We start from the raw sequence: 115,343 nt of genomic DNA on the forward strand, positions 1-115,343 counted from the left end.
CTGGAGCGGGTGTAGAGCGACGCGACAATGAAGGCGATGCCGAAGATCGCGACAAGGCCGATGCCGGCCGGCAACAACAGATCGTATATCATGAAAGCTCCGTAGAGTTTGGGTTCGGCTCCGTGGTCATGTCCGACGGTGCAACGATGGCAATGAAGACGTTTGAAACGGTATCGACGAGCAGGACTTCCGCGCCGATCGGAATGGTATCGGCATCAACCGCCGCGCGGGCGCGCAGCGTGTGCCAGTTGCCGTGGCGGTCCTTGGTACGCACGCGGCCAGGCAGCCCTTGGTCGAGCGGGCCGACAGTGACTTCGGCAAGCCGGCCGACAAAATCGGCCGGATCGATGACATAGGTTTCGTCACGCGGGACGATGCGCGAAACGAGGCTGCTTGCCCAACGCGTCTGCGGAATGGCGACTGCGAAGGCCGGGATCGACGCCAGCACCGCCGGCAGCGGCATCCAGATGGCGCGAGCGACCGCCTGCAGCACAAAGCCGTTGATGGCGAAAAAGCCGAGAAAGATCATCAGCAGCACGAGGATGGGCACGCCGCCGCGATTGACCCAGGACATCAGGCCCGAAAGCCCGCCGCCCTGCCCTTCCGGCATCGCCTTGTCGACCAGCTCGCTGAGCGACACACCAAGCAGAAGGCAGCCCATCTCGAGCACCGTGATGGTGACGAGAATGATGCTGGCCACTGCGAACGGTGCCGCCTGAGGGGCAAGAAAAAGGTCCATGGGCGTCAGTTCTGGCCAGAGGTCTGATGAGATTTGAACTGGGCGAGACGCGTCTCTATGGCCTGTTCGCGGTGCAGGCGGTCGAGTTCATCCAGTTCGGCGGAGGCTTTGTGATCGCCGGATGCAACGCCGGTCAGGCGAGACACCGTGGCGGCTGCGCGGGCGGCGCCATCGGCCGGGTTCTTGCGTGCCTGCGCACCCTCGCCGGCTTCCGGAAACTGCTCAAGGCTGCGCTTCAGCGCGACAAGCTGTTCCTCGGCCTCGCGGCGGGTGGCAAGCACCGCCTGCAGCGCCTGGCTCCCTTCGGCCAACTGTTCACGGGCATTGGCAAGCGCCTTATCGAGGGCTGCCAGCTGCGATTCCAGATCGATCTGGCGGGCAACACCGGCCTTGGCAAGATCGTCTCGGCCGGCTGTGACCGCCGTGCGAATCTTTTCGTCCAGCGCCTGCAGGTCAGACCCGATCTCGTTACGTCGGCTGAGGATGCGGTATTCCTCGGCGCGCGACTTGCCGAGATCGGCTCGCGCTTCGTCGGCGGCCGTATCGATTTCGCGCAGCGCCTGTTCGACGACGGCGACCTTGTTGGTGCCTTCGGCCTTGTCGATAGCCGCATTCGCCATTCCGGCGATCAGGCGGCCCATGCGGGAAAGGATGCCTTCATTGGTCATGATCGTCTTCTCCGTTCTGTTCGCGTGCGTGGTGACACCGATATGGATCTGGTAGCTGCCGTTCTGCGCAACGAGTTGCGCGGGAAAGATGCCGGACACGCCAGCTGAATACCCCGCCACGTCATAGGGAACGGACACGCGACCCTGTACGGTGGCGATGGTCAGCATCGACGGCCCCTTGATGGCGAAAAGCTTGTCGTCGAGCGGCAACCGGTCGGGCCTCGCCGCATGGTTCCGGTTGGAAGCGAAATCGCGCAGGCCGAGCGTTACCAGCCGGGCCGGCAGATGGGTGCGCTCGCGCACCGTCTCGTAGGCAAGCTCATGCAGGGTAACGAGATTGGCGCCGCCTTTTTCCGAGGCGAGATCGTCCAGCATAGCCAGCATGGCCGCATAGGCTTCGAAGGTTTCCTCGAAAGCCTTCTTCGCCTGCTCGTCAGGAGCAAGATCGTAGCGCAAAGTGGATGTGTGTGTACTTTGTGGCATGCTTAAATATGTAAAGCACCACTTTGGTGCTTTCAAGGGTAGAAACACCCATTTTGAGTTGCGGAAAACCGCAACGAAGCCGCCTTGCGGCTGCAAGTGCGACATTGGCGGATGCAAAGAGAATGCTTGCGGAAAGCCTCACGACCGCTGCAGGCGGGGATCAAGAAGGAGGCTTGGACATGGCCGGCTCAGCGGCCATGTCCAAAATCGTGTCTGGGGCGCAGGCCCCTATTCCCGCCACTGCGACAATGCCCGCGACAGATCGGACGCGGCGTCCTCGCCCATCGTCAGCTGATACTGCAGCTCGTCGGAGAACAGGCTCGGGATGAGCAACGCCTCGCGATCGCTCTCGTGGTTCATGATCGAGCCGTTCATCAGGTCGATGCGGACATCGTCGGCCACCGGCTCGCCTTCCGGCGAAATGCCGCTGATCCGCAGATCGATAAACGGCAGGCCGGCCGGCGGATGGCCGATGACGATGCCCTGGCGGGTGGCGCGCAGCCAGTCCGGCAGCGGCGAACCGTCCGCCTGTGTGACCGTGAAGGATGCATCATCACCATAACCGGGCGATGGCATGATGTAGAGCTGGCCGGCATAGATCATCGTATCGACGCTGAACCAAGTCAGCGATTCCCGGCCGTCGAACAGGCGGGTATTGGATCCGCCTTTGTAGAAGCCGACCGTGAACTCATCGATGCGGCGGCCGCTCTCGATCCAGTCGCTGATCTGGCGGGCCGCATGGAGAACGGCAGCCTCATCCGGCAGAGAGCCGACGCCGTTGAGCGAGCGGATCGAATTGACGACGCTTTCGACCGGGCCATTTTCGCCGATATCGCCGGCAATGCCGTTCAGGCTCTCCATGACGGTCCCGCTTGCAGGCGCTAACGCATTGCTGGCCGTGTCGAGATCCGGCGTCCATGTGACCGCCGGGACATCGCCACCGAAGTTGGGCGCCGGCGGTTCGTATTCGATCGTACCGATCGGCAATTCCGGCTGCGGACTGCCGGCCGACACGACCGTGATGACGACCGTGAAGGAGGAGACTGTTTCGCCGTCGCTGACCGTATAGACAAACCTGTCCGGCCCGGAATAACCGGGAAATGGCTGGTAACGATAGGTGCCATCGGCAAGCACGACCAGCGTTCCATGGGCCGGCTGTCGGCCGACACCATAGGTCATGGCAGCACCTTCGGGATCGATCGCCGGCGGCAGCGTGCCGGCCGAGACCGCATCCTGCGGCACAGAGATCGAGGTGCCGGAACCGAGCGGCGCATCGTTGACCGGCGTTACCTCGATGGTGACGCGGTAGCTCGATGTGGTGATGCCATCGCTGACGACATAGGTGAAGACGTCCGTGCCGTTGTAATTGCGATCCGGAGTGTAACGATAGAAACCGTTCGGATCGATGGTGACGGTGCCGTGCGCGGCATTGACGCCGAGGAAATAACGCACCGGTTGGCCATCTGGATCGGTGGCCGCCGGAAGGGCGCCGAAGACGGCCGTATCTTCAGGCGTGGTGGTGACAAGGTCGGAGCCGACCGGCGCCGTATTGGGCGCACTGACCGAAACCGTCACCGTGTAGGTGCTGCTGCCGGCACCGTCGCTGACCGTGTAAGTGAAAATGTCGGGACCACTGTAACCGACGGCCGGCGTATAGGTGTAGCGGCCATCGGCGGAGATGGTGACCGTGCCGTGCGCGGCGGCGGTTCCCAGCCCGTAGGTCACCGGCGAGCCTTCCGGATCGAGTGCCACCGGCAAGGCGCCTTGCGTCGTCACGCCTGGGCCGACGGAGATCGACAGATCAGACCCTTCCGGCGCGTCGTTGACGGCTGCGACATAGACGGTTGCCGTATAGGTCGAGATCGAGGTGCCGTCGCTGATCGTGTAGGTAAACGTGTCGGTGCCGTTGAAATTGCGATCCGGCGTGTAGGTGAAACTGCCATCGGAATTGACAATCACAGCGCCATGCACCGGTCCGGCTGCAAGCCCGTAAGTGACGTTCGGGCTGTCGATATCGGTTGCAGGAGGAAGCTGGCCGCTGGTGGGCACATCTTCCTGCGTGGCGACCGTGGCATCCGTGCCCTGTGGCGCGTCATCGACAGGCACGACGGTGATGCTGATCGTGTACTGGCGGGTGAACAGTCCGTCGGTAACGCTGTAGCTAAAACTGTCCGGGCCGAAATAGTCGAGCGCCGGCACGTAGCGATAGGTTCCGTTGGCCAGGATCGTCACCGTGCCATGGGCTGCCTGCCCGACCAATGCGTAGGCAAGCGGATCACCATCGGCATCGGTTGCCACCGGCAGCGTGCCGTCGAAGGGCACGTCCTCGATGACGTTGATCACACCATTCGCGCCGACAGGCGCATCCGGCGATGCCGTGACAGTGACGGTGACCGTGTAGGTGGATGTCAGGTTTCCATCGCTGACCGTGTAGGTGAAGCTGTCGGTGCCGTTGTAATCCGGGTCAGGAACGTAGGTATAGGCACCGTTCGGGCCGACCGTTACGGCACCATGGGTGGCCGCCGAGCCGAGACCATAGGTGAGAGGCGTCTGGCCATCGGGATCCGTGGCGACCGGCAGGGTGCCACTTGCCGTGCCATCCTCGCCGACGGTGAAGGCGTAATTCGAGCCCACCGGCGCATCGGCGACCGGCAGAACGGTGATGCTGATCGTGCGGATGATGGTGCTGACGCCATCCGTGACGCTGTAGGTAAAACTGTCCGGGCCAAAGTAGTTGGCGGCAGGGACGTAACGATAGCTGCCATCCCCAAGAACGGTGACCGTGCCATGTACAGCCTGTCCGGCCAGCGCATAGGTGAGCGGATCGCCATCCGGATCACTCGCCAACGGCAGGGTGCCGTCATAAGGCACATCCTCGGTGACGGTAGCCGTGCCATCAGATCCGACAGGCGGGTCGTTCTGGGGCGTCACGTTGACGGTCACGGTATAGGTGGAAACCGCCGTTCCGTCCGTCACCGTGTAGGTGAAGCTGTCGGGACCGTTGTAATCCGGGTTGGGGATATAGGTGTAATTGCCGCCGGCATCGACCGTTGCCTCGCCGTAGAGGGGTGCCACACCCAGCCCATAAGTGAGGCCGGTGCTGTCGGGATCGAATGCCACCGGCAGCGTGCCGCTGGCCGTTTCGTCTTCCTCGACCAAAATCGTCAGATCGGAACCACGCGGCGCGTCGTTGACTGCCGTTACCGAGATCGTGATCGTATAGGTCGCGGTCTCGTCACCATCGCTCACCGTATAGGAGAAGCTGTCGGGGCCATTGTAATCGGCGGCCGGTGTGTAAACGAAATCGCCATTGGCAGAAATCGTCACCGTACCATGTGTCGGCGCCTGCGGGCCGGCGCTATAGATGACCGACTGGCCTTCCGGATCGATGGTCGGCGGCAGCGTGCCGGAATAGGGCTGATCCTCGACCGCGACAATGGCAGCATCGCTGCCGCGCGGCGCGTCGTTGACCGGCTGGACGTTGACCGTCACCGTATAGGTCTGCATCGCATCACCGTCGGTGACGGTGTAAGTGAAGCTGTCAGGACCCGAGTAATCCGGATAGGGCGTATAGGTGAAGTTCCGACCCGGACCGCCCGTGACGGTGCCGTTCAGCGGCTGCACACCGATGCCATAGGTGACCGGATCACCATCGGCGTCGGTGACTACGGGGAACAGGCCGGTATAGACCTGATCCTCGACCGGAGTGATGGTGATATTGCTGCCGACAGGCGCGTCATTGGCGGCACCGACCGTGACTTCGACTGTGTAGGTGGACGTCGCGGTGCCATCGCTCACCGTATAGGTGAAACTGTCGAGGCCATTGTAATCGGCGGCAGGCGTATAAACGAATGTACCGTCGGCGGCGATGATGACGCTACCATGCTGTGGCTGCAGCAGACCGGGACCGTAGGTAAAAGGCTGGCCTTCCGGATCGATCGCCACCGGCAGGCGGCCGGTATAGGCCTCGTCCTCGATGACGCTGATTTCCGTATTGTTGGCGCGCGGCGCATCGTTGACGCCCGTGACCGTGATCGACACCGTGTAGGTCGATGAGGCGGTACCGTCGCTGACCGTATAGGTGAAGCTGTCGGCACCAAAATAGTCGGCAAACGGCGTGTAGACGTAATCGCCATTGACGCCGATCGTGACGGTGCCGTGCAGCGGCGCAGCACCGAGCTCATAGGTGAACGCATTCCCTTCGGGATCGACGGCGAGAGGCAACTGACCCGGATAGGCCTGGTCCTCTATGACGGTGATGGCATCATCACTTCCGCGCGGCGGATCGTTCACACCGCCGACAGTGACCGTGACGGTATAGATATTGGTGGCCGTGCCGTCGCTCACCGTGAAGTTGAACGTATCGGAACCGCTGTAATCCGGGTTGGGCGTATAGGTGAAATTGCCATTGGCATCGACGATTGCGACACCGTGCAATGGCTGCGAGCCGAGACCGTAGATGACCGGCTGGCCTTCTGGGTCGATCGCCGGCGGCAGCGTGCCGCTATAGACCTGATCCTCGGACGCGCTGATGGCGATACCGTTCGAGCGCGGCGCGTCATTGACTGCCGTGACGTTGACCGTGACCGTGTAGGTCGAGGTCATCACGCCGTCGCTGGCCGTGTAGGTGAATGTGTCGGGGCCATTGTAATCGGCAAAGGGCGTATAGATGAAATCGCCGTTGGGCTGCACCGATACCGTACCGTGCTGCGGCAGGACGCTGCCGACATCATAGGAAACGGAAAGGCCTTCCGGATCGACGGCAACCGGCAGACGGCCGGTATAGGCCTGATCCTCCGTCGCGGTGATCGTCACATCGCTGCCGCGCGGCGCGTCGTTGTCACCCTGAACATTGACCGTGACGGTATAGGTCGAGGTCGCGAAACCGTCGGTCACCGTATAGGTGAATGTGTCCGGACCATCGTAATCCGGGTTGGGCGTGTAGGTGAAGGTACCGTTGGCCGAAACCGTGGCCGTGCCGTGCTGCGGCTGCGAACCGACCCCGTAAGTGAAGGGCTGGCCTTCCGGATCGGTGGCCGCAGGCAGAGTGCCGGTATAGGTCTGATCTTCTGTAGCGGTGAACGTCAGGTCGCCGGCACGCGGCGCGTCGTTGACCGGGGTCACATTGATGGTGACGGTATATGTCGTGGACAGCAAGCCATCGCTGACCGTGTAGGTGAACGTGTCCTGACCGTTATAATCGGGGTTCGGGCGATAGGTGTAATTACCCTGTGCATCAACGGTTGCCGTTCCATGTGCCGCTCCACCGGCAATCGCGTAGACGACCGTTGCGCCTTCGGGATCGGTCGCAACCGGCAGGCGGCCGCTGGAAACACCGTCTTCCGGCATGGTGACGGTCAGATCCGCACCACGCGGGGCGTCGTTCACATCGGTGACGGTGATATCGATGCGGTACTGGATCGTCGTCAAAAGCCCATCGGTGACCGTGTAGGTAAAGAAGTCCGGGCCAACATAATCAGCGGCCGGAACATAGGTGTAGCGTCCGTTGCCGAGCACTGTCACCGTGCCGTGGCCAGCCTGCCCGACCAGCGCGTAGGTCAGCGTATCGCCATCGACATCGGTCGCGACCGGCAGGATATCGTTATAGGGCGTGTCTTCGGTCACCGTGATCGTGCCGTTGAAGCCAACCGGCGCATCGTTGACCGGCGCGACATTGACGGTGATCGTATAGGTCGCGCTCGCGGTGCCATCGCTCACCGTGTAGGTGAAGCTGTCCTGACCGTAGAAATCGGGGTTCGGCGTATAGGTGAAATTATTTCCGGTACCGAGCGTGACCGTTCCGTGGGCCGGCGACTGCGTGCCGAGACCGTAGATAACAATCGCACTTTCCGGATCGGTGGCCACCGGGAACTGCCCGTTCAGCGGCTGATCTTCCGTAGCCGGGAATGTCGCATCACTGCCGCGCGGGGCATCATTGACCGGCGTGACGGTGATGAACACCGTGTGGGTCGCGGATGCAACGCCGTCGCTGACCGTATACTGGAAGCTGTCCTGACCGAAATAATCCTGCCGCGGGACATAGGTATAGGTGCCGTCGATATTGATGGTCACCGTGCCCTCGGTAGGACCTGCCGCCAGACCGTAGGAGACCGGCGAGCCTTCCGGATCGGAGGCGGTTGGCAGGCGACCTGGATAGGGCGTGTCTTCGGCAACGGTGATCGTGTCGTCGAAGCCGGTCGGCGGGTCGTTGACCGGGGTAACGGTGATCGTCACCGTATAGGTGTTGCTCGCCTGGCCGTCGCTCACCGTATAGGTGAAGCTGTCCATGCCATTATAATTGCCGGCCGGCGTGTAGGTGTAGGTACCCGTCGGGGAAATAGAGACCGCGCCGTGCGCCGGGCCTGTCCCGACGGCATAGGTGATGGTCGGATTGTTGCCATCCGGATCGCTGGCGACCGGCAGCTGGCCAGTTTTGACAGTGTCCTCGAGCGTATCGATCGCCAGATTGCCGGCGCGTGGTGCGTCGTTGACGCCGAGCACGTTGACCGTGACTGTGTAGCTATTGCTGATCAGACCGTCGCTGACGGTGTAGGTAAACGTGTCCTGACCGTAGAAATCCGGGTTGGGAATATAGGTATAGGTGCCATTCGGCGCGATCGTCACCTGACCGTTTGCCGGCACCGTCGAGCCGAGTGCGTAGGTGACGCTGGAGCCTTCCGGATCGGTGGCGCGCGGCAGCGTACCATTCGCCGTTACGTCTTCGGTGACGGAAATCGTGGCGTTCGAGCCGACCGGGGCGTCATTGACCGGATCGATCGTGATCGATACCGTACGGATGACGCTCGTCTGACCATCCGAGACGCGGTAGGTGAACTGGTCGGTACCGTTGTAATTGCCCGTCGGCGTATAGGTGAAGCGACCATCCGTGCCCATGCTGACGACGCCATGCGTCGGGCCTGTTGCCACTGAATAGTTCAGCGTGTCACCGGCATCGGGATCGGTGGCGATGACACGATCAACCAGAGGCGTATCTTCATCGATGGTGAAACTGTAATTGCCGGCAACAGGCGCCGCATTGTCGGAGCCGACATTGATGGTCACCGTGTGGGTGATCGTCTCGGTTCCATCGGTCACCGTGTAGGTGAATTCGTCGAAGCCGAAATAGTCGGCATTCGGGGTGTAGGTGAAATTGCCGAGCGCATCGACCGTGGCGACGCCGTTGATCGCTTGGGTCGCGAGAGCGAATTCAAGCGGATCATTATCGACATCGACCGCCGTCAGCTGGCCGCTGACAGCCTGGTTTCGTGGCGTCGTGACATCGACATCGACGGCAACAGGTGCATCGTTGACCGGGCGCACGGTGACGGTGACGGTATAGCTGGAACTCGCCTGACCGTCGCTGACCGTATAGGTGAACGTATCGGTGCCGTTGAAATCGGGGCGCGGCGTATAGGTATAGAGGCCGCCCGACGTAATCGAGACCGTGCCGTTGGCCGGCTGCGAGCCGACGTCGTAGGTGACGGTTGTGCCTTCGCGATCGGTGGCGACCGGCAGCGAACCGGTGGCCGGGCCGCCATCCTCATCCATGGAGAATGCAGCATCGGCCGCCGTCGGGGCATCGTTGACGGGCGAGATGGCGATGGAAACGGTGACCGTGCGAACACCGCCCTGCCCGTCGCGGACCTCGACCTGGAAACTGTCGGCGCCGTTATAATCGAGCGCCGGCGTATAGAGGTAGCGGCCTGCATTATCGATCGTGACCGTGCCGTTTCCGGGCTGGGTAACGACGGCATAGGTCAGCGGATCGCCGTCCGCATCCGTTGCCACGATCGTGCCGGAGACGGGCGTATCCTCGGCGGTCGAGATCGACTGGTTTTCCGCAACCGGCACATCGTTGACCGGCTGAATGAAGATGGTCGACTGGCTGGTGGCGATCAGTTCGCCGCCGGCGCCGCTATTGCCGCCATCGCTGGTGGTCATTGTGAGGCTGACAGCGGCATTGCTGTCGGCGATCGGCCGGTAGATCGGCGCCACCGCGCTGGCGAGATAGGCGTTTATATTGGCAAGCGTGCCGGTGAGCACGATCGTGCCGGTGCCACCACCGGTGACATTGACACTGCCGCCGCTGAAGGCGGTGATCGTGCCGCCGCTGACGGTCAGGTTCACTGTGATCGGACCATTGCCGGCATCGACATCGGTGATGGAAATGCCGGACAGCGGCAGCGCGCCATCTTCCAGCATGGAATAGCTGGCCGGCAGCGTGTTGACCGGCGCATCATTGATCGGCCGGACAAGGCCGGTGACGGTTGCCTGCGCCGTCAGCGCGCCATCGGAGACCGTATAGGTGAAGGACGGCGTGCCGGAGTAATCGGGCGCTGCGGTAAAGGTGATCGTACCGTTGGCATTGAGCGATACCGTGCCGCCGGTCACCGTGACCGGACTGCCGGTCGAGATCGGCTGGCCATCGATCTGCGTGACCGCCAGGGTATCACGATCGATATCGCTGTCGTTGGCAAGAACGTCGATGATGGCAAAACCGTCTTCATCGATCGCAAAGCTGTCGTTGTTTGCGACCGGCGCATCATTGACGGCGGTGACGGCGATCGTGACCGTTGCCGAAGAGACACCGCCATTGCCGTCATCGATCTGGTAAACGAACGTATCAGTGCCATTGAAGAACGCCACAGGGACATAGGTGAATGTACCATCGGAATTCAGCGTCAGCGTGCCGTGTGCCGGCTGGGTGACCAGCGAGACAGAAAGCGGATCGCCATCGGGATCGGTATCCGGACCATTGCCGCCGCCGGTCAACACATTGCCGCCGAGAATGCCGCCTTCCGCGACGCTAAAACTGTCGGCAACAGCCGTCGGTGCCGGGTTGATGACGGTCAGCACAAAGCTCTGCGAAACGGTGCCGCCATTGCCGTCGCTGGCGGAGACGATGATCGTAAATTCGTTGCGACCGGTCAGGCCGGACGCAGAGCGATCGATCGTGCCGTAGATTTCGCCGGTGGCAGCGTTGATCTGCAGCCCGGTGGGCTGGCCAGCAATCGCATAGGTCAGCGTGTCGCCATCGGGATCGGAGAAGGTTCCGGCCGTCGGGTAGGAAATGGCCTGGCCATCGCTCCATGTCTGGTCGGGCAGCGGGCCGGCGACCGGCGTGTCATTGGTGCCCGTCACGGTGACCGTCAGCACCGCCGTTGCGGTCAGGCCACCCGGATCGGAGATCTGGTAGGAGATCGTGGTGGTGCGGGTCTGGCCGACCCTCAGATCATTGAAGGCCGCACCGGGATCGAACGAATAGCTGCCGTCAGAGGCGATGACGAACGTGCCGCCATTGCTGCCGGCGAGCGGCAGGCCGACAGAAGTGGTGCCGCCGACTGCGATGACGAGAATGGAATCCCCATCCGGATCGCTGTCGCTGCCGACGATGACATTGCCGGTGATGGCGATGCCCTGTTGCGTCGTGGCATTGTCGTTGACGGCAACCGGAGCATCATTGACCGGATTGACGGTGATGGTGACGGTCGCGATATCGGTCAGGCCGCCCGGATCGGTAACGATCACCTGGAAACTGTCGGTGCCGTTGAAATTGAGCGCCGGCGTATAGGTATAGGTGCCGTTCGGGTTGACGGTGACAGTGCCGTGCGCCGGGGCTGCATATGGCGCATAAACCAGCGAATTGGCGGCATTGTCGATATCCACGGCAACGATCTGGCCGCTAAACGCAGTGTCCTCATTCGTCGAGACCGAGACGTCCTGCATGACGGGCGCATCGTTGACCGCGGTGACGGTGATCGTCATCGAATAGGTCACCGTGTCGGTGCCGTCGCTGACCGTATAGGTGAAGGTGTCGGTACCGTTATAGTTCGGGTTTGGCGTGTAGGTGTAGGTGCCGTCCTGGCGGATGACCACCGCGCCATTGGCAGGCGGCGTGCCGACCGCATAGCTCAGCGTATCGCCCTCGGCATCGGTGACGGCGGGAAGAGCCGCTGTCAGCGCACCATCTTCGGCAACCGTGCCGGTGCCATTGGCGCCGATCGGCGCGTCATTGGTGCCGGTGACGATGACCGTCAGTGTGGCGGTGGAGAAACCGCCCTGCCCGTCGGAGATCGTGTAGGTGACGGAGGTTGTGCGGGTGTCGCCGGCGCGCAGGGCATCGAACGCCGTGCCGGGCACGAACTGGTACTGACCATCGGAGCCGATGCGGAACGTGCCGCCGGCAGAGCCGGTGACAACAGCGCCCACACTGCCCGCCACGCCGTTGACGGCGGAGACGGTGATGGTGTCGCCATCCGGGTCGATATCGGCGCCGGAACCATTGTCGGCGAAGACCGAGCCGGTGCGGGTCTGGTTTTCGCCGGCCTGGACCAGATCGTCACGGGCGATCGGTGCAGGGTTTGCGACCGCAAGCGAGAAGGTCTGGGCGACGGTGTTGCCTGCCGGATCGGTTGCGGTGACGGTAACCGCATAGGGGCCGGCGACCGAGGCATTGCTGGCCAGCGTGCCGGTGATCAGGCCCTGCGCATTTATGGTAAGGCCGGTCGGCAGGCCGATCTGGCTGAAGGTGAGCGTATCGCCGTCCGGATCGGAGAAATAACCCGAAACGTTGATCGAGACGGGATCGCGATCGTTATAGGACTGGGTCGGGATCGGCGTTGCCACCGGAGCATCCGGCTCCGCGCTGACATTGACGGAGACGGTGAAGGTGACCGTCGTACGACCGTCATTGACAGTGTAAGTGAAGCTGTCGGGGCCGTTGTAATTGGCGGCCGGCGTATAGGTGTAGTCGCCGTTCGGGCTGATGGTGACGGTACCGCGCGACGGCTGCGTGGCAACCGCGAAGCTGAGCGTATCCCCATCGACATCGAAGGCTGTGAGCGTGCCGGTGGCGACCGTGTCCTCGATGACGGGGATCGTCGTCGTTCCGTTGACCGGCGCGTCGTTTTCACCGTTGACGGTGATGGTGAGCGTCGCGGTGGTTTCCGCGCCCTCCGTATCGCGGATCGTGTAGGTCACAGACGTCGTTCGGCTTTCACCGACCTGCAGGTCGTCGAAGGACGTGCCGGGATTGAACGAATACGTGCCATCGGCGGCGAACACGAACGATCCGCCGTCACTGCCCGTCACGGGCGAACCGACTGCACCGGCTGCACCGACGCGGACGATGGTGAAGGTCTGGCCTTCCGGATCGCTGTCATTGGCGAGCACCGAGCCGCCGTTGAGGACGGCGTTTTCCGTCGTCGTGCCGGTATCGTCTATGGCAACGGGTGCATCATTGACCGGAATGACGTTGATACTGGTAACGGAGGCTGCAGACACGGCACCGAGCGTGTCGGTAACTGTGAAGGACAGAGTACGGACACCGGCTGCCGGATTGTCGCTGCGGTTTTCGTAGCTGATGGCGCGCAGGAAGGCGCTGAGATCGGCATCCGGCACGATGACATTGGGTCCGGCTGCATTCTCGATATGCAGGCTGTTGCCGCTATAGGTGTAGCGGAAAGTCGTGCCGCCAAATGTGAGCGTGCCACTCGACGCATTACCGTAAGCAATGTCGACGACGCCATTCAAATGGACGATCTCGAGCGCACCACCGGCACCGAAACCGCCAAGTGCGACATCCATGGAAACAATGCTACCTTCGACGTCGAAGACAGAAGCATCCGGCGTGGCGATGGAGACGGCAGCGCCGCCTTCGACGAAATCGATCGCACGGTCGGTGCCGGCGCCGGCACCGTTGAGATCGATGATGGCAGGGTCGTTGACAGGGGTGACGGTGATGGAGATCAGACCATCGTCAAAACCGCCATTGCCATCGCTGATGCGATAGGAGATCGCGACATTGCCGTTGAAATTGGCGGCAGGCGTGAAGGTGAGCCTGCCGGTATTGTCCATGGTGACGACACCATTGGCGACGGTGACACTGCCACCTGCAACAATCGACTGCCCTTCGATCGAGACCAGCGTCAGCGGATCGCCATCGGGATCGCTGTCTGCGCCGGCAACATCGGTGACCGGATTGAAGGTGATCGGCGTGTCTTCGGCGGTCGTATAGCTGTCATCGACGGCAACCGGCGGCGGATTGGTGACGGCAAAGACAAAGCTCGTCGATGCCGAAAGGCCGGGGCCGGTTGGCGGCGCCTGACCAAAGCGGTCATAGGCGGTGATGGTGACCGTATAGGGGCTGCTCGCCGAGGCATTGGCGGCCAGACGACCGCTGATGATGCCGGTTTCTGCGTCGTAGGTGAGGCCGGGCGGCAGGTTGGAGACCACGTAATCGAGGTCGTCGCCATCGATATCGGAGAAATAGCTGGAAACGTCGAGGCTGAAGGTCGAGCCGTCCGCTTGGCTCTGGTTGGGAACCGGCGATGCGGTGGGCGCATCGTTGACCGGATCGACGGTGATGGTGACGCTTGCCGTGTCGCTGCCACCATTGCCGTCGTTGATCGTGTAGGTGAAGGACTCCGTGCCATGGAAATTGGTAGCCGGCGAGAAGCGCAGGACGGGATCGCCGGCGCCGTTCAGAACCAGCTGGACGCTACCGTTGGTGGTGGCGACCGAAGGACCGTTAAGCGTCAGGTTGACGCCATTGACGAAGATGACGGTGCGGGTGTCGTTGTCGAGATCGACGTCGTTGGCGAGAATATCGATATCGACCGGTGTGTCTTCGTCAGTCGATGCAACATCGTCCTTGGCATCAGGGGCGACGTTGTTGATGATGTAGACGAACTGGATCGTGCTGTTCAGCCCGGACGGATCCGTTGCCTTCACCGACACGACATAACTGCGGGCGCCCATCGGGCCTGACGCATCGCTGGCGATCTGGCCGGTGATAATGCCGGTCGTGGTACTGTACTCGAGGCCCGGCGGCAGGCCGGTGATTTCATAGGTCAGCGTGTCGCCTTCGGGATCAACGAAGTGCGACGAGGTATCGAAGCTGATGACATCGTAGTCGTTGCGCTGCATGTCGGCGATCGGCGAGGTGATCGGCGCGTCGTTGCTGGCGTTGACGCTGATGGTGACGATACCGGTGGAGACGCCGCCCTGACCATCGGTAACGCGGTAGATGATGGTGTCTGTGCCGTTGAAATCGAGATTGGGCACATAACGAAGGGTGCCGTTCGGATTGACGGTCACGGTGCCATTCGCGGCGACCGGGGTAAATGTCGGGTCGAGCGAGAGCGGGTCACCGTCCGGGTCGGTATCGTTGGCGACGACGTTGATATTGTCGAGCGGCGTGTCTTCGGGCGTTGAGAAACTGTCGTTGACGGCGGTCGGGGCCGGGTTGGTGACGTTGAAGACAAAGGTCTGGCTTGTCGACAGGCCACCGGTGAGACGGTCTGTTGCCGTGACGGTGACGACGTAACGGCCATTGGTGGCCAGCACCGAAGCATTTTTGGCAATCTGGCCGGTAATCGTGCCATCGGGGTTCATGTCCAGCCCCATAGGCAGGCCGCTGGCGGAGAAGCGCAGTGTGTCGCCGAGGTCGGGGTCGGTAAAATACGAAGCAAAAGCCAGTTGCGTGCCCGAGACGACCTGATAGTCCGCCATCGTCACTGATGGCAGCGAGGCTGGCTGCTCGGGCGCCGTATTGACGCCTGTGACGGTGACGGCGATCGTCGCCGTGCTGGAAGCGCCATCGACATCGGTGATGGTGTAATGGACGACGGTAGTACGGGTCTGGCCCGCGCCGAGATCCTCGAAATCATTGCCGGCGTCGAAGGAATAGGTGCCGTCCGCATTGACGATGAATGTGCCGCCCTGCGAGCCGGCTACACCGACGCCGATATTGGCGGCAGAGCCATTGACCTGACTGAGATCGAAATCGTCATCATCGGAATCGTTGCCCAGCCAGTCACCGCTGCCTGAGCTACCTTCACTGACGCCCAACTGATCGTTGACGGCATAAGGCGGCTGGTTGGTGATCGTCCAGATGATGGTCTGCGTAGTGACACCACCGGCACCGTCGCGTGCCGTGACGGTTACCGCATAGCGGCCATTCGGGACAGCGGTTGAGGCGCTGCTGTCCAGCGCACCGAAAATGCGGCCATCCGGCGAATATTGCAGGCTTCCCGGCAGTCCGGAGACCTCGAATGTCAGCGTCGCAGAATCGATATCGCTGAAATACGGCGCGATGCTGAAATCGATCGGCTGGGTGTCGCCATCGGTGCGATCTGGGATAGGTGTCGCGACAGGTGCGTCGTTGACCGCCGTGACAGTCACACGCACGGTTGCGGTGGAGACACCGCCATTGCCGTCCGAGATCGTGTAGACGATCGTGTCTATGCCGTTAAAATTGGCATTCGGAGTGTAGGTGACCGTGACACCGTCGGCGTTCACAGAAACAGTGCCGTGTCCGGCGGAAATGGCGGTGATGGTCAACGGATCGCCATCCGGGTCGATATCACGGCTGGTACCGTTGAGACCGCCATCGGTGTTGAAACCGCTGATCGGATTGAAGACGATGCTGGCGTCTTCGGCCACGGTCACCGCATCATTGACGGCTGTCGGCCCCGGATTGGTCACCCTGAGGGTGAACTCCTGGAAAGTGCTGTTGCCGGTCGCGCCGGCGCCGTCATAGGCGGTGATGCGGATCGTGTAGACGCCGCCGTTCAGCTGGCTGGCGTTCTTGTCGATCGTGCCGAGAATGGTGCCGGTGGCGGCATTGATGGTCAGGCCGGCAGGCAGGCCCGTTGCCGTGTAGTTGAGAACATCGCCATCCGGGTCCGTGAAGAAATCGCCGGTATCAAGCGCCAGCCCCTGGCCATCGGCACGCACAATGTCGTTGGGAAGCGGCTTGACGATCACGGGCGCATCCGGGACCGCAGTAATGTTGACGCGGACGGTTGCCGTGGCAACGCCGCCGTTTCCATCGTCGATCGAATAGGTGAAGCTTTCCGAGCCGTTGTAGTTCGCATTCGGCGTGAATCGCAGGTACGGTTTGCCATCCTGTCCCACCAAAAGCGTGACCGTGCCATGCGCGGTCGCCAGCGGCGTATTGAGCGTCAGGTCCTTGTTGTCGACACGCACGATCGACAATACGTCCCCATCCGGGTCCCTGTCGTTGGCAAGCACGAAGATATCGACAGGCGTGTCTTCCGTCGTCGTCACGGTGTTATCGAGCGCGACGGGCGGCAGGTTGAGAACGGTATACCGGAAGGTGATCGGCGTGACGCCGCCCTTGCCGTCGTTGGCAGTAACGATCACCGTGTAGACGGCCTCACCGGTTGGGCCGGAAGCGCCGCTCGAAATCGTGCCGCTGATGACCGAGCCGTTGAATGTAAGCCCTGCCGGCAGGCCGCTGACGGTATAGGTCAGCGTATCGGCATCGGGATCGCTGAAGAAACCGCGCACGTCGAGCGTATCGGCATCGCCGTCATTGCGGGTGCGATCTGGAATGGTGCCGCCAACCGGATCATCATTGACCGGCGTAACGGTGACCGCGACGGTGGCGGTCGCCGTGCCGCCATTGCCGTCGGAGATCGTGTAGACGATCGTGTCCGTACCATTGAAATTGGCGTTCGGCTGATAGGTGATCTGGCCGTTTGCGCCGATCGTGACCGAACCGTTGACGGCAGTCGCGCTGGTGATGAAGAGCGGATCGCCATCGGGATCGCTGTCATTGGTGAGGACGTTGATCGTATAGGGCGTGTCTTCAAGCGTGGTAAAACTGTCGCCGACGGCGATCGGCGCCGGGTTGGTGACCGTGTAGGTGAAGGTGCGGGCAACACTGCCGCCATTGCCATCGGATGCCGTGACGGTGACGGTGTAGACGCCGTTGCCGTTCGGGCCGCCAATGCTCGCCTGGCGGTCGATCGTGCCGGTGATGACGCCGGCTGCGGTGATCGAAAGCCCAGCGGGAAGGCCGCTCTGGCTGTAGCTTAACGCATCGCCATCTGGATCGCTGAAGACACCGGACACATTGATGCTGATGCTGGCGCTATCGGTGGCAGAACGGTTGGGCAGCGTGCCGGCGGTCGGCGCGTCGTTGACCGGCGCCACATCGACAGTGACGGTGTATTCGTTGGTGCCGCCCTTGCCATCGCTGACGATGAAGCTGAACGCATCGCGGCCGTTGAAATTCGCATTCGGCGTGTAGGTATAGGTGCCGTTGGCATTGATAACGACGGTACCATTGGCCGGTGGCGTGGAGCCGGCGGCATAGGTGACGGTATCACCGGTATCGACATCGGTGGCAGCCGGCAGCGTGCTGGAAAGCACCGTGTCCTCGTTGATACCGACGGTGACATCCGAGGAGACCGGCGCATCATTGACCGACGTGACCGTACCGCTGATGTTACCCGTCGTGCTCAGGAGGCCGTCGGAGACGGTATAGCTGAAGCTGACCGGGCCGTTGAAATTGGCCGTCGGCGTGAAGGTCAGGCGACCATCAGCATCGAGCGTGACAACGCCGCCGGTAACGGTGACCGAACCGTTGATGGCGATCGGCGTGCCGTTGATGGCGGTGATCGAGATGGCATCGCCATCAATATCGCTGTCATTGGCGCGCGGATCGAAAGTGATGACCGTATCTTCGGGCGTGGTGAACGTGTCGTTGACGACGGTCGGCGCATCGTTGACCGGCGTGACAGTGCCGGTGACGGTAGCGGTGGCCGCGCCGCCATTGCCATCGGAAACCGTATAGTTGAACGAGATCGGGCCATTATAATTGGCAGCCGGCGTGAAGGTCAGCGTGCCATTGGCATTGAGCCGGACACTGCCATTGGTGACGGCGACCGAGGAGTTGACGGCAATGGCACTGCCATTGACCTGGGTGACCACAAGGCTGTCGCCATCGATATCGGTATCGTTGGTGACCACGGCAATATTCACCGCATTGTCTTCGGCGGTGGTGAACGTATCGTCATTGGCAACCGGCGCATCGTTGACCGGGGTCACCGTGCCGTTGACCGTGGCGGTTGCCGTGTTCCCCTGCCCGTCGGACAGGGTGTAGGTGAAGGACGGGGTGCCGAAATAGTTGGCGTTCGGTGTGAAGGTCAGCGTGCCATTGGCATTGAGACGCACCGAACCGCCGGTAACGACGATGCTGTTGCCGGAGGTGATGTTGGTGCCGTTGATCTGCGTGACCGACAGCGTGTCGCCATCCGGATCGCTGTCGTTGGTGCGTACATCGAACGTGACGGCAGTGTCTTCTGCCGTCGTGAACGTATCGTTGACGGCGACCGGCGGATCCTGCACCGGCGTGACCGTGCCGTTGACGGTGGCGCTTGCCGTGTTCCCGTTGCCGTCCGAGATCGTATAGGTGAAGGACGGGCTGCCGTTGTAATTCAGATTCGGCGTGAAGGTGAGCGTGCCATTGGCATTGAGCGTGACCCGGCCGCCGGTGACGGTGACGCTGCCGCCAACCGAAATCGCGCTGCCATTGATCTGCGTGACGGTCAGCGGATCATTGTCCGGATCGCTGTCGTTCAGGCGCACGTCGAATGTGGCGGGCGTATCTTCTGCAGTGGTGAACGTGTCGTTGGCGGCGACCGGCGGGTCCTGAACCGGGACGATCGTGCCACTGACGCTGGCGGTCGCGAAACCGCCCTGCCCGTCGGACAGCGTATAGGTAAAGCTGACGCCGCCATTGGCATTGGCGTTCGGCGTGAAGGTCAGCGTGCCGTTGGCATTGAGCGTGACCGTACCATTGGCCAGCGCGACGCTGCCATTGACCGCGATCGGCGTGCCGTTGATCTGCGTGACCGACAGCGTGCCGCCATCGATATCGCTGTCATTGCTGCGCACATCGAAGGTGACCGGCTGGTCCTCGTTGGTGGTGAACGTGTCGTTGACTGCGACCGGCGCATCATTGGTGCCGGTGACCGTGACGGTGAGCGTTGCCGTGGCGGTGCCGCCCTGTCCGTCCGAGATCGTATAGGTGACGGCGGTGGTGCGCGTCTGACCAGCAGCCAAATTGTCGAAGGCAGTGCCGGGATTGAAGACATACGCACCATTGGTGCCGATCGTGAACGTTCCACCGTTCGAGCCGGTAACAGCCGTACCGATGCCGGCAGCCGAACCGCCGACCGCCGAGACCACGATCGGGTCGCCGTCCGGATCGCTGTCGGCACCGACGCCATTGACGTCACCGGTGATGACATTGCCGGACACGTTGGCGTTTTCGGTGGTCGCCGCCGCGTCGTTGACGGCAACGGGCGCCGGATTGGTGACGGTCCAGCTGAACGTGCGACTGACCTGCGCGCCACTGCCATCCGTCGCGGTTACCGTGACCGAATAGGGGCTGCCGGTGCTGGCGCTGCGGTTGATCGTGCCGGAAATCGTGCCGGCGGCATCGATGGAAAGACCCGGTGGCAGGCCGGTCTGGCTGAAGGTCAGCGTATCGCCGCTGTCCGGATCGGAGAAATTGCCGGCAACCGAGAAGGACACGAATTGCGCATCGCTGCCGCTCTGGCTGGCGATCGGCGTCGAGACCGGAGCATCGTTGACGCCGGTAACCGTGACGGTGAAGGTGGCAAAAGACGTGCCGCCATTGCCGTCGGACACCTGATAGGTGACCGATGACGTGCGGGTCTGGCCGGCTGCAAGATCGACAAACGCAGCGCCCGGATTGAAGACGGCCTGACCGTTTGCACCGATGGTGAACGTGCCGCCACCGCTGCCGGCAACCGCCTGGGCGACGCCTGAGGCCGAACCGTTGACCTGCACCACGGTCAGCGTATCGCCATCGATATCCGTATCGTTGGTGAGAACGTTGATCGAGGCCGTGCCGGTGGCGAGAATGCCGGCGGAATCATTGTTGGCGACCGGTGCGTCGTTGACCGGATTGATGCCCACGGTGACGGTGTATTCGACCGCGACTTTGCCGTCGCTGACGCGGTAGGTGAAGGTGTCGGAGCCGTTGTAATTGGCGGCCGGCGTATAGGTGAACGTGCCATTGGCATTGATGACGACGGTACCGTGGGCCGGTGCCGTGGCGCCGGCGGAATAGGTCAGCGTGTCGCCATCGACATCGGTTGCCACCGGCAATGTGCCGTTGAGAGCGGTGTCTTCATTGGTCGTGTAGCTGCCGGGTGCGCCAACCGGCGCATCGTTGACCGGATTGACGGTGATGACCGCGGTGTCGGTATCGCTGAGCGCGCCGCCCGCGCCGGCATTGCCACCATCATTGGTGACCATGGTCAGCGTGACACTACCATTGGCATTGAGCGCCGGCGTGAACTGCGGACGGTTGGCGGACGCCAGATAGGCGTTTATCTGGGAAAGCGTGCCGGTCAGGGTCAGCGAGGCGGTGCCCGTGCCGGCAACCGTGACGCCACCGGCAGCATTTGCCGACAGAACGCCCGACGAGACACTCAGGCTGACGGTGATCTGGCCGGCGCCGGCATCGACATCGGTGATGGAAATGCCGGTCAACGCGAAGGACGTATCCTCGTCGGTGACAAACGTGCCCGGCAGGGTGTTGACCGGCGCGTCATTGACCGGCGTGACGTTGAAGGTGATCGTATTGGGGCTTTGATCGGTATCGATACCGCCATTGGCAGTGCCGCCATTGTCGCGCACCTGGAAGGTGAAGGCGGCAAGCGCGGTACCGTTGGCATTGGCCGCCGGCGTGAAGACGAGATTGCCGAGACTACCGGCGGCGATGAACTGGCCGGCGGTGACGGCCGTACCGCCAAGCGTCAGCGTGCCATTGGTGGGCAGCGTGGTGATGACCACGCCGGAAATGGCATTGGCCGGATTGTCATTGGGATCGGAGAAGCCGAAATCGGCGGTGCTGAACGTGTAGCTCACGTCCTCGGCAATCGTCACCGTCTTGTCGGTGCCCGAAGGCGCATCGTTGACCGCCGTGATGGTGATCGTCGCGGTATCGATATCGGTCAGCGCCGGCCCACCGGTATTGCCGTTATCGTTGGTGGTCATGGTCAGCGTGACGCTGTCGGTCGAATTGGCGGCAGGGGTGAAGACCGGGCGGTTGCCACTGGCCAGATAGGTGTTGATGGCGGAAAGCGTGCCGGTCAGCGTGATCGTGCCGCCGTTGACGACGGCAACGGTGACGCCGCCGGACGAGGAGGCAGCCAGGCCGCCGGAGCCGACAGACAGGGTGACCGTGACATTGCCGGTGCCGGCATCGGGATCGGCGATCGACAGGCCGGCCAGCGGCAGGGCATTGTCTTCCAGAACCGAGAAAGTCGGCGGCAGCGTGTTGACCGGCGGCTTGTTGACGGCCGCGACGGCGACGGTGACGGTAGCAGTTTCGGTCGCGCCCCCGGAGGTGACGGTATAGGTGAAACTGGTAACGCCGGCATAGGCGTTGTTCGGCGTGAAGATGAGCTGGCCACCGGCGGTCAGCTGCACCTGGCCTCTGTCTACCGTGACCGGCGCACCGCCGGCCGTGATGGCAACACCACCGACAGCGGTGATGGTGCGGCCCGAATTTTCAAAACTGTCATTGGCAAGGACGGAGATCGCCACCGCCGTGTTTTCCGGCGTCGATGCTGTATCGTCGACGATATCGGCAACACCGGTGACCGTAACGGCGATATTGGAAACGGTCGGTGATCCGACCTTGCCGTCCGTCGTCGAGATGGTGATGCCGCCGGCCGCACCGTAATAATCGGCGGTGGGCGCATAACTTGCGCCGGCAAGGGCTGCGTTGATCGCTGCCTTTGTGCCGGAGAAGGTCATCGTGGTGTTGGACGTGCCATTGCCGGTGGTGAAGGTCAGGCCGGCAATGCCCGAAAGCGAGAACGTGCCGTTGGCGGCGGTGATGGTGACGGTCAGGCTGGTGTCATCGACATCGCCGACGATGATGGCATTGCCACCGGCAGAGGAGAAGGTGAGCGTGCCGTCTTCGGTCATGCTCTGCGCACCTGGCACAGTATTGACCGGCGCATCGTTGACCGGCGTGACATTGACGGTGACGGTGGCCGTTTCAGTGACCCCGCCCGAGGTGACCGTATAGGTGAACGTCGTCTGGCCGTTGAAATCGGCAGCCGGCGTATAGGTGATCGAGCCGTTGGCGAGGAAGGTGACGGTGCCTTGCCCGGCCGGCGGCTGGGTGACGGAGGTGATGACCGGCGTGCCTTCGAAATTGTCGGCGGAACCGCCACCAACGCCGGTGATGGCGTTGAAGGTGATCGGCGTATCTTCAAGCGTGGTCACCGTATCGGCGACGATATCAGGAACGGCCGTGACGGTGACGCCGATCGTATCGGTATCGCTGACCGTGCCGTCGGAGGTGACGACCGTAATCGTGTCTTGACCGTTGTAATCGGCGGTGGGGTTATAGCGCAGGCTGGCGAGCACGGCGTTGACCGCGCTAGCGCTGCCGCTGATCGTGACGGTGCCTGAATTGTTGTTGCCGATCGTGGCGCCACCGGCCGCGGTGACGGAGATCGTGCCATGCGCGACGCTGACCGTCGTCGTCAGGTTGTCGCCATCGATATCGGTGACGGAAATGCCGCCGATCGCAAGCGTTGTGTCTTCCGCCGTCGTCTGCGCGCCCGGCACGGTGTTGACCGGCGCATCGTTGACCGGCGTGACGGTGACGGTGACGTTGGCGGTTTCGGTGACACCGCCGGAGGTGACCGTGTAGGAGAACGTGGCCGGACCATTGTAATTGGCAGCCGGTGTAAAGGTCAGGGTCCCGTCGGCATTGAGGCGAACGGTGCCATTGGTGACGGCGACGACACCGTTGACCGCAATCGCAGTGCCGTTGACGGCCGAAATGGTGCGGTTAGCATTGGTGAACGTGTCGTTGGCGAGAACGTTGATCGAAACCGCACTGTCTTCCGCGACCGTGGCCGTGTCGGCGACGATGTCGGCAACGGCATTGACGGTGATGATGCTGGTATCGGTATCGGTCAGGCTGCCATCGCTGCTGGTCATCGACAGCGTGACGGGGCCGTTATAATCGGCCACCGGATTGAATTTTGGTGCAGATGCGGACGCCAGATAGGCGTTGATATTGGCGAGCGTGCCGGTGAGCGTGATGGTGGCGGTGCCCGTGCCGGAGACCGTGACGCCACCTGCGCCAACGGCGGTCATCGTGCCGGAATTGACCGCGAACGTGACCGTCATCGTGCCCGAACCGACATCGGCATCGGTGAGCGTGATGCCGGCGAGCGTCAGTTGCGTGTCTTCATTGACGCTGAAGGTCGCAGGCAGACCGTTGACCGGCGCATCGTTGACCGGAATGACCGTGACGGTGGTGATCGCCGTGTTGGAATTCAGTGCGCCGTCATTGACGGTGACAGAGATGCTGCGCGGCGTCGAACCCGGATCGCTGGAGGTGGAGCGATAGAGAACCTGCTGTAGTGCCGCCTGATATTCCGCCTTGGTGCCGGCACCCGTCAGGGTAAGGCGGAAATTGACGGGGTCATAGCTCGCGGTGATGGCGCCCGGCAGTGTGCCCGACACGATGAGAACATCGCCCGCCACCGCATTGGTGATGGTGATCACTGCGCCCGCCATGCTGGTATTGTCGATATCGATGATCGACACGTCGGCATCGGCGATCGAGACGCCCGCACCCTTTTCCGTATAGCTGGTGGCAAAGCCGGTGCCGGCACCGGATGCGTCGAGATCGAGCACCGGCGCATCGTTGACCGGCGTGACGGTGATGATGCTGGTATCGACATCCGTCAGCGTGCCGCCCGAGCCGGTATTGCCGCCATCGCTGGTGGTCATCGTCAAGGTGACATTGCCGTTGAAATCGGCCACTGGGGTGAAAACCGGGCGCGATGCGGCGCTGGCCAGATAGGCGTTGATATTGGCGAGCGTGCCGGTGAGCGTGAGGCTCGCCGTGCCGGAACCGTTGACGGTGACACTGCCGCCGGCCGTTGCCGACAGAAGGCCGGAATTAACGCTGAGGACGACCGTCATCGTGCCGCTGGCGGCATCGACATCTGTTATCGCCAGGCCGGCAAGGCTGAGCGCGGTATCCTCCGCCACCGAGAAAGTCGGCGGCAGCGTGTTGACCGGCGCATCGTTGACGGCGGCAATGGTGATCGTGCGGGTATCGATATCGGTAAGCTGCCCGCCCGAGCCGGTATTGCCACCATCATTGGTGGTCATTGTCAGGACGACGGCACCATTGGCATTGGCGGCGGGATTGTAAAGCGGCACCGCGCCGGATGCGAGATAGGCGTTGAGATTGGCAAGCGTGCCGGTGAGCAGCAGTGTGCCGGTACCGGAACCATTGACAGTGACATTGCCGCCGGCCGTAGCGGTGATCGTGCCGGAGGGAACCGAAAGCGTGATCGTCATCACACCGGTGGCGGCATCGACATCGGCGACGGAGAGGCCACTCAGCGCGACCGCGACATCCTCATTGGTGGACCAGCCGGCGCCCGGCAGCGTGTTGACTGGCGCATCGTTGACGGCGGCGACATTGACGGTGACGGTTGCGGTTTCGAAAACGCCACCCGAATTGACGGTGTAGGTGAAACTCGTCTGGCCGTTGAAATTGGCTGTCGGCGTGTAGGTGATCGTGCCGTCAGCATTGAAGGTGACGGTGCCCTGCCCTGCTGGCGGCTGGGTGATTGCACTGACGAAACGGGCCGGATTGGCAAAGGTATCGGCGGTGGCGCCGCCGGTGCCGGTCAGCACGTTGAACGAGATCGGCGCGTCCTCGACCGCCGCGATCGTATCATTGGTGGCATCGGCCACAGCCGTGACGGTGATTGCCACCGTATCGGTATCGGTGAGCGAACCGTCGGATGTGACGATGGTCAGCGTGTCGGAACCGTTGAAATCGGCATTGCCCTGATAGCGCATCGAGGCCAGCACGGCATTGACCTGCGCCAGCGTGCCGGAGACAGTAACGGTCGCCGTGCCGACGCCCGTTACCGTACCGGAATTGGTGACCGACGGCGACAGGATGCCGTTGGTGACGGTGAGCGTGACCGTGACGTTGGTGCTGTCGACATCGCCGACAGAGATGCCGCTGATCGGCGTCATCGTATCTTCGGCAATCGATTGTGCGCCGGGCACGGTGTTGACCGGCGCATCATTGACGGCAATGACATCGACGGACGCAATTGCAATGTTGGAGTTGAGTGCGCCATCATTGGTGACGACGCTGATGTTACGGGTAACCGTCGAGGGGTTTTCCGAGGTCGAGGAATAACGCACCTGCTGCAGGGCAGTCTGATAGGCGGCCCTCGACGCCGAACCGGAAATCGTCAGGGTCGAGGTGGCTGGGTCGTAGACCACCGACGTGATGCCGGAAGGCAGCGTCCCGGTAAAGGACAGCACGTCGCCGGCCTGCGGATTGGTGATCCTGACGATGACCGACGCCATGTTGGCGTTGTCGACATCGGTGATCAGCGCATCCGAGGCGACGATGGCGACGCCCGTGCCATTTTCCGTATAGCTGGTCGAATAACCGGTGCCGCTGCCGGCAGCGCTCAGATCGAGGATGGGCGCGTCGTTGACCGGCGTGATGGTGATGGTTGCGGTGTCGGTATCGGTCAGTGCGCCGCCACCGGTATTGCCCCCATCATTGGTGACCATGGTCAGCGTCACCGCGCCGTTTGCATCCGCCACCGGCACATAGACGGGGGCTGCCGCGCTGGCGAGATAGGCGTTGATATTGGCAAGTGTTCCGGTCAGCAGCAGCGAGTTGCTGCCGGAGCCACTGACGGCGACATTGCCGCCAGCCGTCGCGGTGATGGTGCCGGTCGGCACCGAAAGACGGACCGTGATCGTGCCCGAAGCGGCATCGAGATCGGTGACGGCAAGGCCGATCAGCGCAACACTGGTATCTTCGTTGGTGGTCCAGCCGGCCGGAATGGTGTTGATCGGCGCGTCGTTGACGGCGGTGACCGCCACCGTGGTGACGGCAGTGTTGGAGGACAGCGCGCCATCACTGATGGACACGTTGATGCTGCGGCTGGTGGCCGTGCCGCCATTGGTCGGATTGTCGGATGTGCTCGAATAACGGACCTGTGCCAGATAGCTCTGGTAGGCTGCCTTGGTGTCGGAGCCGGTGAGCGTCAACGTAAACGTCGCGGCATTATAGGAGACGGTGATATTGCCCGGCAGGGCTGCCGCCATGGCAAGAACGTCGCCGACCTGGCCATTGGTGATAACAACGGTTGCCGAAGCCATGTTGGCATTATCGACATCGATAACCGACGTATTGGCGGCCGATGTGATGGCGATGCCGGCGGCATTTTCCGTGTAGGCGGCGCTGAAGCCGGTGCCGGCGGCACTGCTGTCGAGGTCGAGCACCGGCGCGTCGTTGACGGGATTGATGGTGATGGTGCGCGTGTCGGTATCGGTCTTGGTGCCGCCGATGCCAGTATTGCCGCCATCGCTGGTGACCATGGTCAGGGTAACCGCGCCATTGGCATCGGCGACCGGGACATAGACCGGGGCGGATGCACTTGCGAGATAGGCATTGATGGCGGCAAGCGTGCCGGTGAGCGTGATCGAACTGCCCGAACCGCTGACGGTGACGCCGCCGGCGCTGGTGGCGGTGATCGTGCCGCTGCCGACCGACAGCGTGACCGTCATGGTGCCGGTGCCGGCATCCGGATCGCCAATCGACAGGCCTGTCAGCGCGATATTGGTATCTTCGTTCGTGGTCCAGCCTGCGGCTGGCAGGGTATTGACCGGATCGTCGTTGACGGCGATGACGCTGATCGTCGAGGTAGCAATCGGCGAAGAGAAGGCACCGTCATTGACGGTGACGTTGATGACGCGGGCCGTGGTGCTGGGATTGTCGCCGGAATTGGAGAAGGTGATGTTGCGGATTGCCGTGGCATAGGCTGCCTTCGTGGCGCTGCCCGTCAGGTTGATGGTGATCTGCCCGGCAACCGATGTATCGATGCTGCCGGTGATGCCGGCCGGCAAGGTGCCGAGCGCCAGCAGATCCCCCGCCTGTGCGTTGGTCAGCACGATGGATGCTGCGCGCATGTTGGCGCTGTCGAGATCCCGCACGCTCGCGGCAGCAGCGGCAATGTTCACGCCGGCGCCGTTTTCCGTGTATGTGGCCGAATAATTGACACCGGGGCTCGCATCGACATTGGTCAGCGCGCTGACGCTATCGATAAAAATGTCATCCGTGCTTGGAGCAAGGCCCAGAATGCCGCCCGTGGCGGAATAGCTGAACACCAGAGCGCCTGATGCCGCCACCGTCGACGGCAGATTGATCGTGACGGCGGTCCGGGTCCACGCCGCGGTGTTGACCGCGGAGGCGGCAACGGTGGCCGGCGAGCCGCTTGCGCCGTTCAGATAGGTGATGGTCGCGATATTCGGCGTTCCGCCCGTGACACCTGTCGAGACACGCGCATAAACGACACCGCCGATGGAGATATCGAGCGTCGCTGGCGTCGTGTTATCCGTCGAGCCAAGGATGCCGGCATTGTTGCTCCAGCCGACTTCGAACGTGAGCTGGGCTGCCCCGGATGGAGCAAGGCCATCGTTCCAGCCGGACAGTCCGGTCTGCGTCACCGTGCCCGTGCCGCCGGTATCCGTCCAGGCGAAGCCATTGTTGACAATACTGCCGCTGCCGGAAACCGTCCAGCCGGTTCCGCCGGGGGCGGCGCCATTGGAAACGATTTCCTGGCTTACCGTGCCGGAGTTCAGATCGACTGTGGGGCCGACGGCATTATAGCCGAAATCGGCGGTCAGCACCGACGCGCCGATGGCGCCTATCGACACGGAGCGTGTGGTGGCAGTCGTGGCGGGTGAACTGCCGAGTGCGCCGTTGGTATCGGTAACGCGGACGACATACTGGCCCGGCAACACGCCGGTAAACAGATAGGCGCCGTTGATGTTCGTGGTGTCTGTCGCAATCACGCGCTCGCCGGAATCGGCAACGCCATTGTTGTTGACGTCATCCACCAGCTGCACCGTAACGCCGGAAATGCCACCGTCAACGCCCGCTTCGAACGTGCCGTTGCCATTGTTGTCGTCGAACACGATATCGCCGATGGACGCCGTCGGCGGGGTCCAGGTGGCCGCATCGCTGACGAGCGTCGACAATGCCGTCGTGCCATTGGTGGTGATGGTGAGGGCGGAGCCGACGGTCGCACCCGTCGTCGGGTTGAAACGCTGGATGATCGGCGTGCCATTGGTGGTCAGTGCGCCGACGACATAGGAATTGCCGGCCGCATCATTGGCACCCTGCGTGGCGCCGGGATTGGTGAAGGTACCGGTGACGGCAACGCCGGTGGTTAGATTGTAGCGGGTGATGCCGGTGCCGGTGATGCTGAGCAGATTGCTGTTGGTGGCATCGATGGCAAAGTCGCCCCAGTCCGTGCTGGCGAGATTGGAGCCGAAGGTCGAAACGCCGGCCAATGTCTTGCCATCCGGCGAAAAGGTCAGGCGCCAGATCTGGGCGTCACCGGCACCGGATTCCACGCCGAGATAAAGCGTGCCGCCATAGAAGGCCGCCGCGCCACTGCCGAGGCCACGCGTGCCCAGAACAACATTGGTAATGGAACCGTTGCTGCCCAGATCGTTGTCGATGAGGATGTGGGTATTGTTGATGAAGTCATAGGCGAACAACGCCCTGTTGGTGCTGGCCGATGCGGAGTCGGTGTAATAGATCAGCCCGTTCGCCTGATCGACGGCCAGCGAATTGATGGTGTCTGACATGGTGATGCCGCCGACGGAGCCGGGCACAACCGTGATCGCCGTTGCCTTGCCGGTGGCCAGATCGACGCTGTAGATCGTTCGCTCGGACGACACCAGAACCGCACCGCTGCCGACCGAAGCCTGCACATTGAGCAGTTCCGCATAATGTTCCTGCGCATCGGCAGAAACGACGGATTTGGTGCTCACTTCGCCGTAGCGATATTCCAGCGTCCAGTCGCCGCCCTTGGCGGTCGCACCGGTCGCATCGTCCGATGCCGCGATATCGGCGCCGGTCTGATAACCCATCATCCGGGCAGCACTTTCGCCGAGTTCGCCGCGGGCAAAATCACAGCCGTAGATGAGAATATCGGCATCGTCAGCGAGCGAGGAGCGCAGGCTCTGCAATTCGTCCGCATATTCATCGGCCATCGATTCGACCGTCAGCGTCGCCGTGCCGAGGTAAAGGCGGCCTTCATCGCCATGGGAGATGATGTGGATGGACTGGACATTGTCCATGCCCCGCAGCGCTTCCGCCAGCTGCTCGACGCCGTCGCGTCCGCTTTCCAGAACGACGAGTTCGAAATCACCTTCGATGCCCTGCAGAAGTGATTCGTAGTTCGGCACCGAGCTGTCGACCACGACGACCTGCCGGCCGGCCCCGGATGTCGCGGCCTCAGTCGTGGGTTGTACACCCGTATGGGCGCCTTCGGCCGCGGCCGTCAGCGCGCGCGTAAGCGCGTCGCTTTCACGCGTGTCGGAAACCGCCTTTTCAGCGGCTTCATGGGTGGCTGATTGATCTTTCTCCTGAGCATGTTCGAGCGTCGCTGCACCGGCTGCATCGAAGGCAATACGCTGCTCAAGCTCCATCAACATGGAACCGAAGCGATCCTGCCCCCTCGCCTTCTGTGTTTTCGCCTTCTTCTTCGGAAGAGGCTTTTTCGGGCGAGTGAAATGCTCGTTCATGACTTACCTTCCCGCGCATAAATGGCCTGGACACTACGTCCAGATTTTGCGCCGGCGGGCTTTTTGAACCCACCTGACATCAGCGATCGCATTAACCGGTACGCAATATTAGGATTCAGTTGTTTACCAAATTACAAACAGCAGCTATTAATTTTAGCAATACATGATGTTTTGGAAACCCCGTATTTTTCCGGCACATCATGAAAATCATTCCGCGCTTGCCTCAGCCTGTGCGCGAGGTTTTTTGGCGACCACACGTTCATTAACTCTAATATGTTAGGCGCTTATTAATCATATTCGTAAATGTTAAATCAGCCGTGGGTTTTCTTTCTTTCCGTTCAGCCTCTCTTAGGTTGATCTGCGAATCCTGACGATGTCCGCGGTCCCTGTCAGCTGTATGCGGCAGGTGTTTTTGCGGGTCGTAATTGAGGTGTAGCGGTGAAATTTCCCTATTTATGGATTGTCCCGGTCAGTTTGATTGCAGTCGGGTGCTCGGTAAAAACCGAACCACTCAAAGCCGAGGCAAACGTTTCCTTCGCCAATGACAAGCTGGTGAGGGCGACCGCGAACCAGGAACCGATCACCGGCTCGATCGATCTTTACGAGGCCATGGCGAGGGCCCTCAAATACAACCTGGATACGAAGGTCGAAATCATGGAGGCTTCGCTGAAGCTTCGTGAAGCCGACCTCGTGAGCTACAGCGCACTCCCTAAACTCGTCACCGGTGCCGGTTATGCCGGCCGTGACGAAGGCGATCCGACGACCCCTTCGACCCGCGATCCGAACGTGCGCACCGCCGATCTGACCTTCTCCTGGAACGTTCTCGATTTCGGCCTGTCCTATGTGCGCGCCAAGCAGGCGGCCGACCAGGCTCTCATTCAGGAAGAGATGAAACGCCGCATCGTCAACAAGGTGATCGAAGATGTGCGCACCGCCTATTGGCGGGCGGCAAGCTATCAGCGCCTTGTCGGCCGCATGCGGGCACTCGAAGGACGCGTCGCCCGAGCGTTGCGCGAAACCCGCGGACTTTCCGGCAGCGGCGAGGCCTCACCGCTGGTGGCGCTGACCTATGAACGCGAACTCATCGAGGTGAAACGCGAAGTGGAGCAGCTGGAAGGTGAACTGAGGGTCGCCAAGAGCCAGCTGGCGGCGCTGATGAACATCACGCCCGGTACCGACTTCACGCTGGCGCTGCCCAAACGCAGCATGCCGAAACTGAGCGTGCCGGACAATCTTTCGGAAATGTATCGCATCGCCGCATCGAACCGCCCGGAAATGCGCGAAGTGGCTTACCGCATGCGTATCAACGAGCAGGAGGTCAATGCGGCCCTGCTCGACATCCTGCCGGGCTTCAGCGTCTATGCCGGCAAGAACTATGACAGCAACGACTTCATCTCCGATCCCAACTGGGCCTCATGGGGCGCCAAGGTCAGCTTCAACGCGATGAAGCTTGTGGCTCTGCCGGCGACCAACAAGAAGATCGAAGCGGAAAAAGAGGTGCTGGATGCGCGCGCACTATCCGTCGCCATGGCCGTGATGACGCAGGTTCATATCAGCCGCGCCCGCTTTGCCCATCTCAACAAGTCCTATTCGACGGCAGCGGCGCTTTCCAACGTCTCGCATCGCATCCTCAATCAGGTACGGGCAGAAACAAAAGCGCAGAAAACCAGCGAGCAGATCCTCATTCGCGAGGAAATGAATGCGCTGGTGGCCGATGCGAAGCTCGATATGGCCTATGCCGACATGCAGAATGCCTATGCCAATGTCTACGCCTCTCTCGGCGTCGATCCTTTTCCGCGCGGCCTGACCACGAAGGAAAGCGTTGCCGAAATTTCCACGCGCATGAAGGCGCTGTGGAACGAGGGCGGCGGTGCCGCGGTGATTTACGTTAAGCCCGAAACAGCGAGTATCCAGTAACCGCATAACGAGGTCGATCATGACCGATCGGACAGATTTTTCGACCCATGGAACGCGCCCGCATCTTTGCGGCGCGTTTCTCGCCGTCTGCCTTTTCGGCACATTCGCCAGCATCAGCATCGCCTCCGCACAGGCCGGCAACGAAACGCTGCGCGGCATCGTCAAGCCGGTCAACGAAGCAATGATCGCCTCCGACCTGACCTTTCCGATCCGCGCCCTGCCCTTTCGCGAAGGCCAGAGTTTTGCCAAGGGCGATACGCTGGTCGAATTCGAATGCGGCGATCTGGCAGCCCAGGTGAAATCGGCAGAAGCAATGTTCCGCGCCGAACAGATCACGCTGGAAAACAACCAGCGACTGGCAAAATCGCGTGCCGTCGGCAATTTCGAGGTCGATCTTTCGCGCGCCAAGGCCGATCAGGCCGCCGCCGAACTGGAGGGTTTTCGCTCCAAGATGGCCCGCTGCATCATCCGTGCGCCCTATGACGGCCGTATCGCCGTGATGCGGGCGCATACGCATGAGATCCCCGAACCGAACCAGCCGATGATGCAGATCGTCAGCCAATCGGATCTGGAGATCGAGATCCTTCTGCCATCCGACTGGCTGCGCTGGCTGAAACCGCGCAGCCGCTTCACCATCCGGATCGACGAGACGGGAAAAAGCCTCGGCGCCGAGATCGTTCGCATTGCCGCCGTGGTCGATCCGGTCAGCCAGACGGTGAAGGTGACCGGGCGGTTCTGGAATGGCGCCGACGGCGTGCTGCCGGGCATGAGCGGCCCGACCACGTTCGAAGACGTGCCGGCGAGCGAGTAGCCCATGGAATTCAAGATCACGCCGCAGAACGATCCGCCCGGCCGGGATAGCGCGCCAACTATCGGCCCTGTACGGCAGCAGAGCGGCAATGCCGGCACAGTGCGAGGCACCGCCGCGCCGGCCAATGCCGATGCCAACTCCAAAGGTCTCGATCTGCTTTTGAAGGTGGAGGCGGAAGCACGGCAGGCTGAGACGGTTGGTGAACTGGCGTTTCTGATTGCCAACGAGACCATGCGCCTGACCCGCTGCCGGCAGGTGTTTGTGCTGCAGGGGCGCTCCGACGTCTTCACCGTGGGGGCAGCCAGTTCGATCGGCGCAGTGGACCGCAATTCGCCGCGCATCCGCTGGGTCGAGGCGATCATTGCCGACCTGCAAAAGGCGCCGGGACTGGGCGCCCCCCGCGTGTTCAACCTGCCGGCCCATTGCCCGCCCGGTGATGCAGAGCACAAGAGCTTTCCCTATCGCTTCATGAACTGGCAGCAGTTTGCGCTGCGCGACGGCAAGGTTTTCGGCGGTATGCTGCTGGCGCGCGAAACGGCGTGGAGCGAGATGGACAGTCTCATTTCCCGACGTCTGGCCGATACCTATGCGCATGCCTGGGCGGCGCTGACCGGCGAGCGAAAACTGCGGCGGCGGCTGAAGATCAAGCCGCTTCTCGCCGCGGCCGCCATCGGCACCATCGCGCTTGCCTTCGTGCCGGTGCCGATGACCGTGCTGGCACCGGCTGCGGTGGCACCGATCGCGCCGGCAGTAATTTCCGCGCCGCTCGACGGCGTCATCGACGCCATCCTCGTCAGCCCCGACCAGAGGGTGGCGAAGGGTGAGCGGCTGGTGCAGATGTCCGACGTGGTGCTGCGCAACGAACTGGCCGTTGCCGAACAGGATGTGCGGGTGGCGCAGGCCAAGCTGATGCAGGTGACGCAGGGCGCGGTTTCCGATCCGCGGCTGCGTGCGGAACTGGCGGTCACCCGCAGCGAGGTGGCCGTCGCCGCCGCCAAACGCGACTACGCCCGCGACATGCTGGAGCGCTCGGACATTCGTGCGCCGGTGGATGGCGTGGCGATCTATACCGACAAACGCGACTGGATCGGCCGGCCGGTGACGACCGGCGAGCGCATCATGGAAGTGGCCGATCCTTCGCGCATGCAGTTGCGCATCGATGTGCCGGTGGCCGATGCGATTGCCGTGGCGCCTGGGGCAAGCGTGCGCGCCTTCCTCGATTCCGATCCGCTGCGACCGGCAAAAGCGACGGTGGTTTCGGCCTCGTTCGAGGCGCGCATGGTGGAAGGCGACAAGCTCGCCTATCGCATCTACGCAGAACTGGAGGATCAGCCGAAGAGCATGCGTCTCGGCATTCGTGGCACGGCGCAGATTTATGGCGACCGGGTGTTTCTTGGCTATTACCTGTTCCGCAAGCCGATCGCGCTGATGCGGCAGAAGTTCGGGTTATGACGGCCGCGCCGCAAACCATGACACTGCCCGCCGGCACACAGATGCTGGCGGGCGGCAAAGGTCCTCCGGGCGTGCCGCAGGAAATACCGCTGCCGCCGATCCGCGAGGATCTGCAGATCACCAAGGGCGGCACCAGCTATTCCGGCGCGCCGACATGGGTCGTGCTCGATCCGCTGCGCAACAAGTTCTTCCGCATCACCTACGAGATGTTCCAGATCCTGTCCTTGTGGAATGCGGCGCGCACCGTCTCCAACCTGATCAAGGCGGTCGACACGCGCTTCGGCAACACGCTTTCCGGTGAGGATATCGTTTCTATCATCCGCATGCTGGAACAGAACATGCTGCTCTCGCAGCCCGCCACCAGTTCATGGCGCAGCCTGCATGCCCGCGCCAACCAGAAACATTCGTGGTTCATGCGGCTGATCCACAATTACCTGTTCTTCAAGGTCCCGCTGGTGCGGCCCGACAGGTTCATCCGCGCCACATGGCCGAGTGTTTCGCTGCTGTTCAGCCGCGGTTTCGCCATTGTCACGCTGATCGCGGCAGCGTTCGGCCTCTATCTCGTTTCTCGGCAATGGGAGGATTTCATCGGCACCTTCCCTTACGTCTTCTCTCTCGAAGGCGCGGTGATTTCGGTCGTGTCGATCATCTTCATCAAATGCCTGCACGAACTCGGCCACGCTTATGTGGCGCATCGCTATGGCTGTCGTGTGCCGACCATCGGCATCGCCTTCATGGTGATGGTGCCGCTGCTTTACACCGATGTCAGCGATGCCTGGAAACTGCGCTCAAGGCGGCAGCGGCTGAGGATCGATTCCGCCGGCATCATGGTGGAACTGACGGTCGCCTCGTTTGCGGTTCTGCTCTGGGCGTTTCTGCCGGATGGCGTGTTGCGCAGCGCCGTGTTCGTGCTGGCCGCGACCGGGTGGATCATGAGCCTGATCGTCAACCTCAACCCGTTCATGCGGTTCGACGGTTATTACATGTTCGCCGACCTGCTGGGCGTGGAAAACCTGCAGCCCCGCGCCTTCCGGCACATGCGCTGGCGGCTGCGCGAATTCCTGTTCTGTCCGCATTACGCCCCGCCAGAAGCCTTTCCGCGGCGGCTCGATGCGACCCTGACGATCTATGCGGTGGCGACCGCCGTCTACCGGATCGTGCTTTATCTCGGCATTGCCCTTCTCGTGTACCACTTCGCGGTCAAGATCGTGGGTATCATGCTGTTTGCCGTCGAAATCGGCTTTTTCATCATCCGGCCCGTCTGGATGGAAGTGAAAGAATGGTGGTCCATGCGTAACGACATCCTTGCCAGCCGACGAACCTATGTCAGCGCCAGCGTTTTTCTCGGGCTGATCGTGCTCGCCTTCCTGCCGCTTTCCACACAGGTCAGCGCCCCGGCCATGGTTCTGCCGCGCGAATTCGTGCGGCTTTACCCGCAGGAACCCGGAAGGGTGGAAACGATCGCCGTCACCAAGGGCCAGTCGGTCAAGGCCGGCGATATCCTGTTCGTCATCGACGCACCGGCGGTGGAGCAGGAAATGCGGATCGTGGCGGAGGAGATCAAGCTTGCAGAGCGCCGGCTTGCCCGCGTTGGCGCCAATCCGGAAGACCTCGCCGCCCGCAGTGTCATCGAAAGCCAGCTCGGCGGGCTTTCCGCCCGGGCCGAGGGACTGGCAGAGCGCGAAGGGCAGTTGACGGTGCGCGCACCGTTTGATGGCCGCATCAACGATATCAACCCCGACATCCACGAAGGCCAATGGGTTTCGCGCGCGGATCAGCTTGCCTTCCTCTCCTCGACAGCCGGAACCGTGGTGCGCGGTTATGTGGGCGGCAATGAAGGACGGCGGCTGGCGCAGCAGGCGGGCGGATGGTTCGTGCCCGACGATGTCAGCGAGCCGCGCCTGCCGATTTCGCTGACGGCGCTTGCCCAATCCGGTGCCCGCGAGATCGACATTCCGCAACTGACCTCGCATTTCGGCGGCGCGATCGCCGTGCATCCGCCAAGTGGGGGGCGACGCCAGACACTGGCGCCCGTCACCGCCGAATATGGCGTGACGGCCGACGTGATCGGCACGACTGAGTTGCCGCAACGATCGCTGCAGGGCGTGATGGTGCTGGATGCCACAGGCGAAAGTTTTGCCGCCGCGGCCTGGCGCCGTGTGGTGACGGTCGTGCTCCGCGAGGCGGGACTATAAGCCTTCCTGCAGCCGATACCCGACACCGGTTTCGGTGAGAATATACTTTGGCTGATCCGGCGCCTGCTCGATCTTCTGGCGCAACTGGCGCACATAAACGCGCAGATATTGCACATCGGTCGGCTCGCCCCAGACATGTTCCAGCAGAAAGCGATGCGTCAGAACCTTGCCGGCATGCTGCACGAGCACGCGCAGAATATCGTATTCCTTCGGCGACAGTTTCACCTCATTGCCGGCGACCTTGACGATGCGCTTGACCAGATCGACCATCAGTTCGCCCGTCTGGAACACCGGTTTTTCGCCCTGCGTCTGCAGCCGGTGACGCAGAGCCACGCGAATGCGCGCGACCAATTCGTTCATGCCAAAGGGTTTGGTGATGTAATCATCCGCTCCCAGTTCCAGCGCCTTGACGATGCCGGCCTCATCGGTGCGGCTCGACAGGATGACGATCGGCAGGTCCAGCCCTTCGGCCCGCCATTTTGCCAGCAGATCATGGCCGGACATGTCCGGCAGGCCGAGATCGAGCAGGATCAGGTCGGGTTTGTCAGTCTTGGCGAGTTCGATCGCCACCTTGCCGTTCATCGCTTCGCTGATGGCGTAATCCTGCGAGGACAGGCCGACCCGCAACAGTTTTCTGATCGGTGGCTCGTCATCGACGATGAGGATGCGGACAGCAGATTGCATCACTTGGTCTCCTCTGGGATCAGCCGCGGCGATGCCGCCGGCAGGCTGATCGTAAACATGGCGCCGGAGCGATCCGTGCGATTGGCCGCCTTGATGCGCCCGCCCATGGCCTCAATGAAACCACGGCAGATGGACAGGCCAAGGCCGGTGCCCGCACGCACGAAATCGCCCTTGCGGACGCGATAAAAACTGTCGAAAATGCGTTCCAGATCATCGGCAGGAATACCGTGACCTTCATCGACCACCGCAATCTGGACCGCCTCGCCATCCGACCAGCCGCGAATTTCGATCGTCGTCTGATCCGCCGAATATTTGGCGGCATTGTCGATCAGGTTGAACAGGACCTGTTCGAGCAGCACGGCATCGACCTTCACCATCGGCAGATCCGGCGGGATCGATACGCGGATGCGATGATCCGAGGCGATCTTGGCGGCGCGGCTGAGTGCGGTGCCGACGATATCGCCGGCAAAATGCAGGGCGGAATTCGGCTCCATCGTGCCGGAGCCGAGGCGGGTCATATCCAGCAGATTGCCGATGAAACGGTTGAGCCGTTCGGATTCGTCGATCACGGTTGAAAGCAGGTCCAGCCGCGCCTCGTCATCGAGGTTGGCGTGAAAATCCTTGAGCGTGCCGGCAGAGCCCATGATGGAGGCGAGCGGCGTTTTCAGATCATGCGAGATGGAACTGAGCAGCGCGCTGCGCAGACGGTCGGTCTCCGCAGCCAGGCGGGCACGGTCGACATCCGACACCAGTTGCACGCGCTCGATGGCCAAGGCTGCCTGATCGGCCAGCGCATCGAACAGGCGTTGCTGTTCCGGCGTCAAAAGCGGCCCCTGCCGATCATTGTCGAGACCGATGACACCAACCGCGCCGCGGCCGCTGCTGAGCGGCAGATAAAGGCGTTTTGCCCCCGGCAACGTATCGGCGGCCCGGCCGGCCGGGCGGTTGTGCTCCCAGGCCCATCTGGCAGCCGCGATATCGGCATCGACAAGCGTATCATCCGGCGGATAACCGGCCTTGACGGTGATCTCACCCGCTTCCGGCAGCAGGATGACCACACGCACTTTCAGCATCGACGCGATCTGGAAGGCGGTGGCCCACAGCACGTCGTCCAGCGTGCCGGTACCGGCCAGTTTGCGCGAAAAGAGATAAAGGTCTTCGGTCGTCTTGGCCCTCTGGCGCGCGGCGGCCGCCTGACGTTGCACGGCGGCGGCAAGGTTGCTCGCCACCAGCGCCACACCGAGAAAGAACACCAGCGCCACCACACTTTCCGGATCACGGACGGTGAAATTGTAGCGCGGCTCGAGGAAGAAGAAGTTGAAGGAAAGGGCGGCCAGAACCGAGGCATAGATGCCCCCCGCCAAGCCGCCCTGAACGGCGGCGGCCAGAACGGCCATGAGAAAAACGAGCGCGAGGTTCTGCACCGCCAGTATCTTGTCCAGCAACGTGCCGACACCGACCGCCAGCGCAACGAAGACGGTGCTGCCGAGATAGGGCAACAGCTTGAATGGTGTTGGCGGTGCGGCGGTGCGCACGCCGCTCGACGGGCCATCCGCCTGCCGGCCGGAAATGACATGGACACTGATATCGCCGGCATATCGGACGAGATCCTGCGTCACCGACCCCTGCCACATTTCCACAAGCCGCGATTTTGCCGAGCGGCCGATGACGATGTGCGTGAAATTGTTGGCGCCGGCATAAGCGACGATTTCGGCCGCCACCCGCGAGGCCGGCAAGGTCACGGTTTCGGCGCCGAGTTGTTCGGCCAGCCGCATCGTGGCGGCGAGCCGGCTCTTGTCCTCTTCGCGGTGCATGGCATCGCGGGGCGTTTCCAGATGCAGTGCCGCCCATGGGGCGCGCAACCGGTCGGCCTGACGGCGGGCATACCGCACCAGACCCGGACCATCGCTGCCATGATCGAGACAGACCAGCACCCGCTCACCCGCCGCCCATGGACCGGAAATGGCATGCGCGCGCATGTGGTTGAGCAACTGATCATCGACCCGCTGGGCGGTGCGCCTCAACGCCAGTTCACGCAGGGCCGTCAGGTTGCCGGGCGAAAAATAGTTCTCCGTCGCCCGTTTGGCGGTCTTCGGCATGTAGACCTTGCCATCATGAAGGCGCTTGATCAGATCGTCCGGCGTGATGTCGATGATCTCGATATCGTCGGCGCGGTCGATCACCGAATCCGGCACGGTTTCGCGCACACGGATACGGGTGATCTGCGCCACCACATCGTTGAGGCTTTCGACATGCTGGACATTGAGCGTGGTATAGACATCGATACCGCGCGACAGCAGTTCCAGCACATCGAGATAACGCTTCGGGTGGCGGCTTTCCGGTGCGTTGGTGTGGGCCAGTTCATCGACCAGAACCAGCGCCGGCTTGCGCGCCAGCACGGCATCGAGATCCATCTCGTCCAGCGTCTGGCCGCGATAATCGATGATCCGGCGCGGGATGATTTCAAAACCCTCGACCAGCGCCATGGTTTCCTGCCGGCCATGGGTTTCGACCACGCCGATGACGACATCGACGCCATCAGCCTGCCGGGCGCGGCCGGACATCAGCATCTCATAGGTCTTGCCGACGCCGGGGGCGGCCCCGAGAAAAATCTTCAGGCGGCCACGACCTTCCTGCGCCGCGCGTTCAAGAAGCGCTTCCGGGGACGGGCGTCGGTCGCCGTCATCGAGTGCCATCAAAGATCTCCGGCATGCCGATCTCCGGCGCGCCTCAAGGAATTGCTGTGTTCAACCCGCAATAAATGGCCCGGCGGCGATAGGAAAGCGAGTGGGTGGTGGAGGCAAACATATAGGAATTTTATATATGTTTGCCTCCTTCAGACCCTAGCCCAGAATATCCCGGATGGTGCGCAGAAAGATGCGCGAACCGGTGTCGATCAGTTCATCGGGAAAGTCGTAATCCGGGTTGTGCAGGCGCGGATGGTTTTCGCCGGCGCCGAGGAAAAACATCGCCGATTTCGAGACGTGGCCGAACAGGCCGAAATCTTCCGATCCCTTCATCGGCACGAAACCGTCGCCGTCATCATAGGGAACGTTTTCCGCATCCATGGCCGCCTTCAGGTAGGCAACGGCGGTCTCATCGTTTTCGCAATGGTGAAAGACGTCATGATAGGTGATGCCGAGGTGAAGGCCGGCAGGCAAGGCCACGCTTTCCGCCAGCTCCTCGGCCTGGGCAACGAGAGCCGCCATGCGGGCGTCGTGCAGCGTGCGCAAGGTCACCCAGATTTCCGCATATCCGGGGGCGATGCCGAAAGCGGGTTCGCCGATGCGGGCATGGGTGAGCGTGACCAGCGAAAAATCGGGACCGACATGGCTGTTGCGGTTGGCACCGAGGCCAGGCAGTTCGGCGATCAGTTTTGCAGCGGCTGGCGCCGGCGATGTGCCGTCTTCCGGCATCGAGGCATGCGCCGTCTTGCCGGTCAGTTCGATGCGCATGCCGCGCGAGGCACAATTGACATGGCCGGCCATCAGCGCCACGTGGCTGAGTGGACGGCCCGGCATGTTGTGCAGCGAGAACGAGAAATCCGGCTTGAGCGCCGCAAATTTCGGATCAGCGATGACGGCGGCGGCACCGGCACCGTTTTCCTCTGCCGGCTGGAACATCAGAATGACGCGGCCCTTTTGCGGGCGCTGGCGGCCGAGTGCACGGGCAACGGCGAGAAGCGTGGTCATGTGGCCATCATGGCCGCAGAGATGGCCCTTGCCGACAATCTCCGACTTATAGGGAAGATCCGTGAGCTCCTCGATCGGCAGTGCATCGAGTTCGCAGCGCACCAGCACGCTCGGCCCTGGCTCCCTGCCCTGATAAACGGCGGCAACGCCATGGCCGCCGATGCCGGTAACGATCTCTTCCGGTGCGGTGGCGGAAAGCGCCTCGGCGATCAGCTTTGCCGTCTCGATTTCCTCGCCGGAAAGCTCCGGCTGGCGGTGAAGACGATGGCGAAAATCACGCAGGTCCTCGAATTCCGCTTGTGTCAGATACATCATTCCGCCTCTCAGGTTTTGCAGTCTTTTATCGATGACTATACCTGCGCCGTGAGGCTTTCAATGCGCTTGTGGCGGTCTTTCATGACGCAGCGATCAAGCCAAGTTGAGTTTCCTTAACGGCGCTGCGACCTACATTCGCCATGCCCGACAGGAAATGCTGGAGAAGACCCTTGTCCCATCGCCTTGCCCTTCGTTTTGCCGCCGCCACCACCGCCGTGCTGCTCACCATGACCGCTCCGGCATGGGCGCAAGAGCCGCCGCCGGAACGCGGGCAGAAGGAAACGGCGCAGGAGAACGAACCGGCCTCATCCGGCATTTTCAGCCTGATTCCTGCGGATTCCACGACCGACCACGTGCTGAAAACCGGCGATACCGAGCTGCCCTATACGGCTACCGCCGGCACGATTGACCTGATCGGCCAGGACGGCAACCGAACGGCCAAGATTTTCTACACCGCCTATGTCGCCAAGGATCGCAAGCCGGGCCGGCCGCTGACCTTTGCCTTCAATGGCGGGCCGGGGGCGGCCTCGGCCTATCTGCATATGGGGCTGATCGGGCCAAAGGTGCTGGAATTCGGCGAGACGGGCGACAATGGCACGATGCCGTTGCTGAGCGACAATCCCGACAGCTGGCTCGCCTTTACCGATCTCGTGCTGATCGATCCCGTCGGTACCGGTTGGAGCCGCGCGACCAGCGACGAGGCGGCCGGCAATTTTTACAAGGTGCGGCAGGATGCCGAAAGCCTTGCCAAGGCGATTGCGCTTTATACCCAGCGCAACGACCGGCTGGATGCGCCAAAGTATCTGCTGGGCGAAAGTTATGGCGGCTTTCGCGCGGCCAAAGTGGCGGCGGCGTTGAAGGACAGCCAGAGTATTCTGGTCTCCGGCATCGTCATGCTGTCGCCGCTGCTGGAGGGACGGTTCGTCGGCAATTCAGACGATCCGCTCACCGCCGCCCTGCAACTACCGTCGCTGGCCGCCGCCGAGATGGAACGGCACGGTACGTTTACCCCCAGCGGGCTGAAGGAGGCCGAGAGCTTTGCCATGGGCGCCTATCTCACCTCGCTTGCCGGCGCGCGGCCATCGGGTGCAGCGGCGGACGGGCTGTATAGCCGGCTGGCCGGCATGACCGGCATTCCCAAGGACGCCATCGCCCGAAGCCGTGGTTTCCTCGGTGACATTTATGCCAAGCAGATGGCGGGCGCGGGCAAGGTGGTGAGCCCGTATGATGCCGCCTATTCCGTGGCGGATGCCTATCCGGAAGCGCCCTACAGCCAGAACGACGACCCGATCCTCGACGGTTACACACGCGCATATGGCTCCGCCTTTGCGGCCTATGCCCGCAACACGCTCGGTTTCAAAACGGAGATGACCTATTCGCTGCTGAATACCGAGGTGAACCGCCGCTGGGAATGGAACGGCAATCGCGGCGGTGACGCGCGGGCGCTGGCCAGCGTTTCCAACGATCTGCGCGATCTCCTGTCCGTCATCCCGTCCTTCAGGCTGCTGATCGCCCATGGTTATAGCGATGCGCTGACGCCCTATGGCGCCAGTCGATATGTGATCGACCACCTGCCGCCGGAACTCGCGGGCGGCCGGGCCGCGCTGAAGGTCTATCGCGGCGGGCATATGTTCTACACGAAAATCCCGTCGCGGCAGGCGATGGCGGAGGATGCACGCGCCTTCTACGAGGCGAAGGCCACCGATTGAGCGAGTGCGCCGCTTGCGGCCGGATGCAGGTGGGAAAATTGCCACGATGGCGTTTTGATGCGTCGATTCAGAATAAGTTGTAAAATTATTTTGCAAAAGTTGTCTGAAATGATCTTCCGCAGGCAGAGGAGGACAGAGAGATGACCAAGACGCAGCGGGCGAAACGACATCCAATAAAATCATCATTATAACAGATGATTACCAGCCAAAACGTCCTCTTTAACATGCAAGGTCGCATGCAAAATCTCCATCACAAGCCATAGTCTATAACTTTTTTGCCAATTTCAATTGACAACTACCCCTCACCGCGCGATGTCTTGGAGGCTGTCGTCTGCGGGGAGGAGTCTCGCGGCGACCATGCGGGAGAGACAATGGCGCGACGCGCCGGCAGAGCCTTTTACCACCACCGACCGATCTTTCCCGCAGCATGATTTCAGGCCTGCCCTCATGGGCCGGTGAAGAGACGATCGGGAGAGACATGAACACCAGCATTCCGTTTTGTACCGTCCTCAATCGCCGACGGTGGCGCGCATGAGCATCGTCATCGCCACCACCTCGCCCGGTTTCGGCCGTCACTGCCGCCTGCCACAGATACTGGAAGAAACCGGCTGGGAGATCATCCGCTGCGTCGACACGGCGCTTGCTGATGGCGGACTGTCGAAACATATTGAACGCGCAGATTTTCTGGTTGCCGGCCTGACCTCGGTCACCGCCGAGAGCATTGCCCATGCGCCGAAACTGCGCGCCGTCCTCAAACACGGCGTCGGCACGGACAGCGTCGATATCGCCGCCTGCACAGCACGCGGCCTGCCGGTCACCAATACGCCGGCGGCCAATGCCAATGCGGTGGCGGAGCTTGCGGTAGGCCTGATGTTTGCGCTCGCCCGCAACATTGCGCAGGGCCATATAAGTGTCGTTTCCGGTGGCTGGGATCGTCGTCCCGGCGTCGAGATTTCCGGAAAAACGCTCGGCATTGTCGGGCTTGGCAATATCGGCAAACTGCTGGCGAAAAAGGCGATCGGCCTCGGCATGACGGTGGTTGCCTCCGACCTCTACCCTGACCGCGCCTTCATGGCCGAGCACGGGATCGAACTGCTAGAACTCGATGCATTGCTGGCACGCGCGGACTATGTTTCGCTGCATGTGTTTGGTGGCGCCGGCAATGCCGCGCTGATCGATGCGGAAAAACTGGCACTGATGAAACCGACTGCCTGCCTCCTTAATCTCGCGCGTGGCGAAGTGGTGGACAATGATGCGCTGGCGGCAGCCATTGGCGACGGGCGCTTGAAGGGCGCGGGCATCGACGCCTTTGTTACCGAACCGCCGGATGTGTCGCATCCGCTGTTCAAGCTGCCGGGCGTGGTTTTCACGCCGCATAGCGGTGCCGACAGTCTCGAAGCTTTTGAAAATGTTGGCCTTATGGTGATCAGCGACATTCAGGATTTCATTGCCGGCAACCGCCCTGCCCGCGTGCTCAACAAGGAGGTTTATGACCGATGACCGAACCCCGTTACGCCGCTGGCGATCTTTTGGCCCTTGCCCGCTCGCTATTCACCAAGGCCGGACTTGAGACGGAAAAGGCCGAAGCCGTTGCCACCTATCTGGTCGAGGCAGACCTGATGGGCCATTCCACCCACGGGCTTGCGCTGGCCGGCTGGTACCTGCAGGGCATTGCCGATGGCGTGGTCACCAAGGCCGGAACCTATGACGTCGTCAGCGACAAGGGACCGGCCGTGTGCTGGAATGGCAACCGGCTGCCCGGCGCATGGCTGACATCGGAAGCGGTAAAACTCGCCGTCGAGCGCGCCGAAAAATTTGGCACCGCCACCGTGGTCATCGCCAACAGCCACCATATCGGCGCGCTGGCCGCCTATCTGGAACTGGCGACATCCAAAGGCATGCTGGTATCCGTCGCCTCGTCCTCGCCATCTGGCGGACAGGTGGCGCCGTTCGGTGGTCTGAAGGGCGTTTATACGCCGAACCCGGTCGCCTATGGCATTCCCACACCGGATGGGCCGATGCTGATCGACATTTCCGCCTCGATCACCACCAACAACATGTCGCAGCGACTGATCCGCGAAGGCCGGCAATACGAACATGACTGGCTGATGGATGCGCAGGGCAATCCTTCGCGTGACCCCAAAGTGCTGGATCAGGGCGGCTCGCTGCTGCCGACCGGTGGCTTCGACCACGGCCAGAAGGGATATGGCATGGCGCTGCAGGTGGAGGCGATCACGCAAGGACTGGCCGGTTATGGCCGCGCCGACGCGCCGAAAGGCACCAATGCAGCCGTCACCGTGCAGGTCTGGGACCCGGAGGCTTTTGGCGGGCGCGACGCGTTTCTGCGCCAGACCGGCTGGCTGGCCGATGCCTGCCACGCCACCCCGCCGCGACCGGGCGTCAATCGCGTGCGCTTGCCCGGCGAGGCAGCGCTTGGCCGCAAGAAGACGGCCTTGGCGGATGGCGTGGCGCTTTACCCGACCATCATCGGCTCCATCGAGCCACACGCCGAACGGCTGGGCGTCACCATGCCAAAACCGATCTGAGATGGCACGGCCTCACGTCGATAGGCGTGAGGCCGAACCCTTGATGAAATCGATGAAGGCGCGAAGCGGCGCCGGCACCAGACGCCGGCCCGAATAATACAGAAACGGCCCGGGAAAGCGCTGGCTCCACGGCTCCAGAACCTCCTCCAGCGCGCCGCTGTCCAGATGCGGTTTCAGCCAGCCATCGAACAGATAGATGATGCCGCTTCCGGCCACCGCTGCCTCGACCGCAAGATCGATGGCGCCGCCGGACTGGACGATCAGCGGCCCGGTGGGATCGACGCGGATGATCTCCGCATCCCTTTCGAATTCCCACGGCCCCATCATTGCACCGCTGGCAAAACGCCCGCGCATGCAGGCGTGATCCAGCAGATCGCGCGGATGCTGCGGCCGGCCGTGACGTTCGAAATAGGCGGGCGAAGCGGCTGCGACAAAACGCTGGACACGCGGGCCGATCGGCACCGCAATCATGTCCTGCTCCAGCCGCTCATCATAACGGATACCGGCATCGCAACCGGCAGCGATGATATCGACAAAACTGTCCTCGCTGATGATTTCCAGCCGGATATCCGGATATGCGGCGAGAAAACCCGGCACGATGGCGGGCAGGACCAGCCTTGCGGCGCTGACCGGCACATTGATGCGCAGCACGCCGGTGGGGCTGTCGCGATAGCCGTTGACCACGTCGAGCGCCGTTTCGACCTCTGCCAGCGCCGGCCCCAGACGCTCCAGCAGGCCTCTGCCCGCTTCTGTCGGCACGACGCTGCGGGTGGTGCGGTTCAAAAGCCGCACGCCGAGCTGCGTTTCCAGCCGCCGCACCGCCTCGCTTAAGCCAGACGCACTGTAACCGCTGCTACGGGCGGCATCACGAAATCCGCCGGCACGCGCCACCGCAACAAAGGCATTGAGATCACCGAGATCGGTTTTCATTGTTCGAAATCCTGCACAACTCGTGCCGATTATATCCGGTTATCGCGCGAACCGACAGGGCCTATCTTCGTTTCACCCAACACCAAGGAGAACGATCATGACCAATATCGACAAGGCCGGCACCTACACACTCGGCGACCGGACAGTGAAGCGGCTCGGCTACGGCGCCATGCAGCTTGCCGGCAAGGGTGTTTTCGGCCCGCCGAAGGATCATGACGCGGCCATCGCCGTGCTGCGGGAGGTGATAGAAAGCGGCGTGAACCATATCGACACCAGCGATTTTTATGGCCCGCATGTCACCAACAAGCTGATCAAGGAAGCGCTGCATCCCTACACGGATGATCTCGTCATCGTCACCAAGATCGGCGCGCGTCGTGGCGAAGATGCATCCTGGCTGCCGGCCTTTTCGGCGCAGGAACTGGAACAGGCTGTCCACGACAACCTCAAAAACCTCGGCCTCGATGTCATCGATGTCGTCAATCTGCGCCTGATGTTCGGCGTGCATGGTCCGGCGGAAGGGTCGCTTGAAGCGCCGCTGACGGCGCTGGCCGAGTTGCAGCGCAAGGGTCTTGTTCGCCATATCGGCCTCAGCAACATAACCCCGACACAGCTTGCCGAAGGCCGCCGCATCGCCGACATCGTCTGCGTACAGAACGCGTATAATCTGGCACATCGCGATGACGATGCACTGATTGACGATCTCGCCCGTGACGGCATCGCCTATGTGCCGTTCTTCCCGCTTGGCGGTTTCAGCCCGCTGCAATCCTCGACGCTCTCGGATGTCGCAACCCGCCTTGGGGCAACGCCGATGCAGGTGGCGCTGGCATGGCTGCTGAAGCGCTCGCCGAACATCCTGCTGATCCCCGGCACGTCGTCGGTCGGGCACCTGCGCGAAAACCTGGCGGTAACGGATGTTGAGCTGTCTGACGACGTGATGGCCGAACTGGATGGCGTGGCGGCAATCAAGGCCGCTTGAGTTTCAGCCGAAAAGGGCCTCTCCTGCGGGAGGGGCCCACATTCAAGCGCTGTAAATCGCCTGCAGCCTCGCCAGATCGGCGACCTTCAACTCGATCGGATCAGCGCCGTCACGCGACGGCTTGAGCCATGCGATGGCCTCCGCCACTGCCGTCGCATGGGGTTCCGGATAACCGCCGAGACCGATTGCCCACTGGCGGACGATCTCGCGATCCATACGGCCGTTGGCGTAACGGTCATGCACGGCCCGCGCCGACTGGATCAGGTCATCGACACGTTTCATCAATGCACCGCCGGTTCGGGATCCTCGCCGCCGAAGAAGGAACGGATGCCATCGCGCTCGACGGTGGCCAGAAACTCCTCGAAAGCCTCGCGGTCGGTGGCAAAAGGCTCTTCCCAGCTCGTCAGGTCGTCCTCTTCGGTGATGACTTCGAGAATCCAGTCGTTCTGTGTGCCGGCCGGACGATAGATATCGACGAGGACAGTCACGTCATCCTCGGTGAACTCGCCCGCCAGCTCGGAGCGTTCCATCTCGGGTTCGTCGGGTTCGTTCGTCATGTCGTCTTCCATTGGTTTCATCCCTTCAGACCGGGAATGTTTGAGATATACCGGCTTGGCGCCGGTTTCCACAGCTTGCGCGCAACACAGCCACGCCTCACACAGGCTTTTTGTCGCGATTGCCGCAAGCGTGGCATATTTGCCGAGCTTTTCAGCAACGGCATGGAAATGCCGCCAATGTGATGGCCACCAGCTTGTCCGCCGCAAAGCGCCGGTTCAGAACGGATCATCATTGTTTCCAAGAGATTCCGTACCCTCCCATGACCACCGAACTTCAACTGTCGCGGCGCGCCTTCGTCATCGGCTCCGCCGCCATGACAGCCACTCTTGCAGGCTGCGCCACCAGCACAGGCCCGAAAAACGTGCCTGTTCCAGAACAGGTGCGCCGCCCGATCGTTCCGGCAACGGAAGCCGAATTGCAGGCGCGCTATGCTGCCATTTCGGATGGCGGCCACCAGATCCCGGCCATACCCTACCAGCAGATCGACCCGAAATATTATCGCCAGCGCGTCATCGACCCGACCGGCGAAACGCCCGGCACGGTCGTCGTCGCCACACCCGACCGTTTTCTCTACGTGGTAGAGCCCGGCGGCACGGCCATGCGCTACGGTGTCGGCATCGGCCGTGACGGTTTTGCCTGGCAGGGCGAAGGCGTCATTCACTGGCGCCAGCCCTGGCCGCGGTGGAAGCCGCCCGCCGACATGATTGCCCGCCAGCCCGGCCTTTCCCGTTTCTCCGTCGAAAACGGCGGCATGGATCCGGGCGTCAAGAACCCGCTCGGTGCGCGTGCGCTTTACATCTTCCAGAACAATCAGGACACACTTTACCGCCTGCACGGTTCGCCGGAATGGCAGTCGATCGGCAAGGCCACCTCTTCCGGCTGTGTGCGCCTGATCAATCAGGATGTCATCGATCTTTACACGCGCGTACCCTATCACGCCCGGATCGTCGTGCATCAATAGGCTCGCGGCTTGCCGTGAACGTTGATTTTGTTGCCGTGCCGGGCTAGCCCGATTGGCAGATAAATAGCGGGCACGGCAAATGGCGAAAGATAGCGTTCACACAGCACTGGTCGAGCGTGTTCAGGCTGTCGCCGGCAGCCTGACAGCGACCGAGCAGAAGCTGATTTCCGAACTGATGCGGGCGCCGCGTGAAGTGGCGATCGGCACCTCGAGCGAATTTGCCGCCCGGCTGGGCGTGCATGAGGCAACGACATCTCGCCTTGCCCGCAAGCTGGGTTTTGCCTCCTACAGCGAATTTCGAGACGAGCTGCGCCGAGAATTCCTGAAAGTCGCCGATCCGGCCGAGCGCATTTCCGCGACGCTGAACGACGCCCGCGCGCAAGGGTTTCTGCCGCTGCTGGTGGCCAGCGAAATGGCTGCTCTTGCCGGCATGACCGACCACATTACCGATGCCCGCATTCTGGACGCGGCCGACAAGCTCGATTGCCGGCGCGTGTTCATCTACGGACACGGCAATGCCGAAGTTTTGTCGGTGCTGATGGAGCGCCGCCTGCGCCGGCTCGGCATCGACAGCCATCCGCTTTCGGGCAGCCCGCGCGATCTGGCGGAGCAGATGCTGACGCTCTCCGGAGACGACGCACTTCTCATCTTCGCCTTCCGCCGCCAGCCGCCGGATTACGAGCGGCTGATGCAGGTGGCGACCGACATGCAGGCACGAACCGTGGTGATTTCCGGCACGATCGGCCCGTCGCTGACGCCGAGCCCGGATGTGCTGCTGTCTGCCCCCCGCGCCGGCATGCCCGACAGCTTTCAGACGCTGACCGTGCCGATGGCCATCTGCAATGCCATTATCCTGGCGCTTGCTGAAAGGCGGGGGCCGGACGCACTTGCCACGCTCGACCGGCTGGGCAGCCTGATTGCAAAGTTCGAGGCATGACTTGCAAGTAAACTTGCACGTCACAAAACTGTAGCAAGGAAACATTACAAACGGCTCAGACCCAACAACGGAGCCACTTCCATGCGCCGCATTCTTACCACTGCCGCCGCGTTTCTGATGACGACGGCTGCCTTCGCCCAGGAACTTGATAACAAGAGCACTGCCGACCTGCTGCCGCAGGCCAAACAGGAAGGCAAGGTAACGGTCTACGCGTTTACGAGCCGCATCGGTCGCGTCGAAAAGGCATTTGAAGCCGCTTATCCAGGCATCGATATGGTGACGTTCGACATGTCATCGACCGAGCAGATCGCCCGCATCAAGAGCGAGGCGCAGGCCGGTCTTCCCGGCGCCGACGTGATCTACATTTCCGATGCTCCGGTGGTGCTGACCGAACTTTTTGCCAACAAGCTGGTCGCACCTTATGTGCCGCCGCGGGTGGCCGGTGATCTGGCTGACCAGTTCAAATCGCCGCTTCTGGCCCAGCGCCTGTCCACCAAGGTTCTGATGTATAACGAAGAAGCCCATCCGAACGGCTCGCCGGTCAAGAACCTGTGGGACCTGACCAAGCCGGAATGGAAGGGCCGCGTCATCATGGTCGATCCGCTGCAGCGCGGTGACTATCTCGACCTGATGACCGAGATCGTTCTGAAATCCGACGAGATGGCGACGGCTTACGAAGCCGCCTTCGGCAAGAAGATCGAGCTGACCGACGGCAATCATAACGCCGGCCAGCAGTTCATCACCAACCTGTTTGCCAACGACCTCGTTCTGGTCGGCTCGACCGACGATGTGAACAAGGCAATCGGCGCCAAGGGCCAGGACAAGCCACCGATCGGCTTCACCAGCTATTCCGACCGTCGCGACAATGAGGATGAAGGCTGGGCCTTGCAGGTGGCAAACGACGTGGCGCCTTCCAACGGCATCGTTTTCCCGGCGCTTCTGGCCCTGAACCCGAAGCCCGCCAGCCCTGCCGCTGCCCGTCTCGCCGTCGACTTCATGATGGGTGACGAGACGGAAACCGGTGGTGACGGCTTCAAACCCTTCTACGTGGCCGGCGACTGGGCAACCCGCGCCGACATCAAGCCGCACAAGGATGCCATTCCGCTCGCCGACTTCAAGGGCTGGCAGATGGCACCGGCCGAGACGGCGAAGATCCGGGCAGAGGTGGCGGATTTTATCCTCGCACTGCAGTAGCAGGCCTATGGGGTTGGTTCACCGTAACGAGCCCCTCACCAACAAAATCTACGACTTAGCTTTGCTAAGGCCGTGATTTTGTATCCTCTCCCACAAGGGGAGAGGTCGATGGATGCCCTCACCGCGGATTACCTCTCCCCTTGCGGGAGAGGAAGCAATTTCAACTCTTAGCGCAGCTAAGTGTTAGAAATTGCAGGTGAGGGGCAAACCGCGAGCCCGAACATTTCCGGAGTACCCCATGACCACCCTGCTCGGGCCGATCGGTTCAGCACTCAACAAACGCGGCCTGACGCTCACCATGGCGCTGGTGCTTGTTGCGCTGGTGGCGGCGCCACTTGCCACGATCCTTGTCCAGACTGTCTACCCATCCTCATCAGCATGGGGCGATGTGCTGGCCAGCCGCCTGTCGCAAAACCTGTTCTGGCGCCCGACGATCAACACCATGATCATCGGCCTCGGCGTCGCGGCCGGCTGCGTGCTGCTGGGCGGTTTTCTTGCGTGGCTCGTCGTGATGACCGACGTTCCCGGCCGACCGGTCATCGCTTTCATGGCGACGCTGCCCTTCATGATCCCGAGCTTTGCCACGGCGCTGGCCTGGGGCACGGTGTTCCGCAACGGCCGCGTAGGCGGTGGCGGCGGCCTGCTGGAAGGCCTCGGCTTTTCCGTGCCCGACTGGCTGTCCTGGGGCATGACGCCAACCATCATCGTGCTCATCGCGCACTATTATGCGCTCGCCTTCACCGTGATCGCCGCAGCGCTTGCCACCGTCAACGGCGATCTCGTCGAAGCCGCGCAGATGACCGGTGCCTCGCGAAAACGTATTCTGTTCGGCATCGTGTTGCCTGTCGTCACACCCGCCATCATTGCTGGCGGATCGCTGGCCTTTGCCGGTGCCGTTTCCAATTTTGCAGCACCTGCGCTGCTCGGCCTCCCGGTCAGGATGCAGACGCTCTCCACCCGCCTGTTCGGCATGATCGAAATCGGCCAGACTGAGCGCGGTTACGTGCTTGCCATCCTGCTGATCGGCATTTCGGCAATCTTCCTTGGGCTCGGCAACCGTATGCTTTCCGGCCGCCGCAGCTTTGCGACGATCGGGGGCAAGGGTGCAAAGCCGCGCCGGTTTGCGCTTGACGGTGCCCGTCTGCCGCTGACGGTGGTCGCATGGGTGATCTGCATTCTCACCACCATCCTGCCGATCCTGCTTCTCGTAGCCGCAAGCCTTGCACCGTCCTCCCTGTCGCTATTTTCCGACTGGACGCTGCATTACTGGATCGGCGATGCCGACCCGGCCTTCGCGCGCGGTCAGCCCGGCATCTTTCACAATCCGCAGCTTCTCTCAGCGCTGACAACGACGCTGGTCCTTGGCGCATCCGTGGCACTGGCCGCCAACATCATCGGCATGCTAATCGCGGTCGCTCTGACACGACAAAAAGTGCCGGTGCTGAGCAACCTCGTGTCGCAACTCAGCTTTCTGCCGATGCTGCTGCCCGGCATCGCCTTTGCCGCCGCCTATATCGCGCTTTACGGCGCGCCCATCGGCCCGCTGCCGGCGCTTTACGGCACCAAGCTTTTGCTCGCACTGGCGCTGACCGCCGCCATGCTGCCCTTCGCGGTGCAGACGGGCCGGGCAACCGTCTCGCAGATATCCGGCGATATCGACGAGGCGGCGCGCATGACCGGTGCCGGTTTCTTCCGCAGGCTCGGTGCCATCACGCTGCCGCTGGCGGCGCGCGGGCTTGCCGCCGGTCTGCTGATCACATTCGTCAATGTCATCGGCGATCTGGCGATCACCATTCTTCTCTACACCCCAACGTCTCCGCTGCTGGCCGTGCTGTCCTATTCCTACGCATCCGACGGGTTCCACCAGTTCGCCAATGCGGTGACGCTGGTCATCCTGATCATTTCAATGCTGGCCACCGGCGCCGCCACGCTTCTGCGCGGCCGCCGTCGCCAGTCCTTTACCTGAGGTCACACCGTGATTTCCCTCGACAAGATCACAAAATCCTTCGGCACATCCAATGCCGTTTCCGATGTCAGCTTTTCCGTGCTGGAAGGCTCGTTTCTGGTGCTGCTTGGGCCTTCCGGCTGCGGCAAAAGCACGATGCTGCGCATGCTGGCCGGTCTCGACCAGCCGACATCGGGAAAAATGCGGTTCGGCGATACGCTGGTGGCGGACGGTGAAGCCGGCCTGTCGCTGCCGCCGGCAGACCGCAATGCCGGGCTGGTGTTCCAGTCCTATGCGCTATGGCCGCATATGACCGTGGCTGGCAATATCGAATGGCCGCTGAAGGTCGCCAAGCTGCCGAAAGAAGAACGCCGCGCCCGCGTGCTGGACGCGATGGAAATGCTCGGCATCGAAAAGCTCGCCAACCGTTATCCCGGCGAGATTTCCGGCGGCCAGCAACAGCGTGTAGCACTGGCCCGCATGATTGCGCCGCGGCCAAAAGTGATGTTGTTCGACGAACCGCTTTCCAACCTCGACGCAACGCTGCGTGTGGAAATGCGCTTCGAACTGCTGAAGGTTCACGCAGCCACCGGTGCCACCGCCGTCTACGTCACCCACGACCAGGTGGAGGCCATGACCATGGCGACGCATGTGGCGGTGATGAACAATGGCCGTATCGAGCAATTCGATGCGCCGGACAGGTTGCTGGCTGAACCGGCCTCGGCCTTTGTTGCCGGTTTTGTCGGCACGCCGGCCGCCAACCTCATCCCGATCGAAAACGGCATGTGGTTCGGCACCATGCCCGACCCGCTGCTGCGGGGGTCCTCCGGCCACGCCATGGTGCGGGCTGAGCAGATCACGCTTGCCAACGAGAATGGCCCACGCACGTTCGAGGCGGTTCTGGCCGAGGTGGTGCCGATGGCAGGCCGGTTTCTGGTGACCGGCATCGCCAACGGCATCCGCATCACCGCCGTTTCAGATCAGGTCGCCCGCCCTTCGGGCAAATTACGGTTCCGCCTGCCATCTGCACCGGCGGCAATTTTTGATAAACAGGGAACACGCATGTCATGAAACGCATCCTTCTGGTTCGCCACGGCGAAAGCGAATGGAACGCCATCCGCCGACTGCAGGGACAGGCCGATATCGAGCTTTCCGAACGCGGCCAACAGCAGGCGGAGGCGCTTGCGCCGATGGTGGCGAGTTTTAGCCCCGGCCTCGTGATGACGTCCGATCTCAAGCGCGCGGCTGACACCGCAGCGCTTCTGGGCCACGAAGATGCTGTGCGTGAACCGCTGTTGCGCGAACAGAATGTCGGCGCCTGGACCGGCATGGATATCGCCCAGTTGATGACCGATGCGCCGAGCGCCTATGCCGGCTGGCGGGCCGGCACGTTTGCGCCCGAGAATGGCGAGATCTGGGCCGATTTTCGCGCCCGCATCCGCCAGGCGCTGGACCGGGCGATCACCGCCGAAGCCGAGACGGTGCTGATGGTGTGCCACGGTGGCGTCATCCGCGCCGCACTCGACGGCGCGCTCGGCCTGCCGCCGGCGCGCATCATTCCGGTCGGTCCGGCGAGCCTCACCATTCTTGCATTTCCCAAGGGCGAGCCGCGACTGGAAGTGTTCAATGCCACGACATTCGCGCCGATCATCGACGCGCCGGATTGAGGCAGGTTAGCTGCCGGCCTCACGCGCCAGACCCGATCGACACCAGTCGAGAACGGCCTCTTCATTACAAGGCAAAAGCACGGACATGTCGCCGGTATAGGCTTGCCAGCCATCGACATGCTCCGGCTTGACGGAGGTCAGCACCGGCAGACCAAGTTCGATGGCCTTTTCGTAAACGGCGCGTAGTCCGTTTCCCTCGGTTTCGGTTCGGCCGAACCGATTGAGAATCAAGAGGTCCGCATCCCTTTCCAGCCGGGCAAGTATGCGACCGGCAAGATCGGCAAGCACGCCGGTATCCAGACGGCAACCGGAGCCGGGACCACCGCGCGGCTGCATGATCGCAAAGGTCTCGCCGGTCTCGATATCTTCCGCGACAACCTCGGCATCATGGCCGGGCGGCGCCGGATATTCTCGCTGGACGTAACCGGCGGCATGCACACCATCCGCCCGAAGCGTTTTGATAAGCGAATCGAACAGTGGTTCGGCGGCGATGTCTTTCCGCAGCAATATGGCTGCCAGCGGGGCAGAGCGCATGTTCGGCATGGCGGCTTTTCCGGTTCGTGCGGTCATCGCGGCCGACATAACCGATTGCGGCGAACCGTGCACGCGGGAATCACCGACTGCGGTTGAGACGCGTTAACCTCTTGAAGTTCCCGACAGTCGGGCCACTGCTGTGCAACTTCGCCACACCATCAATGAATATCGACAGTTTCAGCAAAACCGGCTGGAAAATTCCATGGTTTTCTACAAAACACCGGAAAGCTACAATACCTGATCATTAAGCTCAGGTTAGTAAATTGCCGGGGATATCACATCGGCGTTACCAACCACCTCCGATCCGGTAAGCTGCAAACCGGATGGAATGGACGGCCTTCGTTTCATGCGACATCTCCGAAAAAGGATCGCGCTGCTTTAGTGCCGGTATCTTTCAGTATGTGTCTAACCTGTGGAACGTGAAAAATGGATAGCAAGAGAACCGGCCGAACCAAGCGGCGGACTTTTACACGCCGAGCCAACGCGGTTCTTCTGAGCTGCACCGCAATCATCGCACTGTCGCCCGCGCTCGCGGCTGCGCAGGACGCGGATTCCGGGTCGGCAACGGTTCTCCAGACCATTACCGTTGAGGGCAATGGCGGCGATGACGATTCCAAGACGATCATCGCCAACCGCACGACCGGTGCCGGCAAGCTGCCGAGCGAAGTGCTGACGACGCCGGCTTCCGTGTCTGTCGTCACCTCCAAGGAAATTCAGGAACGCGGCGCGACCAGCGTCGAACAGGTCGTTCAATATACGGCCGGCGTCTCCACCGACTTTTACGGAACCGACGACCGTTTTGACTATTTCGATATTCGCGGTTTCACACCCTATACCTACCGCGATGGCCTTGGGATTGGCAGAACATTCGCCGGCATCAAGGAAGAGCCCTATGCCTACGAACGCATGGAAATCCTTAAAGGTGTCAGCTCTGCCGGCTTTGGCGTGGCTGAACCCGGCGGCTCGGTGAACTACGTTACGAAAACACCGAAGAGCGAGCGCTTCGGCGAAGTCTACACGACCGGCGGCTCCTATGCGCACAAGGAAGTCGGCTTCGACTTCGGTGACAACATCACCGAGGACGATACCCTTTCCTATCGCCTGACGGGAAAGCTGCAGCGCGCCGATGCGGAATACGATTTTTCGCGCGACGATGAAAACTTCTTCATGAGCGGCCTGACCTGGCGCCCGACCGATGCGACCAGCCTGACATTCGTCTATGATCATCTGGACAAGAAGGGGGTTCCCGGTAGCGGCGGTTACCCTCTCTACGGCGAGTTCGACAATTCCGCATTTTTCGGTGAGCCGGATTATTATTTCAACGATGTCAACCGCAACAGCTACAGCCTGATGCTGGATCATGACTTCGGCAATGGTCTGACCTTCGGTTCCAAGGCACGTTACAGCAGCTCGGTCGTGGATGCCGGCAGCGCATACCTCGATACGGCCAACAGCGCGACCAATGAGGCAACGCGCTACTTCTACGGCAGCGACAGATCTTTCGATCAATTCATAATCGACGCCAACCTGACGTATGAGGCCAATTTCGAAAACGTCGATAGCCGTACACTGGTCGGCGCCGAGTACAACAAATACAGCTCGGACAACTATTGGATTTACACATCTGCAGCTCCGATCAACTGGCTGAACCCGGCCTATAGCGGTGGCCCGGCGGCAGGGACACCGGTCTACCTCACCGCCACCGATCAAAAAACCAAGGCTCTTTACCTTCAGGAAGAGCTGACGTTTTCCGACCGGCTGACGGTCAGCCTGGGCATGCGCAACGACTGGCTTGATCTCAGCGAGGACGGACAGTCTGGCAGCTACAGCGAGTTCACGAAACGTATTGGCGTCAGTTACAAGATCACGCCAGAATTGGCTGCCTTTGCAAGCTATGGCGAATCCGTCGCCCCGCCGGCAACAGGAGCCCAGCCGACAACCGGCAAGCAGTACGAAGTCGGTATCAAATACAAGCCGGACGCTTTCCCTGCCCTGTTCACCGCGTCAGTCTACGACCTTTCCAAGGGTAACATCACCGTAGATGACGGCGTCATCTATGTTCCCGCAACCGTGGACAAGGTACGGCACCGCGGCATCGAACTGGAGGCCAAGGCAGAGGTCACCAACAATATCAGCCTGATTGCCGCCTATACCTATATCAATTCCAAAATCGAGGAACCCGGCGGACTTTATGACGGTCATCGACTGATGCGCGTTCCGGAACATCTCGCATCTGTCTGGGGCACCTACACGCTCGAAGGAAATGACAAACGCGGCGACATGACATTCGGGCTGGGCGCCAGATATACGGGTGAGTATTTCACGAATATCCAGAACACCGCGTATGGCGAGGAAGCCATCCTGTTCGATGCTGCCTTCACCTACAAGATCCAGCCGAACACAACGTTCCAGCTGAATGTCAGCAATCTGTTCGACGAGAAGCACATTGCACAGCGGGACGATGATAAAGGCGTGAAGTTCTACAATGCCGGCAGGACCATCATGGCGACGCTTCGCCAGAGCTGGTAACAATCACAACCCCGCCCGGAAATCCGGGCGGGGTTTTTCCGCAAGATTTCGCCCTGAAGTTGGACGGCTTGGGAAAAGGGCAGACTGAGCCCTTGGCGATCTTCAGATTTTCAAAAAACACCCGCCAATCTGCGGGTTATGCGGTCGGGACACGGTTTGTGCCTCTGACTTAGGTTTATATATGACACGCGCCGTGCCCCGTTTCGGCGGTTTTTGCCCGCGACTTCGGTTGCTCTGCAAAAGCCATCCCGATGATTAAAGCGGTTCAGGAACCGCTCTCGCCACCGACCGGCAATCATGTGTGCCGCATAGGCACGCCCGGCGCGCTCTTTCGGGCTTCAGAAGCCAGACGAGGTTTGACGCCCTCAACACCTCCCCCGTGTCGCCGGAGGTGAACCAGTTTCCGCGAACCCCGGAATTGAGAACTTACGTCGTTTCCTCAACCCCAGCGCCGGCGCCAACTCGCCGGGACGCCTCCCGTATCAGCGATGGAACAGGATCAGTGTAGGCACGGGTTTTGAGGGTGTGGATGAAGTCGGGATCTACTTTTTCAAGCGCTTGAATAAGCTCGAATAAAACTTCAATGAAATGTGGCAATTGGGGTAAACTGCTCGATTTGCGACACCAATGTCGCAGCTGGCAGGACGAGACGACAACGCCCCTACCGCGCCCTTTGCAAACGCCGCCACGATGCCGGCGTATCGCCGACCACCTGCTTGAATGTCTTGGTGAGATGCGCCTGATCGGTAAATCCGAGTTTTGCCGCCACATCCGTCACGGTCATGTCGCTTTCCAGCATGATCCGTTGCGCCAGTTCGACGCGGCGGCCCAGCTGCCATTGCAATGGTGTCTGACCGGTCGTGTTCTTGAACACCTTGTTGAACCAGCTTTCGGACAGACCGACCGTCATTGCCATTTCCGCAACCGTCAGCTTCAGTCCGCCTTCCATTGCCGCGCGCGCGACCAGCTTGGCCATCTGCGCCTGCGAAAGCCTGTGGTTCCAGCCGTCGCCTTCATCGACCGGGATATCGAGAAGACCGGTGACGAGACTGCCGACAAGGCTTTCGGCATAGACCGGGTGTTTGCTGGGATTTTCGACTTCCGCCACCAGCAAGCCGGCCAGTATTTCTATATCGCCGATATCCTGCGTCTCTACAGGCCTCGTCAATGCCGTTCTGGCCGCGGAGGTGCCAAGCGACGGCGCCAGGAATTTCAAAAGCCGGTCACGATGAATGTGCACATCCACATGCGAAAAACGATGATCGGCGCAGGCGGATGTCCACATCGGAACACCGGCCGGCACATAGATCGCCCGTGTCATGGAGCGGAAATGCCGCACCGCCCCTTCGCCGTGGTTCGACATGCGGAACTGCGCCGAAATGTCGTTGAAGAAAATCATCACCCTCGGATCGGGTGACACATAATAACCCTTCGCGCCGACCTTGCAGCTTGCCTGCCAGAAAACGCCAACCGCGCCATCGAGGCAGCGCCATTTGACCGGTGCTGTCGGCGTGATGCCTTCCGTATAGGCAGTCATGGATGGGATGTAGCTCACTCGATACCCGATGATAAACATGGCGGGGCAAACGCCTCAAAAGATGAGCACAGCTATCATGTATGACAAGGTCAGGCAATCGGCCGCCTTTAGTCGATCAATGCAGGCCGCCGACGCCGAGCAGCCGATCGACCGTTTCCTGATCGGCAGAAAGTGCCTGCGGCGTGCCCGTCCAGGCTATGCGGCCGCGCTCCATGATCATCACGCGATCGGCGAATTCCAGCGCGCTCTGGATGCGCTGTTCGACAAGAAGAATGGTGGTTTCGCCGGATTGTGCCAGAAGCGAAAAGGCCGCCATCAGTTCCTCGCAGATGACCGGCGCCAGACCCTCCAGCGGTTCATCGAGCAGCAGCACGCTCGGCTGGCCAAGAATGGTGCGGGCCGTCGATAGCATCTGCTGTTCGCCGCCGGAGAGTTGACTGCCGAGATTGCCGCGCCGCTCTTTCAGCCGCGGGAACATGGCGTAGGCTTCCTCGACGGCTGATTTCGGGCGGTTCTTCAGGCCGACGAACAGGTTTTCCTCGACTGTCAGGCTCGGAAACACGTCGCGAGTCTGCGGCACATATCCGAGGCCGGACAGTGCGCGGGCGGCACTGGGCTGAGCGGAGATGTCAGTGCCGCCAAGACGGATTTCGCCGCCGTAACGCCGCGTCTGGCCGGCGATGGTGGCGAACAGGCTGGTCTTGCCCATGCCGTTGCGGCCGAGCACGGCCAGACGCTCGCCGGCCGGTACGGAAAACGAGATGTCCTCGATTACGCGCGTCGGACCGTAACCGGCCGACAGTTTTATCACCTCAAGCGGCGCTGCCGGCATTGGCATAACTCCCCAGATAAGCTTCGCGCACAGCCACATCCTGCGTCACATCCTGCGGCGAGCCATCGAAAATGACAGTGCCGGCGGCCAGCACCATGACCCGTTTTGCGAACCGGAAAACCAGATCCATGTCGTGTTCGATCATCAGCACCGCGAGGTCCGGCGGCAGCATGTCGAGTGCGCGTTCAATGCGGGCCGTTTCACTCTGCGGCACGCCGGCGGCCGGCTCATCCAGCAGCAGCACCTTTGGCCTAAGCGCCATGGCGAGCGCGATTTCCAGCAGGCGCTGCTGACCATAGGCGATTTCGCGGACCTTCAGATGGGCAAGCTCGCTCAAGCCCAGCAGGTGGAGAATTTCGCCGACCTCTTCCACGACAGGACGCATGGCATCATGACGGCCGAACATGCGGCTGGCCTTGCCATCGCGTTGCAGGATGGCGAGCGCCACATGTTCCTGCGGCGTCATATCGGCGAAAAGCCGCGTGACCTGAAAGGAACGGACCAGACCGCGGCGCACGCGCTGCATGGCTTTCACACCGGTAATGTCCTCGCCCGCCAATGCAATCGACCCGCCATCCGGCTTGATATGACCGGTCACGAGATTGACGAAGGTGGTTTTGCCGGCGCCGTTGGGGCCGATCAGCGCCAACCGATCACCGGCGGCAAGCGACAGCGACACGTCATTGGTGACAGCAAGCCCGCCGAAATTCTTGCGCAGCTTTTTGGCTTCGAAAAGGCTCATCTTTCACCTCCACGGCGGCGCGACAGGAAGGCGGCGGCCGAGCCGTACAGCCCTTTTGGCGCGAACAGCACCACGACGATCAAAAGCGCGCCGACGATGGTGAGCCAATGGAACGGATTGGCGGCGGAAACCACATCCTCGAACCACATGAAGGAGACGGTGCCGACCATGGCGCCGTAAAGAGACCCGGTGCCGCCGAGCACCAACATGACAAGCGCTTCCGCCGAAAGCGTAAACGACAGGCTGTCGAGCCCGACGACCTGGGTGGAGATGGCATTGAGCGCACCGCCGACGCCGGCGACCGCACCGGATATCACGTACATGCGCAGCATCACCGAATGGACCGACGCGCCCATGGCGGCAACACGCACCGGATCCTCCCGCACGCCACGCGCCAGCATGCCGAAGGGTGATTGCACGAGGATACGCAAAGACACGAACACGATCAGTAGCAGGACGATTCCATAAATATAAGCGGTGCGGCCCCAGAGATCGAATTCGAACAGGCCAAGCAATGCATCCGTGGTGATGCCGGAGAGACCGTCGCTGCCGCCGGTCCAGCTTGATGCCTTGTTGGCGACCTCGTGGAACAGGTGGACGACGGCGATGGACAGAACCAGTTGCGGCAGGCCGTGGGCGCGCAGGATGACGATGCCGGAAACGAGGCCCGCCAGGGCACCGGCGACAGCGCCGATCAGCGTCATGGTCAGCGGCTCGGTGATGCCGAAATGCGCCGAGACGATGCCGGCGCCATAAGCCCCTGCCCCGAACAGCGCCGCATGGCCGAGCGTGGCGACGCCGCAATAACCGGTGACGAGATCGATCGACAGGACCAGCAGCATGGTGGCGACGATGCGGGTGAGCAGCGCCAGATTGTTGGGAAACAGGAAATAGCCGATGACGCTGGCGGCGATGATGACGGCAATGCCGATCAGCGTTCCAAGTGGCCGGCGGCGTGTGGGAAGAGTGCTATCCATCAGAACTGCCATTACTTGAACCGCCCTGCCAGACCGCGCGGGAAGAGGGTGACGATGACGATCACCGCGAGATAGAAAAAGAACTCGCCATATTCCGGAGCGAGGTAACGCCCGGTCGTGTCGATGGCGCCGAGCAGCAGACAGGCGATCAGAGCGCCCGGAATGGAGCCGGCGCCGCCGATCGATACGGCGACCAGAAACGTCACCATGTAGCGCAGCGCATAATAGGGTTCGACCGGCAGAAGCTCGGCTCCGACGATGCCCCCGAAAGCGGCAAGACCGACGGCAACTGCAAAGCTGACGGCATAGACCAGTTGCGTTCGCACACCGAGTGCCGCGGCCATGGGCGCGTTATCTACGGCGGCGCGCAGGCGGATGCCGAAGGCGGTGCGTTCGATCAGGAACCACAGACCACCGGCGACGATGAGGCCGCAGACGATGGCGAAGATACGGTGGGTGGCGATGGCGCGGAAACCGAGATCGATCGAGCCACTCAGGGTTTCTGGCAGCGGAATGGTTTTCAGCGTCGGGCCAAAAGCATAGTTGGCGAGACCGATGACGCAGAAGGTGATGCCGATGGTCATCAGCACCTGCGTCAGTTCCGGCGCGCCGTAGATGCGGCGGTAGAGCAGGCGTTCGATCGGCACGGCGATGATGGCGGTGGCGACAACGGCGATCAGGATGGCGGGGGCATAACCGAGGCCGAGGTCACGCGTGGCGTAGGAGGCGAGATAACCGCCGATCATGGCGAATGCCCCATGGGCAAGGTTGACGACCCGCATCAGGCCCATCGTTACCGACAGACCGATCGAGATCACGAACAGCACCATGCCATAGGCAAGCGCGTCGATGGCTATGCTCAGAACAGTCTGCATGCGTGGTTATGGATCCTTGTCGTGTGGTCTTTTCTCATATGGCAACTCTTGAGGTTGGCTTGCGTCATTGGACAAGACCCCGCCCCAAACCCCTCCCCACAAGGGGGAGGGGCTTAACCCAGCCGCTCCGCCGAGGTCCGATCGAGGCAAGTGGGTGCCGCTGGTTTTCTCCCCCCTTGTGGGGGAGATGGCCGGCAGGCCATAGGGGGACTGGCTTCATATAAAAACCCTGTCGCAAGCGAGGTAGCGTGCTGAGCAGGCTACCTCACCACGAAAACCCTACTTTGCGGCCGCCAGACCCGGATCACCCTGACGCTCAAACGTCTTGATTTCCTTGTTGAAGTATTTCCCCTCCGCCCCCTTCGTCACTTCACGCAGATAGATGTTCTGGGTGATGTGACGGCTTTCGGCATCGATCGACACCGGGCCGCGCGGACTGGTCCACGACAGGCCCTTGACCGCATCGACAGCCTTCTTGGCATCCTGTTTTCCGCCGGTTGCCTCGATCATCTTGTAGATGACATGCATGCCGTCATAGGCGCCGACAGCAGGGAAGGACAGTTCTGCCGGATTGCCGATCGCCTTGGAGGCGGCTTCGACAAAGGCCTTGTTTTCCGGTGAGTCGTGGCTGACGGCATAATGGAAGGTCGTCTGCATGCCGGCGGCAGATTCGCCCAATGCCGGAAGATCGGATTCCTGCGTCAGGTCGCCCGGCGCAAAAATCTTGATTCCGGCGGTTTTTAGGCCGTTCTGGTTATAGGCTTTCACGAAACCGAGCGTGGTCGGGCCGGACGGCAGGAAGGCAAACACCGCACCTGCACCGGAATCCTTGATACGCTGCATGATCGGCGAAAAGTCGTTGGTGGAGAGCGGCATGCGGATCGCCTCGACGACCTTGCCGCCGGCCTTTTCAAAACCCGCCTTGAAGGCGTTTTCGGCGTCGACGCCCGGACCATAATCACTGACCACGGTGATGACCTTGTCGACGCCGGCATCTTTCGCGACCTGCGCAATCGGCGTCGAGGTCTGCCAGGTGGTGAACGACGTGCGCACCACGTATGGGCTCTTGGTGACGATGGCCGAGGTGGCGGCATTCATCACCACCATCGGCACATTACCCTGCTGCAGGATCGGTGTCGCGGCCATCGCATCCGGCGTGAAATAGAAGCCGGCGAGATATTGCACGCCTTCCTTGACGATCAGTTCCTGCGCCAGCGCCTTGGATTGCGCCGGATCGGCCTGCGGCACGTCGCGATAGATGATCTCGACATCGTTATCGCCGACCTTGGCACCATTGACCGCCATATAGGCATCGATACCGGCCTTGAAATTTTTGCCCTGCAGCGCGAACGGACCCGAAAACGGGCCAACGACGCCAACCTTGATCGTGGCCGCTTGCGCGCTGACGCTGAGTGCCAGCGTGGCAATCGCGGTTGCCAGAAACTTTTTCATATTACCTCCCTGATGCGGAAGCCCGATGGGCCTCCTCCTCCGCATTCGAATTGCAGTTTGTCATATGGCGCTGCCAAGTAAAATGAATTGGCCGAGATGACCCATATGCAAAAGGTTATGATTCAAGGCAATCGCCGACCGGGTCTAATTCCGGCCGAGCGAGCGGATATTGCCGGCCAGTTCGAGTGCCAGCCGAAGAGACGCACCGGTCGAAACCGCCATCTGCGGCAGGGTCAGCCACTCCAGCGTCCAGGCGGCGCCCGAGCGCTCCTGTTCATGCACAAGCGCCTGATGCATGCCGGAAAGCTGGGTGGCGTTAAAGCGGGCGAGCGACACCAGAACTTCGGCGGCCACCGGGTTCTGCTTGTGCGCCATCGCCGAAGAAACACCGCCGCCGGCCAGCACGATGTCACTGCCCGCTTCGGCCAGAAGGGCGATATCCTGCCCGAATTTTCCGAGGCTTCCGGTTATCAAAGACAGGAGGCTTGCCAGTTCACCCAACCGGTCGCGCTGGCTCTGCCATTGCGCGTGGTTGCCAAGCCCGAGGTCCTCGGCCAAGGCTTCACGCACGACAACGCCTTCCTCACCCAGACCATCCAGCGTGCCGGCGGCACCGCCGAACTGCAGCACGAGCGCGACTTCGGCAAAGGCTTCCAGACGAGCACGGTGACGGGCAAGCGGTTCGCACCATGCTCGGATGCGATCCGAAACCTTGATCTCGATCGCCGCCTGCATGCGGGTGTGGCCCATCATCACGTGATGGCCAAAACTCTTGTCGAGATCGGCAAAAGCGGCATCCAGCTTTTCCATGCGGTCTTCCAGCAGAGCGGCCACACCGCGCAGGCGCAACATCAGGCTGGTATCGACCACATCCTGGCTGGTGGCGCCCTTGTGGACATGGCGGCCGACCTCCGGCCCACAGGCCTCACGCAGCTGCCGGATCAGTTCCGGGACGACCACGCCGTCACGTGCTGTGGCAAGACGCAACTTTTCCATATCGGGTGAAAAGTGGGCGCAGACCTCGGCGATGCGTTCCGCCGCGCGGACGGGAATGGAGCCTTCCGCGGCTTCGCTGGAGGCCAGCGCCATCTCGAAATCCAGCATCGCCTTGATATCGGCATTGGCGGTGAAAAAGGCTGCCGTTTCCTTATCGCCCACAAGGCCGGAGAGAAACGGGTGGTCGAAGGCGGATACGCTCATGAAAACCGATGCCTTAACTGCTCAGATATCGAAGAACACGGTCTCGTCTTCGCCCTGAAGATGAATGTCGAAGGACACCGTGTCACCTTCGCGGCTGCCGATCAAGGTTTTGACCCGGCTGCAATGTTCCAACCGCATCAGGATCGGGTCCTCAGTATTGGCCTTTTCCTCATCGGAAAAATACATGCGGGTGTGGAGGCCGATATTGATGCCACGCGCGACGATCCAAAGCGTCACATGCGGCGCCATCAGACGACCGTCGTTGAAGGGCACGCGGCCGGGCTTGATCGTTTCGAAGACAAATTCGCCGGAGGTCATGTCGGCCGGGCAGCGGCCCCATCCGAGAAAGTTCGGGTCGGCCTTTCCGCGCGTTTCCGACGGGCTGTTGTAGAACCCGTCGCTATCGGCCTGCCAGATTTCGATCAGCGCATCCTTGAGCGGCGTGCCGGTGCCATCGAGAACGCGGCCGACAATGGTGATGCGGTCGCCACGCGTCTTTTCCGTAACCAGCGGGCCGGAACCGAGATCGGTTTCATAAACGCCTTCGATGCCGGTAAAATTCGGCGTGCAGCCGATATGGACGTAAGGGCCGGCGGTCTGCGAGGCGGATTCCTTCAGGTACCCGAGTGGTTGGGCCATATCAGTTGCCCTCCTTGCGGTTCTCGAAAAAGGTCGAGCGGCGACCGCGCAACACGATGTCGAACTTGTAGGCACGCATGTCCATCGGGATCGTCGCATTCATATCGAGTGGCGCGATCAGGCGCTTGATGGCCTCTTCGTCGGGAATGGTTTTGACGATCGGGCAGATCCGGATCATCGGGTCGCCTTCAAAATACATCTGGGTGATCAGGCGCTGCGCAAAACCATGACCGAAAACGGAAAAATGGATATGCGCGGGGCGCCAGTCGTTGACGCCGTTCGGCCACGGATAGGCGCCGGGCTGGATGGTCTTGAACCAGTAATACCCGTTCTCGTCGGTAATCGTGCGGCCGAAACCGCCGAAATTCGGATCAAGGGCGGCGAGATAGGTTTCCTTCTTGTGGCGATAACGCCCACCGGCATTGGCCTGCCAGAATTCCACCAGAGCACCATCGACACCACGCCCGCGTTCATCCAGCACACGCCCATGCACGAGAATGCGCTGACCGATCGCCATTTCGCCGGGACGGGCATAATTGACGATCAGGTCGTTATCGAATTCGCCCAAAATATTGTGGCCGAAAACCGGGCCAGTGATTTCGGAACGGGTGCCATCCAGCGAGATCAACGCCTTTTGCGGAGAACGCAGCACGGATGTCTTGTAACCCGGCGTATAGGCCGGCGGATGGATGGAGCGGTCACGGGCAAAAAAGCCGCCGGTTTCGGGTCTCTCGTTCTTCACTGTGCCTCCTCCCCGGCGCTCACGCCGGCGGCATCGATCTCGGCATAGGCCGCCTTGACGATCTTGAACGCATGGTTGGCGGCCGGCACACCGGCATAGATCGCCACATGCAAAAGCGCCTCGCAGACATCCTCCCGGCTCGCGCCGGTATTTGCCGTGGCGCGCACATGCATGGCCACCTCCTCATCCTGGCCGAGTGCCGCAAGCAGCGCGATCGTGACGATCGAGCGGTCGCGTTTCGACCAGGTCTCCCTCGACCAGACATTGCCCCAGGCGGTTTCCGTGATCAACTCCTGAAACGGCTTGTCGAACGGCGTTTCATTGGCCACCGCCCGGTCGACATGGGCATTGCCCAGAACCGCGCGGCGCGTCGCCATGCCCTTGCGATAACGCTCGGAGGGATTTGGGGCCTCAGTCATGGTTCACTCTCCGGGCAATTGCGCGAGAAAATCACGAAGCACGGCAGCAAAGGCTGCCGGCGCTTCGACGCAAGGGATGTGGGCGGCGTTTTCGATGACGTGATAGCGGCTGCCGGGAACGAGATCGGCAAGCGAGCGCACGAGGTCCGGCGGCGTGGAGCCGTCTTCCGCGCCAACGATGCAGAGGGTGGGCACGGCGATGTTTCTGGCGGCCTCGGTGAAATCCGCGTCGCGGATGGCGGCGCAGGTGCCAGCGTAACCGGCGACCGGCTGGCGCAGCAGCATGTTACAATATCCCCGATAGGCCGCGTTTTCCGGCACACGATAGGCGGCGGTGAACCAGCGCTGCATGATGCCATCGACCATTGGACCAAGCCCTTCCGCCTGGACCTTGGCGATGCGCTCTGCCCACATGTCGGCCGTGCCGATCTTGTGAGCGGTATCGGCAAGGATGAGTGCGCGCACCAGATCCGGCCGAGACACATAAAGTGACTGCGCGATCAGTCCGCCAACGGAGAGGCCGCAGAGGATGACATTGGCATAACCGAGATGATCGATCAGCCCGGCGAGATCGGCAGCGTGGTCCTCGATCCGATACGGTGGCTGGCCAAGATCGGAGAGGCCATGGCCGCGCTTGTCGTAGGTGATTACGGTATAGTCGTCGATCAGTTTCGGCAGGACGAGATCCCAGATGCGCGCATCCGTGCCAAGCGAATTTATGAACACGATTACCGGCTTGCGGTCACCCGCGCCCGCTACGTCATAACGGATGACGATGTCGTTGATCGAAACGAACTGCATCTGAAATCTCCTCCGGAGACAGATTGCAGCGATCAAATGGTTAGGTAAAATGATTTTTGGGCGCATTTCATTAACCGGGGGATTATGAATTGAAAGCCAATCGCGTCAAATTCCGGCATTTGCAGACGTTTGTGGAGGTGGCGCGCCAGAAGAGCGTGGCGAAAGCGGCGGATATTCTGAGCGTGAGCCAACCGGCCGTGACAAAAACCATTCGCGAGCTGGAGGAAGCGCTCGGCGTTGCCGTCGTGGAGCGCGACGGGCGCGGCATTCGGCTGACGCGCTACGGCGACGTTTTCCTGCGCCATGCCGGTGCGGCGCTGACGGCGCTCAGGCAAGGCATAGACAGCGTTTCGCAGGAGCTGTTCGATGCAGCTCCTCCCGTACGGGTCGGTGCGCTGCCGACCGTTTCGACGCGCATCATGCCGCGCGCCATGTCGATGTTTTTGAAGGAAAACACTGGCAGTCGGATAAAAATCGTCACCGGCGACAATGCTGTCCTGCTGGAACAGCTGCGGGTTGGCGATCTCGATCTGGTGGTGGGGCGGCTGGCGGCGCCGGAAAAGATGGCGGGCTTTTCGTTCGAGCACCTTTATTCGGAACAGGTGGTGTTTGCCGTGCGTGCCGGTCATCCGCTGCTGGGGCGGGGCATCTCCATATTCGAGGGATTTGCCGATTACCCGGTGCTGATGCCGACGCGGGGATCGATCATCCGGCCCTATGTCGAACAGTTCCTGATCGCCAATGGCGTCGCCAACCTGCCGACCCAGGTTGAAACGGTCTCGGATGCGTTTGGCCGCGCCTTCGTGCGCCAGAGCGATGCGATCTGGATCATTTCGCGGGGCGTGATCGCCACCGATCTGGCCGACGGGTTTCTGGCGGCGCTGCCGATCGATACGTCGGAAACGCGCGGGCCGGTGGGGCTGACCATTCGCGCCGATGCGACGCCATCCCTGCCGCTGACGATCCTGATGCAGACGATCCGGCAGGCGGCGGAGGACGTGCTTGCCGGCGAGTAAGTGTTCACGCCGGCAACCGCATCGGATCAGAGCCGTTTCACGCCCGACGAAATGATGTCGAGATAAACGGCGATGACGAGGATGATGCCCTTGATGATCTGCTGCCAGAACGTATCGACGCCCAGCATCGACATGCCGTTGTCGAGGCTTGCCATGATCAGTGCCCCGACCAGCGCACCGATGACCGAACCGACACCGCCACGCATGGACGTGCCGCCGATGAAGCAGGAGGCGATCGCATCCAGTTCACCGCCGAAACCGGCCGAAGGTGTGCCGGCGGCAAGGCGCGCCGTGGTGGTGAGGCCCGCGAGTGCGGCCATCAGGCCCATCAGGCCGAACACCGACATTTTGACCAGATTGACGTTGACACCGGAGAGCCGCGTCGCCTCGGAATTAGAGCCGGCGGCATAGATATAACGGCCGAACACCGTGCCCTTGGCGATAACCGTGAAGACGGCCAGCACGAAAAGAAGCAGCAGAACCGGCACCGGAATGCCCTGATAGGAATTCAGCACCAGCACGAAACCAAGAATAAGAAGCCCGGTGCCGAGCAGTTTTGCGGCCTCCATGACCGGTGTCGGCACTTTCAGATTGTGCAACAGGCGCTTGCGCCGGGTTCTGATCGCCATGAACAGCAGCACGGCGAACAGCAGGATGGCGCAGCCATTGCCGAGCCAACCCGGCAGATAACCCTGGCCGATATACTTCAGGCCCGGAGAGACCGGCGCGATGGTGATGCCGCCGGTCAGGCCCAGCACGGCGCCACGAAAGGCGAGCTGCCCGCCAAGCGTGACAATGAAAGAGGGGATACCGAGATAGGAGGTCAACCAGCCGTTCATCAGGCCAAGGGCAGCGCCCGCCAGAAGCACGAAGGCGATCGTTCCGGCCAGCGGCCAGCCGTAAACCGCATCGAGGATGGCCGCGATGCCGCCGAGAAGCCCGAGCAGAGAACCGACCGACAAGTCGATTTCGCCGGCGACGATGACAAACACCATGGCTGCCGCCAGCATGCCGGTAATCGCCATCTGGCGGAGAAGGTTGGAAAAGTTGCGCGCCGTCAGGAAGCCGGAGACACCGGTATCGGTATTGTAGGTGAGATATCCGAACAGCGCCCAGATCAGCGCCACCACGATCAGAAGCGCGACGATCTTGTTTTCGGACAGGAATTTTCTGAAGAGTATGCCAGTCATATCAAAACCTTCACCAGCAATGACATAAGGATCAGGCGACCTGTGCGGCATGGCCGATCGCGGCCGCCAGCACCTGTTCCTGGGTGAGATTGTCGTTTACGAAATCGCCACGCAGCTGCCCCTCGCCGATGACGAGGACACGGTCGGAAATGCCCAGAACCTCCGGCAGTTCGGAGGACACCATCAACACCGCCACGCCGGTCTTGGCGAGCGCGAAGATCAGTTTGTAGATCTCGTATTTGGCGCCGACATCGACGCCGCGTGTCGGTTCGTCGAGGATCAGAACACGTGGTTCCGGCAGCATCATTTTCGACAACACCGCCTTCTGCTGGTTGCCGCCCGAAAGCGAGGCAATCGGCAGCATCGGATCGGCCGTCTTGATCTTGAGGCGGATAATTTCGGCCTGGATCTGCGCCAGTTCCTCGTGTTCGTCGATCAGGCCGAAACGCGCGAAACGGCTGAGCACCGAAATCGTCATGTTGTGGCCGACACCGATGATCGGCAAGATACCGCTCTTCTTGCGGTCCTCCGGCACCATGCAGATGCCGGCTCTGACGGCGTCGCGTGGCGTTTTGATCGACACTTCCTGGCCGTCGAGATGAATGGTGCCCTGATGCGCGGTCGGATAGGCGCCAAAAAGGGTCGAGACCAGTTCGGTGCGACCCGCCCCCACGAGACCGGCAATACCGAGGATTTCGCCCTTGCGGATTGTGAGCGAAACATTGTCGACCACCTTGCGCTCGGGATTGGTGACATCCCAGCAGGTGATGTTGCGCGCCTCGAGGATCACCTCGCCGATGGCGTGGTCTTCCTTCGGATAGAGATTTTTCATCTCGCGGCCGACCATCATCGTCACGATGCTGGCGGTGGTGAGTTCCGCCATAGGCTGCGTGCCGATATGCGTGCCGTCGCGGATGACGGTGACGGTGTCGGCGATTTCAGCCACCTCCTCCAGCTTGTGGGAGATGTAGACGCAAGCCATGCCGTCGGCCTTGAAGCGCTTGATGAGATCGAGCAGCGTGCGGATTTCCGACGAGGTCAGCGCCGAGGTCGGCTCATCGAGGATCAGGAGTTTGGCGTTCTTGTTGAGGGCCTTGGCGATTTCGATCAGCTGCTGCTTGCCGCCGGAATAGTTGAGGACCGGCAGGGCCGGATTGATGTCGTGCACGTTGAGCTTGGCGAGCAGCTCCTGTGCCCGCGCATTCATCGCGTCGTAATCGAGAAAACCGTGATTGCTGATCTCGTTGCCGAGAAAGATGTTTTCCGCCACCGAGAGATGCGGCACCATCATCAGCTCCTGATGGATGATGGCAATACCGGCCCTTTCGGTTTCCCGGATGGAGGTCGCTTTCAGCTCCCGCCCTTCCCAGAAAATTTCACCATCCCATGTGCCATGGGGATAAACCGCCGACAGCACCTTCATCAGCGTGGATTTGCCCGCACCGTTTTCGCCGCAGAGACCGACGCATTCTCCGGGGCGGACCTGCAGATGAATGCCATCCAGAGCCTTCACGCCGGAAAAGCTCTTGGAGATGTTCTTCATCTCGAGAAGAAAAGATTCGCTCATGACACCTCGCACATGAAAACAAGGCCCCGGAACCGTTCAGGCTCCGGGGCCAATCGGCCGGATTATTTCAGGCCGATCTGTTCCTTGGTGTAGAAGCCGTCCTTGACGTAGATATCGATGTTGTCCTTGGTGACGGCGGTCGGCGTCAGCAGAAGCGTATCGACATCCTTGGTGCCGTTGTTGATCTTCGAGGTGAAGGCAGGCTTTTCGCCCTTGACCAGCTGGACCGTCAGCTTGGCAGCCTCGGATGCGATCAATTTCAGCGGCTTGTAGACGGTGACGGTCTGCGTGCCATCGAGCAGGCGTTTGACGGCGGCAAGGTCGGAATCCTGACCGGAAACCGCAGTCTTGCCGGCAAGGCCCTGTGCGGCGAGTGCCTGGATGGCGCCACCGGCGGTGCCGTCATTGGAGGCCACGACCGCATCGATCTTGTTGTCGGCAGCCGTCAGAGCATTTTCCATGATGGAAAGCGCTTCGGTCGGGCTCCATTCCTTGACCCATTGCGAGCCGACGATCTTGACCTTGCCGGCATCGACCGCTGCCTTCAGCGCCTTTTCCTGGCCGGCACGCAGATATTTTGCGTTATTGTCGGTCGGCGAACCGCCGAGCAGGTAATAATTGCCCTCCGGCTTCACCTTCAGCACGTTTTCCGCCTGCATGAAGCCGACGCGCTCGTTGTCGAACGAGATATAGGCATCGACATCGGCATTGAGGATCAGCCGGTCATAGGACAGGACCTTGATGCCGGATGCCTTGGCATCGGCCACGACCGCATCGAAAACCTTCGAGTTCATCGGGACGATGACGATGGCATCGACACCCTGGGCGATCAGGTTCTCGACCTGCTTGACCTGCTTTTCTTCATTGCCATCGGCCGACTGAACGCTGACCTTGGCGCCCAGCTGCTCGGCCGCAGCGATAAAGTAATCGCGGTCGCGGACCCAGCGCTCGACGCGCAGGTCGTCAATCGAAAAGCCGATGACCGGCTTGTCGGGCGACCCGCTGGCTGTACCGGCGAATGCGCCGACCACAAGGCTGATGGCCGCGCATGTGAACAGAAACTTCTTCATATCCTACCCTCCTCATAGTCGCGGCCGTGATTGGCGCGCTCTCCCAACGCTCATGCCCGGCGGGCATGCTGAACCGCAGAACGAGCCTTGCCCGCTCCGCAGCCGTTGCCTCCAAATGCGGCTTGCGCCACATCAGCGACCAACCGCGCAAAGACGGTCGATCACTCTCCTCAGACAATTGATACGACGACTCTCGATGGTTGCAAAGAGTTTTTGATTTACGTACCTCACGTGCGAGTGTTTGTCGCAGCCGAGGCGCGTTCCAAATTCGCAAAACAAGGGCAGATTGATCGGGGCAGATCAAAAGGTCGCGCCGTTTCAACGCAAGCATGTGCAGCTTGATGCGCTGATCGATACGATCGCTGCGGTTCATGCACGTGCTGCACCGCACAATCATTTAAACTTGACTCTTTAAATCCTGTTATTTAGGTCAATACAGCTGACTTATTTCTGACGGGAGCAGGCATATGGAATCGACCAACACATCCTTCGGCCTTTACGATCCTGCCGATGAGAAAAGCAGCTGTGGCGTCGGGTTTATAACGCGAAAAGACGGCATCCAGACCCATGACGTGCTGGTAAAGGCGCATGAGGCGCTGTGCGCCGTCCCGCATCGCGGCGGCATGTCCGCCGAGGGTGTCGGCGATGGTGCCGGTATTTCTGCGGACCTATCTTTGGGCTTTTTTCGCAAGCTGACCGGACGCCCCGATCTGCAACCGCGCCGTTTCGGTGTCGGCAATTTTTTCCTGCCGGCTGATCCCGCATTCCATGATGAAGCCGAGCAGGTCATCGAAGCAGCGTTGGCAGAGCAGGGTTTTGAAATTTTTCTGAAGCGCGACGTGCCTGTCGACAATGACGCCATCCGGCCGGCCGCCGCCCGTCACCAGTTGACGATCCGGCAGTGGGTTTTCGGCTGTCACAGCGAAACCGCCTCGCTGGCGGAATTCGACTTCCGCATCCACAAGGCGCTGCTTGCCATCGAGGCCGATGCCTATACGCGGCCGGAACTCGCCGGGCTTTATCCGATCTCGCTCAGCGCCCGCACGCAGGTGCTGAAGGGTCGCCTCAACTCCGACGAGGTCATCCCCTATTTCCGTGATCTGGTGGACCCGGACCACACGATCCACACCATGTATTTTCACACGCGGTTTTCAACCAATACCGATCCGCATCCATCGATGGCTCAGCCTTTCCGGCAGATGGCGCATAACGGCGAACTCAACACCGACCGCAAGAACCGCCTCTCGGAAACGGCCATCGCCGCCGCCAAGAATGCCTCGATCATCCGCCCGAAAGGCCAGTCCGACAGCTGCCGTCTCGACCAGACGCTGCAGTCGCGCGTGCTGGAAGATGGGCTGGACCTCGTGACTGCCGTCGTCTCGATGATGCCGCCGGCATGGGAAAATGACGATACGCTGTCGGCCGAGGTGGTCGCCATGCTCGAATATTTTTCGCTTTACGAGGAAAAGAACGACGGCCCGGCGGCGCTGATTTTCGGCAATGGCGACGTCATCGGCGCGCGCCTAGACCGTCTTGGCCTGCGCCCGCTGCGAACCGTCGAGACGGCGGACTATCTCTGCGTTATGTCGGAAGCCGGCCAGATCGCCTTCCCGCCGGAAACCGTACTCAGCCGCGGCCGTATCGAAGCCGGCGGCATGCTGGTCTATGACCATATCGAAAAGCGGGCCTATGGCACGGTCGAGGCGCTGGAAATGCTGGCGGCCCGCAAGCCCTATCGCGATCTCCTGGTCGACGCGCGCGTACGCCTTGCCGACCTGCCCGAAATCCCGGCGGACATACAAGGATCGCCGCAGCGTTACAATGGCGATCTGGAACGTCATCAGCGTTATGTCGCCTATTCCCACAATCAGGAAAGCTTCAAGTTCCTGATGGACCCGATGCTGGCGACGGGCGCGGAAAAGATCTCCGCCATGGGTTATGGCAATGCCATCAACGCGCTGTCCGATCAGGAAGGCGGTGTGGCAAAATATTTCTCGCAGCGTTTTGCGCAGGTCACCAACCCGCCGCTGGACAGCATTCGCGAGGCGGACGGCATGACGCTGCGCATCGCGCTGGGCGCCAAGCCAAATATCGGTGCGAAAGCCGCACGGCAGATCGTCGTCCCGTCGCCGATCCTCACCCATCTCGACATGCTGAAGCTGCGCGAACAGACGGAAACGCCGCTTCGCCGTTTTGATATGCTCTACACACCCGACCTTGGAGATGCCGAGGCCAATGCAAAGGCTCTTGAAGCTGGTATCGGCGCGCTTTGCAATGCCATCGCGATCTTCGCGCGCGCAGAAGGCGGCATTGCCGTGATCACCGACCGGCATGTGGCGCGTGACCGCGCCGCTCTGCCGATGATCCTCGTCGTGTCCGCCATTAACCAGAAGCTTATCGAGGAAGGCGCGCGCCTGCGTGTTTCGCTGGTGGTGGAAAGCGGCCAGATCTCGTCGTCTCACCATGTCGCGGCAGCCCTCGGCTTCGGCGCTTCCGCCGTATATCCGCTCGGCGTGCAGTTCCGCGCCGAGGAAAAGTTTGGCGCGGATGCCGACAAGGCGTTCAAGCGTTTTGCCAAGGCGGCGGAAAAGTCGCTGATGAAGACCATGGGCAAGGTGGGCTTGTGCACCGCCGAAAGCTATGTGAGCGGCGAATTTTTCGAGCCTAATTTTCTCGACACCAGCGATCCGGTACTGAAGCGCTATTTCCCCAACGTCAAGACACCGGTCGGCGGCGTCAACTTCAAGGTCATCGCGCAGGCCGTTGCCGACTGGCACGCCAAGGCGCTGACCGTGAAGGGTGAGGACGACATTCCGCTGCTTGGGCTGTTCAAGGAACGCGCCGAGGGCGCCGGCCACTCCTTCGGCACCACCGCCGTGCGCGGTTTCGTCGACATGACCGAGGAAAAGCTAACCTTTGCGGAGCCGGATGGCGAGGAAGATCCGTTCCTGCGGCTTCTCACGCTCAATCGTTTGGGCGACGCGTTCGGCATCGATGACGCGGCTTATACGAACAACAGTTATGACCGCCTGTCGCCGGATGCCATCAACCGGTTCGCGATCACGCCGGGCTACCGCGCCTTTGCGCGCATGATGACGGAAGAACGTGCCCGCAGACCGGCCGCCCTTCGCGACGTGCTGGCCTTTCCGGCCGACGTCACCTTTGCCAATTCACCGGACGATTTCCGCAAGGAAATGAAGCGTTTTTCGTGCAAGGGCAATAACAGCTTTCTCGTGCGTGGCCTGACCTGTGAAGCCTTTCCCGACGACATGTTCCGCCTCACCCTGACAGGACCGCAAGGCGGTGATCTTGCCCGGCTCGATGCGCTGGGACAGTCGCTCGTCGCCCGTTTCGGCAGCGATATTCTCGGCCATTGGCTGGAAGCGGGGGCGCTTGCCGTTCACGCCGGCGGTCAGGCGCTCGCCTATCTGAAACTTCTCGACAAGGCACCGGCAGGCATCGCCCTCGAAGACGTGCAACCGGCAAACGAGATCACCCCGCTGCTTGCCTCTGGTGCCATGAGCCACGGCGCGCTCGTCTCCAATGCCCATGAAGCGGTTGCCCACGGCACCAACATGGTCGGCGGCATGTCGAACTCGGGTGAAGGTGGCGAACATATCTCCCGTTACGGCACTATCCGCGCCTCGCGCATCAAGCAGTTCGCGTCGGGTCGTTTCGGTATCTGGGCCGGTTATCTCGCCGATCCGATGCTGGAAGAACTGGAAATCAAGATCGGCCAGGGCGCCAAGCCCGGCGAAGGCGGACAGTTGCCGGCAGCCAAGGTGACGGTTGAAATCGCCGCCGCCCGTGGTGGCACGCCGGGTGTCGAGCTCGTCTCGCCTCCCCCGCATCACGATACCTATTCGATCGAGGATCTTGCGCAACTCATCCACGACTGCAAGGCAGCGCGCGTGCGCGTCATCGTCAAGCTCGTCTCCTCGGAAGGCATCGGCACGATCGCGGTCGGCGTTGCCAAGGCGGGTGCGGATGTCATCAACGTGGCCGGCAATACCGGCGGCACCGGTGCTGCCGCCGTCACCAGTCTCAAATATACCGGCCGGGCCGCCGAGATCGGCATTGCCGAGGTGCATCAGGCGCTTTGCGCCAATGGCCTGCGCCAGAAGGTGCAGCTGCGATGCTCCGGCGCGCACCAGACGGCAAGCGATGTGGTCAAGTCTGCTTTGCTCGGCGGCGACAGCTTTGAATTCGGCACGACGGCGCTGATGATGTTGAAATGCGTCATGGCCAAGAACTGCAACATCAAGTGCCCGGCCGGTCTCACCACCAATGCGGAGGTTTTTGACGGTGATCCGCGGGCACTGGCGCAGTACCTGCTCAACATTGCCCACGAAACCCGCGAGGTTCTGGCATCCCTCGGCTTCAGGTCCTTAAGCGAAGCACGCGGACGCAGCGATCTTCTTCACCTTCTCGACCATCCCTCCAGCGTCGGGCAGCTTGACCTCCGCGCCATGTTGCAGGTGGTCGAGGAGGTGAAGATCTCCGATCCGGTTTACATGGAGAAAGATTACGCGGTCGATGACGCCTTTATCGACATGGTGCGCTCGGCACTGATCGACGGCGGACTGCCTGTGGTCGAGCTTGGCGGCAACTACCACCTGAACAACCGCAACAAGAGCGTCGGCGGTCAGCTCGCCGTCGATATCGAGCGCATGCTCAACCACGAACTGAGCGAGGATGAGGCCCGCCATCTGCCGGCCGTACGGCAGGACAAGCGCGGCCGCCGTTTCCTCGACGCCGGCTCGGTGAAGATTGCCACATCCGGTTCGGCCGGCCAGTCCTACGGTGCCTTCTGCAATGACGGCATGATGCTGACCCATACCGGCACCTGCAATGACGGCGTGGCGAAAAGCGCCAATGGCGGCACGATTTGCGTCCGCTCCCCCGGTGGTGGCTCGGCAGAGGCGGGCGGCAACGTGCTGATCGGCAATTTCGCGCTGTTCGGCGCCACAGGCGGTCGCCTGTTCGTCGAGGGCCAGGCCGGCGACCGGTTTGCCGTGCGCAATTCCGGCTCGACGGCTGTCGTCGAGGGTGTGGGCGATTTTTGCTGCGAATACATGACCAATGGCGCCGTTCTCAATCTCGGCTCTTTCGGCAAGGGTGTCGGCAACGGCATGAGCGGCGGCTTTTTCTACCAGTATGACCCTTATGGCGACCTGCCGAAGAAGATTAGCCATGACTCGGTGCTGATCGGCTCGATCGCCGATGGCAATGATCCGCATGCTGCCTTCCATGCCGACGCGATCCGCATGATGCTGGAATGGCATGTGGAAGCGACCGGATCGGAAAAGGCCCGCTGGCTGCTCGACAACTTTGAAAGCGAGCGGTCGAATTTCGTCTATGGCCTGCCGCGCGCGCTGCTGCTCTATCAGGACAGCGCTTCCATCCTGAAGGCGAAAAGCCGCAAGGACCTGATCGAGGAATTGTCGGTGGCACTCGCCGGCCATCAGGTGCGCAAGTTCAAGCTTGCCTATCGCGATCGCAAGCCGATCCTGAACGGCAAGGCGCCCGGTCATGGCGAAACGGATACCAACGAGATGTTCACGCTGCTGAACAACTATACGGTTCTTTCCATGGCGCAGTCTCTGGCCATGGCGCGTGTACCGAATGCGCTTGGGCCGTCAGAACCGGCAGTCGAGAAGGCGGTGCGCAACCTGATCCTCACCGAGGATTTTGCGCTGATGCAAAAGCTGTCCCGTTATGCCCGCGAGGCGATTGCCGATTACGACGATGAAGGGCTTGCCGTTCTCGTCTCGGAAAAGCGGCTCTCCGATTATCGCCAGGCACTTGCCGGCCGCAACACGCTGTCGATCGACTGCCCCGGCACCTACGGCTGGATCATCCAGCAGACCGCCAGCAATCGCGGCCGGATCGGCCGCATCCCGAGCTTCGAAGAACTTTTTGCCGCCAAATCCGTCGCCAGCCTCGCAACGGCCAGATCGTGAGACCCGAAGAATGATGACCCCTCACATCCCCGCGGACGCCCCGTTCAACAGCGACCAGCGCGCCTGGCTTGCCGGTTTCATGGCCGGCATGAACTCGCGTCTCATTGCCGGAGAAAGTGTCGCGAGCGCCCCTGCGGCCAATGCTGCACAGCCGATCCACATTCTTTACGGCACCCAGACCGGCAATGCCGAGCAGGTGGCGATGGATGCCGCAACGGCCGCAAAGACGCTCGGCATGGCACCGGACGTGCATGGCCTCGACGATATCGACATGGCGCAACTTGCGGCCATGCGCCATATCGTGATCGTCACATCCACCTATGGCGAAGGCGAAATGCCCGACAATGCCCAGCTGTTCTGGGAAGCATTGTCCGCCGATAGCGCTCCACGCCTCGAAAGCCTGAAATTTGCCGTGCTCGCCCTGGGTGACACCGGTTATGACGGTTTCTGCCAGGCCGGCAAGCTGATCGATACGCGCCTCGAACAACTGGGCGCGACGCGTATCACCACCCGTCTCGATTGCGATATCGACTTCGAGGACGCCGCCGCCGCATGGCTTGGTGAAACCCTGCCGCTGGCTGCTGACAAACCCGCCGCCGGCGTGGTGACGACGACAGCCCCCTCCCCGGCGCGCGAGGCAATCGGCTGGAGCCGCAAGAACCCTTATGCCTCGACACTTGCCGTCAACCGCCGCCTCTCCGGCTCTGCCTCGACCAAGGAAATCCGCCATTTCGAATTCGATCTCGGCGATAGCGGCCTATCCTATGAGGCAGGCGATGCGCTCGGTGTCATGCCGGTCAACGATCCGGCGCTGGTCGCGCGTCTGATCGCAGGGCTTGGCGCTTCCGCCGAGACGGAGATCGGCGGTTCATCGCTGATGGAACTGCTTTCCAGCCGATACGAAATATCGACGCCATCGCGTGATCTGATCGCCGAGGTCGAGCGCCGCGCCGGCCATGAGGAACTCAGCCATGTCATCCGCAACGGCGACAAGGAGGCGCTCGACGCCTTCCTGTGGAGCAAGGACAGTCTGGACCTTGTTTCCCTCATTCCCCAGGGCGGTCTGAATGCCGCGGAATTCATCGGTCTGCTGAAGCCGTTGCAGCACCGCGCCTATTCCATTTCCTCAAGCCCGAAGGAGGCGGCCGGCCACGTCCATCTCACCGTCGCCAGCGTCCGTTACCACGCTGCGGGTCGTGATCGCGGCGGCGTCTGCTCGACCTATATGGCCGACCGTGTTGCCGAAGGCGCTGCTGCCGGCATTTTCGTTTCGCAGAACAAGGCATTTCGCGTGCCGACCGACAATGACACACCGATGATCATGGTCGGCCCCGGCACCGGCATCGCACCGTTTCGCGCCTTCCTGCAGGAGCGGCGTGCCCGTGGCGCCAAGGGCAGGAACTGGCTGTTTTTCGGTGACCAGCGTCGCGAGAGCGATTTCATCTACGAGGACGAGCTTGCCACGATGAGCCGCGACGGCCTGCTAACCCGCCTCGACCTGGCTTTTTCGCGCGATCAGAAAGCAAAAATCTATGTCCAGACCCGCATGAAGGAAAACGGCAAGGCGCTGTTTTCCTGGCTTGAGGAAGGCGCATCCTTCTATGTCTGCGGCGATGCCAGCCGCATGGCCCGTGACGTCGATGCGGCACTCGCCGAGATCATTGCCGAACATGGCGGCATGACACAGGAAAAGTCCGCCGATTACGTCGCCGGACTGAAGCGCGACAAGCGGTATCTGCGGGATGTCTATTGATAGCCATCCCGCCTTGGGCCTTATGGCGACAACGCCATGAGGCTCCGGGACGGGTGGCGCAAGGCCTGCCGGCTCGTCAGAACGCGTTGACGATCGACAGAAAATCGCTGGATTTCAGGCTGGCACCACCGACAAGCGCGCCGTTGACATGATCGATACGGGCGATTTCCGCGGCGTTATCGGCCTTGACCGATCCGCCGTAGAGGATGCGCAGACGGCTGCCTTCATCGCCGTGCGAAACGATGATGGAGCTGCGAATGAAGGAATGCAGCTTGGCGATGGCATCGATGCTCGGCGTACGGCCGGTGCCGATGGCCCAGACCGGTTCATAGGCGATGACCACCGAGCCGGCTGTGCCTTGCGCGGGAACCGATTGCTGCAACTGGCGCAGCAGCACGTCCTGCGTTGCGCCTTTCAGCATTTCCTCTTCGGTTTCACCGATGCAGATGATGACCTGCAAACCGGCTTCCATGGCGCGTTCCGCCTTGCGTTTCACATCCGCATCGGTTTCTTGGCGGCCCTGACGACGCTCCGAGTGCCCGACGATAACGGCACGGCCGCCGCTATCGGCAACCATGGCCGCCGATACGTCACCGGTATAGGCGCCGTGGGTCTCGCCGCTGCAATCCTGCGCACCGATGACAAGTGCCGTACCGACCGACCGCGTGCTGGCCGCGGCCAGAAGCGTGGTCGGTGGGCAGATCAGCGTGTCGAGGCGATGTTTGTAACCATCGACGCCTTCGGCGATCAGCGCGATTTCGGAGAGCGAATGGGCAAGCCCGTTCATCTTCCAGTTTCCGGCAATCAGCGGACGGATCTGTTCACTCATGGCCGTTACCACGCAGAAAAACCGCCATCGACCAGCAGGTCGTGGCCGGTAATGAAGGATGCGGCAGCGCTGGAGAGGAACACGGCCGGGCCGACCATTTCGTCGACGGTGGCGATGCGGGCCATCGGCGTTTCATTGGCAAAGATTTTCAGTTGGTCTGCCACTTCCGGGCGCTTGTTCATCGGCGACAGAGTGTAACCCGGGCTGATGGCGTTGACGCGAAGGCCCTTTTCCACCCATTCCATCGCAAGGCTCTTGGACAGGTGGATCACACCGGCCTTAGACGTGTTGTAATGCGCCTGCGACAGGCCGCGATTGACGATCGAGCCGGACATCGAGGCGATGTTGACGATCGAACCTTTTTTACGCGGCAGCATCACGCGCGCCTGCGCCTGGCAGGAAAGGAAAACGCCGGTGAGGTTGACATCCATCATCTGCTGCCAGCGTTCACGCGGCATATCCTCGGCCGGCATGGCGTTGGCGATGCCGGCCGAATTGACCGCAACCGTGAGAGCACCTAGCTCCTTTTCGGCACCTTCAACGGCTGCGGCCAAATGTTTCTCATCCGATACGCTGCCTTCGAAAACAAAGCCGTTGCGGCCATGCGCCTTCACGGCATCCAGCGTTTCGGCAAGGCCCTTGGCCGAAAGATCGAACAGCGCCACATCGGCGCCGGCTTCCGCCAGACCGATGGCAATCGCCTGACCGATGCCGCTGCCGGCACCAGTGACAAAGGCAACGTCGCCGGAGAGAGAAAAGAGTTTCATGATGGTCTCCTGAACTTCAATTTTTTAGGCGGTTGCCCGCTCCATGACGGCGTGGCGCGTGGCTTCCGCGCCGGAAAGGATGCCCTGATTGCGGCCACGGGCCATCACCAGAACCTTATGGGAAAGCCCCAGAACCTCGTCGAGGTCGGAGCTGACGACGATGACGGCCATGCCCTGTTTAGCGAGTTCGGCGATCACGTCGTAGATGGCGGAACGGGCGCCGACATCGATGCCGCGTGTCGGTTCATCGAGGATGACAACTTTGGGGCCGGCCGAAATGGCACGGGCGATGACGATTTTCTGCTGGTTGCCGCCGGAGAGTTCATTGGCGCGCTGGTCGGCGCTGCCCTTGATGCCGAAACGCTTGATGGCAGTGGTGGCAAAGTTGCGGATTTCCGTCGGCGTGACCCAGCTGCGCGGGGTGATGCGCGGGTAATTGCCGAGCGCGATATTGTTACCGATCGTGTGTTCGAGCACGAGGCCCTGCAGCTTGCGATCCTCCGGCACCAGCGCAATGCCGGCGGCCATGGCATCTGCCGGGCTTTTCAGCGTGATTACTTTACCATCGACGGAGACGGAGCCGGTTTTCACCGGATCGGCACCGGCAATGGCGCGCACCAGTTCGGTGCGGCCGGCACCGACGATGCCGGCAATGCCCATTACCTCGCCAGCGGAGACCGTGAAGCTGACATCGTGGAAATCGCCTTCGGCTGAAGAGAGGTTCTTCACTTCGATCAGCGGCTTGTGGGTGGGGGCCGGCAGATGCGGAAAGATGCGATCGAGCTGGCGGCCGACCATGGCTTCCACGAGATTGGAAACAGGCACCTTGGCGCTGTCGAAATTGGCGACCAGTTCGCCGTCACGCATGACGATGACGCGGTCGGCAATGCGGGCGATCTCTTCCAGACGGTGCGAGATATAGATGAAGGACACACCTTCATTCTTGAGCCGCTCGATCTGCTCGAACAGCTTGTCTGTTTCTTCGCCACCGAGTGCCGCGGTCGGCTCGTCGAGAATGAGGAAACGGGCGTTGAGCGTCAGCGCCTTGGCGATTTCCACCTGCTGCTGGGCGGCGACGCGCAGATATTTGACCTTGGTGGCCGGCGATACATTGAGGCCGAGGCGTTTCAGCTGTTCATCGGCACGGCGATACATTTCGAAATTGTCGATACGGCCGGAACGGGTCGGCAGGCGGCCGACAAAGATGTTTTCGGCAATCGACAGTTCGGGAAGCAGGCGCATTTCCTGATGGATGAGACCGAGACCGGCATTCAGCGCATCGGACGGCGTTGCCGGGGAATAGGGCTCACCCTGCCAGCGCATCTCACCTTCGCTCGGGATCACGAGGCCAGCGATGATCGACGACAGCGTCGATTTTCCGGCGCCGTTTTCACCCAGAAGCGCAACGACCTCGCCCTTTTTGATGTCAAAACTGACATTCTTCAGAACGGTGATCTTGCCGTAGGTTTTCGAAACATTGCGCACCGACAGGATGGTCTCGCCTGCCTGGCTGCTTGCGGGGCTTTCGATGGTCTGATCCGGCTGCATGGGCATGTCGGCCTCCTTTTCCGAGCATGGGGCCTGCGCCCCGGATGAACCGGGGCGCAGAATATTGATCAGGGATGTTCCTTGATGAAGGCTTCGGCATTGTCTGCTGTGGTCAGCGTGGCCGGCTGCAGCTGTTCTGCCGGCGGCTTCGTGCCCTTGATCAGGTCGAGAGCGGACTTCAGGGCCAGACGACCCATGCCTTGAGTCTGTTGGGTCATGGTGGCCTTCAGCGTGCCGCTCTTGACGGCTTCGAGACCGGCGCGGTCACCATCGAAACCGACGATGATGGCGTCGGTTACGCCGCCGACCTTGGCAGCCTGTGCTGCACCGAGCGCCAGCGCATCGGCGCGGCCGAAGAAGATGTTGATGGTCGGGTTACGCTGCAGCATGTCCTGACCGATCGCGAAACCTTCATCCTGCGCCCAGGCGTTCGATGCCTGACGTCCGGCTTCCTTGATGCCGGGGCACGCCTTCATGGCTTCGGAGAAACCCTTGTCGCGATCCTGCTCCGGCGTCGTGCCGAGCTGGCCCTGGATGATGGCGAGAACGCCCTTGCCACCCGAAACCTTGCAGACGTAATCGCCGAGTTCCTTGGCCGCGGCAACGCTGTCGGTGGCGATGAACGTGTCGCCGGGTGCGCCTTCCGGGTTGCGGTCGACGGTGACGACGGGGATTTTTGCTTCCTTGGCAGCCTTGACCGGGACGGTTGCGGCGGTCGCGCCGGCCGGGATGTAGATCAGCGCCTTGACCTGGCGGGTGATCAGATCCTGGATCTGGCTGACCTGCGTGGCGCTATCGCCCTTGGCATCGACGGTGACGACTTCAATGCCCTGTTCCTTCGCGGCTTTTTCGACCGATTCCTTGATCTGGTTGAAGAAGTCTGCCTGCAGGTTGGCGACGGCGAGACCGATCGTGACCTTTTCCTGGGCGTTGGCGGCAAAAGCCATGGCCGAGAAGGCGACGGTGGCTGCGAGCATGCGGAAAGTCTTCGTCATGTGTTTCCTCCACTGAATTGACGACAATTTGATATGCAGTCCGGGTATGCGAGAACTGGAGAGCACCCTCCTCCGGTGCCGGCTATCTCCTCTTTCTTCCAAGCGTGTCGAAGGTAACGGCGGCGGCGATCACGACACCGATCAGCACCTGCTGAATGAATGGCGAGACACCGAGAAGGTTGAGACCGTTACGCAGGACACCGATGATGAAGACACCGATGACGGTGCCGGAGATCGAGCCGACGCCGCCCGATAGCGACGCACCGCCGATCACGACAGCTGCGATCGTGTCGAGTTCGTAACCGAGGCCGGCGCTGGGCTGGGAGCTGTCGAGACGCGCGGCGAAGGCGACGGCGGCAAGGCCGGCCAGCGCACCGCTCAAGGCGTAAACGACGCAGGTATTGAGATTGACATTGATGCCGGCAAGGCGCGCCACTTCCGGATTACCGCCGATGGCGAACAGGTTACGGCCAGACGGGCGGTATTTGAGGATGATCGCGGCGATGATGGCGAGCACGATGAAGGTGGCAACCGTCAGCGACAGAAAACCGAACTGGCGCACTGTGGCAAGCGAGGTGAACCAGTCGGGATAACCGACGATCTGCTTGCCTTCGGTGAGGATATTGGCAAGGCCGCGGGTGACCGACATGACCGCCAGCGTAGCGATGAAGGCCGGAAGTTTGGCAACGGTGATCAGCAGACCGGAAACCAGACCGCAGATTGCACCGGTGGCGATGCCGACGACAATCGCAAGCTCCAACGGCAGGCCGAGCTGTCGCTGCATGACACCCATCATCATCATCGAAAAGGCCAGCACCGAACCGACCGACAGATCGATACCGCCGATGACGATGACCAGCGTCATGCCGATGGCGAGAATGCCGAGGACCGTGACCTGATCGAGAATGTTCAGTCCGTTTCGGGCCGACAGGAAAAATTCCGAGGTCAGCGAGAAGAAGACGCACAACAGGATGAGGCCGACCAGCGGTCCCGACATCTTCTTCACGAAGGACATGTTGATGCCACCGGTCTTCGGCGTCACCTGTTCCGTGATCTCACTCATATAAACCTCCCTGTCGCGCACTTCTCCTGCCGCGCGATCGTTGAATTCTCAGTAAGTGCCCGAACGATCCGCCTTGCGGGTTTCCGGGCGCTCGTGAACGGACAGGCCGCGAGAGCGCGCCACCATCCGTCTCCATTCCATTCGCAGCCTCTGACGGCTGATGTCGTCCATGCCGGGCGTGAAGACTTTTCCGTCACGCGGCAGGGCTGCAAGATCTTCCAGCGTCCAGATGCCGGCGCCGAGACCTGCCAGATGAGCAGCGCCCATGGCCGACAGCTCGGCGGTTTCAGGACGCACGACGGCCACGCCGGCGAGATCCGTTTCCAGCTGCATCAGCAGCTCGTTTTTGGTCGGGCCGCCATCGACATAAAGCTGATCGACCTTGAGGCCGGAGACCAGCACGCGGTCGAGCACGTCGACGATCTGGTGAGCGATGGAATCCACCGCCGCCCGCGCCACCTGCGCCCGTGAGGTGCCAAGCGCTACGCCGCCGATAATGCCCACCGCATTGGCATCCCAATAGGGAGCTCCGAGGCCGCCAAAGGCCGGCACGATCGTGACGCCATTGCTGTCCGGCACGCTGGCCGAGAGCGTCGCGAGGTCAGCCGTGCTGATGCCCAAAAAGTCCGCCAGCCAGACAAGGGTCGATCCGACCGAGCGGATATTGCCCTCAAAAGCATAGGCGATGTCATCCACCTGCCACGCAATCGTACGGCAGACGCCGAGATCGATCTGGTCGGCCGGAATGGCGCTGTCATAGAGGCCCATGACCGAGGAACCGGTGCCTTGGGTCGCCTTGACCTTGCCCGGCTGGAAAGCACCATGCGCAAACAGGGCGGCGTGGCTGTCGGCAAGGACAGCGGTAACAGGCGTGCCGTCGGCAAGCGGTGCGATGCCGCTCACCTTTGCGAAGTCGTAACGCGACGGCACGATGCGCGGGAGGGAAGCCCGCGGAATATTGAAAAGCGCCAGCAGATCGGCGTCGTAATCACCACGATCGAGATCGACGAGCTGCATACGCGAGGCATTGCCAATTTCGACCACATGGTCTCCGCCGAGGCGGGCGATCAGGTAGCTGTCGATGGTGCCGACGCAGATCTCGCCGGCCTTGGCGCGCGACCGGTCGAGATCGACGCGATCGAGCAACCACTGCGCCTTGACGGCGGAAAACATCGGATCAAGCGGCAGGCCGGTCTTGGCCCGGATCATCCGCTGCGTCGTTTCCGGAACGGCTTCGCACAGTTTCAGCGTGCGCTGGTCCTGCCAGGAAAGAAGCGGCGACAAGGGCTTGGCCGTAGCCCGTTCCCACAACAGGCAGCTTTCGCGCTGGGTGGAAAAGCCGATGGCGACGATATCGCCCGCAACTTCAGGCGATACGGCTTCGCGAATGGCGGCCAGCACGCTTTGCCAGATCTCTTCGGCATCCTGCTCGACCCAGCCCGGCTGGGGCGTCGAGAGGCCGAGCGGATGCTGGCCGCGCGCGACGACCTTGCTGTCGCGATCGACCAGCAGGGCTTTTGTGGAGCCCGTACCCTGATCGATGGCAAGAACGAAAGGGCCAGCCATGGCTCAGCCCACCAGCTTGCGGGCAGCGTCTGCAATGCCCTTGGCGGTCAGGCCAAAATGCTCAAGCAGAAAATCGGTGGAACCGGTCGGCGCAAAGCTGGTGACGCCGAGGAATTTTGCGCGTGCCGGATGGTTTTCAGCAAGCGTGGTGGCGACTGCGGCACCGAGACCGCCTTCGAGCACGCCCTCTTCGGCAATGACAAGACCCTTGGTTTCCTTCGCGGCCTTGATGATGGTTTCGGCATCGAGCGGCTTGATGGTCGAAACGTTCAGAACGCGGGCGGCGATGCCGTCGGCGGCGAGGATTGCCTGCGCTTCCAGCGCGCGGGATACCAGCGTGCCTGTGGCGACGAGCGCGACGTCATTGCCGTCGCCGGTGACATCGATCTTGCCGAAGGTGAAAGCAACATCGCGATCAGCCGGGGTGACGGACGGCACCTTGTGGCGACCAACACGCATGTAGATCGGGCGGCCTGAGGCGACGGCCCAGTCCATGGCGGCCTTGGTCTGCTCCGGGTCGGCAGGCACGAGGACGTCGAGATTGTCGATCGCCCGCATCCAGCTCAAATCCTCGATCGAGTGGTGGGTCGGGCCGAGTTCGCCATAAGCCATGCCGGGGCTCATGGCGCAGAGCACGATACCGTAATTCGAATAGGCAACGTCGGCCTTGACCTGTTCGGTGGCGCGGCCTGACAGGAACGGGCCTGCGGCGCAAACGAACGGAATGAAACCGCCATTGGCGAGACCGGCGGCGACGCCGACCATGTTCTGTTCGGCAATGCCGACATTGATCAGACGATCCGGGAAACGGTCACGGAAGGCATTGAGATTGCTGGAACCGACCGAGTCATTGCAGACGGCAACGATGCGGGGATCGGCCTCGGCGAGAGCGATCAGCTTTTCGGAAAAAGCGACGCGGCAATCGAAGGTTTCGTTGGACACACTGCTATGGGCGTTCATCAGGCAAGTTCCTTCAATGCGAGTTCGACCTGCTCCTTGGACGGCACCTTGTGATGCCATTCGACACGGTCCTCGATGAACGAGACACCCTTGCCCTTGAGCGTGTTGGCGATCACCACCAGCGGCTTGCCATCGCGGTTCTGGGTGAAGGCCTTCAGCAGCGCTGCGGTATCATTGCCATCGATATCGGCAACTTCCCAGCCGAACGACGCCCATTTGTCGCCGAGCGGATCGAGCGAGGCGGTGTCTTCGGTGCGCGCGCCCTGCTGCAGGCGGTTGCGGTCGACGATGACGACCAGATTGTCGAGCTTGCGGTGAGCAGCGGTCATGGCGGCTTCCCAGTTGGAGCCTTCCTGCAATTCGCCATCACCGGTGAAAACGAAAGTCTGCCAGTTCTTGCCCGACAGTTTTGACGCGACGGCCGAGCCGACAGCAATCGGCAGGCCGTGGCCAAGCGGGCCGGTATTGGCCTCGACGCCCTTCACCTTCAGACGGTTGGGGTGACCGTTGAGCTTCGAAAGCGGCTTCATGTAGGTTTCGAGGTCGGCGATCGGGAAAAAGCCGCGCAGTGCCAGAACCGAATAAAGCGCCGCAGCACAGTGGCCCTTTGAAAGAATGAGGCGGTCGCGGCCCGGATCGTCAGCCGTTTCCGGCGAGATGTTGAGAACACCGAAGGCAGCCGTCACCAGAGCATCGGTCACCGACAGGTCACCGCCGATATGACCGGCGCGGGCAATGTCGATCATCTGCACGATGAGGCGGCGGACCTGCTTGGCCACGAGCTTGAGCTGTTCGGCGCGCTCGCCTTCCGGCAGGTCGCGGATCGCCGCAACGTCGAGCGGCTTGTTGTCTGGCCAGACTGAGATGGTCACGGCGTCTCCTCCTGTTTTCTTAAGCGTGAATAATTATTCATGCTTGATTTAATATTCATGATACGGCAGGATTGATCCATGTCAAGCGTGGTTCTGAAAATTCTAAAACGGTCGGGATCGGGAAGCTGGTGCTACGCGATGCTTCCGCGCATGGCTGAAAATCTGCAGTTGCAGCCGGCAATCGCGCGCCGCGCATTCCAATGGCGGCGTTTATTTCCTATGCCTCGGACACGCGTCGGACGGCCCGCTGAGGTTGAGTCTCACGCATTCGAGACAGGAGCCAGCCAGCCATGAGCCGCACCAATGAACTGCGCATGATTACGCGCGTCGCCCAGATGTATCACCTGGAAGGGTTGAAGCAGAGCGACATATCCGAGCTGCTGCGGATATCGCAGGCATCCGTCTCCCGGCTTCTGAAACGCGCCGAGACCGAGGGCATCGTGCGCGTTTCGATCGTCGCCCCCAGCGGCACCTATCCCGATCTCGAATCCGCCATCCGCGAAAAATTCGGCATCAGCGAAGTGATCGTCGCCGATTGCCGCGAGGATAATGACGACGCGGTGTTTTCCGCCATCGGCATCGCTGCCGCCCACCTGCTCGAACAGACGCTGGAAGATGGCGATGTCATCGGCGTCTCCAGCTGGAGCGCGACGCTGCAGCAGATGCTGGACAATATTCACCCGATCAAGCGGGTACGGGCCGAGCGCGTGATCCAGTTGCTCGGCGGCATCGGCGTGCCGAGTGCGCAGATCCACGCAACGCAGCTGACGACGCGACTGGCGCATCTGATCAACGGCGAACCGCAGCTTCTGCCCGCCCCTTGCGTCACCGGATCACCGGAATCGAAACAGATTCTTGTCTCCGATCCACAGGTGAAGGCGACCGTCGACCAGTTCAAGCGCGTCACCACTGCCTTTGTCGGCATCGGCGCCATGTCGCCGTCGCAGAACCTGATCTATTCCGGCAACACCTTTACCCCCTCCGAACTGGAGGAACTGGCCCGCCGTGGCGCTGTCGGTGACATCTGTCTGCGGTTCTACACCGCCGATGGCGAACCCTTGGCGGGCGAAATCTATGAACGCGTCGTCGGCATGACTCTGGAGGAGTTGCAGGCCGTTCCGCGCGTGATCGGCACGGCCGGCGGACAGCGCAAGACGGCGGCGATCGCCGGCGCGCTGCGCGGCAAGCTGATCGACGTTCTCATCACCGACCGCTTCACGGCGGAACGGTTGAGCGAATTCACCTAGAAGCAAACCATTTAAGGGAGGTCCCATGTCACGCTTCACCAACAAGACCGTCGTCATCACCGGCGCAAGCCGCGGTATCGGTGCGGCCATCGCCAGGCGTTTTGCCCGCGAAGGCGCCAATCTCGTCGTTTCCGCCAACGAGGATTCGGTGCATGCCGTCGCGGAAGCGATCAGGACCGATGGCGGCAAAGCGATCTCCTTTGTCGGCGACGTGACGGACAAGGCAAGCGTGGTGGCGCTTTATGACGCGGCCGAGAAGGAATTCGGCGCGGTCGACGTATCGATCCAGAATGCCGGCGTCATCACCATCGCCAAGATCGAGGACATGACCGAAAACGAATGGGACAAGGTCATGGCCGTCAACACCAAGGGCGTGTTCCTGTGCGCCCAGGAAGCCATTGCCCGCATGCGCAAGCATGGCAAGGGTGGCCGCATCATCAACACCGCCTCCGGCCAGGCACGCGACGGTTTTATCTACACACCGCATTACGCGGCATCCAAAATGGGCGTGGTCGGCATCACCCAGAGCCTTGCCAAGGAAGTCGCGATCGACAACATCACCGTCAACGCCTTTTGCCCCGGCATCATCGAGACCGACATGTGGGCCTATAATGATGAAGTCTGGGGCAAGCTGCTCGGCAACTATGCACCGGGCGAGTTGATGAAGGAATGGGTTGAAGGAATCCCGATGAAACGCGCCGGTTCGGGCGAAGATGTCGCCGGTCTCGTAACCTTCCTTGCCAGCGACGATGCCGCTTACATCACCGGCCAGACGATCAATGTCGATGGCGGGCTGATCATGTCCTGACGCTATTTCGAACGGTCCGTTCACCCGGACGGGCCGTTCGAATACGCAAAATGCGAGGTTATGCCCTTGCAATTTGCTAGATTAAGAACTTATGTTTGGAATGTTCTCAGGGCGGGGTGCAATTCCCCACCGGCGGTATCGGAAGCAATTCCGGAGCCCGCGAGCGCCTTCAAGCAATTGAAGGGTCAGCAGATCCGGTGAGATGCCGGAGCCGACGGTATAGTCCGGATGGAAGAGGACAACGCGAAAGACGCCCTTTGCGGGGTGTATGACGCTTGTTCGCCCAAGGGATGTTTGTGCCCGTTTTACTCAAAAAACGGTCGCGAGTTGGATGTCGGTTCGCCGGCATAACCCTTGAAAGGCTTGAAAATGACTATTTCGAAAATTGAAGATGCGATCGAAGCCATTCGCCGTGGTGAAATCGTGGTTGTCGTCGACAACGAGGATCGTGAAAACGAGGGTGACCTTGTGATCGCGGCCGATGCAGCGGATCCAAAAGACATCGCCTTCATGATGAACCATGCCCGCGGCCTGATCTGCGTGGCCATGGAAGGCGAACGTCTCGATGAGCTCGACATTCCGCTGATGGTGGCGCGCAACACCGAGTCGCTGAAGACCGCTTTCACGGTTTCGGTCGACTACATTCCCGGCACCACGACCGGCATTTCCGCCGCCGACCGCTCCGCAACCGTGCGTGCGCTGGCAGCAGGTGACGCCAAGCCGGACGATTTTGCCCGCCCCGGCCATATCTTTCCGCTACGCGCCCACCCGGAAGGCGTTCGCGGTCGTCCGGGCCACACGGAAGCTGCCGTTGAACTGGCGCGTCTTGCCGGCCGCGCCCCTGCCGGCGTGATCTGCGAAGTTGCCAATGACGACGGCACCATGTCGCGCCTGCCGCAGCTGGAAGTTTTTGCTGAAAAGCACGGGCTTCTGGTGGTCACCATCGAAGACATGATCACCTACCTCAACACGACCGCGAAGGTCGACGTTGCCGCCTGATCATCTGCTGGTTTGAAACAAACGCACGGTCATCCGACGAATTCGGTGATCGTGCGTTTCAGTTCCGCAATAAAACCGTGCAGCAACCGCGAACGTGGCACGCCCTTGCGGGTGATCAGAACCGCCGAAACCTCACAGGGCGGTTGAAACGGCAATTGCACCAGACTGTTTGAGAGCTGGTGTGCCGCGCTGTACGGATCGACCACGGCAACACCGATGCCCGACCCGGCCAGCACCGCGGCCGTCGCGCAATAGCGCACCTCCACGCGTGGCATATAACTCTTCTCATCCCGCACGAAGGCATCGCGCAGCATCTGGCCCATGCGCGATTCCGCTTCCAGACCGATAAAACCGTGTTCGCTCAGGTCACCGACAGTGATTTCACCCCGACGCGCCATGGCATGCGCCTTGGGAACGACCGCAACCATATGCGTGCGGGCCAGCACTTCGATATTGACGGACGGGTGACGTTCCAGCGCCAGTCCCAGGCCGATATCGGCGGCCCCGCTCTGGACCGCATCGACCACATGTTCGAGTCGCCGGACATCATAGGCGACGGAGACATCCGGCCGATCCTTCAGGAAACGCGCAAGAGCTGTCGGCCCGATCGTATTGCCGAGCGGCGGCGTCGACATCACCCGCAGGCGGCCGGATGTGCCATGCCGGATGGAACGGGCGCGTGCCGAAAAATTGCGCAGCATGCTGAAGACGGGCCGCACGTCCTCGAACAGAAGCAGGGCTTCTTCGGTCGGCTCCAGCCGACGGTGCAGCCGCTCGAACAGGGTCACTCCAAGCTGGGTTTCCAGCTGGCGGATGCCGTTCGACACCGCCGGCTGCGAAATGCCGAGCTGTTCAGCCGCTTCCACCGTCGTCTCGCAGCGCATCATCGCCCCAAAGATTTCGAGGAGGCGCAGGGAGATTTCAGGCTTCTGTTCGGGTTCGCTCATGGTGTTCGCGATAACAGCCCGCCGAGTGCCATGGCAACGGCTGCCTGCGTCGGGTCGATGACGCGGATGCCGAGTTCATCTTCCAGCCGCTGACGATGGCCGGACATGCCGGCGCAACCGAGCACCACCGCCCCTGCCCTCATCTGCCTCAGTTTCGTTCCGGCCTTCAGAAGCGCCGCGTAACTTTCCTCGCCATGACCGCTATCGGCCACGCTGATCGAACCTTCCAGCGCCACTTCACCGGCCAGACGGCCATCGACACCAAGCCGGCGCAGATTGCGCAAATGCCGAGGGATGGAACCCTCGGCGACGGCGATGACACCGAACAGGTCGGCGAGCGCGAGCGCGCTCAGCACACCGGCATCCTGAATACCGTAGACAGGTTTCGTGGTGATCGACCGGGCCAGATCGAGGCCTGGCTGCGAATAACAGGCCAGCACATAGGCCGACGCATCCGGTCGGCTTTCGATGAGGTCTGCGGTGTTGAGCGCCGCCTCATCGACATGGCGCTGGGTGACGACACCGGGCGGGCCGTGTTCGATCGTCACGCATTCGATCACCGGGCCACCGGGAAACTGCATGCCGGCAACCGCCTCGCGCAGACCTTCGGTGACGTTTTCCGAACTGTTGGGATTGATGACAAGGATGGGGCCAAAAGCGCTCATGGGTTTGCTCATGGGGCAATCTCCGCGCCAAAATTCTGCGCCGGGTCGAATTCCTTGGCGCGGTAACCGGGTTTACCGGTGAGATCGACCGGCTTGCGGGCGACGAAACGACCGCGGCCACGCTGCGCCTTCAGTTCACCATTCTCGACGATGACATCGCCGCGGTTCATGGTGAGAACCGGCCAGCCCTGTATCTCCATGCCTTCGAACGGCGTGTAATCCATGTTGTCGTGCTGGTCGGCCAGTGTCGCGGTGCGACGAGCCTCCGGGTCCCAGATGGCGATATCGGCATCGAAACCGGGGGCGATCGTGCCCTTTTTCGCCATGCCAAAAGTTTTGGCCGCATTGGTGCTGGAGAGTGCCACGAACTGTTGTAGCGTGATGCGGCCTTTGCCGACGCCCTCGGAGAACAGATAGGGCAGCCGCATGGCGATGCCGGGCATGCCATTGGCGATCTTTGGATAAGGGGCATCCACGCCATTGGCGAACTTGCCGCTGGCATCAAAACGGTAAGGCGCATGATCCGACGACACGCTTTCGAACGTGCCGGACTGCACATGCCGCCACAAAGCCCCCTGCGTTGCCGCATCGCGCACCGGCGGCGAGCAGATAAACTTTGCGCCTTCCATACCCGGCCGGTCGAGATCGTTGCGGGTCAGCGCCAGATATTGCGGGCAGGTTTCGGCAAACAGTTTTGTGCCGGCGAGCTTTTCCCGCTGCACGATGGCGGCACCACCCGCCGTCGAGACATGCACGATGAACAGCGCCGCATCGACCAGCTTGGCAAGCGAAACGGCACGGTTGATCGCCTCTTCCTCCGCCAGTTCCGGGCGGCTGACCGCATGGTATTTCGGCGCCGTCAGGCCGGCTGCGGCAAAACGCTTGTTCATCCATTTGACCATGTCGTTGTTTTCGGCATGGACCATGGTGAGCGCGCCATGGGTTTTAGCGACCGTCAGGATATCGAGCATGCCGCCATCGCCGATATTCATCAGGTCATAGGTCATGAACACCTTGAACGAGGTGATGCCGCGCGCAAACACGCCCGGCAGCTCCTCGAGCACGGAAACCGAGGGATCCGAGATGATCAGGTGGTAGGAATAGTCGAGCACCGAATTGGGTGCCGCACGCCCGTCATAGGTGGAGATCACGTCGGCGATCGACTGCCCGCGATGCTGGGCGGCAAACGGGATGAACGAGGAATTGCCGCCGAAGGCGGCAGAGACCGAACCCGAATAATAGTCGTCGGCGGTCATCAGGCCGGTCGAGCTTTCCTGGGCGATATGCGCATGCGCTTCGATACCGCCCGGCATGACCAGCTTGCCGCCCGCATCGATACGGCGCGCGCCACCGGTGATCTTTTCCGCGATCGCGGCGATCCGGCCATCGGTGATGCCGATATCGGCGTCGAACACATCCGATGCGGTGACAACGCGGCCACCATGGATGACGGTATCGAATTCGCTCATGGCATTCTCCTTACACTTCGACGATCACACCGGTCTGCGAGGTGATACGCCCATAGTGTTCGATACGACGATGGCGCTCGAAATCGAAGATCGTCTTTTTGCCAAAGGCGCATTTTTCGAAATCGCATTCGGCGATGATCAACTCGTCCTCTTCGGTCACGGCGCGCGCCAGAACGAAACCGTCCGGATCGACGATGATCGAGCCGCCCATCAGCGGATGGCCATCCTCGTTGCCGGCCTTGGCGATGCCGACCACATAGGTCGAGTTCTGATAGGCACCGGCCTGCAGCGACAGGTCGGAATGGAACAGACGTTTTTCCAGCCCCTCGGCATTCATCTGGCTGTTCACCGACGGCGTATTGTAACCGATCGTCACCAGTTCCACGCCCTGCAACCCCAGCACGCGAAACGTTTCCGGCCAGCGGCGGTCGTTGCAGATGGCCATGCCCATGATGACGCCTTCGTTGCGCCAGACATTAAAGCCGAGATCGCCCGGTTCGAAATAGCGCTTTTCCAGATGCTGGAAGGCCCGTTCGGTATCGTATTCGGAATGGCCGGGCAGATGCACCTTGCGGTATTTACCGACGATATTGGCCTGGCGGTCGGTGACGATGGACGTGTTGTAATAATGGCCGTCCGGCGTCTTTTCGGCGTAACCGAAGGTGATGGCGATGTTGAGTGCGCGGGCGCGGTCGAACAGCGGCTGGGTGGCGGCGTTCGGCATTTCCGTTTCGAACCAGAAATCGATCTCCGCCTGATCTTCCATATACCAGCGCGGGAAGAAGGTGGTGAGCGCCAGTTCGGGATAGACGACCATGTCGGCGCCCTTGGACGCGGCCTCGTCGAGCAGCACGATCATGCGCGCAACGACGCTTTCGCGGCTCTCAGCCTTCTGGATGGCGCCGAGCTGGGCGCCTGCGATTTTCATGACGGTCATGGCAAAAATCCTTTCGAGACGATCAGGCGGCGAGACGCCGCTGGAAATGGCTGACGAGGCGCACCAGCGGCCACAACAGCACAAGATAAAACAGCGCCGCCAGCACCAGCGGCGAGGCATTATAGGTGACGGAACGGGCCATATCGGCGCTGTAAAGCAGTTCCGACAGCGAGATGACCGAGGCAAGCGAGGTGAGCTTGACCACCTCCACGGTGTTTGACAGCAGGTCAGGCAGGACATTGCGCACCGCCTGCGGCAACACGACATGGATCAGCGACTGGGTGCGGCTGAGGCCGGTCGACGCGGCCGCCTCCCACTGCCCCTTGGCAACCGAGATCAAACCGGCGCGATAAACCTCCGCATAATAGGAGGAATTGTTGAGCAGGAAGGCGATGACGACGGCGGTGAACGGCGACACCTTGATTCCGGCAAACGGCAGGCCGGAATAGATAAAGATCAGCAACACCAACGGCGGCAGCGCGCGAAAGACATCCGTATAGACGATGGTCGGCCAGCGCACCCAGCGGCGCGGTGAGAGGTTTCCAAGCGCCACGAAAAGACCGCCGACAAGACCAAGCAGGATGACCGCGACGCACAGCTGCAGCGTCATCCACGCGCCTTTCAGCAGCAGCGGAAATGCCTTCTGCATGATGGCGAGGTTGAAGAACTGGTCGAGGAAAATGTCCATGTCCGGCTCCTATCGCTTTTTCCAGGCGGTGCGGTTTTCCAGCCAGCGGGCAAACACCACCATCGGCATGAAGATCGCCAGATAGGCGATGACCGATAGGGTGAGCGGCGTGGCGCTGCCGGAAAAGCTCTGCGCCGTGGTGGAGGCGGAGAGGATCTCGACCACACCGATGGCCGAGCCGAGCGCCGTCATCTTGGTGATGGCCAGCACGCGGTTGACGAGCGGCGGCATGGCGAGCCGGACCGCCTGCGGCAGCGCCACATAAACCAGCGTGCGGGTAAAACCGAGCCCGGTGGCGATGCCGGCCTCCCACTGGCCCTTTTCCACCGAGGAAAAACCTGCCCAGAAAATCTCCTCGGCAAAGGCGGCGAGCGTCAAGGAAAGCACGATGAACAGTACCATCGAACCGGACAGGCGGATGCCGATCGACGGAAAGCCGAAATAGAGGATGAGGATCAACACCAGCGGCGGCAGGGCGCGAAAAATATCGGCGTAGCAGATGATAAAGAAATTCGGGATCTTGCGGCGATAGGCGCGCAGGCAGGCCAGCCCGAGACCGAGCGCGATACCGGCAACGATGACGGCGGCGGCAATGACCAGCGTCACGCCCATGCCGGCGATGACATCAGGCGCGTATTTCGCCATCACCACCGGATTGAAGAAGGTTTCGAGAAAACGATCCATGCCGTCTCAGCCCGAAACGCGCGACAGGAAGGCGCGGGTGCGATCCGCCTTGGGCGAACCAAAGATTTCGTCGGGCGTGCCCTCCTCGACGATGACGCCACCATCCATGAACACGACCCGATCCGCCGTCTCGCGGGCAAAGGCCATTTCGTGGCTGACGACAAGCATCGTCATGCCCTTGGCCTTGAGGTCCTTCATCACCTTGAGGACGGAGCCGACCAGTTCGGGATCGAGCGCGGAGGTGGGTTCGTCGAACAGCATGACTTTTGGATCGAGCGCGAGTGCGCGGGCGATCGCCACGCGCTGCTGCTGGCCGCCCGACAGTTCCGCCGGATAGGCATCCGCCTTATGGGCAAGGCCGACCCGTTCGAGCATGTCCATGGCGCGCGCGTCGGCTTCCACCTTGCTGCGTTTCAGCGCCTTGCGCTGCGCCAGTGTGACGTTTTTCAGCACACTCATATGCGGATAGAGGTGAAACCCCTGAAACACCATGCCGACCTGCAGGCGCATGCGCGCGAGGTCGCTGCTGGTGCCACCCATGATATTGCGGCCATCGAGGATGATGTCGCCGGATGTCGGTTCCTCGAGCCGGTTGCAACAGCGCAGCATCGTGCTTTTGCCGGAACCGGATGGACCGATGACGAAGACGAGTTCGCCTTCGGCGACCTTGAGATCGATCTGCTTGAGGATGGTGTTGGCACCGAAACGCTTTTCGAGCGCGGCGATTTCCAGCATCGGGCGATTGGCCATGCGGCTACTCCGTCGGGCAATGGCGGACAGGCGGGCGGGAGGCGCCCGCCTGTCCGCGACGCGCGTTACTTCAGGTTATCGCAGGATGCCTTGTGGTCATCCTCGACATAACCGTCGAAGCCCGGCGTGCCAAAACCCTTGGTGGGCGTTACGATGGTAGTGCCGGCAACCGGGACGACGCCGAACCATTTTTCCGAGAGTTTTGCCATCGAGCCATCGAGCTTCAGGCATTCCATCGCCTTCTCGACGAGATCGCGATTGGCTTCATCACCCTTGCGGAACGGAAAAGCCCAGACCATGCCGGTGGCATATTCATAGGACAGTTTCAGGCGCGCGTTCTGCTTGACTGCCCAGGCGGCTACCGTGTTGCCGGCAAGGTTCGCATCGGCACGGCCAGCCATGACGGCGGCGACGGCATCCGAATTGGTGCCGTAGCTTTCAACCTTCCAGCCGAACTCCTTTTCCTTCTCGCGCAGAAAGCTGTCATAGGCGGAGCCCTTGTTGACGGCGATCGTCTTGCCCTTGAAGTCTTCCAGCGACTTGAAGTCCGGCGCATTGGCCGGAACCACGAAGCTGAAATTGGTATCCATAAAACCTTCGGTGAAGAGAAGGCTGGCGGAACGCTCCTTGTTGACCGTTACCGGAGCGGCAAGAAAGTCATAAGTGCTGGCCTGCAGGGCCGGTATAAGGCTGGAAAACTGCGCGCTGGTCAGTTCCACCTTCTTGCCGAGACGGTCGCCGATGAGATTGATCAGATCGACATTGAAGCCTTCAATCTTGCCGTCGAGCGTCGGCATGGCATGCGGGGCAAACGTGCCGTCGATCGCGGTCTTGATCGTATCGCCGATCGCGAAGGCCGGGCTGGAGAGGATAGAACTACAGGCAATAAGGGTCGTTAGGCCGGCAAGACCGGCCTTGATCATGGGGTTCATCGATGTTCTCCTACTGGCGGTTCCGGGCCTTTTGCGACCCTGTTATCCGAGCAGTGTTCCACCGCGATTGCCGCACCGCAATATAATAAATGATAATAATCGGATTAGAATTATACGATTTCCAAATACGAACTTCCGCTGACGGTGGAATTGGAAAAAGTGCGGCCGCGCTTTGTCAGCGCGGCCGCAAATTCGCAAGTCTATGGGTGGGTTTTACCCTCAGATGGCGGCGCGCTTGTCGTGTTTCGCGACGCGCGACAGAAGGTAATCCACTTCGGCGCGGGCGGCGGGCGTCAGCATCTGCGCCGGCTTGCGCTGCGCGTCCGAAGCGATGACACCACGGCGCTTGAGAACATGCTTGCGCACGGCAAGGCCAACACCGAGCTGCTGCTCATACCGGATCAGCGGCAGGTGGGCATCGAACAGGTCATGCGCCTCGTCGCGCTTGCCTTCAGCAAACAGCGAGACCAGTTCGGTCAGCATATCGGGGAAACCGTAACCGGTCATGGCGCCGTCCGCGCCGCGCTCCGGTTCGAAATCCATGAACATGCCGCCATTGCCGCAGAGGATGGAGAACGGCCGCAATTCGCCCGATTTCTGCATGGCGCGCAGTTTGGAGATCTTTTCCAGACCCGGCCAGTCTTCGTGCTTCAGCATTAGGCAGGAGGGATGGTTGCTGATGACCTTTGCGATGACGCCGGGCGAGATGACGACACTCAGCGTCAGCGGATAATCCTGCAGTACCCACGGCACGTCGTCGCCGATGGCTTCGACGGCGCCGGCAAAATAATTGATGATCTGGTCGTCCGTGCGAAGCGCCGGTGTCGGCGCGATCATGACGCCTGCCGCGCCCATATCCATCGAGGTGCGGGCAAGCGATTTCATGCCGGCAAAACCGGGGGCGGAGACACCGACGATGACCGGCACCTTGGCGCGCGCAATGACGCGCTTGATGATCGCCCGGCTTTCCTCCGGCTCCAGTTTCGGCGCCTCGCCCATGATACCGAGGATGGTGATGCCGGTGCAGCCGCTGTCCTGATAGAAGTCGGTGAGGCTGTCGACGGAGTTGAAGTCAATCGCCCCGTCCTCAAGGAATGGGGTTGCGGCAATCGCGTAGACGCCCTTGGATTCGACGCTGAATGTCATGCTGGTTCTCTCAACAGTTGGCAGGCCGGCGACGGGAGACCGACTCCCTGCGCACGCCGGCGATTAGACGTTGGCTTGCAGGCCGCCGTCAATACGGATGACCGGGTGTTCAGCAGCGATAGAGTTCGACCGGCAGATCGCTGAACACTTCGGGTGCGCCATCAGTGATGGCAAAGGTCTGGCCGACACCGGCCGTCAGACCGGTTTCCGCATCCGGGATCATGATGTGGACGAAAAACACCATGCCCGGCGTCATGATCAGCGGATTGCCGGAATAGATCATCGGCGGCACATCCATCCATGTGGGCTTGAAGGTGCAGCCGAGCGCATAACCGCAGGCGGCATAACGTGCCTTGGCAAAACCGGCACCATCCAGCACACGGCGATGGATATCGTCGAGCGTGCCGAGCGGCACCCCTGCCCTTGCTGCATCCTTGATCTGGTCAAGCGCGTCCTTGGCGACATTCAGCATGTCGATCTGGCGTAGATCGGGTTTGCCCGTCACCAGCGTGTGTTCGACGACGACATGATAACGGCAATGCGAACCGGCGAGTTCGACAAGGATCTGGTCCTGCTCCTCGATCAGGCGCGGGCCACCGATGCCGCGACCGTAAAGCGCGCGCGATCCCGAATTGACGAGCGGGCCGCCGGACGGGATATCGCCGCCGCCCGCGAGCATCGAGGTCAAGGCAGCACCGCTCAGGACAGTATCGGGAATGCCGGGCCGGGTGACATCGATCGCCGCCTTTACGGCGGCATCGGCAAGCTTGCCAGCCATGCGTACATGCTGCAGTTCTGCCGCCGATTTCACCAGCCGGCCGGTGCGCACGATATCGGATGCGTCTTCGGTGACGCAAAAACCGTCCAGCGCCTTGTCGACCATGCGGGCATTGGCGCCGGTCAGGCCATAAGTGGCATATTCGACGCCGACCTTTTTGCCCTTCAGACCCTTCTCCGCCATGATGGCACGCAGGTCCTCAGCCGGGTTGGCATCCTCGGCATTCAGCCAGACGCGAACATCATCGTAAAGCGAGGCGACATTGGCCTGCCGCAGATCCGGTGTGCGGGTGAGCATCACGGTCTTGCTATCGTCATCGGCCAGAACAAGGCCGACCTGGAAGAAGACATAACCGGCGGTATCGTAACTCGTCAGCCAGTAATGGCTTTCCTGCGCGAACACGACGAGCGCATCCAGCCCGCGTTCCCTCATGCGGCGGCGGGTGGCGGCCAAACGGCCGGCAAATTCCGCCTGCTTGAATTTCAGGAGAACCTTGCGGCCATCCGGCGTCATGCCGGCAAATTCCTGGGGAACATACATCGTCATGCGACCTCGCAGATGTCGGTCATGGTAATGAGATAGATGCGGATCATGTCGAGGTAATCGACGATATCGACACGTTCGTCAGGCATGGTGTTGTAGCGGCCGCCCGGCCCGCAGACGACACCTTCCATGCCGCCTTCGGCCCAGAGATGACCGGCATCGGTGCCGAAATAGGCCGGCGGGGCGATGGCACCGGTCGGCTGTTTTTCGCCGCGCACCGCCTCGTAGGCGGCATTGATCGCCGTGACGATGCGAGCGTTCTTGTCGACCGCGAAGGCCGGCATGGTCGGCTGATCATCTTTCGTTTCGGCAGACACCTTTGCCTTCAGGCCCGGATGACGCGCGCAAAGCCCATCGAGCACCTTCTGGATATCGGCAAGCGCGTTTTCTCTGGCCTGGCCCGGCCCATACCGGCCCGAACCCTTCAGCCGCACGAAATCCGCCACCTGCGGCGGGCGCCATTCATGCAGATCGCGGCCAAGCGCACCGTGCATGACGCCAACATGCACGCGATTGACCGATTTGTGCTCCTCGGTCGGCGCATCCGAAAACGTCATGTCGCTGAGTTCGGGGATCAGCTCGCAGGCGGCGCGGATGGCATCGACGGCCGCCTCGCGCTTGGAGAGATGGCGGGTGACGCCCTCGATCTCGATGATTAAGGTGAAGGCCGCTGCATGCATGGTGATGGCCTGCAGGTCGGACGGTTCCGAGTTGATGAAATAGTCGGCGCGGGTGCCGGCGCGTACCGCCTGCAGCGTGCCGATACCGCCCTGCAATTCACCGATCACATAGGTGAGGATGACATCGCCCTTCAAGCGGATGCCGTTGTCGATCAGCGTCTTGACGGCGCAAAGCGAGGAAGCATCGCCGGCCTTCATGTTGGAGACGCCGATGCCGTAGATGAAATCATCATCGACAACACCACCCCAGGGATCGACGGTCCAGCCTTCGGTGGCCGGATTGGTATCGAGATGGCCATTGAACAACAGGCTCTTGCCACCGCCGGTGCCGCGCCAGATGCCGATCGCATTCACACGATCGCCAACCACCGGCTGGAGTTCGACTTCCAGCCCCATGGCGCGCATGATATCGGCCATGTGTTCGGCCAGCACGCGCTCGCCGGGCGTTTCCGAATAGCTCTTGTGCCGCACCATGTCGGCGAGAATGTCGAGGCAGGCCTTTTGGTCGATCCGGCCGGCGAGTTCCACGGCATTTGTCATCGGGCACTTCCTTCCATCATATCTTGCGACTGCTCGGCAGCGGCGTGAACCGGAACGGCGTCCAGCAGGGCCTTGGTATAGGGATCACGATCATCCGAACGGGCATCCGGACCATCGAAGAAATCGACCAGCGCACCGTGATGCATGACGGCGATGCGATGCGCGAGCTGGCGGATGAGGTTGAGATCGTGGGTGATGAAGACGCAGGCCGTGCCGGTATCCTTCTGCAGCTTGACCAGAAGCTCGGCCACCGCCGCCTGAACCGACACATCGAGCGCCGCCGTCACCTCGTCGCAGATGACGAGATCCGGTTCGGCGGCAAAGGCGCGGGCAATCGCCACACGCTGCTTTTCACCGCCGGAAAGCTGATGCGGGTGACGTTTGGCATAATCGGCAGGCAGGCGCACCATTTCCAGCAGATCGGCGACCCGTGCCGCGACCTTGTCGGCCGGTACGATGCCATAGAGCTTTAGCGGCCGACCGATGATGGTGCCGATCGTCTGGCGCGGATTGAGCGAGGCATCCGGGTGCTGGAAGACCAGCTGCACCCGGCGGCGATAGGCGCGGTCGATATCCTTGCGGCTGGCAAAGGTCTTGCCATCGAACTGAAGCTTGCCGTCAAATTCCTGAAGGCCTGCCAGCACCTTGGCGATGGTCGATTTGCCGGAGCCGCTTTCGCCCACGACACCGAGCAACTCGCCCTTGCGGACGTCCATGCTGACGTTTTTCGCACCCCAGAAACCGGCCTTTTCGGCTTCCTTCGGCTGAAAAATTTTCTGCAGCATGGTCGGGGCATTGTAATGCACGCCGATCGTCTCGAGGCTGATCAGCGGTTCCGGATTGACCGGCGCGTCGATGCCGATCCAGCGGTCGGGATTGGGCACGGCGCCGATCAGCTGGCGAGTATAATCGGCCTTGGGGCGACGGAACACATCGTCCACCTTGCCGCTTTCGACGATGACCCCCTTGTGCAGGACCGAGACCTCATCGACCACGCGCGACACCAGCCCGAGATCATGGGAGATGTAGAGCGCCGAGACATTGGTTTCCTCGCGCAACTGGTTGAACAGATCGAGGATCTGGCGGGCGGTCAAAATATCGAGCGCTGTGGTCGGCTCATCGAAAATGATCAGTTCCGGTTCGCAGGCAAAGGCCGTGGCGATGACCACGCGCTGCTTTTCGCCGCCCGATGCCTCATGCGGATAACGCTGCAGCATGTCCTTTGGGTGGGTGATGCCGGTGCGGGCAAGGGCTGCTTCGGCCTCCTGCATGGCCTCGACCTTGGTAAGACCACGATGCCGCATCAGCACCTCGGCAATCTGTTCGCCGAGACGGATGGTCGGATTGAGCGATGTCGATGGGTCCTGAAACACCATGGCCATGCGACGGCCGCGGATATCCAGCATCTGGCGTGGCGTATAGTCGAGGATTTCCTCGCCGGCGAGACGGATCGCACCCGCCGTTTCCACCGCGTTCGGCGGCAGATAACGCATGATCGACCAGGCCATCGACGATTTGCCGGAACCGGATTCGCCGACGAGACCGACCGTCTGTCCCTTGGCGATGGTGAGATCGATATTTTTCAGCGCCGAGACGATGCCATCCGCTGTGCGATAGGACAGCGAATAGTTACGGATCGCCAGCGCGGCTTTGGTGGTTTCGGTCACGGCCGGAGTGAGCGGGGAGGTCAATGGCTTCTCCGGGGATCGAGGGCATCGCGCAGGGCATCGCCGAACAGGTTGAAACCGAGCGCCGCCATGGCGATCGACAGGCCGGGAATGGCCACGCACCAGGGATTGCGGAACATGAACTGCCGCGCTTCGGCGACCATCAGCCCCCATTCGGTGCTGGGCGGCTGGGCGCCGAGGCCAAGGAAGCCGAGCGTTGCGCCGATCATGATGGCGAAGGACACGCGGATGGTGGCCTCGACGACGATCGGGCTCAGCGCATTGGGAAGCACTTCGCAGCCGACGATGTAAAAGCCGCTTTCGCCGCGGGCGATGGCGGCGCGGACATAATCGCGGGTACGTACAGAGAGGACGGCGCTGCGGGCGATACGCGCCATGCCGGGCGTGAACGCGACGGCGACGGCGAGAAGCGCATGCTCCATGCCGCCCCCCAGCATGGTGACGATCAGAAGCGTGAAGAGCAGATCCGGCACGGCCAGAAGACCATCGAGAATCCGCATGATGGTACTGTCGACCCAGCCACCGGACACGCCGGCAATCACGCCGATGACCGAACCGACACCGACGCCAAGCGCCGTTGCAAACACACCGAAGGCGACGGTCGAAGGCGCTCCATTGAGAACGCGAGAGAGGAGATCACGGCCGAACTGGTCGGTACCAAGCCAATGCGCGGCGGACGGCCCCTGCAGACGCGCGATCGGGTGAAAGGTCTGCGGATCGTAAGGGGCGAGCCACGGCCCGAAAAGGGCGGCGGTCAGCACGATCACCAGAAGGGTCGTGCCAACCACCGCAGTCGGGGAACTGAAGAAATCACGCATAACGAACCCTCGGATCGAGCATGGCGATGACGATGTCCGAGACGAGATTGGACAGCGCATAAACGGCGGCCAGAAGCAGCGTGACGGCCTGGATGACCGGAAGATCGCGGTTTTCCAGCGCATACATCAGCAGGCGACCAAGCCCCGGCCAGGCAAAGATTTCCTCGACGACGATGATGCCGCCGAGCAGGTAACCGATATCCAGCGAGATGACGGCCACGGCCGGCGCCAAAGAATTGGGCAGCGCATGGCGACGGATGACGCGGCGTTCGGTCAAACCCTTCAGGCGCGCGGCGCGGACGTAATCGGAGGACAGCACTTCGGCCATTTCCGAGCGGACCTGCCGGGAGATATGCGCGAGCAGAATGAGGCCGAGCGTGAATGCCGGAAGCGCCACGTGATAGGCAAAGCCCGACATGTTCTCCCAGGGCGCAACAAAACCGCCGGCCGGGAAAATTCCGGAATTCGGGGCAGCGAGAAACACCAGAAGCAGCGTCGCGGTAACGAATTCAGGCAAGGCCGTACCGAGATAGCTGAACAGGCCGATCGCCAGATCGACGGCGGTGCCGCGTTTGAGGGCGGCGAGCGCCCCCAAGGGGATGGCGATGACCGTGACCGCGACGAGCGCGGTCACGCCAAGCAGAGCCGAGTTGAGAAAGGCCTCGCCGACAACGTCGGACACCGGTAGGGACAGACGCAACGAGGTGCCCAGATCGCCGCGCAGGATGCCGGCGACCCAGTTGAAATATTGCATGTACCAGGGCTGATCGAGGTTCAATTGCCGCTCGAGTGCCGCAACCGCATCCGGGGTGGCATATTCCCCCAGGATCATGATGGCGGCATTGCCGGGTAGAACCGTCGTGATCGCAAAGACCGCGAAGGTGACGATGGCCAGCACCAGGAAGATGGCGAGCAATCGCCTGATCAGATAACCCCTGGTCATGGCATCAGGCCTTATTCAGCCAGACGTTTTCGACATAGTAGTAACGGGACAGCGGCGCGATCGTCCAATCTTCCGCGCCCTTGCCGTTTGCCGTCAGGATGTCCTCGTAGATCGGCACGATATAAGGCGTGTCCTTTAACTGCAGTTCCTGCGCCTTGGCATAAAGTTCGCGCCGCTTTTCCGTGTCCGTCGTCGAACGGGCATCTGATATCAGCGTATCGAACTCGGCGTTTTTCCAGGCCGTGTCCTCATAAGAAGCGTCGGAGGTCAGAAGCAGCTTGAACGTGGCATCCTCGGTGGCCTGCATGCCCCAATAACCCATGTAGAAGCTGCCCTTCATCCAGACATTGGCCAGATAGGTGTCGTGTGACATGGTCTCGACCTCGATGTCGAAACCTGCCGGCTTTGCCATTTCCTTCAGCGCAACCGCCACCTGGGCTCGGATCGCCGGACGGTTGGAAGCAACCAGCGTTACCTTGATGCCATCCGGATAACCGGCCTCAGTCAGCAGTTTCTTGGCGCCTTCCGGATCATAGGCGATCTCGGGCGTCTTGATGGCGTACTGGAATTCCGGCGAGACGAGGTTGTCGTAAGCGGGGCGGCCGAGGCCTTCGAGCACGATATCGACCAGCAGGCCACGATCGACCGACATGGCAAGCGCCTTGCGCACGCGCACGTCATCGAACGGTTTCTGGTCCTGACGCATGGTGACGTTGACGAAACGGCCGGACGGAATGCGCTTGGTGGTGATGCCGTTGGCAGCAGTGATACGCTCGAAATCCGCCTGCTGCACGGTGAGCATGATATCCATGGCGCCGTTGAGGAAATTGGCGCTTTCGGCGGCAAGATCCGGGAAGAGATGCATCTCGACGCCATCGAGATACGGCTTGCCCTTGATGAAATAGTTCTCGTTCTTGACGAGGCGCACCATGCGGGCGCTGTCGTAGGTTTCGAGCTTGAACGGGCCGGTGCCGTTGGCGGTCGTATCAAGCTTTTCGCGCGGACCGGAAAGGGCCGCCTTGGAAACGATGCGGGCATTGGCATGCGCCGTCGAGATCGGCAGGTCGGCAAACGGCGTCTTCAGATTGAAGCGCACGGTGGTGGCGTCGACAGCCTCGATCGTGTCGATCATGTTGAGAACCGAGCGGGCAGCCGCCGGCACATCCTTGTTCAGGATCGCCTGGAAGGTAGCGACCACATCGTCCGCCGTGCAGGGCGAACCGTCATGGAAGGTAACGCCCTTGCGCAGGAAATAGGTGAAGGTTTTTGCATCTTCACTGCCTTCCCAGCGCTCGGCAAGGTCGGCCATAGGCTTGTTGTCCGGGCCCATGCGGGTCAGGCCGGAATACAGCATATCCACCACCGGATATTCGGCCGGGCCGGAGCAGTTCAGCACATTCAGCGTCGCGATACGCGTCGAGTGGCTGATCTTCAGCGTACCGCCCGGCTTGGGCGTGGCAGACTGCGCAAAGCTGATGCCTGGAAGCATTGCCGTGGCGGCCATGCCCATTACCACCGTGCGGCGGGTAATCATAAAAGTCGTCATTTCGCCCTCTGTCGTTTGGTTTTGACATTCCGCCGGGCGCCTTTTCGTTTCTTGTTTTATGGCGCCGGCAATCGTTGAAATCCGTCAGGTGATGACGGTCAGATCCTCCGGCAGGGCGGTCAGCACTTCCGGTGCGCCTTCCGTCACCAGCAGCGTGTGGCCGACGCCCATGGCAAGGCCGGTATCGGCGTCGCCATTCATCACGTGATAGAAAAGCGTCATGCCGGGCCGGCATTCGGTCGGATTGCCGGAATAGATCATCGGCGGCACATCCATGCTGGTCGGCGCAAAGGTGCAACCGACCGAATAACCGGTGGCGCCGTAACGGGCACGCTTGTAGCCGCCCTTGTCGAGACCATCGGCATAGACATCGAAGATTTCGCCCAGCGTCGTGCCCGGGCGGGCGATCTCGGTCATTTTTCGCAAGGTCTCCATGCCGACGTCGTACATCTTGCGATGCGCATCGGAGACTTTTCCGAACAGGATGGTCCATTCGGTCTTCACGTTGTAACGGCGGTAAGCCACCGGATATTCAACGAGGATCTGATCCTGCGCTTCCAGCCGGCGCGGATCGGAAACACCACGGCCATAAACGGCGCGCGGGCCGGAATTGAACAGCGGCGCATTGGGCGGCATGTCGGCGCCCTGCCCGAGGATCGAGGTCAGGTAGACGGCCTTCAGGTCGCTATCGAGCGCACCGGGGCGAGCCGCCGCAATGACCGCCTCCAGCGACGTATCGAGAATGCGCGCCGCCTTGCGGGTGTATTCGATTTCGGCCGGCGACTTGACGACACGCAGCCAGCGGATCAGGTGACGATCGTCTTCAAGCGTGCACCAGTCTCCGATCGTCTGCTGGGTGCGATAGAGGTTCCAGCCGGTGAGGCCATGGGTGTTCAGCTCGATGGCAATCCTCTTGCCGCCAAGACCCAGCTCTTCGAGAATGACCTTCAGGTCGGCGGCCGGATTGGCATCCTCGGCATCCCACCAGATGCGGATATCCTCGATGACGCTGGTCTGGCGCGCCTGCACCAGATCCGGGCGGCGCGTCAGAAGGATCGGGGCGCGGCCATCGGTCGGCACAACAAGGCACTGGTAATAAACGAAGCCGCCGGTGTCGTAACCCGTCAGCCAGTACATGCTTTCCTGCGCGAAAACGAGCATCGCATCGACGCCGCGCGCGGCCAGTTCCGCCCGCAGCACGTCCTGCCGCTGAAGATGCTCTTCGCGTGAAAATGGCAGGTTGGGCGCGACAATCGAATTCACAATCACATTCCCTCTTATCGGCTTGAAGCCTGTTATTGCGTCAACCTACGGAATGGTATACCAGTCGTCAACCATCGGAATACAAAATTTCGGCACGCTTAAAAACTGTGCACTTGACCTGCGCGGATAGGTTGGCGAGATGACAATGCGAGGTTGATGTGGCACCGAATCGTCACACAGAGATGCCGCTGCCATGCGGGAGGAAGAGACAGAGACGATGCTGATCGAGACCGACAAGCGCCTTGCCCTTCAGGCTTACGAACAGATCCTCAACCTTGTCCTTTCCGGGCAGGCAAAACCGGGCGTGATGATCACCGAACGGCGGCTGGCCGAAACGCTGAACATGTCCCGCACCCCGATCCGCGATGCGCTGCTGATGCTGGAAGGCGAAGGCCTGCTCATTCGCCAGGGCAGAAGCGGATTGCAAGTCAAGCAGATGCGCATCGAGGACTACATGGATGCGCTGCAGATCCGCCAACTGCTGGAGCCGGAGGCGGCAAGGCTGGCAGCCGGCCATATGCAGCCCGAGATTTTGGGCGCTCTGGAAATCGACCTGAAGGACCTGCTGCACAATGCGACGGCGCCCGACGGCAAGCCGGATCGTGGATCGGTGCGCGATGTCGATGACCGTCTGCATGACGGCATCGGCGAGGCAGCGGGCAATCCGCAACTGGCGCAGATCATCCGCACGCTTCGACGCCAGACCCAGATTTTCGACCTGCGCAGCATTCCCGAGCGTTTCGAAGTCACCTGTCAGGAACATCTCGCCATCGTGACCGCCCTACGGGACGGCCGGGCAGACGATGCCGCCGATGCGATGCGCCAGCACCTTGCCCATGTTCGAGACAGCATTATCAAGAGATTGGCCCGCTGATGATTGCCCATTCAGAAGCAGTGCAGCGGCAGACGCTGGAGCAATCCAACCATGCGCCGGTGGATATCGCCCTTGCTGAGCGGCTGTTCGACGAATTGAAGCGCCGCACCGGCAATGCGCGCGGCATTACCCGAACATCCTTCGGTCTTGGCGAGCAGATTGCCCATGACATGGTGCGCCGCGAGGCCCGCAAGCTCGGCCTCGAGATTAAGACCGATCCGGGTAGCAACCTTTACATGACGCTGAAGGGTCGCGAAGAAGGCCCCGGCATCTTCATCGGCTCGCATCTCGATTCCGTTCCGATGGGCGGCAATTTCGACGGTGCTGCCGGCGTACTGATGGGACTTGCCGTCGTATCCGGCTACGTGCGCGGCAACATTCGCCCGCCGCGCGACATCACCATCATGGCGATCCGCGCCGAAGAAAGCACATGGTTCGGCGCCTCCTATATCGGCAGTCGCGCGGCGTTCGGAAAGCTGACGGCGCGTGAACTCGATCAGGTCACGCGTTCATCCGATCAGATATCGCTTGGCGCGGCAATCGATGCGGCCGGTGGCGATACCGCCTTTCTCAAGACCGGCACGTCCTATCTCGATCCGGCCGATATCGCGATGTTCATCGAACCACATATCGAGCAGGGGCCGGTTCTGATCGAACGCGAGATACCGCTCGGCATCGTCACCGGCATTCGCGGCTCCTTCCGTTTCCGTGAGGCGGAATGCATCGGCACGTATGCGCATTCGGGCGCGACGCCGCGCGAATATCGCAGCGACGCCGTGCGGGCGGCGGCGGCTCTGGTGACGGAACTGGACAAGGCATGGATCGCGCTGGCGGAAGCCGGTGCGGATCTCGTAGTGACCTTCGGGCAATTTTCCACGGATGCCAAGGAGGCCGCCTTCAGCAAGGTTGCCGGCAAACTGAGTTTTGCGCTCGACATCCGCAGCCAGCAGCCGGAGACGCTGACGGCGATGCAGACCATCGTGCGCGATACCGTGGCGCGTATAGAGGCCGCGCATCAGGTGAAATTCGAGCTTGGCCGTTTGACCGACAGCAAACCGGCACAGATGGATGATGCTATCGTGCAATCGTTCGAAGCGCTGGCTGCCGCGCATGGCATAGACACATTGACCATGGCCTGCGGCGCCGGACATGATGCTGCGGTGTTTGCCGATGCCGGGGTACCGACCGGCATGCTTTTTATTCGCAACGCCAATGGAAGCCATAATCCGGACGAGCAGATGGACATCGCGGACTTTGCCGAGGCGGCCCGCCTGCTTTCCGCACTCTGCCTCGATCCGCCGCTGGAGAGATGAAATGCCACATTCGCCGCGCAAGTGCCTGATCGTCCAGCCAATCGCCGAAACGGCGATCCGCCTTCTGGAAAGCCGAGGGCTTCAGGTTCATACCGCGGCAGATACGCGCCTCGATACGCTTCGGCCGCATCTTGCCGAGGCAGAAGTCGTCATCACCCGCAACCACGGTCTTTCGGCCGACGAGATTGCCGCCGCTCCCAATCTGAAAGTGGTCGGCGTTCATGGCACCGGCACTGACAAGGTGCACAAACCATCGCTGGCGCAACGCGACATACCGCTGGTGAATACGCCGGGCGCCAATGCGCAATCGGTCGCCGAACTGGTGATGGCGCTGATCCTCGGCTGTTCGCGATCGCTGATCGCCGCCGACCATGCCTCGCGGACCGGAAACGGCAATTTTCGCGTCACCCATCCGACATTCGAGATTTCGGGACGCCGGCTGGGGCTGATCGGCTACGGCAATATTTCCCGGCTGGTCGCACGCCTGGCACTGGCTTTTGGCATGCAGGTTGCGGTTTCGTCGCGTTTCACACCGGACGCGGATCTGATCAAGGACGGCATATTGCCGATGCAGGATATCGACCAGCTCTGCGAATGGTCCGACATTCTGTCACTACACGGCGTGCCCGAAGCGACGCCGACGATCGATGCCCGCCGGCTTGCGATGCTCGGCCCGCAAGGGCTGCTGATCAATACGGCGCGCGGCACGCTGATCGACGAACAGGCGCTGGCGGATGCGCTCAACACCGGCACCATCGCCGGTGCCGGGCTGGACGTGCTGCACCATGAACCGATCGAGGACGGGCATCCGCTGCTAAAATGTCCCAACCTAATCCTGACACCGCATATCGGCGGTTCGACACGGGAAGCGCTGGAAAAGACCGGGATGCAGGTGGCGACCAAGGTTCTGGCCGAACTGGACAGGATCGGCGATGTCCAACCCGCCTGAGATAAGCTACCCGCGCATCATCCGGGCGGGTGACCGTGCCGTCACGGTGGAATTTTCCAACACGATCGACGAGACCTCGAACCGGCTGGTTCTGGCGCTCGATGCGTCTCTTTCGACAGAACCGCCCGCAGGGCTACTGGAAACGGTTCCGACCTATCGATCGCTCACCGTGATCTATGATCCGCAAGTGGTGCGAGGTTCGGTGATGGCAACGGAACTGATGCAGCGTGCCGCCTTGAAGGGCGCCGCCGATATGGGCGGACGGATTTTCGAGTTCCCCATTGTTTACGGGGGCGAACATGCGGCCGATCTCGATGATCTGGCACGGAAGAAAGAGCTATCCGTTGAGGACATCATCCGCCTGCATCTGGGAGCCGAATACCGGGTCTACATGATCGGGTTTTCGCCGGGCTTTGCCTATCTCGGCGGATTGCCCGAAATCCTGCATACACCGCGGCTTGCCGTTCCGCGCCAACGTATCGAAGCTGGTGCCGTCGGTATTGGCGGAAAACAGTCGAGTATCAATTCGCTGCCCGGCCCGAGCGGCTGGCGTTTTATCGGCCGCACGCCGGCAAAACTGTTCGATGCGAAACGCGACGTGCCGTTTCTTCTCGTGGCCGGCGACCGCATCCGTTTTCGCCGCATCGAGGCGGACCAAGCTGCAGATCTGGATCAGCGCGCGGCGAAAGGTGATGTCATCGTGCGGGAGATTGCTCCGTGAGCAGAACTCTGAAAATCCTGCGCCATGGTCCGCTGATGACCATTCAGGACGGTGGCCGTTACGGCTTTCGGGCGTTCGGCGTTTCCACGTCGGGCGCGATAGACCGTGCATCTCACGCCATTGCCAATGCGCTTGTCGGCAACGATTTTGAGGCCGCTGCCATCGAGTTCGCTCTGGCCGGTGGCGCGATCGAGGCCGATGAGGACGTTATGATCGCGGTGACGGGCGGCGCCTGCCGGATCGAGATCGACGGGCAGCCTGTTGCGCCGTGGGAAAGCCATATCCTGCGCAAAGGCCAAAACCTAGAAATCGGCGCCCTGCGCGGCGCCGTCTGGGGATATCTCGCCATCTCGGGGGGTATCACCACGACACCGGTGCTGGGCAGCCGTTCCACGCATCTGCGCACCGGGCTTGGTGGCCTCGACGGACGCAAACTTGCAGCGGGTGACGTGTTGCCCCTCGGTAAACCGGGCGATCTGGAACTGCTGGCACTTGGCCTGCCCTATTTTCGCAGGCCGGAGCCGATCACGGTCGTGCCGGGTCCGCAGGACGACTATTTCGACCGCGAGACATGGGCGACCTTCACCACCGGGCCGTTCGAGGTGACCGCGTCGCGCGACCGGATGGCGATGGTGCTGGACGGGCCGCCGCTGACGGCTGACAAGGGACATGACATCATTTCGGACGCGACCGTGGTCGGCTCCATTCAGGTGCCGGGTTCCGGCAAACCGATCGTGCTGTCCGCCGATGGCCAGACGACCGGCGGTTACCCCAAAATCGCCACTGTCGCCTCGGTCGATCTCGCCCGCCTTGCGCAAATGCCGAGCGGCCAACATTTCCGGTTCAAGGCGATTTCCGCCGATGCTGCCGAAGAGCTTTTTATCCACGACCAGAAACGCCTTGCGGACGCGCTCAACAGTCTCTGCCGTCCGGGTGACAGGCGGTTTTGGGGCTAAATATTGGACAAACCGGGCGCAATCCTCCAGCCGTTGTCTTCCAGACCCACCCGCAAGGTTTTTGCCATCTCCACCGCGCCCGGTGTATCGCCATGCACGCAGACGGAATCGATAGGCACCGACAGAGTTTTGCCGGAGGTCGCGGTGATCCGTCCTGCCGACACCATCTCCATGACGCGTTCGACAAGCATTTTCGCATCATGGATGACCGAACCCGGCTCGGAGCGCGGCGACAGGTTGAACGTGTCGGCATAGGTGCGGTCGGCATAAATCTCGTTGATGGCGGTCAGGCCCAGTGCATCTGCGGCGCGCGCGGTCGCCGTGCCCGGCATCACCATGAAAGCCAGCTTTGGATCGACCGCCTTGATGGCGCGGGCAACGGCCAGCGCCATGGCATCGTCATCGGCGCAGACATTGCCAAGCGCGCCATGGGTTTTCACATGCGTCATCGGGTGATCTTCGAGAGCGCAGACCGCGGCAAGTGCGCCGACCTGATAGGCGACCAGCGTTTCCACCTCCGACACGGTGACGCCGGGCAGACGGCGGCGGCCAAAACCGATCAGATCGCGATAACCGGGATGCGCGCCGACCGCCACACCACGCGCCTTCGCCAACCGCACGGTGGCCCGCATGATATCCGGATCACCGGCATGGAAACCGCAGGCGATATTGGCCGTGCTGACGATGTCGAGCATGGCGGCATCATCGCCCATCGCCCAGGGGCCAAAACCTTCGCCGAGATCGGAATTGAGATCGATACGCATGCCTGCCCTTTCGTCTGCTCCGTACTATCGCACAACAGCGTCGCCCCGACATCGGATTTCGCGATTGCACCACGAACACCATCGGTATACCAATGGTGTTCAGAAATTAAAACGGGGAATGACATGGCAGGGCGCCTTCTTTATCTCGGCAATGGCCGCAAATTTCAGTCGGTTGCCAAACTGGATGACAGGTTCGAGGCGTGGGGCCTGAAGGTCGATCGATACTGGGCCTATGACGGCCAGTTTCCGGCTTCGCTGGATGGTTATGACGGCATTTTTCTGTCCGGCAGCGCCCATGGCGCCTATGAAGACGTGCCTTTCATCCTGCGCGAACACGAACTGATTCAGGAGGCTGCGGAGAAGCAGATTCCCATGCTCGGCATCTGCTTCGGCAGCCAGATT

The 115,343-nt window shown here is 61.5% G+C and carries 77 protein-coding genes and 1 riboswitch (2 of these 78 cut by a window edge); of the genes, 27 read left to right on the top strand and 50 right to left on the bottom strand.

All coding sequences use genetic code 11. The features are described 5' to 3' along the window. The 4 genes from EDF70_RS13940 to EDF70_RS29995 form a co-directional block, all read right to left on the bottom strand. A protein-coding gene (locus EDF70_RS13940; RefSeq protein WP_132274409.1) for a flotillin domain-containing protein crosses the window boundary here: on the bottom strand, window positions 1-92 show its beginning. The gene continues 1,603 nt to the left of window position 1, outside the view; the window shows 92 of its 1,695 coding nt (coding positions 1-92); the start codon lies at window positions 90-92; its stop codon lies off the left edge, out of view. Beyond that, a complete protein-coding gene (locus tag EDF70_RS13945; RefSeq protein ID WP_132274412.1) occupies window positions 89-739 on the bottom strand; it encodes an OB-fold-containig protein in 651 nt (216 codons plus the stop codon). Before EDF70_RS13945 ends, EDF70_RS13940 begins: the two co-directional genes overlap by 4 nt. A 5-nt stretch (window positions 740-744) precedes the next feature. After that, on the bottom strand, window positions 745-1,890 hold the full coding sequence (locus EDF70_RS13950) for a PspA/IM30 family protein (protein ID WP_132274415.1): 1,146 nt from the start codon (window positions 1,888-1,890) through the stop codon (window positions 745-747). Between the two features lie 228 nt (window positions 1,891-2,118). Beyond that, on the bottom strand, window positions 2,119-30,366 hold the full coding sequence (locus EDF70_RS29995; protein ID WP_165932029.1) for an Ig-like domain-containing protein: 28,248 nt from the start codon (window positions 30,364-30,366) through the stop codon (window positions 2,119-2,121). A gap of 474 nt (window positions 30,367-30,840) precedes the next feature. Here EDF70_RS29995 and EDF70_RS14120 point away from each other — a divergent pair, with 474 nt between their 5' ends. The 4 genes from EDF70_RS14120 to EDF70_RS14135 are packed head-to-tail and all read left to right on the top strand — an operon-like array spanning window position 30,841 to window position 36,741. Next, entirely contained in the window at window positions 30,841-32,283 is a 1,443-nt protein-coding gene (locus EDF70_RS14120; protein WP_245519166.1) for a TolC family protein, read from the top strand. Window positions 32,284-32,302: 19 nt separating this feature from the next. Continuing rightward, on the top strand, window positions 32,303-33,094 hold the full coding sequence (locus EDF70_RS14125) for an efflux RND transporter periplasmic adaptor subunit (RefSeq protein WP_132274421.1): 792 nt from the start codon (window positions 32,303-32,305) through the stop codon (window positions 33,092-33,094). 3 nt (window positions 33,095-33,097) lie between these two features. Next, window positions 33,098-34,546 (top strand): HlyD family efflux transporter periplasmic adaptor subunit, encoded by a 1,449-nt coding sequence (locus EDF70_RS14130; protein ID WP_132274424.1) that lies wholly within the window; start codon window positions 33,098-33,100, stop codon window positions 34,544-34,546. Continuing rightward, entirely contained in the window at window positions 34,543-36,741 is a 2,199-nt protein-coding gene (locus EDF70_RS14135; protein WP_245519167.1) for a biotin/lipoyl-binding protein, read from the top strand. The genes EDF70_RS14130 and EDF70_RS14135 overlap by 4 nt, the downstream gene beginning before the upstream one ends. On the opposite strand, the gene EDF70_RS14140 is transcribed toward EDF70_RS14135, so the two are convergent. The 3 genes from EDF70_RS14140 to EDF70_RS14150 form a co-directional block, all read right to left on the bottom strand. After that, window positions 36,736-37,428, bottom strand: a complete 693-nt coding sequence (locus tag EDF70_RS14140) for a response regulator transcription factor (RefSeq protein ID WP_132274427.1) — start codon at window positions 37,426-37,428, stop codon at window positions 36,736-36,738. The two genes, EDF70_RS14135 and EDF70_RS14140, sit on opposite strands and share 6 nt — an antisense overlap. Next, complete coding sequence (locus tag EDF70_RS14145) at window positions 37,425-40,121, bottom strand: sensor histidine kinase KdpD (RefSeq protein ID WP_132274430.1); 2,697 nt, start codon at window positions 40,119-40,121, stop codon at window positions 37,425-37,427. Before EDF70_RS14145 ends, EDF70_RS14140 begins: the two co-directional genes overlap by 4 nt. Before the next feature lie 147 nt (window positions 40,122-40,268). Continuing rightward, entirely contained in the window at window positions 40,269-41,429 is a 1,161-nt protein-coding gene (locus EDF70_RS14150) for an amidohydrolase (RefSeq protein WP_132275843.1), read from the bottom strand. Between the two features lie 230 nt (window positions 41,430-41,659). On the opposite strand from EDF70_RS14150, the gene EDF70_RS14155 reads away from it, so the two are divergent. The 3 genes from EDF70_RS14155 to EDF70_RS14165 all read left to right on the top strand — a co-directional run bounded on the left by EDF70_RS14155 (window position 41,660) and on the right by EDF70_RS14165 (window position 45,687). Further along, window positions 41,660-43,141, top strand: coding sequence for a carboxypeptidase (locus EDF70_RS14155; protein ID WP_245519206.1), 1,482 nt, complete (start codon window positions 41,660-41,662; stop codon window positions 43,139-43,141). Between the two features lie 531 nt (window positions 43,142-43,672). Continuing rightward, window positions 43,673-44,641, top strand: coding sequence for a phosphoglycerate dehydrogenase (locus EDF70_RS14160; protein WP_132274436.1), 969 nt, complete (start codon window positions 43,673-43,675; stop codon window positions 44,639-44,641). Continuing rightward, entirely contained in the window at window positions 44,638-45,687 is a 1,050-nt protein-coding gene (locus EDF70_RS14165; protein ID WP_132274439.1) for an Ldh family oxidoreductase, read from the top strand. The genes EDF70_RS14160 and EDF70_RS14165 overlap by 4 nt, the downstream gene beginning before the upstream one ends. 12 nt (window positions 45,688-45,699) lie before the next feature. Here the strand turns inward: EDF70_RS14165 and EDF70_RS14170 are convergent, their stop codons facing one another. Beyond that, window positions 45,700-46,617 (bottom strand): LysR family transcriptional regulator, encoded by a 918-nt coding sequence (locus EDF70_RS14170; protein WP_132274443.1) that lies wholly within the window; start codon window positions 46,615-46,617, stop codon window positions 45,700-45,702. Window positions 46,618-46,714: 97 nt separating this feature from the next. Here EDF70_RS14170 and EDF70_RS14175 point away from each other — a divergent pair, with 97 nt between their 5' ends. Further along, a complete protein-coding gene (locus EDF70_RS14175; protein WP_132274445.1) occupies window positions 46,715-47,593 on the top strand; it encodes an aldo/keto reductase family oxidoreductase in 879 nt (292 codons plus the stop codon). 42 nt (window positions 47,594-47,635) lie between these two features. On the opposite strand, the gene EDF70_RS14180 is transcribed toward EDF70_RS14175, so the two are convergent. Together EDF70_RS14180 and EDF70_RS14185 are read right to left on the bottom strand one after the other, a co-directional pair. Further along, window positions 47,636-47,875, bottom strand: a complete 240-nt coding sequence (locus EDF70_RS14180; RefSeq protein WP_132274448.1) for a hypothetical protein — start codon at window positions 47,873-47,875, stop codon at window positions 47,636-47,638. Next, entirely contained in the window at window positions 47,875-48,150 is a 276-nt protein-coding gene (locus EDF70_RS14185) for a hypothetical protein (RefSeq protein ID WP_132274451.1), read from the bottom strand. Before EDF70_RS14185 ends, EDF70_RS14180 begins: the two co-directional genes overlap by 1 nt. Before the next feature lie 260 nt (window positions 48,151-48,410). On the opposite strand from EDF70_RS14185, the gene EDF70_RS14190 reads away from it, so the two are divergent. The 6 genes from EDF70_RS14190 (at window position 48,411) to EDF70_RS14215 (ending at window position 54,855) form a co-directional block, all read left to right on the top strand. Then, window positions 48,411-49,112 (top strand): L,D-transpeptidase, encoded by a 702-nt coding sequence (locus EDF70_RS14190; protein WP_132274453.1) that lies wholly within the window; start codon window positions 48,411-48,413, stop codon window positions 49,110-49,112. Window positions 49,113-49,191: 79 nt separating this feature from the next. Then, the gene (locus tag EDF70_RS14195; RefSeq protein WP_132274455.1) at window positions 49,192-50,049 is read left to right on the top strand and encodes a MurR/RpiR family transcriptional regulator; all 858 of its coding nucleotides are present in this window, start codon (window positions 49,192-49,194) and stop codon (window positions 50,047-50,049) included. Window positions 50,050-50,130: 81 nt separating this feature from the next. Beyond that, window positions 50,131-51,243: an ABC transporter substrate-binding protein gene (locus EDF70_RS14200; protein WP_132274458.1), complete on the top strand. Its 1,113-nt coding sequence runs from the start codon at window positions 50,131-50,133 to the stop codon at window positions 51,241-51,243. A 238-nt stretch (window positions 51,244-51,481) separates the two neighbouring features. Next, window positions 51,482-53,209 (top strand): iron ABC transporter permease, encoded by a 1,728-nt coding sequence (locus EDF70_RS14205; protein WP_132274461.1) that lies wholly within the window; start codon window positions 51,482-51,484, stop codon window positions 53,207-53,209. A 9-nt stretch (window positions 53,210-53,218) separates the two neighbouring features. Continuing rightward, entirely contained in the window at window positions 53,219-54,259 is a 1,041-nt protein-coding gene (locus EDF70_RS14210) for an ABC transporter ATP-binding protein (protein WP_132274464.1), read from the top strand. Further along, on the top strand, window positions 54,256-54,855 hold the full coding sequence (locus tag EDF70_RS14215) for a histidine phosphatase family protein (RefSeq protein WP_132274467.1): 600 nt from the start codon (window positions 54,256-54,258) through the stop codon (window positions 54,853-54,855). The genes EDF70_RS14210 and EDF70_RS14215 overlap by 4 nt, the downstream gene beginning before the upstream one ends. Window positions 54,856-54,861: 6 nt before the next feature. Here the strand turns inward: EDF70_RS14215 and EDF70_RS14220 are convergent, their stop codons facing one another. After that, window positions 54,862-55,398, bottom strand: a complete 537-nt coding sequence (locus tag EDF70_RS14220; RefSeq protein WP_165932030.1) for a DUF2478 domain-containing protein — start codon at window positions 55,396-55,398, stop codon at window positions 54,862-54,864. Between the two features lie 417 nt (window positions 55,399-55,815). Here EDF70_RS14220 and EDF70_RS14225 point away from each other — a divergent pair, with 417 nt between their 5' ends. Beyond that, on the top strand, window positions 55,816-57,918 hold the full coding sequence (locus EDF70_RS14225) for a TonB-dependent siderophore receptor (protein WP_132274473.1): 2,103 nt from the start codon (window positions 55,816-55,818) through the stop codon (window positions 57,916-57,918). A 661-nt stretch (window positions 57,919-58,579) separates the two neighbouring features. Here EDF70_RS14225 and EDF70_RS14230 read toward each other — a convergent pair. From EDF70_RS14230 to pcaD, 11 genes are all read right to left on the bottom strand, one after another. Further along, entirely contained in the window at window positions 58,580-59,473 is an 894-nt protein-coding gene (locus EDF70_RS14230) for an AraC family transcriptional regulator (RefSeq protein WP_207908255.1), read from the bottom strand. Between the two features lie 97 nt (window positions 59,474-59,570). Next, window positions 59,571-60,287 (bottom strand): ABC transporter ATP-binding protein, encoded by a 717-nt coding sequence (locus EDF70_RS14235; protein ID WP_132274476.1) that lies wholly within the window; start codon window positions 60,285-60,287, stop codon window positions 59,571-59,573. After that, window positions 60,268-61,029 carry an ABC transporter ATP-binding protein gene (locus EDF70_RS14240; RefSeq protein ID WP_132274479.1) on the bottom strand — a complete coding sequence of 254 codons (762 nt, stop codon included), beginning with the start codon at window positions 61,027-61,029 and terminating at the stop codon, window positions 60,268-60,270. Before EDF70_RS14240 ends, EDF70_RS14235 begins: the two co-directional genes overlap by 20 nt. After that, window positions 61,026-62,006: a branched-chain amino acid ABC transporter permease gene (locus EDF70_RS14245; protein ID WP_245519168.1), complete on the bottom strand. Its 981-nt coding sequence runs from the start codon at window positions 62,004-62,006 to the stop codon at window positions 61,026-61,028. Before EDF70_RS14245 ends, EDF70_RS14240 begins: the two co-directional genes overlap by 4 nt. Window positions 62,007-62,017: 11 nt before the next feature. Then, window positions 62,018-62,881, bottom strand: a complete 864-nt coding sequence (locus tag EDF70_RS14250; RefSeq protein ID WP_132274485.1) for a branched-chain amino acid ABC transporter permease — start codon at window positions 62,879-62,881, stop codon at window positions 62,018-62,020. Between the two features lie 279 nt (window positions 62,882-63,160). Continuing rightward, window positions 63,161-64,333: an ABC transporter substrate-binding protein gene (locus tag EDF70_RS14255; protein WP_132274489.1), complete on the bottom strand. Its 1,173-nt coding sequence runs from the start codon at window positions 64,331-64,333 to the stop codon at window positions 63,161-63,163. A gap of 144 nt (window positions 64,334-64,477) precedes the next feature. Next, window positions 64,478-65,533, bottom strand: a complete 1,056-nt coding sequence (locus EDF70_RS14260; protein ID WP_132274492.1) for a 3-carboxy-cis,cis-muconate cycloisomerase — start codon at window positions 65,531-65,533, stop codon at window positions 64,478-64,480. Window positions 65,534-65,554: 21 nt separating this feature from the next. After that, on the bottom strand, window positions 65,555-66,172 hold the full coding sequence (gene pcaG / locus EDF70_RS14265) for a protocatechuate 3,4-dioxygenase subunit alpha (protein ID WP_132274495.1): 618 nt from the start codon (window positions 66,170-66,172) through the stop codon (window positions 65,555-65,557). Window position 66,173: 1 nt separating this feature from the next. Continuing rightward, the gene (pcaH, locus tag EDF70_RS14270) at window positions 66,174-66,914 is read right to left on the bottom strand and encodes a protocatechuate 3,4-dioxygenase subunit beta (protein ID WP_132274498.1); all 741 of its coding nucleotides are present in this window, start codon (window positions 66,912-66,914) and stop codon (window positions 66,174-66,176) included. Next, window positions 66,911-67,333: a 4-carboxymuconolactone decarboxylase gene (gene pcaC, locus EDF70_RS14275; protein WP_132274501.1), complete on the bottom strand. Its 423-nt coding sequence runs from the start codon at window positions 67,331-67,333 to the stop codon at window positions 66,911-66,913. The genes pcaH and pcaC overlap by 4 nt, the downstream gene beginning before the upstream one ends. 3 nt (window positions 67,334-67,336) lie before the next feature. Beyond that, the gene (gene pcaD, locus EDF70_RS14280) at window positions 67,337-68,134 is read right to left on the bottom strand and encodes a 3-oxoadipate enol-lactonase (protein WP_132274504.1); all 798 of its coding nucleotides are present in this window, start codon (window positions 68,132-68,134) and stop codon (window positions 67,337-67,339) included. Window positions 68,135-68,223: 89 nt separating this feature from the next. Here pcaD and pcaQ point away from each other — a divergent pair, with 89 nt between their 5' ends. Beyond that, the gene (pcaQ, locus tag EDF70_RS14285) at window positions 68,224-69,150 is read left to right on the top strand and encodes a pca operon transcription factor PcaQ (RefSeq protein ID WP_132274507.1); all 927 of its coding nucleotides are present in this window, start codon (window positions 68,224-68,226) and stop codon (window positions 69,148-69,150) included. A gap of 26 nt (window positions 69,151-69,176) precedes the next feature. Here pcaQ and EDF70_RS14290 read toward each other — a convergent pair whose 3' ends face one another. The 3 genes from EDF70_RS14290 to xylF form a co-directional block, all read right to left on the bottom strand. Then, the gene (locus tag EDF70_RS14290; RefSeq protein WP_132274510.1) at window positions 69,177-70,340 is read right to left on the bottom strand and encodes a sugar ABC transporter permease; all 1,164 of its coding nucleotides are present in this window, start codon (window positions 70,338-70,340) and stop codon (window positions 69,177-69,179) included. 31 nt (window positions 70,341-70,371) lie between these two features. Further along, window positions 70,372-71,907, bottom strand: a complete 1,536-nt coding sequence (locus EDF70_RS14295; RefSeq protein ID WP_132274513.1) for a xylose ABC transporter ATP-binding protein — start codon at window positions 71,905-71,907, stop codon at window positions 70,372-70,374. A 62-nt stretch (window positions 71,908-71,969) separates the two neighbouring features. After that, the gene (gene xylF / locus EDF70_RS14300; protein ID WP_132274516.1) at window positions 71,970-72,977 is read right to left on the bottom strand and encodes a D-xylose ABC transporter substrate-binding protein; all 1,008 of its coding nucleotides are present in this window, start codon (window positions 72,975-72,977) and stop codon (window positions 71,970-71,972) included. 467 nt (window positions 72,978-73,444) lie between these two features. On the opposite strand from xylF, the gene EDF70_RS14305 reads away from it, so the two are divergent. Together EDF70_RS14305 and EDF70_RS14310 are read left to right on the top strand one after the other, a co-directional pair. Then, complete coding sequence (locus EDF70_RS14305; protein ID WP_132274519.1) at window positions 73,445-78,940, top strand: glutamate synthase-related protein; 5,496 nt, start codon at window positions 73,445-73,447, stop codon at window positions 78,938-78,940. A 10-nt stretch (window positions 78,941-78,950) separates the two neighbouring features. Continuing rightward, window positions 78,951-80,693: a sulfite reductase subunit alpha gene (locus EDF70_RS14310; RefSeq protein WP_132274522.1), complete on the top strand. Its 1,743-nt coding sequence runs from the start codon at window positions 78,951-78,953 to the stop codon at window positions 80,691-80,693. Window positions 80,694-80,769: 76 nt separating this feature from the next. Here EDF70_RS14310 and tpiA read toward each other — a convergent pair whose 3' ends face one another. The 8 genes from tpiA to EDF70_RS14350 form a co-directional block, all read right to left on the bottom strand. Further along, complete coding sequence (gene tpiA, locus EDF70_RS14315) at window positions 80,770-81,522, bottom strand: triose-phosphate isomerase (protein ID WP_132274525.1); 753 nt, start codon at window positions 81,520-81,522, stop codon at window positions 80,770-80,772. Between the two features lie 5 nt (window positions 81,523-81,527). Beyond that, the gene (locus EDF70_RS14320; RefSeq protein WP_348639722.1) at window positions 81,528-82,310 is read right to left on the bottom strand and encodes an SDR family oxidoreductase; all 783 of its coding nucleotides are present in this window, start codon (window positions 82,308-82,310) and stop codon (window positions 81,528-81,530) included. A gap of 3 nt (window positions 82,311-82,313) precedes the next feature. Beyond that, on the bottom strand, window positions 82,314-83,843 hold the full coding sequence (locus tag EDF70_RS14325) for a sugar ABC transporter ATP-binding protein (RefSeq protein ID WP_245519169.1): 1,530 nt from the start codon (window positions 83,841-83,843) through the stop codon (window positions 82,314-82,316). A 62-nt stretch (window positions 83,844-83,905) separates the two neighbouring features. Then, complete coding sequence (locus EDF70_RS14330; RefSeq protein ID WP_245519207.1) at window positions 83,906-84,784, bottom strand: substrate-binding domain-containing protein; 879 nt, start codon at window positions 84,782-84,784, stop codon at window positions 83,906-83,908. Window positions 84,785-84,914: 130 nt separating this feature from the next. Then, on the bottom strand, window positions 84,915-85,895 hold the full coding sequence (locus EDF70_RS14335; protein WP_132274534.1) for an ABC transporter permease: 981 nt from the start codon (window positions 85,893-85,895) through the stop codon (window positions 84,915-84,917). Between the two features lie 48 nt (window positions 85,896-85,943). Then, window positions 85,944-87,461: an FGGY family carbohydrate kinase gene (locus EDF70_RS14340; RefSeq protein ID WP_132274537.1), complete on the bottom strand. Its 1,518-nt coding sequence runs from the start codon at window positions 87,459-87,461 to the stop codon at window positions 85,944-85,946. Window positions 87,462-87,464: 3 nt separating this feature from the next. Beyond that, complete coding sequence (locus tag EDF70_RS14345; protein WP_132274540.1) at window positions 87,465-88,421, bottom strand: transketolase C-terminal domain-containing protein; 957 nt, start codon at window positions 88,419-88,421, stop codon at window positions 87,465-87,467. Beyond that, window positions 88,421-89,236 carry a transketolase gene (locus EDF70_RS14350; RefSeq protein ID WP_207908265.1) on the bottom strand — a complete coding sequence of 272 codons (816 nt, stop codon included), beginning with the start codon at window positions 89,234-89,236 and terminating at the stop codon, window positions 88,421-88,423. Before EDF70_RS14350 ends, EDF70_RS14345 begins: the two co-directional genes overlap by 1 nt. 347 nt (window positions 89,237-89,583) lie before the next feature. Here EDF70_RS14350 and EDF70_RS14355 point away from each other — a divergent pair, with 347 nt between their 5' ends. From EDF70_RS14355 to ribB, 3 genes are all read left to right on the top strand, one after another. Further along, a complete protein-coding gene (locus EDF70_RS14355; RefSeq protein ID WP_132274545.1) occupies window positions 89,584-90,540 on the top strand; it encodes a sugar-binding transcriptional regulator in 957 nt (318 codons plus the stop codon). A 25-nt stretch (window positions 90,541-90,565) separates the two neighbouring features. Then, entirely contained in the window at window positions 90,566-91,348 is a 783-nt protein-coding gene (locus EDF70_RS14360) for a glucose 1-dehydrogenase (protein WP_132274548.1), read from the top strand. 98 nt (window positions 91,349-91,446) lie between these two features. Further along, window positions 91,447-91,592: riboswitch (FMN riboswitch) on the top strand. A 125-nt stretch (window positions 91,593-91,717) separates the two neighbouring features. After that, a complete protein-coding gene (gene ribB, locus EDF70_RS14365; RefSeq protein WP_132274551.1) occupies window positions 91,718-92,347 on the top strand; it encodes a 3,4-dihydroxy-2-butanone-4-phosphate synthase in 630 nt (209 codons plus the stop codon). Between the two features lie 29 nt (window positions 92,348-92,376). Here the strand turns inward: ribB and EDF70_RS14370 are convergent, their stop codons facing one another. The 16 genes from EDF70_RS14370 to EDF70_RS14445 all read right to left on the bottom strand — a co-directional run bounded on the left by EDF70_RS14370 (window position 92,377) and on the right by EDF70_RS14445 (window position 109,364). Continuing rightward, window positions 92,377-93,294, bottom strand: a complete 918-nt coding sequence (locus EDF70_RS14370) for a LysR family transcriptional regulator (protein ID WP_132274554.1) — start codon at window positions 93,292-93,294, stop codon at window positions 92,377-92,379. Next, window positions 93,291-93,971: an aspartate/glutamate racemase family protein gene (locus EDF70_RS14375; RefSeq protein ID WP_132274557.1), complete on the bottom strand. Its 681-nt coding sequence runs from the start codon at window positions 93,969-93,971 to the stop codon at window positions 93,291-93,293. The genes EDF70_RS14370 and EDF70_RS14375 overlap by 4 nt, the downstream gene beginning before the upstream one ends. After that, a complete protein-coding gene (gene hydA / locus EDF70_RS14380) occupies window positions 93,968-95,428 on the bottom strand; it encodes a dihydropyrimidinase (RefSeq protein WP_132274560.1) in 1,461 nt (486 codons plus the stop codon). The genes EDF70_RS14375 and hydA overlap by 4 nt, the downstream gene beginning before the upstream one ends. A 10-nt stretch (window positions 95,429-95,438) precedes the next feature. Beyond that, window positions 95,439-96,365, bottom strand: a complete 927-nt coding sequence (locus EDF70_RS14385) for an N-carbamoyl-D-amino-acid hydrolase (RefSeq protein ID WP_132274563.1) — start codon at window positions 96,363-96,365, stop codon at window positions 95,439-95,441. A 22-nt stretch (window positions 96,366-96,387) separates the two neighbouring features. Next, on the bottom strand, window positions 96,388-97,053 hold the full coding sequence (locus EDF70_RS14390; protein ID WP_132274566.1) for an amino acid ABC transporter permease: 666 nt from the start codon (window positions 97,051-97,053) through the stop codon (window positions 96,388-96,390). A 9-nt stretch (window positions 97,054-97,062) separates the two neighbouring features. Next, a complete protein-coding gene (locus EDF70_RS14395; RefSeq protein WP_132274569.1) occupies window positions 97,063-97,737 on the bottom strand; it encodes an ABC transporter permease subunit in 675 nt (224 codons plus the stop codon). A 6-nt stretch (window positions 97,738-97,743) separates the two neighbouring features. Then, a complete protein-coding gene (locus tag EDF70_RS14400; RefSeq protein WP_281033601.1) occupies window positions 97,744-98,487 on the bottom strand; it encodes an amino acid ABC transporter ATP-binding protein in 744 nt (247 codons plus the stop codon). Between the two features lie 65 nt (window positions 98,488-98,552). After that, window positions 98,553-99,419, bottom strand: a complete 867-nt coding sequence (locus EDF70_RS14405) for a transporter substrate-binding domain-containing protein (RefSeq protein WP_132274571.1) — start codon at window positions 99,417-99,419, stop codon at window positions 98,553-98,555. 219 nt (window positions 99,420-99,638) lie between these two features. Continuing rightward, window positions 99,639-100,565, bottom strand: coding sequence for a dihydrodipicolinate synthase family protein (locus EDF70_RS14410; protein ID WP_132274573.1), 927 nt, complete (start codon window positions 100,563-100,565; stop codon window positions 99,639-99,641). A 109-nt stretch (window positions 100,566-100,674) separates the two neighbouring features. Continuing rightward, window positions 100,675-101,889, bottom strand: a complete 1,215-nt coding sequence (locus EDF70_RS14415) for a Xaa-Pro peptidase family protein (RefSeq protein WP_132274576.1) — start codon at window positions 101,887-101,889, stop codon at window positions 100,675-100,677. Further along, on the bottom strand, window positions 101,886-103,106 hold the full coding sequence (locus EDF70_RS14420) for a M20/M25/M40 family metallo-hydrolase (protein ID WP_132274578.1): 1,221 nt from the start codon (window positions 103,104-103,106) through the stop codon (window positions 101,886-101,888). The genes EDF70_RS14415 and EDF70_RS14420 overlap by 4 nt, the downstream gene beginning before the upstream one ends. After that, window positions 103,103-104,797: an ABC transporter ATP-binding protein gene (locus tag EDF70_RS14425; protein ID WP_245519170.1), complete on the bottom strand. Its 1,695-nt coding sequence runs from the start codon at window positions 104,795-104,797 to the stop codon at window positions 103,103-103,105. Before EDF70_RS14425 ends, EDF70_RS14420 begins: the two co-directional genes overlap by 4 nt. Next, on the bottom strand, window positions 104,794-105,612 hold the full coding sequence (locus tag EDF70_RS14430) for an ABC transporter permease (protein ID WP_132274581.1): 819 nt from the start codon (window positions 105,610-105,612) through the stop codon (window positions 104,794-104,796). The genes EDF70_RS14425 and EDF70_RS14430 overlap by 4 nt, the downstream gene beginning before the upstream one ends. Next, the gene (locus EDF70_RS14435) at window positions 105,605-106,555 is read right to left on the bottom strand and encodes an ABC transporter permease (protein WP_132274583.1); all 951 of its coding nucleotides are present in this window, start codon (window positions 106,553-106,555) and stop codon (window positions 105,605-105,607) included. The genes EDF70_RS14430 and EDF70_RS14435 overlap by 8 nt, the downstream gene beginning before the upstream one ends. Window positions 106,556-106,559: 4 nt before the next feature. After that, a complete protein-coding gene (locus EDF70_RS14440) occupies window positions 106,560-108,101 on the bottom strand; it encodes an ABC transporter substrate-binding protein (protein WP_132274586.1) in 1,542 nt (513 codons plus the stop codon). A gap of 84 nt (window positions 108,102-108,185) precedes the next feature. Then, a complete protein-coding gene (locus tag EDF70_RS14445) occupies window positions 108,186-109,364 on the bottom strand; it encodes a Xaa-Pro peptidase family protein (protein WP_132274589.1) in 1,179 nt (392 codons plus the stop codon). A gap of 217 nt (window positions 109,365-109,581) precedes the next feature. Between EDF70_RS14445 and EDF70_RS14450 the strand changes: the two genes are divergently transcribed. The 5 genes from EDF70_RS14450 to EDF70_RS14470 are packed head-to-tail and all read left to right on the top strand — an operon-like array spanning window position 109,582 to window position 114,177. Further along, complete coding sequence (locus EDF70_RS14450) at window positions 109,582-110,238, top strand: GntR family transcriptional regulator (protein ID WP_165932031.1); 657 nt, start codon at window positions 109,582-109,584, stop codon at window positions 110,236-110,238. Continuing rightward, the gene (locus EDF70_RS14455) at window positions 110,238-111,551 is read left to right on the top strand and encodes a hydantoinase/carbamoylase family amidase (RefSeq protein WP_132274594.1); all 1,314 of its coding nucleotides are present in this window, start codon (window positions 110,238-110,240) and stop codon (window positions 111,549-111,551) included. Before EDF70_RS14450 ends, EDF70_RS14455 begins: the two co-directional genes overlap by 1 nt. A gap of 1 nt (window position 111,552) precedes the next feature. Then, the gene (locus tag EDF70_RS14460; protein ID WP_165932032.1) at window positions 111,553-112,500 is read left to right on the top strand and encodes a hydroxyacid dehydrogenase; all 948 of its coding nucleotides are present in this window, start codon (window positions 111,553-111,555) and stop codon (window positions 112,498-112,500) included. Further along, entirely contained in the window at window positions 112,484-113,221 is a 738-nt protein-coding gene (pxpB, locus tag EDF70_RS14465; protein ID WP_132274600.1) for a 5-oxoprolinase subunit PxpB, read from the top strand. Before EDF70_RS14460 ends, pxpB begins: the two co-directional genes overlap by 17 nt. Beyond that, window positions 113,218-114,177 carry a biotin-dependent carboxyltransferase family protein gene (locus tag EDF70_RS14470; protein ID WP_132274603.1) on the top strand — a complete coding sequence of 320 codons (960 nt, stop codon included), beginning with the start codon at window positions 113,218-113,220 and terminating at the stop codon, window positions 114,175-114,177. The genes pxpB and EDF70_RS14470 overlap by 4 nt, the downstream gene beginning before the upstream one ends. Here EDF70_RS14470 and EDF70_RS14475 read toward each other — a convergent pair. Next, window positions 114,174-114,941, bottom strand: coding sequence for a 5-oxoprolinase subunit PxpA (locus EDF70_RS14475; protein WP_132274606.1), 768 nt, complete (start codon window positions 114,939-114,941; stop codon window positions 114,174-114,176). The genes EDF70_RS14470 and EDF70_RS14475 overlap by 4 nt on opposite strands. 123 nt (window positions 114,942-115,064) lie before the next feature. Here EDF70_RS14475 and EDF70_RS14480 point away from each other — a divergent pair, with 123 nt between their 5' ends. Then, window positions 115,065-115,343, top strand: the 5' portion of a protein-coding gene (locus tag EDF70_RS14480; protein WP_132274608.1) for a type 1 glutamine amidotransferase. The gene runs 423 nt beyond the window's last position; the window shows 279 of its 702 coding nt (coding positions 1-279); it begins with the start codon at window positions 115,065-115,067; its stop codon lies off the right edge, out of view.

It is taken from the genome of Neorhizobium sp. JUb45, assembly GCF_004343585.1.
In the GTDB taxonomy this organism is placed as follows: domain Bacteria; phylum Pseudomonadota; class Alphaproteobacteria; order Rhizobiales; family Rhizobiaceae; genus Neorhizobium.

What these genes read in the sequence shown, in the direction of transcription:
- EDF70_RS14175 (WP_132274445.1), top strand. Translation starts at nt 46,715, where the DNA reads ATGACCAATATCGACAAGGCCGGCACCTACACACTCGGCGACCGGACA.
- EDF70_RS14195 (WP_132274455.1), top strand. Translation starts at nt 49,192, where the DNA reads ATGGCGAAAGATAGCGTTCACACAGCACTGGTCGAGCGTGTTCAGGCT.
- EDF70_RS14145 (WP_132274430.1), bottom strand. Translation starts at nt 40,121, where the DNA reads ATGGCACTCGATGACGGCGACCGACGCCCGTCCCCGGAAGCGCTTCTT.
- EDF70_RS14185 (WP_132274451.1), bottom strand. Translation starts at nt 48,150, where the DNA reads ATGACGAACGAACCCGACGAACCCGAGATGGAACGCTCCGAGCTGGCG.
- EDF70_RS14225 (WP_132274473.1), top strand. Translation starts at nt 55,816, where the DNA reads ATGGATAGCAAGAGAACCGGCCGAACCAAGCGGCGGACTTTTACACGC.
- pcaD (WP_132274504.1), bottom strand. Translation starts at nt 68,134, where the DNA reads ATGCAGTTCGTTTCGATCAACGACATCGTCATCCGTTATGACGTAGCG.
- EDF70_RS14170 (WP_132274443.1), bottom strand. Translation starts at nt 46,617, where the DNA reads ATGAAAACCGATCTCGGTGATCTCAATGCCTTTGTTGCGGTGGCGCGT.
- xylF (WP_132274516.1), bottom strand. Translation starts at nt 72,977, where the DNA reads ATGAAGAAGTTTCTGTTCACATGCGCGGCCATCAGCCTTGTGGTCGGC.
- EDF70_RS14375 (WP_132274557.1), bottom strand. Translation starts at nt 93,971, where the DNA reads ATGAGCAAACCCATGAGCGCTTTTGGCCCCATCCTTGTCATCAATCCC.
- EDF70_RS14440 (WP_132274586.1), bottom strand. Translation starts at nt 108,101, where the DNA reads ATGACGACTTTTATGATTACCCGCCGCACGGTGGTAATGGGCATGGCC.
- EDF70_RS14415 (WP_132274576.1), bottom strand. Translation starts at nt 101,889, where the DNA reads ATGACGATGTATGTTCCCCAGGAATTTGCCGGCATGACGCCGGATGGC.
- EDF70_RS14355 (WP_132274545.1), top strand. Translation starts at nt 89,584, where the DNA reads ATGAGCCGCACCAATGAACTGCGCATGATTACGCGCGTCGCCCAGATG.
- EDF70_RS14180 (WP_132274448.1), bottom strand. Translation starts at nt 47,875, where the DNA reads ATGAAACGTGTCGATGACCTGATCCAGTCGGCGCGGGCCGTGCATGAC.
- pcaG (WP_132274495.1), bottom strand. Translation starts at nt 66,172, where the DNA reads ATGGCCCAACCACTCGGGTACCTGAAGGAATCCGCCTCGCAGACCGCC.
- EDF70_RS14205 (WP_132274461.1), top strand. Translation starts at nt 51,482, where the DNA reads ATGACCACCCTGCTCGGGCCGATCGGTTCAGCACTCAACAAACGCGGC.
- ribB (WP_132274551.1), top strand. Translation starts at nt 91,718, where the DNA reads ATGACTATTTCGAAAATTGAAGATGCGATCGAAGCCATTCGCCGTGGT.
- tpiA (WP_132274525.1), bottom strand. Translation starts at nt 81,522, where the DNA reads ATGAGTGAACAGATCCGTCCGCTGATTGCCGGAAACTGGAAGATGAAC.
- EDF70_RS14305 (WP_132274519.1), top strand. Translation starts at nt 73,445, where the DNA reads ATGGAATCGACCAACACATCCTTCGGCCTTTACGATCCTGCCGATGAG.
- EDF70_RS14455 (WP_132274594.1), top strand. Translation starts at nt 110,238, where the DNA reads ATGATTGCCCATTCAGAAGCAGTGCAGCGGCAGACGCTGGAGCAATCC.
- EDF70_RS14325 (WP_245519169.1), bottom strand. Translation starts at nt 83,843, where the DNA reads ATGCCCATGCAGCCGGATCAGACCATCGAAAGCCCCGCAAGCAGCCAG.
- EDF70_RS14360 (WP_132274548.1), top strand. Translation starts at nt 90,566, where the DNA reads ATGTCACGCTTCACCAACAAGACCGTCGTCATCACCGGCGCAAGCCGC.
- EDF70_RS14135 (WP_245519167.1), top strand. Translation starts at nt 34,543, where the DNA reads ATGACGGCCGCGCCGCAAACCATGACACTGCCCGCCGGCACACAGATG.
- EDF70_RS14335 (WP_132274534.1), bottom strand. Translation starts at nt 85,895, where the DNA reads ATGAGTGAGATCACGGAACAGGTGACGCCGAAGACCGGTGGCATCAAC.
- EDF70_RS14460 (WP_165932032.1), top strand. Translation starts at nt 111,553, where the DNA reads ATGCCACATTCGCCGCGCAAGTGCCTGATCGTCCAGCCAATCGCCGAA.
- EDF70_RS14395 (WP_132274569.1), bottom strand. Translation starts at nt 97,737, where the DNA reads ATGGATCGTTTTCTCGAAACCTTCTTCAATCCGGTGGTGATGGCGAAA.
- EDF70_RS14310 (WP_132274522.1), top strand. Translation starts at nt 78,951, where the DNA reads ATGATGACCCCTCACATCCCCGCGGACGCCCCGTTCAACAGCGACCAG.
- EDF70_RS14420 (WP_132274578.1), bottom strand. Translation starts at nt 103,106, where the DNA reads ATGACAAATGCCGTGGAACTCGCCGGCCGGATCGACCAAAAGGCCTGC.
- EDF70_RS14405 (WP_132274571.1), bottom strand. Translation starts at nt 99,419, where the DNA reads ATGAACCCCATGATCAAGGCCGGTCTTGCCGGCCTAACGACCCTTATT.
- pcaC (WP_132274501.1), bottom strand. Translation starts at nt 67,333, where the DNA reads ATGACTGAGGCCCCAAATCCCTCCGAGCGTTATCGCAAGGGCATGGCG.
- EDF70_RS13950 (WP_132274415.1), bottom strand. Translation starts at nt 1,890, where the DNA reads ATGCCACAAAGTACACACACATCCACTTTGCGCTACGATCTTGCTCCT.
- EDF70_RS14475 (WP_132274606.1), bottom strand. Translation starts at nt 114,941, where the DNA reads ATGCGTATCGATCTCAATTCCGATCTCGGCGAAGGTTTTGGCCCCTGG.
- EDF70_RS14260 (WP_132274492.1), bottom strand. Translation starts at nt 65,533, where the DNA reads ATGAGCGTATCCGCCTTCGACCACCCGTTTCTCTCCGGCCTTGTGGGC.
- EDF70_RS14160 (WP_132274436.1), top strand. Translation starts at nt 43,673, where the DNA reads ATGAGCATCGTCATCGCCACCACCTCGCCCGGTTTCGGCCGTCACTGC.
- EDF70_RS14155 (WP_245519206.1), top strand. Translation starts at nt 41,660, where the DNA reads ATGACCGCTCCGGCATGGGCGCAAGAGCCGCCGCCGGAACGCGGGCAG.
- EDF70_RS14125 (WP_132274421.1), top strand. Translation starts at nt 32,303, where the DNA reads ATGACCGATCGGACAGATTTTTCGACCCATGGAACGCGCCCGCATCTT.
- EDF70_RS14240 (WP_132274479.1), bottom strand. Translation starts at nt 61,029, where the DNA reads ATGAGCCTTTTCGAAGCCAAAAAGCTGCGCAAGAATTTCGGCGGGCTT.
- EDF70_RS14250 (WP_132274485.1), bottom strand. Translation starts at nt 62,881, where the DNA reads ATGCAGACTGTTCTGAGCATAGCCATCGACGCGCTTGCCTATGGCATG.
- EDF70_RS29995 (WP_165932029.1), bottom strand. Translation starts at nt 30,366, where the DNA reads ATGAACGAGCATTTCACTCGCCCGAAAAAGCCTCTTCCGAAGAAGAAG.
- EDF70_RS14400 (WP_281033601.1), bottom strand. Translation starts at nt 98,487, where the DNA reads ATGGCCAATCGCCCGATGCTGGAAATCGCCGCGCTCGAAAAGCGTTTC.
- EDF70_RS14435 (WP_132274583.1), bottom strand. Translation starts at nt 106,555, where the DNA reads ATGACCAGGGGTTATCTGATCAGGCGATTGCTCGCCATCTTCCTGGTG.
- EDF70_RS14190 (WP_132274453.1), top strand. Translation starts at nt 48,411, where the DNA reads ATGACCACCGAACTTCAACTGTCGCGGCGCGCCTTCGTCATCGGCTCC.
- EDF70_RS14200 (WP_132274458.1), top strand. Translation starts at nt 50,131, where the DNA reads ATGCGCCGCATTCTTACCACTGCCGCCGCGTTTCTGATGACGACGGCT.
- EDF70_RS14130 (WP_132274424.1), top strand. Translation starts at nt 33,098, where the DNA reads ATGGAATTCAAGATCACGCCGCAGAACGATCCGCCCGGCCGGGATAGC.
- EDF70_RS14450 (WP_165932031.1), top strand. Translation starts at nt 109,582, where the DNA reads ATGCTGATCGAGACCGACAAGCGCCTTGCCCTTCAGGCTTACGAACAG.
- EDF70_RS14235 (WP_132274476.1), bottom strand. Translation starts at nt 60,287, where the DNA reads ATGCCGGCAGCGCCGCTTGAGGTGATAAAACTGTCGGCCGGTTACGGT.
- EDF70_RS14410 (WP_132274573.1), bottom strand. Translation starts at nt 100,565, where the DNA reads ATGACATTCAGCGTCGAATCCAAGGGCGTCTACGCGATTGCCGCAACC.
- pxpB (WP_132274600.1), top strand. Translation starts at nt 112,484, where the DNA reads ATGTCCAACCCGCCTGAGATAAGCTACCCGCGCATCATCCGGGCGGGT.
- EDF70_RS14290 (WP_132274510.1), bottom strand. Translation starts at nt 70,340, where the DNA reads ATGACTGGCATACTCTTCAGAAAATTCCTGTCCGAAAACAAGATCGTC.
- EDF70_RS14345 (WP_132274540.1), bottom strand. Translation starts at nt 88,421, where the DNA reads ATGAACGCCCATAGCAGTGTGTCCAACGAAACCTTCGATTGCCGCGTC.
- EDF70_RS14165 (WP_132274439.1), top strand. Translation starts at nt 44,638, where the DNA reads ATGACCGAACCCCGTTACGCCGCTGGCGATCTTTTGGCCCTTGCCCGC.
- EDF70_RS14220 (WP_165932030.1), bottom strand. Translation starts at nt 55,398, where the DNA reads ATGCCGAACATGCGCTCTGCCCCGCTGGCAGCCATATTGCTGCGGAAA.
- EDF70_RS14255 (WP_132274489.1), bottom strand. Translation starts at nt 64,333, where the DNA reads ATGAAAAAGTTTCTGGCAACCGCGATTGCCACGCTGGCACTCAGCGTC.
- EDF70_RS14330 (WP_245519207.1), bottom strand. Translation starts at nt 84,784, where the DNA reads ATGGCTTTTGCCGCCAACGCCCAGGAAAAGGTCACGATCGGTCTCGCC.
- EDF70_RS13945 (WP_132274412.1), bottom strand. Translation starts at nt 739, where the DNA reads ATGGACCTTTTTCTTGCCCCTCAGGCGGCACCGTTCGCAGTGGCCAGC.
- EDF70_RS14245 (WP_245519168.1), bottom strand. Translation starts at nt 62,006, where the DNA reads ATGGATAGCACTCTTCCCACACGCCGCCGGCCACTTGGAACGCTGATC.
- EDF70_RS14370 (WP_132274554.1), bottom strand. Translation starts at nt 93,294, where the DNA reads ATGAGCGAACCCGAACAGAAGCCTGAAATCTCCCTGCGCCTCCTCGAA.
- EDF70_RS14430 (WP_132274581.1), bottom strand. Translation starts at nt 105,612, where the DNA reads ATGCGTGATTTCTTCAGTTCCCCGACTGCGGTGGTTGGCACGACCCTT.
- EDF70_RS14385 (WP_132274563.1), bottom strand. Translation starts at nt 96,365, where the DNA reads ATGACCGTCATGAAAATCGCAGGCGCCCAGCTCGGCGCCATCCAGAAG.
- EDF70_RS14340 (WP_132274537.1), bottom strand. Translation starts at nt 87,461, where the DNA reads ATGGCTGGCCCTTTCGTTCTTGCCATCGATCAGGGTACGGGCTCCACA.
- EDF70_RS14390 (WP_132274566.1), bottom strand. Translation starts at nt 97,053, where the DNA reads ATGGACATTTTCCTCGACCAGTTCTTCAACCTCGCCATCATGCAGAAG.
- hydA (WP_132274560.1), bottom strand. Translation starts at nt 95,428, where the DNA reads ATGAGCGAATTCGATACCGTCATCCATGGTGGCCGCGTTGTCACCGCA.
- EDF70_RS14295 (WP_132274513.1), bottom strand. Translation starts at nt 71,907, where the DNA reads ATGAGCGAATCTTTTCTTCTCGAGATGAAGAACATCTCCAAGAGCTTT.
- EDF70_RS14215 (WP_132274467.1), top strand. Translation starts at nt 54,256, where the DNA reads ATGAAACGCATCCTTCTGGTTCGCCACGGCGAAAGCGAATGGAACGCC.
- EDF70_RS14150 (WP_132275843.1), bottom strand. Translation starts at nt 41,429, where the DNA reads ATGTATCTGACACAAGCGGAATTCGAGGACCTGCGTGATTTTCGCCAT.